Origin of the sequence: Sphingobacterium sp. 2149, assembly GCF_031455655.1 — a bacterium.
Classification (GTDB): domain Bacteria; phylum Bacteroidota; class Bacteroidia; order Sphingobacteriales; family Sphingobacteriaceae; genus Sphingobacterium.
Genome location: NZ_JAVDTD010000011.1, coordinates 115343 through 230685, shown reverse-complemented (window position 1 = coordinate 230685; position 115343 = coordinate 115343). Strand labels below are relative to the sequence as shown.

Below are 115343 nucleotides of genomic sequence, written 5' to 3'. Positions count from 1 at the left end.
AATTTGATGTCAAATGCGATCAAGTTTAGCCCCGTATCCGGTATTGTGGCCTTCAATGCCGAAGTAACTGAACAAGAAGCAGGAAAGGTACTGCTTATTGAGGTTCAAAATCAAGGTACAGCCATTCCCGAAAACTTACAATCCTGCGTTTTTGAACGTTACACGCAACTGGCTGTACCAAATGGAAAACTGAACCAGGGCACGGGTATCGGTCTTTCTATTGTAAAAGACTATGTAGAATTCTTGGGTGGAAATATCCGGTTGAGCAGCAATGCGCAATGGACGACATTTTATGTTCAACTACCTTTAAATAAGGTCGCAAAGAGCACTGACCCCGTCGTAAGCAACAAGCTGGATAAACCCGCTATTTTATTGGTCGAAGATGATATTGACTTCCTTCACTACCTGGAACGGACCCTAAGGTCAACCTACGTAATCCACTCTACAAAAGGTATCAATGAGGCGAAATTGATTTTAAGCAAGCAACAAGTTGATCTCGTCATCACCGATCTCAGCCTGCCCGGGGAGAGTGGGTTGGATCTTTGCCGCTACATAAAAGCCCAGGCTAAGCTGGTCCATATCCCTGTGCTGATTGTAACGGCGGTAGTCAATCAGAAAATTGAACTGGAAGCCTTGCAGGCCGGTGCTACAGATTACATCAACAAGCCTTTTAATATCAACCTGCTGCGTTCCAAATTAGCGCAGATACTCAATCAGCAGCAGACGATGGTAAAACGGTATAAAAAACAGATTAATGTCAATCTGGCACAGCCCGATATCGCATCTGCTGATGAACAGTTTATCCGTGCGCTGGTAAAGGAAATTGAACAGGATCTCAGTGACTCTTCGCTTTCTGTCGAACTGCTTGCGAAAAGAATGAACCTCACCCGCGTAGGGCTTTATAAAAAGGTGCTTGCCATCACAGGTTACTCACCGATGGAATACATCCGACATATACGGCTCAAGCGTGCCATGCATCTGGTTCAGAACTCGAAATTATCGATGGCTGAAATCGCTTATGAAGTTGGATTCGGAAATCCGAAACAATTCAGCAAATATTTTAAATCTGCATTTGGTAATCTGCCGTCTTTTTATCGAAAAAGCTTATAAATAAGTGGATTATCGATGGTGTTGCCCGCGAGTATTTCCGCATAAGTTAACAAAGTAACCCCTAAAAGTTAACAAAATATACCCCTTATACAGCCGGTTGCATTCTATATTTGATCAGTTCTTTCAATAGGAAAGGACGCGTAATAACCAAGGGAATATAATAACCAATAAATCTTATTTAAATGCGCAACTTAAAGTATGCTTTAAGTGGTCTGATGCTCTTCGCGATCGTGCAGCAGGGATTCAGCCAGACGAATAAAGCTCATTATGAAAAAACGCCTAACGGTATTAAGATTAGCTTCAAAAATTCGGAAACCTCCATTGATCAGGATGTCTATTTGGATGTCGTGACCGACAAGATCGTGCGTGTCACTGCTGTTCCTACAGGGGCCGCTTTACCGAGCCAAACGAGTTTAGTCATCGTCGATTCACTGCGTCGACAAGTGAAATCTTTAGCGGTAAGCTCGACCGACTCCACCGTCAATTTAAAAACAGCCAATATGCAGGCTGTTGTTTCTTTGGAGAGTGGCAAAGTAGCGTTTTATGATCTGAAGGGGCAATCCATCTTTAAAGAAGCAAAGCGAAATTCAAGTTCTTTCTTAGCCAATAGTTATCAGGGAGATGCGTTTTATCACCTTAACCAAGACTTTATTGTCAATGCTGAGGAGGGGATCTATGGACTCGGCCAACATCAGAATGCGGTGATGAACTATAACCGCGGAAAACAGGTTTCGCTGCTGCAGTACAATACAGAAATCGGAATACCCTTTTTGCTGTCCACCAACAACTATGGTATCTTATGGCACAATTACTCCATTACAAAGGCAGGCGACGTGAGGCCATTATTGCCCTTAAATGCTTTTAAGTTGCTGTCCAAGGAAGGTGAACCAGGTTGGCTCACAGCAACCTATGTAAATCGAAGTAAAGCCGACGAGATCTATTTATCCCGGCCAGAATCGATCATCGATTATGGCTATCTAACGGATCAGCACAAGTTTCCAAAGGGTGTAAATCTGGCCGAAAGCAAAGTCATCTATGAAGGAAGTTTCTCCTCGCCCTACGCGGGCAGGCATGTGCTGCATTTTAAATATTCGGGTTATATGAAAGTCTGGATTGATGGTGAGCAGGTCGCCGACCGCTGGCGGCAGTCCTGGAATGCAGGTACCTTTGAAATAGAAAGAGACCTGCAGAAAGATAAGACGCATCAGATCCGCATGGAATGGATACCGGATGGGGGTGAGTCTTATTTTACCTTTAACTGGCAGAGCCCCATCCCAGAAGCGCGTAAAAACTTATTTTCCTTTAATTCGGAAGCCGGCGATGCCATTGATTATTACTTTGTTCAGGGTGCATCCATGGATGAGGTTATTGCAGGTTATCGCCACTTGTCCGGCAAGGCACCGATTATGCCGCTTTGGAGCTTTGGATTTTGGCAGAGCAGGGAACGCTACAAAACGCAAGCGGAAATTGAAGAGGTGGCAACCGAATTTCGCAAGCGCAAGATCCCGATCGACAATATTGTGCAGGATTGGTCTTACTGGTCTGAAAACGACTGGGGGAGTCAGAAATTTGATGGAAAGCGTTTTCCAGATCCTCAGGCCATGGTGAAGAAGCTGCATGATCAGCACTTTAAGATCATGATTTCGGCCTGGCCCAAAATCAATGAAGAATCTTCGGTATACCAAGAATTTAAAGCGAACAAATGGATCTATCCACGCAATATCTATGATGGTCGTAAAGATTGGATTGGAAAGGGTTATACCTCAACTTTTTATGACCCTTTCAACAAAGAAGCACGCGATGGGTTCTGGAAATTGTTGGACAACAACCTTTTCAAAATCGGGATCGATGCCTGGTGGATGGATGCCAGCGAACCCGATATTCATTCCAATATTGATCTGGATGAACGAAAGTCGGTTTTTCAGCCAAGTATAGGATCATCGGTGCGCTATTATAATGCGTTCCCTTTACAAAATGCTAAGGGCATCTACGAGGGACAGCGTGAAACAGACCCCAATAAACGGGTATTTATTTTGACACGCTCCTTTTTTGCAGGCCAACAGCGCTATGCCGCGGCGGCCTGGAGTGGCGATATTGCTTCTAGATGGCATGATATGAAAGATCAGATTGCAGGGGGCATCAATTTCTCGATGTCCGGTACTCCGTACTGGACAATGGATGCCGGTGGTTTTTTGGTTGAAAATAGATTTCACAAACCTAATGCGGTGGACTTGGAGGAGTGGCGCGAGCTGAATAGCCGCTGGTACCAATACGGGGCATTCTTGCCTTTGTTCAGGGCGCATGGACAATATCCCTACCGCGAGCCGTACAATATCGCTCCGGCAGATCATCCAGCCTATAAAAGCATGACTTATGCGATCGGCCTAAGGTATAAATTACTCGCCTACAACTACAGTCTTGCCGCAAAGACTTTTTTTGAAGACTATACGATGATACGTGGGCTTGCCATGGATTTTCCACAAGACAAAGATGGATTCGATAGCAATGACCAATACCTCTGGGGGCCATCTTTATTGATCAATCCAGTTACAGAAAAAGGGGCGACTTCACGCAAGATACATTTTCCGAAAGGAACCAGCTGGTATGATCTATACAATGGCAAGATGATAGCAGGTGGGCAGGATCTGCTTGTTGCGGCACCCTACGAACGTATCCCTGTCTATGTCCGGGCCGGATCTATATTACCTATTGGACCCGTTATGCAGTATACGACAGAGAAAAAGGCGGATGTGCTGGATCTTTATATTTATGCAGGGGCAAACGGTCAGTTTTCACTCTATGAAGACGAAGGCTGCAACTATAATTATGAAAAAGGAAGGTACAGCCGTATTGATTTCAGCTACGACAATTCGACACAGACACTTTCTTTGGCTAACCGTCGGGGAGATTTCGAGGGCATGTTGACCAAAAGAAAGTTCAATATCATTTTTGTCAGCGATAGCAACGCCGTCGGACTGGATGTTTCATCAAAAAAATCAACAGCAGTAACCTTTACAGGGAAAGCCGTACAGATCAAATTAAAATAATAGAAAACCAATTTATAAATCAAGACATATGATAAGCAAACAATTGTTGAGCAGGGGCGTGGCCGTCGTGGTCATGACCAGCGTGACCTCTTTGGTCTGGGCACAATCCTTCACAGGATCGGTTGTTTCGGCTGATTCAGGCTTGCCAATCGGGGGAGCGACTATCAAAGTAAAGAATCAGAAGATTTCAGCAAGTAGTGATGAATCGGGCAAGTTTTCACTGACGGCGAGCGCGGGAACTGTATTGACCATTACTTACGTGGGCTACAAAACGGAGGAAGTTAAAATTACCGGTCCTAATATGGTAATCCGCCTGCAACCACAAGCTTCCGATCTCGAAGAAGTGGTGGTCATTGGCTACGGTGTACAAAAGAAAAAATTGAATACAGGAGCCAATTTGAAGGTGGAGGGTGAAGAACTGCAGAAACGCAACCAGTTGAACCCGCTGCAGTCGCTTCAGGGGCAAGCACCCGGAGTATCCATTACATCAACTTCGGGTCAACCGGGAGCTGATATGAAAGTTGTCGTCCGCGGATTGGGGACAATCGGTAACTCCGGTCCTTTGTATGTCATTGATGGCGTCCCAGGAGGGGATATTTCGGTCCTGAACGCGGCCGATATTCAATCTATCGACGTACTTAAAGACGCCGCTTCGGCCGCCATCTACGGGTCGCAGGCTGCAAATGGGGTGATCCTGGTCACCACCAAAATGGGTGCTGCGGGCAAGAATGTGCTGTCGTTTGATGGCTATGCGGGCATTCAGAATGTTTCGCGTAAAGCGAAATTACTGGATGCCGATCAGTACAAGCTGATCATGAATGAGCAATCACTGAATTCGGGAGCCGCGGTGATTGATTTTAACAGCATGGAAGGCTTGGCCAACACCAATTGGATGGATTACATGTTTAAGGATAATGCAAAAACAGACAATTACAATGTTGGCCTGACCGGTGGCAATGAAAAATCCACCTACGCTTTATCGATGAACTACATTGGTCAGGAAGGAATTGTGGGTGGTAAAGACGTTTCTAACTACGAGCGTTATGGTTTCCGAACCAACTCGGAACATAAACTCTTTGATAACTTTGTGAAAATAGGGCAGCACCTCAACTTTAACTACATTAAAAATCGAGGTATCAGTGTTGGCAATCAGTACAGCAATACGCTGCGTGGTGCTTTTGCCACGTCGCCCTTGTCACCGGTGTATTCGGACAATGGCTTGTACGGAAGTCCTTTCAATGATACCTCCAATTCACCTTGGTACAATGGGGACAGCAATCCATATGGGGTGATGATGACCAATTCGAACAACGCCAATGATGGTCAAAAATTACTGGCGGGTGTATTTGCGGAAATCGAACCGATCAAAGGCTTGAAGGTCCGTTCACTACTGGGGTTCAACTATTATGCTTCGGAATACAGAAGTTATACACCCTTATACCGGTTCTCTATCTACACCTACAACCAAGATCATACAACGACCTCACAGAACATGAGTAAGGGGCATACTCTGACCTGGACAAATACAGCTTCCTATGACTTTGATATCCACACGGATCATCGTTTTTCGGCCATGATCGGTATGGAATCGCTGCGTTATCAGGGAACTTACCTTTCGGGGTCCAACTGGAATCTGCTTTCGCAGTTCAACGATTTTGCTCATGCCTATCTGGACAATACCACAGGCCAGGCACACCTGGATGAAAAAGGTAATGTAGTCGAAACGCGTACGGTGTCGGGAAAACCAGAGAACATCACCCGCAGGGTTTCGTATTTTGGTAGGCTAGGCTACAACTATAAGGAAAAGTACCTGTTGAATGCGACATTGCGTGCAGATGGATCTTCCAAATTTTCACGCAGCAACCGCTGGGGATATTTCCCTTCGGTATCGGCAGGCTGGGTAATTTCATCGGAAGAGTTTTTTAAAGAGCATTTAGCGGCTGTAAACTTCTTTAAACTCCGTGCTTCATGGGGACAGGTGGGTAACCAGGATATCGCTGATTTTCAATATGCGGCCCCCATCAGTACCTCAACAGGAATTACATCGTCCAATCCCGGAGCGCATTATGTCTTTGGAACGAGCAACAATAATATCGCTGGGGCTTATCCGAGCCGCTTATCCAATCCGAATCTGACTTGGGAAACTTCTGAACAGACCAATATTGGATTTGATGCCAAATTTGCAAACAGCCGTTTGGATGTCGTTGCCGATTTTTATGTCAAAAAGACGAAGAACTGGCTGGTTACAGCGCCTGTTTTGGCGACAACCGGAACGTTGCCTCCTTTTATCAATGGCGGTGACGTAAAGAATACAGGTGTGGAGCTGGGGCTAAACTGGGCTGATAAGATTAATGAAGTGAAATATCGTCTTGGGGTAAATGGTGCCTATAACAAAAATAAGGTGGGACAGATACCTACCGAAGATGGAATTATCCACGGACAGACAGCCATGTTGTACGATAACTCGGAAGAATTTTATCGTGCCGCAAATGGCCTGCCCATTGGCTACTTCTGGGGGTATAAAACGGACGGTCTCTTCCAGAACCAAGCCGAGATCGATGCCTGGAAAACAGCCGGGAAAGGTATTCTTCAGGCGGATGTAAAACCTGGCGATGTGAAATATGTAGACCAGAACAGCGATGGTATTATCAATGCCTCGGATAAGACAAATTTGGGCGTGGGCATGCCTAATTTCACCTATGGATTTAATATTGGACTGGATTACAAAGGATTTGATTTCTCGGTGAATGCCTACGGCTCCCTCGGAAACAAAATTGTGCAGTCTTACCGCAATCATGCCAATAAACAAGCAAACTATACCACACGAATATTGGATCGATGGACCGGAGATGGTACGTCCAATACGATCCCCCGTGTGACGGAAACTAATGTCAACTGGCAGTTTTCAGACCTTTATATTCAGGATGGAGACTTTCTACGGATCAGCAATGTGACCTTAGGTTATGATCTGTCGAAGCTGGTCAAATGGAAGTACGCCAATCAGATCCGCTTCTACGTGCAGGGACAAAATCTGTTCACCTTCACCAAATATGATGGAATGGATCCCGAGATCGGTTACGGGACCGATGGTTGGGTATCGGGTATCGACCTTGGTTACTATCCAAGACCAAGGACGGTATTATTTGGCCTAAATGTTAAATTCTAAACACAAGAAATCATGAAAAAAACGAGCTATATCTATCATTCCATGTTATTTGGGTCCTTAATTTTAGGATCGTGTTCATCTAGTTTTTTGGATGTCGAACCGATGACAAGCGTTTTGGAAAGCAATTTTTATAAAACCGTCGCCGATGCAGACATGGCGCTGGTTGGTTGTTACGATAGTTATCAACGGACGACCTCCAATGGGAGCCAGTCTTTCTATCTGACAGCAGAGGTGGCTGCCGACAATTGTTTTGGCGGAACAGGTACAACAGACGGTCGCTCATTTCAGGCAATAGATCGCTTTGATATTGCGCAATCGCAATCGGACAATAATATCTTTGACGGCACCTGGTCAGATTATTATGCTGGAATTTTTAGGTGTAATACGCTGTTGGGAAAATTGGACGGCACTGATTTTTCGGGCAATACAACTGCGCGGGCACGTATTGAAGGGGAAACGAAATTCCTACGGGCCACCATGTACTTTGATCTCGTCCGTCTATTCGAAAACATCCCTTTGCTAACGAGCCCGACCAATGAGAATATTCCACAGTCGGATCCCAAAGCGATTTATCAACTGATTGTTTCCGACCTTAAGTTTGCAGCTTCAAATATTCCTGCAACAGCTTACCCCAAATCAGCTGCGGCAACCAATGATGGCCGGGCAACTCCATTCGCAGCTAAAGCGCTATTAGCCCGTGTTTATCTATTTTATGCAGGTTATTATGGTGGTGAAGATATCGGTGTCTCCAAAGCAGAAGCCTTGGCGGGACTGGAAGAGGTTATCAGTAGCGGCCAGTTTGCGCTGGTGGCAGATTTCAAGAATCTGTGGCCAGCAGCGAGTTATATCCCCAATGCAAGCAATAATACGCTAGATATCTCCAAATATGCCGGCAAGGGAAATGCTGAGGTTGTATTTGCGCAAAAATTCAACAATACATCGAACTACAATGGTTATGTTGATGGCAACCGCTGGGTGGTCTTTCTGGGCTTGCGCGGAAAAAATTGGTCGCCTTATGGCCAGGGATGGGGTGCATGTACGGTAAGCAAAAAATTCTTCAATGAGTTTGACAACACGGATACGCGCAAGGCTGCTTCAATTATTGATATTGATGGCGAGAAGATTACGGGATTTGACCTGAAAGATCAGCGTGAGTATACAGGGTACACTATAAAGAAATACGCCCCCACAGCATTGCCGGACGGTACCACCAATACAGGTGGAGATAAGGATATGCAACTATCCCAAGACCAGGATTACTTTGTTATCCGCTATGCCGATGTCTTGCTGATGGCGGCAGAACTCGGCTCCGCAAACGCACAGAAATACTTTGACGAGGTAAGAAAAAGAGCTTATAAGACCAATTTTGTGTCGCTAGCAGTTTCAAAAAACAATATTCTGAAGGAAAGAAAATTTGAATTTGCGTTTGAAGGTATCCGCTATTGGGATGTATTGCGGCAGGGGTTAAATAACGCCGCCGCTACACTAGAAACAACAGAGGATGTTCTCAGTGGATCTGTGCCCGAGAGGGTCACTGTGACTAAAGAGCGTTTTTTGACAACGAAAGGATTTATGCAAATACCCAATAAGCAGATTACCTTATCCAATGGTGTACTGAAACAAAATGCTGGATGGAACTAAATACAGGTATACTAAGACTCACTATTAGTTGAATTATAAATAGACAAACATGAAAAAGATATTCACCTATGCCATCTGCTTTTTTGCGGCGATGGTACTCTTTGGAGCTTGTTCTCCCGAGAATTATACACTGGGAGACATCGATGTCACTTCGGCGCAGTTGGAGAAGGGAAAGGCCTTTACCGTTGAACATGACGCCAGCAATCCTAATATTGTGTATTTAACCAGCTTGATGGATTCAAAATACACCCCATTGTGGGAACATCCACAAGGGCGGAGTCAAGAGAAAAAGGTAACCCTGAAAATGCCTTTTCCCGGTGAATACACCCTTAAATTTGGTGTCGAGACGCGTGGCGGGATTGTCTACGGCGAGCCTGTGACATTCAAAATCGATCAGATGTATGCCGAATTTATCAGTGACGAAACCTGGACCCTACTGACGGGCGGGGCCGGGGAAGAGAAAACCTGGTATCTCGATCTAGATGCTGACGGGATCTCCCGTTACTTTAAAGGTCCCCTGTATTTTTACGGCACCGGCGACTGGTGGGGTAGCATCAACAAAACAGCTGCGCCTCTTAACAGCGATAGCTGGAGCTGGGAACCCGACTGGAAAGGCAATAGTTGGCTCATGCCTGCAGGCGATTATGGGAGTATGACCTTTGACCTGAAAGGTGGAGCAAACATCAATGTGAATCATGCCATGTTGGGCAAAGTACAGAAGGGGACTTTTAATATCGATACCGAAAAGAAAACCATCCGTATGACGGGGCCTTCGCCTTTACATGGAAAACCACAAGATGGGATCGTAGTCGACTGGGGTGATGTCCGTATTATGTCGTTGACCGAGAATACCATGCAATTAGCGGTATTGCGAGATCCGGTGCTTTCGAATGATGGAGCGGCCATGCTGACCTTTAATTTTATCAGCAAGGCCCTCAAGGAGAGTCTGACCGAAGATAGGTCGAATACCAAAATGAACAAATAAATGTATGTTGAAGCAATTATTTGACATGGGGTATAGCAGATTAATAGGTATATTGTTGCTATTATTGACGCTCACGGGTTCCGTGATTGGGCAGTCCAGAAAGGTTATTGATTTTAATGGGAGCTGGTGGTTTAAACTGGATAGCAACCAGCAATATAGCGATGGACGAAAAGGAGAAAGCTGGCGAAAGCTCGATCTGCCGCACGACTGGAGCATCGAAATGCCATTTAGAGAAAACAGTCCCGCAGGCAGCGGGGCTGCTTACCTCGATGGTGGCGTAGGCTGGTATCAAAAATCTTTTAAGCTGTCTAGCACCGAGCGGGGCCAGCGGATATTTGTCGCATTTGAAGGTATATACGAAAACAGTGAAGTCTGGATCAACGGGCATTTCTTAGGAAAAAGACCCAATGGTTATATCGGATTTGAATATGAGCTTTCCCCTTATTTATACTGGGATGGTAGAGACAACCTGCTCTCCGTCAAAGTGAATAATAAGAATCAGCCCAACTCGCGTTTCTATTCAGGGTCGGGGATCTATCGGGATGTCAAACTAATCAGCCGGAATCCAGTCAGTATAGGAACGAACAGCACCTTCATAAGGGCTGAGCAGCTCAGCGAAAAACGTGCTGTCGTGGATCTTTCCCTGAAAATTGAGCACAGCCGTAAAGAATCAAAAAAGATAACATTGCTGACAGCGATTCTTTCCGCTCAAGGTGCTGTTATCGCAAGCAAACGTACAACTTTGAATGCTGTCAAAGCAGGTCTACATCCCATCGGTGAGCAGATAGTCGTCGAAAATCCTGTCTTATGGGATATTGAAAAGCCCTATCAATATACAGCAAAAATGCAGCTCATTGTGGATGGTCAGGTGCTGGATGAACAGCATACCAAATTTGGCTTACGCCATTTTAGATTCGATCAGCAGCAGGGCTTTATACTGAATGGAAGACAGCTTAAAATCCGAGGGGTCTGTTTACATAGTGACCTCGGCGCACTAGGCATGGCATTTAATCGGTCTGCAGCATTACGTCAGCTCCGCATAATGAAAGCAATGGGGGTGAATGGGATACGCACATCACACAATCCCTCGGCCCCAGCGTTTTTGGACCTTTGCGATAGCTTGGGTTTCGTCGTGATGAGTGAAACATTCGATGTTTGGAAAGGCCGTAAAAATCCCTATGACTATCATTTATACTGGGACCAATGGTACAAGCGGGACTTCGCGGATCATATCAAACGGGACCGGAATCATCCGTCGCTGTTTATCTGGTGTCTGGGCAATGAAGCACAGGAGCAGTGGCATTCCAAAGCTGATGGTACCGCTATTCCAATATCGTTGGCCGCAATCGTCGATAGCCTGGATGGCACACGCCCGACCACCATTGCCAATAATGAGCTTTCCAAAGCCAATCCGGTACTCATGAGCACGGCGGTGGATTTAGTTGGCTATAATTACAACCATAACAAATGGGCGAGCTTCCCACAGGATCATCCCGGGAAAAAGTTTATCGTAACGGAAAGCACCTCGGCATTGGAAAGCCGCGGGAAATATGATTTGGTTCCTTACGATTCCATTCGTATGTGGCCCGAGAGATGGGATATCCCTTTTGATGGGGGCAACAGGGACAGGAGCATATCGGCTTACGACAATGTATTCACGCCTTGGGGATCAAGCCATCAGACGAGTTTGCGGCTAATGGAGAAGTACAGCCATATTGCAGGCATGTATGTGTGGACGGGTTTTGATTATCTCGGTGAACCCACACCATACACTTGGCCAGCGCGAAGTTCGTACTTTGGTATTGTGGATCTAGCTGGATTTCCGAAGGATGTCTACTACCTGTATCAAAGTGTGTGGACAGAAAAACCGGTTTTACATGTATTACCACATTGGAACTGGAAAAAAGGCGACCGAGTTGACGTGGTGGTCTATTTTAATCAGGCTGATCGGGTAGAGCTTTATCTAAACGATAGAAAAATAGGAGAACAGTCCGAAGATCCAGATCGGTACGACCTTGTATTTAAAGGAGTGGAATTTGACCCTGGTAAGCTCGAAGCGGTATCGTACCTTGGAAACAAGAAGGTAATCAGCAGGGCAGTACATACTGCGGAGAGAGCATATCGAATCAAACTAATGGCAGAAACTTCGATCGCGAAAAACGGCAGTGATGAACTATTCTTTGTGCAGGCTTTTATTGTTGATCAATATGATACTATTGTTCCGGATGCAGCTGATGAAATAGAATTTATGACAGATTCTGCCAACACAACGGTTATAGTCACTGATAATGGTAATACAGCCGACTTAACTAGTTTTCAATCAACAGCCCGAAGGGCATTCAACGGTAAAGCTTTGGTCATGATAAAAAGCAAAGAAAAAGGTAAAATCATCCTTCGAGCCAAAAGCAAGGGGCTTTTGGCTGATGAAGTAGTGTTGATGAGTGAGTGAATTATAATTCAACTTAACACCAACAACTGCTATTGAAAAAATGTGAATATAATCAACAACTATTAACGCACTGTCTGAATAAATCATACTTTCAGTGCGTTAAATTACGTCCATACAGGTCCTGGAGCGACAGCATTTACACAAATACCTTTATCCTGCTCTAGAAGCATTTGTGCGAGATTCGGCACAGTATGTGGTGTACAGGAGATGCTGTGCGCAAAAAAAAATTTAGGATATATTTTGTCTATTCCTTGTTAATCATTCTATCGATATTCGCTTTAATGTCATCTAGATCAAAAGGTTTTGCTATAAAGCCATTTGCTCCATTTTCATTGGCTATGGTGGCGCCATCAACACTAGCGGAAAGTACTATAATAGGCAAATCCATTATTTTACCGTTTTCGCGAATCAGGCTTATCACCTGATCGCCAGACAACAAAGGCATCCAAAGGTCAAGCAGGAGCAAATCAGGTGAATGCATTTCTATCTGCTCAATTAACAGAGTACTATTGGCGACAGTGAAGACAACATAACCTTCCAATTCTAAATATAGCTCGAGAACTTCAAGTATTCCCTCGTCATCGTCACAAATTATTATTCGTTTAGCTTCCATGTATTTTTTGTTTTTGCATAATAGGTAATGTAAAATTAAAAGTAGCACCCTCATCAACCGCCCTTTCCATCCATAATGTACCTTGATGATTCGTAATGATTTCTTTGGATGTATAGAACACAATAGCTAAGCCTGGGAATTTCTTTTGTGTAGGTTGAACCTGTTGCTTTAGTTGCTTTATATTCGAGTCGTCTTTTGTCATATTAGGGCGATAAACGACCTTATAGCAGGCTATAATAGCATAGTATCTGCAAGGCAATTATACTTTTCAGAAGAATTACAAATCATATGCCTTTAATACCGTTGACCGTATAAATGACGGGTAATTCAAGTAGTTTAACTCCTAAGAACCGTGGTAGGAAACTTTTTTAAATGGATTTAATTTAACAGAATCTGAGCGACATGGATACATGTTTAATTGAGGATACTGGAGTTATTTCATTTAACTCCTTTTGTGCGCATTGGAATACAATATATTGCTGTAGATGCGGTAATAAATAAATCAGTCCTATCTTTTCCCCCAAAACACACGTTCGATGTCCAAGGTTCATTTATCTCAATATGTCCGATCAATTCACCTTTCGGACTATAGATAGAAACACCTCTTCCAGTAAGGTAAATATTTCCTTGGCTGTCTAGGGTAAGTCCGTCAGAACCGTGCTCTATGACCGCTGTCTGACTACTTAATTTACCTTTAGACTGAATGACATATCTATACGTTTTATTCCGTTCAATGTCTGCTACATACAAATATCTTCCATCAGGCGAACCGACTATTCCGTTGGGCTTAGTTAGATCATCAGCCACCACAATTGGCTTCTTTCCTTTTCCGAAAGGAAGGTAGTATACTTTTTGCCCCGCTATCTCGGGTTTCTTTCTATCCCAATAATCACGCTGATAATAGGGATCTGTAAAGTAAATGCCTCCTTTTTCATCCACCCATAGGTCATTGGGACCATTCAATTTTCTTCCATCGACAGCTGATAGCAGGACCGTAACCTTACCATCCATGTTGATTGACCAAATTTCGTTTTTCTCATCCGAACATGAAAGCAGTTGATTCAGATGATTAAAGTAAAGTCCATTTGCACGGCCTGAAGAATCTTTAAACAACGAAAGATCACCATTTGTGCTGTATTTCCAGATTTTGTTATTTGGCTGGTCAGTAAAATAAATATTCCCCTCCCGATCCACAGCAGGACCTTCTGTAAATGTAAACTCCCGAGATATTAATTTCAAGCTGTCTTGATTAAATAACTGCGCTCTTGTGTTTATTCCCCCTACCATGAAAAGGATGAATAAGAACGTATGAGAGTACCTGCAATAACTAACTGAATGTCCCATAGTAAACTTTATTATTTCAAATTATTATTATCAATTAGCGTGCTACCATTAAAGTGAAATGTCCTATTAATATACTTGCTAAAGAATCCATATCTTGATGTGGTCGAATGATCAGATACAATATAGCTTTTATTCTTTAAATTTATCGGTAAAAGTGTCTCTTTAGCAGCGATATGAAAAACCTTTTTGAATAAAGTAGCGATTTTTATTTATATGGTTAAATATAACCATTGACTGAAGTATAACATCGCTGGTAACTTTGGGAGTTGTATAGATGTTCTATTTACTATTTCAAGTGTTAAGATCCAAATTACCAGTGCCAAATATGACTATTCCATTTAGTATTGTTTTGTTAAGTCTTTTTATGATGATTTATCATACGCCTATTACAAACGTAGGAGAGCGGCAAGTTACTTATACTGATCATTCTCGAGAGCGACCTTTGAGATCCCAAATTTGGTATCCAACAACGGATACGAATTTTAAAGATACGCAACAACCATTCGTTTTACCACCGACAGTAAAAGATGCAGAATTTATACAAAAAAAATATCCATTGGTTGTCCTTTCTCATGGGACAGGAGGCAATCGATATAGCTTATCATGGTTGGCGATTGAATTAGCTAAAGACGGATATTTTGTGATAGCTCCGGATCATTGGGGAAATACTCTCGATAATAAAATTCCTGAAAACTTTGTACGTTATTGGGATAGGCCGCTAGATATGAGTTTTCTAATTTCATCATTGCTTGATGATCCCGTTTATAATAGTTACATAGACAGTAGTAAAATAGCAGGAATCGGATTTTCGTTAGGTGGATACACCACATTAGCACTTGCTGGAGTTAAAATAGATTGTGATAAACTCAAGATAAATGCATCGATAGCCAAAAATCGCACCCAATTTGTTGTTCCTGAACTGGGTGATCTTCAAAAACTCATACAAAAAATCCCATGCAACCAAGTGCCAGAAAATTTAAAAGATAGTCGATTTAAAGTCAACATAGCTTTATCTCCAGCTTTGGGACTGGGACTTTCGGAAGAAAAACAAAGCACAAAATCTTCGGTTTTGATCATCGGTGCCGCAGATGATTCCATTGCTCCGCTGGCATCGAATGCGCTTAAATATAGTGAAGTAATAAAAGGCTCGAAATATAGCGTACTTCCAGTTAAAACGGGGCATTATGTTTTTTTAAACGAAGGAAAATCCTTTTTAGTTAATGAAGAACCGACTTTTTACTACGATCATGAAACTATTGACAGAAAATCGGTACATCGTCAAGTGGCTTCAGAAATAAAAAATTTCCTTAGGGCGCATCTGAAGTAATTGACCACTGATTTGTTAATATTAAGCTCAAATGCCTATCAGTGAATTTATTAAGGGTAGAATTTATGTTGAATTTTAAAATATATCAATTGCTTGCAACCTTTTTAATGAGGCGAATTATTTTTTAAATGCAATTTCATCGCATATCATCGGGCTAGCATACCACGGTCTAAAGTATTTAAAAAGTAACATGGTCGTAATTCAATTAGTCAAAAAATAAATTTATTAGTTTCTGTATTAATAAGTTAATTGATACAGGATTGTTACAGATAAAGTTTTTTCTTAATTTTGGCATTTTAGTATTTATAATTTATTCAATTTATGTTTTTCATTTATACGCGTTACGAGTACGTTCTAGGGAGTAAAAATATCTTGGCAACATTAAAAAATGAGGCCATACCGCAGAATTTTAATCTTAGTATCATCACACCTGCAACCAAATTTTTAGGATTCCCAGTTGGTGGAGGTTTAGTAAAAATGTCTCGTTTAGTGAATCAAAACGGACAGGTCATCCACGCTAGAAATTATTCACCTGAAATAAAAGAAGAGGTTAAAAAATTTAAAAAGACGCTTAAAATTCCCTATTATAAACTATGGAAAGGGTACTTGATGATAGCCTCAATAGCAATTGTCGGCTCTATTATTTACAGTATAAAACTAAATTTGGATGGCAAAAAATATCGTAATGAAAAGGATAATCTTGTGAAATCGGCTCGACAATTACACGCAGGGCAACTTTATGGAGCAAGTTTTTTTACTGACGCTGAAGGAAATAATATCGAAGGTTTGCCTGGCGGTTGGATTAAAATTCTAAAGATAGAAGGAGATACAATTTTCGTCCAACGGTCAAAAAAAATGACAGATCGCGCGATGTTTGAAATGAAAGATTTGCAATCAATCAAGCCAACAACAGATGAAGACTGGAATAACCATATCGAAAAGATGAATTATCCACTATTTAAAGAAGCTACCCTCAATAAAGATTTATCAAGAATAGATCTGTCATATATTGGTGCAGACCATGATAAATATTCTGGCGTCATTATGTCTTTTAAGGGTGTTGAGTAGTTACTTTTCTTAAACTAATCATATGGAAAATGGGAGAGAAGTTTACCAAATTCGACGGGGTGGAAGACGAAAATAAGCAGGAAACACAACACCGTATATTATTTCAAAAAAGTGGTCGATTTTTACTTGTGTTGCCTTTTTTAATCCCCTTATTTTTTATCGGAAAAACTTTTGGTTGGTAGCAAAAGGAATTTGTTGCCAGAGGTTATATTATTGGGATTTCATCCAATGGCAAAATCTATGAGCTCGGCAATGGTGGTGTTTTTGCGTTCAGTAAACGTTTCGTTAGGGATAAGAAAGTGTTTTTGAAGGCAGGATCAGGCACGGTATGTTTTATTTCTGCACTAGCGGAGCAACACTATCAACTCAATTCTGAAAAACCGAGCAATCCATTTTTTCAGGGGAGCGTCACCTTTATCAATTACGACAAATCGAAGATTTACTGTCGGGAGGAGAGAAAATACGTTGACGCTAGTTCATACTATACCGTTAATAGTGCGTTTGATCAGAATGGCCAACTTTTGTTGGCTTACAGCACTGACGACGAAGCTCCAAAATCCTTAAGGAAGCCCCAATTTATAAAAACAATCATTAATCAAGGCATGTCTCGGCGCTCGGGAGGAAGTGTAAGTGATGTTGAAGATCCTTATATTGATGTATCAGCGATCTTTGAGCAATTTTTTCATAGAAAATTGAATTATTCGGTTGACGAGGAAAAGAAAATCATACGTTTAATCTTATAATTATCAATGGAGATCTTGTACGTGCACTATGCAAAAAACTAAACTTAGATTTTTTTATAGCCTTTGTAGTTATGGATGATCGCCCACCTTTTTTGGATGTCAAGTTCATGTGCAACACAAGCTTTTTAGCCAACTAGGGTAGGCGCTTTTCCAAATTTTTTCTTAAAGGCAGTGGAAAAATGAGACAGGCTCTCGAAGCCAAGATCTAAATAGATAGTTGTGGGCTTTTTTTTCTTTTTTTCAATTAAATACCATGCTTCGTTTAATCTTTTATCCTGTAGCCACTTTCGTGGCGGCATACCAAAAGCCTTCTGAAAGTCTCTTTTATAACCTGAAAGGCTTCTTCCTGTAAGTTGTGCAAATTTCTCGATGGGAACATTAAAATGAAAATTGTTAAGCATAAATTTTTCAAGGTCTATTTTATAATTTTCCGAAAAATCAAAGAAAAAGTTACGTAGTGCTGGCACTGCAATCAGTATCAATTTGAGTCCCTCTTTGACTTTTAAAAGTCCCATTTCATCAGTCATTTCACGTCCAGAGCTTCGAGCATAGGGTATAATCGATTGAAAATAGCCTGTGAGATATATATTATTGGGGAGACATAGATTCAGCGGTCCGCTGTATTTACCGCTAACTTCCAATTTTTCCTCCAGCGCAATCTGACGCATTAGATTTTCTTGCAGGGATATAACAATTGTTTCATAATGGCCTTTTGTTTCAGGTGTTTTGGTTAACGTTCCAAGTTGATTTTTATGAATTAGCAATACTTCTCCAGCAGTTATGTTTATATTCTGTTGAGTAGTTTCGAGAAGCATGTGACCTGATACCTGCAATATTAGGGTATGGTGATTCCAAAAGCATGCTTTCTCTTTTCGCTCCGAAGAAAGGTAAGAATAGAATATAACGCCGGGAAGTATTTCTGCTGGACTCTCCATTTATCTTTGTAAGTATGTACTGCCTTTGATTGCACCTATTGCAAATGTACTGTTTAAAAGGCTCATCTCCTGGGGTGTAAATACGATTTTCATAGCAGCAATATTTTCAGGTAGTCTTGATCTGCGGCTCATACTCACCAATGGCATGATATTGTCGCTTTGTTCTTTAACCCATGCGATTGCAAGCTGCGCAGGTGTGACATTTTTAAGATGCGCAATTTCTTTTAATATGTCGACTTTTTCAAGATTATGGATTAGGTTATTGCTCTGAAAACGGGAAAAATGGGTTCGATAGTCATCCATAGGAACTGACGCTTTTAGCTGACCACTTAACAGACCTTCGGCAGTATTAGCGAAGGCCACTACACTAATTCCTAACGCTTCAGCCACCGGCAAAAGATCCTTTTCGATCTGACGGTCGGCCAAAGAATAGGCGATTTCAAGTGCACTGATGGGGTAAACATTATTTGCTCTACGAAGTTGATCAGCGGTAATTTCTGATACGCCGATATGGTGTACTTTACCTTCTTTAATCAGGTCGGCTATTGTACCAATAATGTCTTCTATCGGCACGCTGCCATCCATTCTGCTGGGCTGGTATAGGTCGATGGCTTCAATGCCCAGACGTGTCAATGAATAATTGATAAAGTTTTTAATGGCTACAGGGCGGAGATCCAAGCCGATCCATTGTCCATTATGGAAGATCGCGCCAAATTTGACACTGATGAAAGCATCATCCCTTCTTTCTCTAATTGCTTTACCAATAAGCATCTCGTTGTGCCCTGCGCCATAAAAATCTCCGGTATTCAGGAAGTTGATCCCCATGTCCAACGCTTGATGGATGGTAGCGATGCTCTCCTTTTCATCGGGCGTAGCGCCGCCCCATATTGATGACATCCGCATACAACCCAAGCCGAGTTTTGAAACCGCAGGCCCGTTTTTGCCCAGTTGAATTCTTGTAATTTCTGACATTTGATTGATTTTAATGTAATAAGACAAAAGTCTTTATTTTTTAACATAATCACTTTCTTCCACGGTTCAATTTACTTGTCTGTAGGGTTCTGATATGATTTTAAAATTATTAAATAATAATTACTCAACATTTATATATTTTTTGAGTACTTCAAAAAGGTCAGCCTGTCGTATAGGTTTGGCAAGAAGGTCATTCATTCCGCATTCAAGGCAATTTTCTCTTTCTCCATGTACATTTCCAGCAGTTAGGCCTATGATAGGTACATCTTGATAACCTGGCAACATTCTAATATATCGGGTTGCATCAATACCACTCATTATTGGCATCTGTACATCAATAATAATAACAGAGAATTGCTTCTTCTTACATTCTTCCAATGCCTGCAAACCATTGACAGCTTCTGTTAGTTGCACAGTAGGGGCAAAGGATCTGATTATCTTATTATTCAGGGCCATATTCACAGGATTGTCATCAACCAATAGTACGTCCGATGATAGAACAAATAACGGTGAATGTCCTCCAATATGGTCCAGGATGTTTTCTGTTGCATTACTTTTGTCAATGTTTTTAAGTATTTGGTATAATTCATCGGATTTTATAGGCTTCATCAATAGATACATATTTTCAGTATTTTTACGGGATGTATACGTATCCAGTTCCTCTGAAGAAGCAGAGAGTAGTATAAATGGGGTAGTCTCTTTGCGCTGATTTAACAATCCTTTTATTTTATCGATTGTTTCCAATCCCGACATAATAGGCATATGATAATCCATCAGGATCACGTCGAACCGTTCACCTCTCAACATGAGATCTAACGCTTCCATTCCATTAGAAGCCAAGGTAACCTTGATATCTTTATAGGCAAGCATGTGTTCTAGAATGATTCTGTTGGACTCATTATCATCGACGATTAGAGCCGTTTTGATAGCTATCTCATCCTCATCTCGCCATTCGGGGATTTCATAGGGGACCTTGATATCGAAGAAAAACACTGAACCGTTTCCCATTTGGCTAATTAGGGATAAATGACTTCCCATATATCCCAAAATATTGTTCGAGATGGTTAGCCCGAGCCCCGTGCCTCCATATCTTTTGCTAATAGAACTGTTTTCTTGGGTAAAAGCATCAAAAATATATTTCTGTTTCTCAGCAGGAATTCCAATTCCGGTATCTCTTACTGAAAAGCGTAAAGTGATGGTATTATTGTCTATACGTAATTTCTCTACCTTTAATTCAATCTCTCCCTGTTCTGTAAATTTAACGGAATTACCCAAAAGGTTGATTAAGATTTGCTTTAACCTTGCTTCATCAATGGATAGCATTTTTGGCAATTCCGGTTCTACATTCAGCAAGAGTTCGATATTTTTTTTCCGGGATTGATAAAGAATAACATTTATAACTTGGCTTAGCATATCATAAATATTGCTTTTTTCGATTGAGAGCTCCATTTTTCCGGATTCTATTTTAGAAAAATCCAATATATCATTGATAATTCCAAGCAGGTTTTCACCGGACTCGTTGATATAATTCAGATATTGCATCTGTGTTTCATTCAGTGGTGTTCTCAAGAGAAGGTCAGAAAAACCAATAACCCCATTCAAAGGGGTACGAATTTCATGACTCATGTTGGCTAGAAATTCAGATTTTGCCTTGCTGGCAAGATCTGCGGCTTCTTTCGCATTTTTTAGCTCTTCATTAATTTTCACGGCATTAGTAATATTCTGTATGGAAATAATTACGCCGCCTACTTCGTCCTTTGTAAGATACCAAGGCCCCACTTTAAGGTCGTAATGCTGCATTTCTTCCTTTCCCTTCACCTTTAATTTAAAATTTCCATCGGTGTAAGTTTGTCCTAACAATGCATTCCTGTAGATTTCCTTTCTTTCTCCAGGAATATCCGGAGATGTGCTGAAGAGATTTTTACCGATAAGATCCACATCATGAATATCAAATTCCTCTTTCCATTTGCTACTTACAGCAACATAGTTAAGGACTTTGTCGAACATCGCTAAAGGAATAGGGACATCAGTGGCAAAAGATTGCATCATCGCCTCTTTCCGCGTGATTTCCAGAAACATTTTTTTAAAGGTATCGATGTCCTGGATAATTCCATAAACTCTGTTGCAGATTTCATCTTCAAATTCAGGAATACCCTTTACTCTCACCCAGATTGTAATGCCGTCATTACGCAAAAGCTGAAGTTCTTCATCAAAAGAAATTCCTTGTTGTACAGCCCTGTCAAAGAGATATCTTATTCGTTTTTCATTTTCTCCTTCATAAAATCCAAGAGCATTCTCAAAAGTTGGTTGGAAATTGCTTTTGATTTTGTGAATTTCCCTCGTGCTTTGAGACCAGAAGAGCTTACCAGTTTTCATATTAGCCTCCCAGCCGCCAACTTGTGCAACCGCACTTGTTTCCTCGAGCATTTCCTTGGTACGAAAAAGATCCTTTTCGAGCTTATCTCTGCGTAAAATGTCGGATTTTAATTGTATATAAACGAAGATAGTAACACCAATGGCTGCAACTGCAGAAAAGAGGATAAATAGAACAGTCCATCTAGAAGACGTATTCAGATCTTCATTTTTTATAGCGAGCTGAATTTCCTCATATTTGACAAATTCGTTAACGAGCATACGACATTTATCCATTGTCCTCTTATTTTGCATCAGTTCTTCTGAGGTCATTAATACCCCCTTTTTACGATTTTCAATCAGTAAGACATAACCTTTCATCATTGCTTCTGAAGTCTGTAGCAGATCACTTAAGGTATTCATTTGTTGTTTATCTTTGAGATGAAATCTACCTTTTTGAGCAACGAGCAGCGGATACTCCTTTCTGCTTTTGTTAAAAGGTTCCAGAAAATTTTCCCTACCGGTAAGCTGATATCCCCGATTGCCTGTCTCAGCATCTAAGAGTATGTTTAGAAGATCTTTTATCAAACTGATAGATTCCTTACTTTTTAAGAAGCTTTCTCTATTCTCCATCTGGTTTCGTATGCTGATATAGGATGCTACGGAACTCGCAATCAGCAGTATCAAGGAGAGCACTACACCTATCTGAAGATTTCTAATAATTTTTTTCGGCATTGTATGGTTGTTTACAGTTAAGATACTAAAAAAGTGGAACATTATATACTCAGGTACAAACGTACTTTAAACTATCAAATATGCACAGCGATTTATAATAATCTCTAATAAAAAAACTGTAAACTAAGTTGCGGGTGTTATATTCATATCATTAAAAGCCATCGAAGCTGTATATTCCAAATATTTTGTCCTATCAAATCTATCCATATTGTTTAATGGGCCTATAAATGCACTTTGAATGGAAGACACGCCACAATATCTCAATATGCCTTTTTCCAATTGAACGAGCCCACAAGAATGATAAATTTCTTGATAAGTATCCAAAGATAAATCGCCTGATGTGGTAATAATTCTTGCTGTTTTTGAACGTAGCAGCCCCGTACTAATCCCATTTTTATCACTTTTAAAAGCTAATCCTGGTAGAAATAAACGATCGATAAAGCCTTTCATAATTGCAGGCATACCCACCCACCACAGCGGATGTATCCAAACCTGGTGTTGGCTCCATTGTATATCTTCCAATGCTTTTACCAAATCTGGTTCAAGATCCATCCTTTGTCGATAACCAAACTGGAGATTGGGGTTAAAATTTAATGCTCCTATGGCTACGTAACGTATATCAGCGCCATTTGCTAAGGAAGATTTAATATATGACTGTGCTAATGCTTCGTTGAAACTTTCGTTATCGGGATGTCCGTTGATGACTACTATTTTTTTCATTTCTTTTGACTTAAAATGCTGTTGGATAACTTGGCTCGCTGGTTGTAAAATGGCTTAACGTTTTATAAAGTGACTACTATTTTTCCGACTGTACGGCCGGTTTCGATGTGTAGATGTGCCTTTGCCATCTCGTCGAAATTGTACACATGAGAAATATGAGGTTTCAGAATACCTCTTTCTAATAGTGATGCAATTCGCTGCATATCAACACCGCTAGAATAAACGGACATGAAATAGCAGGCATGTAACTGCTTTTGTTGCGCTTTAAGCTCGTCGTCTTTAGTGTGGCCAGACGGTAATGCCACTATAGTTCCAAACTGTTTTAATACACTTACGGACTTTTGGAAATTATCGCCTCCAATGGATTCTAGTACAAAATCTATGTCATGAAGTACATCTTCAAAATTTGTCGTTTTATAATTAATGTGTTTATCTGCACCCAAGCTGAGGACGAAATCTCGATTCGAATTAGATGATGTTGCAACCACATAAGCACCAATATGTTTTGCAATCTGTATAGCAAAATGTCCTACGCCTCCTGAAGCTCCGTGAATAAGAACTTGATCTTGCGGTCTCAATTTTCCATAACTGTCAAATGCCTGCCATGCAGTTAAGGCCGATAGGGTACTGGCCGCGGCTTCGATATGGCTAATGCTATGCGGTTTCAAAGCAAGATGCTCCGCTGGAGCGGAGACGTATTCGGCGTACGCTTTGCCATGACCAACAAAATTGATCATCCCGAAAACTTCATCACCAATTTTGAATTGGTGAACCTGATCCCCTGTTTCTATCACTTCTCCAGATACATCCCAACCCAAAATCAATGGATCATGATGTGCTAAATCTTCTGCTAAAGGTGCTTGCCTGCTACGGACTTTAGCATCAACAGGATTAACACTTATGGCTCTCACCTTTATCAACACTTCATGTGCTTTAACACTTGGCCTTTCCATATTCTTGTAAACAAGGCCAGTTGTATTTCCGAACTTTTCTAATATTATTGCTTTCATTTTCTTACGATTTATTAGGCAAATATAGACCGATAAAAGTCCCTAAAACAGGTACTTTTACAGTATTTATTGGTATTTTTGCAGTATGCCGAAGGAAAATATTTATCAATCAATAGAAGTTTTTTATGAAAAGGTGGACCACTGCCCATTGCGGGACAGAGAATTTAATTTTTTTGAATTGATTTATGTTATTTCGGGATGTGGAGTTCACGTTGTCAATGGGAACAAGGTCGCTTACCATACGGGTGATATGTTTCTTCTTGCACCGCATGATCGTCACGAGTTTGATTTAGAAAGCGTATGTGAGTTTATGGTTGTGCGTTTTGGGGAAAGCTATATAAAGGAATACCAATGGAAAAGTATTGACCATTTGGAATGTATATTATATTATGCTTCTCATATAGCTGGCTCCGTCCTTGTAAATAGAGAAGATCAGCAAATGGTTTCTTTACTTATGCAGAATTTAAGACAGGCCATAGCCAATCAATCTATGTACAACGAGGATCTTATCCGTCATTTGGTCAATGCCGTCATTGTCATTGCAGGAAGAAATATTGCTGTGATGAAGCCTAATGGCATCTCCTCTAAATCAGACGGTCGAATATTGCAGATACTGGATTATATACAGGAAAATATTCGAGAGCCGGAATTACTGAAAATTTCAGCAATTGCTAATCAGTTCGGTATATCTCCAACTTACCTCGGTACTTATTTTCGAAGACAATGCAACGAAACCATCCAAAGTTATATATCCTCCTATCGTATTCGTTTGATAGAACATAGATTACGGTTTAGTGACAAAAGGGTTCATGAACTAGCCGATGAATTTGGGTTTGCAGATGAAAGCCATATAAATAAGTTCTTCAAAAGGCATAACGGGCTGAGTTTAAAAGGTTATCGCAATACTGTACACTTAAATATGGGAGAAGACTCCTAAAACAAATGCAGGCGCAGCTATGCCATTTTTTTTTCAGATGAAGGAGTATACCGTTATTGTCACGAATAAGTGTATGCACGTAGGAGAAAAAGGCTAACGCATTAATTTAACTCATGGCATCTACTACAATTTTACTATCCACAAATTGTTCAAAGCGTACAATTTTGCCTTCTTCCAATTCCCACACATGGACAACTCTTGCGGCCATTGCTTTTAATGTAATCTTATAAGTACCTGTGTATGTTCCAATAACGGCGATATGACTATCACTTACGATATATTTCTCCGGCGTAAACTTATAATCTATCCATTCTGTTGCTAATCGATAGAAAGCATTTTTCGAAATTTCCGCTATTCTAATATAAGTTCCGGCGTAAGGAAAACCCGCAGCTTCTGTCCATTTTTTCGCCTTCCAATTCAATTGTATTACCTTTTAAAACTTGAGGCAGCACCACGTTAGATGTAATTTCATTACCTAAACGTTCGCCCCAAACATCTAATTTTTTCTGTGAGGTTTGTATAATCTTTTCAACAACAGCGGGCACCGCATAAGCTGTTACTTTTGGGAAATGGTTTTTAAAAACTTCCAACCCGAAATAAAAATCCGGATCATTATGTGATACGTAGATTGTGGTCAGTTTTTTTCCAGATGCTGCAATTTTTTGGGCGACCGTTTTTGCGTCAGCCAATGTGAATTGCGCGTCAATTAATATCGCATCAGTTTTTCCTGAAACGATTATAGATGCCACACCAAAGTTGTTTTCCGATGCACTGAATACATCAAGGTTATAATTGTTTGCTTTAATCCTATACCTAATTTTAGGAACTAAATTATAATGATCGACCTAAATTAATGATTATAATCTAATTCCTAAGGGTAGTTTGTATTGAATTTGCTCAGCCGTCTGATAGATCATCTTATATCATGAATCGGTAGATTTATTAATGGCAAAAGAGAATATTTCATTTTTTAAAACTTTAAAATACAGGCGACCCCCAACTTATTTGATTGATAGTAGGGTAAGACAAGTGAATTTTTTTCCCTTTTGCTCGAAAATAATTCAGACAGTTTTGGAAATGACCAATAGGCAAGCTCTGTTGACAAAATTCCAATGCCTGCTCCTGCAACCACATCGCCTACCCAATGCTTATCATTGAACGTTCTATATGTTCCAGTGAATATGGCAAAAGGATAACCGAGTAAACTGAGCCACAAATTATGCGCACGATATTCACGGAACATAAAATGAGCTGTTGCAAAAGCTGTAGCTGTATGGCCCGAAGGAAAAGATAAATTATTTGAACCATCGGGTCGCTCTTCGCTGACTAGGTGTTTTGTAGGCGTCACGATCGCTGTGGAAATTAGCAAAGTGGTGGCCAAAATTAGATTACGATCTCTAAAGCCATGTATTCCTTTTATACCAATAGCATTTAAGCCATAAACTAAAGCTCCAGGCACAAATTGCGTGTAATTATCAAAATTAATATGCGATAGACTGTGCTCTCCAATTTCAAAACGCGTTGAACTGTTGATTTCTTGTATTCTTGGGTTAGTAAGACTGAGAATACCGTATCCAATGCATAGGGATGGTATGATCATCGTTTTGTAATTTGGCTTATACATTTTATCCAAAGAATCTAAGTTATTCGACTCGTTCCCAAACAGTGTATCACGACTTGAACAATGATGCATTCCAGACGCTAAATTAGCGAAGAGCAAACATACCATCGTGGTTAAGATTATGGTCTTCATTTATTTAAATCTTAGATTTAATGAAATAATATCGGACTTCATGCCCACTGACTTGGAGTAATGTCCGTACCGTAGTTCCAACATATCCAATTTACGGATACCGAACAGTCCATTTGGAAGATTGAAACGGACACCGGCACCATAGAAATTGCTGGTGAATTGCGATAAATCATAGTTACTGGTGTAGTAATCGTCCAATCCGGTGTGTTGCTGATAAGCTGCAAAATATTTAGCGGCAGTCTGACGGTAATACCGATAAAAAGGACTTAGCGAAACAAATGGTGAAAGCTTTATCGGCATTTCTAGACTTGCTGTGCTGGACTTTATTCCCCAGTCGTCTGTGTAATAACGATAATAGGCGCGCATGATGAATTTGTCGCCGAGGAAATAATTTGCCCGTACACCCAATGGAATTTTAAATCTTCTATCGGGTAAGGTTTCTTGATGCACCGTGCCATCTATAAAATAGACCCTGTGAAAGGGCAAACTCAAAAAACCTGATTGCTGTACGGCATCAGCCAAAAATTCCACCTGAAAATTGCTGTTGATAATCTGTGAATAGCTCAGTGAAAGCGCATAGGTATTTCTGCCGCTTGAACCATAGTTATTATCATGCTCGTTTCCATTCGACCCAAGGTTGTTGTTTAAGCGTAGCTCGATTGGGGTGACCAGCTTTACTTGGTCGAGGTAGGTTTGGAATCGTGCGGTGAATTCGCCCATTCTGTTTTTGGTTTTCTGCGCAAAACCAATATTGGCACCATAGGATTGATAGTCAAATTCTGAAGAAAGGGATATTCCACCCATCAATGTCGATCCCTTTTTTTCATTTTCCCGAGACCAGGAAATTGACGGGTAGATTCGATTGTCGGCATGTGAAGCAGAGGAATTGGCCTTGAGGTCGATCATATCTGAAGATGCCGAAGTGTAATGGTCCAGTCCGATATTGAATGTGAATTTGTTTTTCCGGTGTTTCTTGTCATATTTTAAGAGAACCACCTCGATATTATTGGAGATATCTGTTAATCTTTCTGAACCGATACCGCCTGTTACTGCCGAATTGTTGCCGTCCTGATGATAATAACTTGAGACAAGATTTGCCTCTTCAAAAGTAAGCTTCCTCGATTTTTCCGTGGGTTTGCTTTCCTGTGCTTTTGCGTGCAGCAGGCTCAGGAGGGCCGCAACGCTAAGAAATACTTTTTTCATTTAGTTGTGTGTTAAAAAACAGGAATCATTTTAATTGCAGCCACAGCCGCCGCCAACCTTTCCGGCGTTTGCGCCAGAAGAACCTTCTCTATAAGACTGAAAGCTGAGTTCAGTCTTTTCGACATTGCGGTTTCCCAACCTCATTTCAGCATCGTTGAGTTTATTTTTTTCGTATTCTTTTACTGTACTGCAGGAGGAGGACAGTACCGATAGTACAATCATAGCGAGGCTCCAGTATATCTTATTGCTTTTGTTTTTCATTTGAAGTTGATTTTATGAGATGAATAAATATGGTTGTCATCGTCAATGATGATACATTCTACCTGTTGAATCTGATTGATGAGCTCAATACCATTTTGAACACCCATGATGCTGATCGGCGTTGCAAGGGCATCTGCTATTTCAGCATTCGGGCAGATGATCGTAACACTCTTTATACCGCTTATGGGCATTCCTGTTTTTGGGTTAATGGTATGGGAATACTTTTTACCGTCTATCAGGACGAATTTTTCATAGTTGCCCGATGTTGCAATAGCAGTATCAGTGATGTTCATATAGGAAAAGGGAAGGCCTGCCTGCTCCGGATTGGCAATTCCAATGGTCCATGGCTTTCCATTAGCCTGATTTCCCCAGACGGTAAGGTCACCCGAAGCGTTTACCACACCCGCATCTACGCCCCGCTGCTGTAATATTCGTTTCCCCATTTCGGCCGCGTATCCTTTTCCGATGCCTCCAAAACCGATACGCATGCCATGCTTTGTTAAAAATACCGTACTTGCCTTATCATCGAGTACTATATTGTTGTAGTTCACTAAACTCAAATTGCGTTCAACAGTTTCTGCATCAGGAAGACATGGCATACTGCGATCAAAATTCCAAAGGGCCTTATCAATGCTCCCGTAGGAAATATCAAAATAGCCATCCGTCAAGCGGCTAATCCGCAGGCTTCTTTCGATAAGTTGGTAGATTTCCCGGTCAACTTTGACCGGACGGATGCCCGCATGACGGTTGATCAGGTTCGTTTGACTGTCTTCATTGAAAGTGGACAATAATCGCTCTATACGTTGTATTTCTGCAATAGCCGAATCAATATGGGCGTTAGCTTTCACCTCATTTTCATCCACGACTGTTAGCTCAAAATGATTACCCATGAGTTTGAGTCCACGTCGAAATTCTTTTTTCATGGCCGTGTTATTTGTTGGTAAACTGTCCTGATCTCTTCGCAAAAAGCAGAGCGATCTTCCCGAGGTAAGCCGGCCCAGCTCTTTAAAATTTTCCCATTGGCATCCAGTAACAGCGTATAGGGAAATATGCCCGTAGGATTATATTGATCTGCAAGATTCGCATTCTCTTTTTTCAGTTCTTCCGACAGTTGATTTTTTTTGCTTCTTGGAAAGTCGGCATTAAGAAAGACAATGATCTGATCGTTTATAAGCTGCTTGAATTGCTCGGTATCAATGATGTCTTTATGCAACTTTATACAGGGAATGCACCAGTCCGAACCGGAAAAATTGAGCATTATAAGTCCATGTTGCGCTAGTGCCTGTTGTTTAGCAACATCCAGTCGATTCTGCGCGTGAGCGGTATAACACAACAGTGTTAGTACCAACGTATTTAATATTGTTTTCATAGTGATTTTATTAATCCTCTCCTTCGGTTGTGTTTTTTAACTGCATTAATAGGGTATAAGCATTTTTACTAACGATTTTTTTACCTTCGAAATCTCGACCGTTTAACACCTTAGCTAGGCCTTTTTGGGGCTCCTCAACGGATATTGCTGTTAGACGATAGTTCCTGTTTCCTTCTGAGACGAATACGTAACTTTTTCCTTGGAAATCTACGATACATTCTTCCGGCAGAGCCTGTCCCAAGCTCGTTGTCGTTTGGATTTCAGCATTCATATATACACCTGGTACCAGCTCCTGATCATATTTATCCAAATGGCAATGGACATCTGTCATGCCTGTAGGATCGACATCTTTGCCGATCAAATGGATTTTTCCAGCATACTTCTTACTGGGACTAGCATTGGAGTAAGCCAATAGTGATTGGCCTGGACGTAATTGTTCAAGATCCTTTTCATAGACTTTCAGATTTAGATGAGTGTCCGTTGGATTGATCAACTCAAAGAGGATATCGGAAGGATTTACATATTTTCCGATATTGACATTCACTTTACTTACATAGCCATCGATCGTGCTATAGACGGGAGCGCTTTTACGGATATTTCCTGCAGTAATAGTACTTGGTTGAATATGAATAAGTTCTAGCTGTCTGGCGATTGCATTCATAATTATCTGCTGGCTGTCCATTTCGGCCTGTGCTTGCTGCATTACTTTGTCACTGCTTGCCTGGCTCTGGTTGAGTTCTTTTTGACGTCTGTAGTCGAGCTGGGCAAATTGTAGTTTCGACTGGGCGGCAAGATAGTCTTGCTGCAGTTGGATAAACTGTGGATTTTCGACGATGGCAATAATATCACCTTTTGATACTTTCATGCCTGGCAGCAGGCTGGTACTCTTTAGGTATCCCCCCAAAGGAATACTTACAGACATCATATTCTGAGGCGGTACATCAATTTTTCCATTCAGTTTTAATATGCTGGCTATCGGCTGGTGTGAGAGCGTTACAGTTTCTATTTGGGTATTGTGCAGTTGCGCTTCCGTTAAGGAGACAAGAGTTTCGTCCTTCGACTTGGGTGATGACGGTGGCACATCTCCTTTATTACTCTGACAAGAGATGACAGTTGTTGTCAACATAAGGACGATGTAATGGACTATCATATTTTTCGTTTTCATTTCTATTGATTTATCATGATGTAATGAAGCTGAATGGCATTTTCATTGAGCTGCCACAATGCATCTGTATAGCTACTTTTCAGCGAGATCGCCTGATTGATTAAAGTGACAAATTCGAGATAGTCAATTGCTCCATTGGAAAACTGCTTCTGTGCTGTTTCAAAAGCTATTGTTGCATTTTTGAGTCCCTCGGATTCATATTGATCGACAATAGCAAGACTGGTCTGATAGCGTTGCGCGAATTCTTGGGCCCGTCTTTCAAGCGCAGATTGTGCATTTTGAAGCTCATCGCTTGCAATGGTTTCTGCCAGACGTGCCGTTTCGATCCGAGCACGCTGTCCGCTGGAAAATAACGGTATGGAGAGCCCTAACTGCACCGAATGAAATCTTGGACTCGCGTCGTAGATTCTGTTATCAGGCCCCGCGCCTTTAAAACTATTCAGATTGTAGCCTAGCAGTAATTGGGGAAGCAGCCTGGATTTTTCCACTGCAGTTGCCTGAGCTGCGATTATCTTTTCTTGTTCCAGTACTTTGAGTAAAGGATGATCGACTACCGATGACTGAACGAAAATAGCCTTTTCCACTTGGATAGGGCTGTAGGCTTCTGGTGTATTTAGCAACCATTGAAATTGCAGGTGAAAGACTTTTAGTTCATCAGCTACCTGTCTCAATTGGATTGTGATTGCTGCCTTTTGATTCGCCGCAGTTGCACTTTCCAAGGCATTACTTTCTCCTGCTTTTTTACGTAGTATAGTTTTGTCAAGGAAGCTGCTATAAAGGGACAATGCCTCGTTCAAAAGTATTTCCTTTTGCTGCCAATACAAGATGTTATAGTAGGTTAGACTGACAGCCTTTTTCAGCTCAAACTCTTTGAGGGTGACATTCAGCTGGCTTTTTTTCCATTCTTCGGTATAGCGTGCGCGTTGCCTTCTGTAGACAGCAGGAAATCCAAAACGTTGACTGATACTGATTTTTGTATCTTGATAGGCGCTATTGATCTGCCCGTAATCCAAGCTTAGGTCCGTTTGAGGAACATCAGCAGTGGATGTCGCTATCATTGCCTTGGCATAGGCTACACGCAGTTTTTCAATTTTTATGTTTCGGTTGTTTTGAAGCGCAAGTTCAATAGACTGATCTAAAGTGATCTTGGTCTGTGCTGTGGATTTTTCTGTTGCAAAAACAACAAAGGCTATCAAAAGAGGTACAATATGCTTTCCTTTTAATTTACGCGTTTTAAATCCGCTTTCCATCGTTACGAAAAGCAGTGGAAGCACAAATAAAGTTAATAGTGTCGCAATAAGGAGACCACCGATAACCACAGTTGCTAAAGGGCGTTGTACTTCAGCTCCAGCTCCGTTGCTCAGCGCCATTGGAATAAATCCCAGTGAGGCCACCGATGCGGTCATTAAAACAGGACGTAACCGATTTTCTCCACCATCAACGACAATACGCACAATATTACGGATGCCGCTTTTTCGAAGTCGGTTAAATTCAGATATCAATACGATTCCATTGAGCACAGCGACCCCAAACAGCGCAATAAATCCAACTCCGGCACTAATGCTAAAAGGCATTCCCCGCAGCGCCAATAAGAACACGCCACCGATAATTGACAATGGTATAGCAGTGTAGATCAATACGCTTTCTCTAACAGATTTAAATGCAAGGAATAACAGTATAAAAATTAGCGCTAACGCAATAGGTACAGCAATCAACAAGCGCTGTTTCGCATTATTGAGGTTTTCAAAAGAGCCGCCATATTTGATGGAGTATCCAGTTGGAAGTTTGATTTCTTTAGCAATCTTAGCTTGTAAGTCATGAACGATACTTTGTACATCTCTACCGTTGATATTAAATCCGACAACAATCCGCCGTTGCGCATTTTCCCGTTGGATCTGGTTAGGGCCCTGTACAATCTCTACACGGGCCAATTGGGACAATGGAATTTGGTTTCCCATGGGAGTAGGTATTAAAAGGTTACGGATATCAGTAATGTTATTTCGGTCTCTGGCAGCTAGCCGTACGACCATGTCGAATCGTTTCTCACCCTCGAACACTAAGCCTGTTCGCTGTCCAGCAAAGGCAGCATTGATGGTTCTGTTCACTTCGGCGATTGAGAGGTGATACTGCGCAATGATGGGGCGATTATAGGATATCACAACTTGCGGAAGCCCGGCAATCGGTTCGATGTAAAGATTCTGGGTTCCCTGGACTGTTTCTATAATTTTACCTATTTTTTGAGCATGTAAAGTCAGGGAATCCAGGTTGTCTCCAAATATTGTGAGGACAACATCCTGACGTGCCCCCGTCATCAACTCATTGAACCGCATTTGGACGGGGTACTGAAAACCAGCGGTAATACCGGGGACATCTTTCAATGCTTCGCTCATTTTTGTAGCAAGTTCAGAAAACGTATGTGCCGAAGTCCATTGCTTCTTGTCTTTTAGGATAACCATCATATCCGAGGCCTCCATGGGCATAGGATCGGTCGGCACCTCGCCACTGCCAATTTTGGTGACTACTTTTTCTACTTCCGGAAATCTGCTCTTTAAGATATGGGCAGCTTTCTGTGTGCTTTCAATGGTCGTCGTCAGGTTGCTTCCCGGGAGGACGCGGGTATCCACCGCAAAATCACCTTCCTCCAGTGAAGGGATAAATTCACCACCTAGCTGACTGAGTACCACTACAGCTCCTATAAAAAGTAAAATCACCAGTGTAAAAATTGTCTTTGGAATTCGCAGTACTTTGAGTAGTGTGTGTAGATAAAACTTTTCCAGTCTTTTCATCAGCTTATCCGAAAGCGAAGGTCTGTTACTTTTTGAACGGAGTAGGAACGAGCTCATCATCGGAATATAGGTGAGCGATAAAAGGAATGCCCCCAATAGGGCAAAAGCAACCGTTTCTGCCATAGGCTTGAACATTTTGCCTTCGATTCCTTGCAACGTTAAGATTGGAAGGTAAACGATCAGAATAATGATCTGTCCAAAGACAGCACTGTTCATCATGCGACCGGCTGATGCTGTTACCAAATCGTCCATTTCAGAAGCGGGTACTTTGTATATATCTTTGAATCGTTGCTGTTGCATAAGCTGATGCATGACGGATTCAACAATAATGACTGCCCCATCAATGATTAATCCGAAATCCAGTGCACCAAGACTCATTAGGTTACCACTCACCCCAAAAAGGTTCATCATACAGATTGCAAAAAGCATGGCTAGCGGAATGACGGAAGCTACGAGCAATCCGGCGCGTATGTTGCCCAAAAAGAGAACTAGTACAAATACCACAATAAGTGCACCTTCCAAAAGGTTTGTCTGCACGGTGCTGATGGCATTATTGACCATTTTGGTACGGTCTAGAAATGGCTCTATGACGACTCCTTTGGGTAGGGTTTTTCGGATTTCCTCTACCTTGGCCTTGACATCCTCAATCACTTGGCTGCTGTTGGCTCCTTTAAGCATCATGACGACGGCTCCAGCCACCTCACCATTGTCATTGTAGGTCATGGCACCATATCGCGTTGCAAAGCCCGTGCGGACATCGGCTACATCCCGAATGAAAATAGGTAAGTCATTTTGCTTCCCTGTGATCGCAATATTCTGAATGTCTTCAATCGTGCCAACTAGTCCTTCACTTCGGATGTAAAGCACTGTCGGTCCTTTTTCGATGTAAGCACCGCCGGTATTCTGATTGTTGGTGTTGAGGGCATCAAAGACGTCGTTCATGGTAATCCCATAAGCATTTAGCCTGTCGGGGTTTACAGCGATCTCATATTGTTTGAGTTTGCCGCCAAAACTGCTGACTTCGGCTACCCCTTTAACACCCAGCAGCTGCCTTCTGACAATCCAGTCCTGGATTGTACGGAGCTCAGTCACATTATATTTACCCTCATATCCCTGCTCGGGGCGAATAACATATTGGTATATTTCGCCAAGACCTGTTGAAATAGGACCTAACTGCGGAGAACCTATACCAGGTGGGATTTCCTGTTGCGCCTGTTGGAGACGCTCAGCTACCTGTTGCCTCGCCCAATAGATATCAATGTTGTCTTCAAAAACAAGGGTTACCAAGGATAAGCCAAATCGCGAAAAGCTCCGGATTTCCTGTAATCCAGCAATATTACTGTTGGCCTGTTCGATTGGAAAAGTAACGAGCCTTTCAATGTCTGTTGCTCCAAAGGATGGAGCTATTGTAATGACCTGCACTTGATTGTTGGTAATATCGGGCACGGCATCAATAGGCAATTTCGTCACCTGATAAGCACCTACACCGATCAAAGCCAACATCAACAGCACGACAATGAGTTTGTTCTTTACAGAGAACTCAATAATTTTCGTAAGCATATCAATTTGATTCTGTTAAATCGTAAGTTTTGACAAAGACACGAATGACCAGCAATGTATTGACATTGAAAAATGCTTCCTTATTCCAATACAGAAACTATAGGCATTTACTGTCAAAAAAGATGCTGAACTGCGGATGTCTTTATCCTAATAAAAAGAGGAATGTATTAACAGAATTTTGGCGGTTGCCAGATGGAACTAAGAAAAGTATCGTCTATAAACCGATCGTTATGGATTGGAGTAGGGGTATGCTGCTTCGGTTGGGAGCTGTTGTGCATTTCCACTTCTATAGTGGGAGGGCAAACAAAAACAGCATAGTATGAAGCTGTATGCATCATGAATGGGAGCTTCTGATCTTCTTCAAAGTCGTCATCATGTGGATGGTTTTCCAGGTGATCTCCATTATAGTGAATCTTTAGAAATTCGAAGACAGATAGCTGTGGATTTTTCGCCTTATGCTCAAAATAATGCTCAATCAACAATGGAAACCGCAACAACTGCGCAATTTCTGTTGCAGAGGCGATATAGATCGTCAAAAAGCATATAGCAAGCATTTTTTTCATCCTATACAAAGTTATTAAAAAATAGTATTGAATTTGTTTTGCCATCAAATATTTTCTTGAATTTTACTTTCTACTCAAGCTTTATTGCACGGTAACTAGTTTTATTAGGAGGGCACTAGTAAGCTATAATTCAACTTAAATCTTTTTTATTAAAAAACCATTTGATTAACACGGTTGTTTTGTTCATATATTTTAAATTTGTCTAGCATATTATGGCCTTATGCACAACCAAAAATATCCTAAAAACGAAAACACTTTTCACTTCATAACTGATCAAAATTATAGGCTGATAGCTGATATGATTAAGGATGATTTCTTTCGGGTGCTCCTTAAGGCTAAATTGATCTGTTATGCGGAGATGGCCATATTAACTTTATTTGACAATAATCGAAATTTTGTCGGTACATACTTCCACGATGCTAAAGGAAATGTCAGTGTAGACAAAGTGTTCCTGGATTATATGTTTGATGATGGTATTCATTCAGAGCTTTCAGATCTGAAGAATGAACGATGTCTGTTGCGCAATTCCGTGGTTTTCCAAGAATATAACATCATGTACTACTTGGAAATACCACTAAAAAATCCAGATGGAAAGACGGTTGGTTTTTTAAGCGTTATGGATAGCAATGTTAGAGACATTGATGATAATCAACATACGGTCTTATCATTATTATGCCTCGAAGTGCTTGAACTGCTCTACGATAGGAATAGCCGTTTTAATCTAAGCAGTGAATTGGCATATGTAAAATCCACAATAGACATGACGAGTAAAGTGGCTAGGGTAGGTGGCTGGGAGTATGATTTAATAGAACACTCAATCAATTGGTCTGAAATGACTAGAACTATCCATGGCGTTTCTATGGATTATAATCCTACTGTCGAAACAGCAATTGATTTTTACAAGGATCCGCAACATAGAATGAAAATTGTTAGGGCTATGAATGACGCTATTTTTACTGGAACACCTTGGGATCTGGAATTGGAGATTGAAACATATCAAGGCCAAAGACTATGGGTTAGAGTCCTCGGAAATGCAGCGTTTGATAATGGGAAATGCGTTCGACTATATGGGACTTTTCAGGATGTTGATAAGCGAAAGCGTTCTGAGGAGGATTCGATGCAGTCGAAAAAACTGCTTGAAGATGTATTAAACGCTACAACTCCAGTAGGCATTATTGCAACTGATTCAGAAGGGTTGATAACACTTTTTAATCGGGGAGCTGAAAACCTTTTAGGATATCGCAGTGAGGAAGTTATCGGAAAAATTAGCCCAACATTATTTCATAGTAGCAATGAAATAAAAGGACGCGCCAATGAATTGGAAATTGAACTGGGCTATCCTGTTAGTGAATTTAGGGTATTTGTTGAGAATGCGGAACGTTATGGATCAGAGCAGCGAGAATGGATATATGTAAAAAAGGATTTGACCCAACTTTATGTATCTGTAGCTGTTACGGCAATTCGGGATATTTCGGACCAGATTATAGGTTATCTGTGCATAGCCACCGATATCACGAAGAGTGTTTTGCAGCGTGAAGAGTTAAAAAAAGCTAAAAAACTTGCTGACCAGGGAAGTGAAGCAAAATCTGAATTTTTGGCTAATATGAGTCATGAAATTCGCACACCTCTTAATGGAATTATTGGTTTTACGGATTTAATGAGTCGTACAAAACTTGATGTTACACAAAAAGAGTATCTATCTATCATCGATCAGTCCGCTAATCTTCTCTTGGGAGTTATCAATGATATACTTGACTTTTCTAAAATTGAAGCAGGGAAATTAGAACTTTTAGTTGAGAAAAGTGATTTATACGAAATGCTTGCTCAGTTAACGAGTTTGATCGATCCTCAATTAAAAATCAAAAAGTTAGATTTTAAGTTGAGCTTATCTGAATCGTTACCGCATTATATTTGGGTTGATACTCTTCGATTAAAACAAGTGCTCATGAATCTACTAAGCAACGCGTTAAAATTTACTGAGAAGGGAAAGATTGAGCTTCTTGCTGATGTACTTTCTTCCGACAGCAACACCACAACGCTACGCTTTAGTGTTACTGATACCGGTATGGGTATTAAACCAGACAGACAGGAAAAAATATTTGAAGCATTTTCGCAGGAAGACGCTTCAATAAGCAAAACGTTTGGAGGAACTGGACTTGGACTTAGTATTTCAAATCAGTTGCTAAAAATGATGAGTAGTCAACTAAAATTAGAAAGTGAATATGGGGAAGGGAGCAAATTTTATTTCGAAATAACCATAAGATCCTTAAAAGGTGAAGTGTATGAGTGGAAACTTTTGGAGTCCTTACATATGCTGATTGTTGCCCGGGAAGATACCGACAGAGCTAATACTGCATTAATGTTAAATATGAAGAAAGTTAATGTGTCTTTAGCTGATAACGGATTTGAAGTTCTCCAATTATTAGCCAAAGGACATCGGTATGATATGATTATTATTGATCATGATCTGCCTGTAATGAACGGTATTGATACAATAAAAAAAATTAGAGAAAAACTAATCTACAATGATACTGAGCAGCCGATTGTTTTAATGTTATCTACCGTAGAAAGCAATGCCTCTGATAGTACTAAAAGTGAATTCACTCCTTCTATTAATAAACCCTTTAAGATCGATCAGTTATATTCTGTGTTGGTTGGCGTATTAAAACAGCATGTTAAATCAGTCAGATCCAACGATGAAGAAACCATTTTCTTGGAGTCAAAACACAAAATATTAATTATAGAAGACAATAAATTCAATATGTTACTCACCCATACTATTGTGCAGAATCTTCTTCCTAATGCTGAGATCATAGAGGCTTCCGATGGTGTGAAGGGGTATGAATTATTTAAGGAACATGCGCCAGATTTGGTATTCATGGACATACAAATGCCTAAGATGAATGGCTATGAATTAACCAAATTAATCAGAGAAAATGAGAACCAAGAAATTCGTACACCAATTATAGCGTTGACTGCGAGTAATATTAAAGGTGAGAAAGAAAGGTGTATTGCGTATGGCATGGACGATTTTGCGGTGAAACCCTTTGTTAAGAAAACGTTGACGGAGCTATTGTACAAATGGTTGCCACGATACTAAAAAAGTTTATCCATAATACGCATATTCATATATTTGCTAGACATGAGCCAACTTCTGATCAACGATATAAAGCAAACAATCGATGTTTCCGAAAAGGAAATAGAACACATTATGACATTCTTCGTTAGCGATACGTTTAAAAAGAAAGATTTCATTATACGAGAGAGCGATAAAGTGGAACATATGTACTTTATTTTATCGGGACTTGTAAAACTTTCGGTTATGGATAATCAGGCTAATGAGCACATTATATCATTTGCTATGGATGCCTGGTGGGAAACTGATTACCATGCATTCTATACCCAAACTAGAGCTTCGCAATCGTTGAGATGTATTGAAAATACCAGGGTTTTAAAACTTTCTTACGGGGGATACCATCGATTGCTGCAAGAAGTTCCCAAAATGACTCATTTTTTTCTAAATAAGGCTGTAAGAGGCCATACTTCCAGCCAGCGCCGGATTCTTTCTCTCATGACCTTATCTGCACAAGGAAAATACGAGCATTTCCTTAAATATTACCCTCTACTGCTACAGCGGATTCCCAAGACTACGCTGGCACTTTATCTTGGGGTTTCAAGGGAAACGTTAAGCCGCTTTTTTCGGAGCCCAAGTTATTGTGATTAATGTCACACAAAACATGCATTCATTTCGACGAACTTTGAACTTTCTTTAACTAAAATAAATAACATGGAAAAGAGAGTTATCAACCCTTGGCAGTGGCAGGATGCCAGAGACTATGTGCAAGCTGTAGAAGTTAAAAATGCACGGAGTACGCTGTATATTTCAGGACAGACAGCAATCGACGATGATGGAATTTCTAGCGACGCCGATATGAGAACCCAGATTTTGATGGCGCTAGAAAATCTTGAAAAAGTCATTTTTCAGTCTCAATTTGAAATAAAGAATATTGTTCGACTTAATGTTTACACAACCGAACAGGAAGAGTTATTTAAAAATTTCGATGTTCTTCAGCTCTGGATTAAAAAGCACCAATTACAGCAGGCAACCACCGTTATGGAGGTTAACAAACTTTTTGAGACACTCAAGATTGAATTCGAAGCAACAGTTGTCAAATAAAATTATCCCGCCCAGGAATTAGCGCTAATTCTGGGCGGAAAGGATTGATAATCGATCATTAATGGATGGATTTTTCCCGTGTTTCATTGATATTGTAATTTGTTACATCCTTTTTTAACTCACGGTAATACAGCTATAAAAATTATTCATAAAATAACCTTTACGCGCACCAAAACATTTTAGATCGTTTGATGTTATTTGGAACATTCAAGCGACCTTATTATGAAAATAGTCCTTTCATCGATTTCTCTGATTTTTTTTTCAGTAGCGCTGTTGACAAGCTGTTCATCCTTAATCAATACTGTTCAGGTGCAGACCTTGACTAAGAATTATTGCATGCCAAATGTTACCTATCAATCCATTCCAGTGCAACAAATTTCTAATTCTGATAGTATACAACTTGTAAAGCATCTCTCTCCACATAATTTTGTTCTGATTAAATACCTCAACCTATCACGCTCAGTACTAGATTATTTAAATAGTGATGATGATTCTGCAAGAAAGCTTGTTGCCAAACAGAGGATGATTGAAAAATATATGTTGTTTGAGTCCGAATTGAATGCCATTGCAGCGGAACTTGATTGTAATGGCGAACGCATTGATAAGCTCGCGAACTACATAGATGGTCTTAATGCAAAGAGTCAGACTCGACTTACCGTAGCTTCCATCCTTTTAGGTGCAGTTACGGCTGTAACTGCAACGACAGTAAATAGCAAGGAGCTCAATAATGGACTTAGCATTGCAGGAGGCCTGGGTACAGCTGCCTTAGGATTTATGACATTAAATCCTAAAGGGAAAAAGATCCGGATGACCCTGCAGCGAAATATGCTCGAAAGTATATGGTATCAAAATAATAACGCACAGATTTATCCAAGTTCCATTTGGGGCATTATATCTGAGAAGAATTTTAGTAATTCTAAAAACCTCTCTTTAGTCGAGACAACTCGCCAACGTTGGTTGCAGTATGGCCTAGATGATCAGCAGGAAAGTTCATTGGAGGAACTCTACTTTAGAGATGGCGGGGTGTTTGCAGCTGAGGAGCTTCATGATCTGGCGAATATGCACAATGAACTGCAGGCGACCATTCGATCAATTCAACAGGATATACGAAGTCTTATGCTAAGCATAACGTCGCTAAATTAATTTTTATTAATTTTATATCGAAATATTCATTCAACACGATTATAGAATGTGCTCATCTACTACATTTATTTTTTTAATTTTTTAAAATTTCGGTTCTTTGCTCAGCCTCGTCCTAATCGTGACGCAGTGTAATTAAGCAGCCGTTAGACAATAGTATATGATATTATTTTGAGGAAAGCCTAATGAAAATATTTTGGAAAATCGTTCAATGGTTGGTGCTTGCGGGATTTGTTGCTGTTGTCGTTTTTATAATGAATAGCTATCGCTATCTAATCTATGCCTTTATAATTACTTCGTTGTTTTATTTTCTATTAAAAGATGTAATTGCCAGAAAATTAAGCAATTCAAACATTAATAGGAAGGTACGGTATGAGATCAACGGAAAGCCCGTTAGCATGTCAATGAGCAAGCTTAGTGCCTTTGTCACTTTGTTATTCATTATTTATGCCTTAATCGTAGCGGTCTTTGCAGTAAGTCCGTATTTGGATCGGAAAGAATTTAAGTTGACTCATCCAAGTTGGACTGCAGTAACCCCAGTCATTCGAGATCTAACAAGTAATATACAACGTGGGAGGACCAAATACGTTTATATCGATTTGGAATACCAATTTACTGCAAACGGTAGCTCTTATGAACAAAAAGTTAGAAAGGCTGAAAAGCGATTTTCATATTTTCCAATTTGGGGTGATCGGAGTTTTGAAAATATGCGTGTGGAATTGTTAAATAGAGCGAATAAGAAAGATAAAACAAAAGAAACTTTATTGTTTTATGACCCACACAACCCCAATCTGCAGCGTTTTTTTTTAGCAAATGATGCCTTTTACCCACAGGGCGCATGGCTGTACGATCTGTTGTTTGTGTTCTCTATTATACTGTTAATCATTATATGTATTTCGATGGTTTTTAGCTTAAAAAAATAATTTCGGCATGAAAAAGACCACTAGGTGAAATGTAGTTCCTTAATTTATATTAAATATTAACACCGAAAAGATAACCTACACCGGCAGAAAGGGCCATAGCTATTGTTCCCCACACTGTTATGCGGATTATCGCTTTCTTTATACTTGACCCTCCCGTTTTAGCAGCTATAGCACCCAAAAGGATCAAAAAGAAGATTGTAAATCCATAAAGCCAATATTCCATTCCAATAACGGGGGAAAAAAGAATAACCAATAAAGGTAAAATACCTCCAACAGTAAACGAAGCTCCTGATGCAAGTGCAGCCTGTATGGGCTTTGCCTGACTAATTTCATTTATGCCAAGTTCGTCTCGGATATGGGTAGCCAATGCATCTTTTTCTGTAAGTTCAATCGCAACCTGCATCGCAGTTTCTTTTTTTAATCCGCGCCGCTCATAGATCTGGGCAAGAATCTGCAACTCCTCTTCAGGCATTTCCTGCAACTCTTTTTTTTCTCGCTCGATGTCGGCCATCTCGGTATCTGTCTGCGAGCTTACCGACACATATTCACCTGCGGCCATTGATAAAGCACCCGCAACAAGCCCAGCAACTGTTGCCAGTACAATCGGATCTCGCGCAACACTGGCGGTAGCTACACCAATGGCCAAACTGGAAATAGAAATAATACCATCATTAGCACCTAGAACAGCAGCCCTGAGCCAGTTACTACGGTGGATGTAATGATTGTCGAGATAATTATCAATTGTTATCATACATTATTATATTGGATGCCCTGCTCCATTTAGCGGTCCGGTTCAATAATTGGATCTATTTCCCATAAAGATACTGAATAAAAACACTCAATTGCATTTCCGATCAACATTTAAAACAGTAATGTGCCAACCATTTTATAGTATTTGATGTTATTAGACAGGCATACGTATTAGAATTATTTTCTCAAACAGGTATTCGGAAAGTAAGGTAAAAATAAAGTCACGATATATGTATTTCAATATTATATTTTGCACAACATAGTTTTATTTGTAAATTTGATTTACAAATCGAGGTTTTAAACAAAGTAAAAATCACTAAATATAAAAAACATGAAAGTACTATTTGTAGTTACCTCCCATGATGATCTGGGAAATACAGGACATAAAACAGGATTTTGGGTGGAAGAATTTGCTGCACCTTATTATTCGTTTAAGGATGCTGGATTTGAAATAACTGTGGCCACTCCAAAGGGAGGACAAGCTCCAGTCGATCCAAATAGTGAAGTTCCGGATGCGCAGACAGCGGCTACCGAGCGATACTATAAAGATAAGGAAGTACAGGGTATTATTGCGAATACACAAAAATTGAGTGATCAAAAAGCTGGCGATTTTGATGCTGTATTTTATCCTGGAGGTCATGGACCGCTTTGGGATTTGGCAAATGATAGCGATTCTCAACAGTTGATTCTTGATTTTTACAATAGCAAAAAACCTGTAGGAGCAGTTTGTCACGCTCCTGGTGTATTTAAAAATGTAAAATTCGAGAATGGTGAACCATTTGTTAAAGGTAAAAACGTAACTGGTTTTTCTAATAGCGAAGAAGCTGCTGTTAAACTGACAGAGGTTGTGCCGTTTCTTGTAGAAGATGAGTTGAAAAAATTGGGCGGTCATTATACCAAAACAGATGACTGGGGTGTGCATGTGGTGGAAGATGGTCTCCTTATCACTGGACAGAACCCAGCATCGTCAGAAGCTGTGGCTGAGAAATTAATTACACTCCTTAAAAGATAATTTATAGACTATGTAAAAGGCAGTTTGTACTGCCTTTTATAATTTAACGGCAGCGCGCAACTGCTTGCTATTCGTAAGGACAATATGCACGCACTACACCTATGCCGGACAAAGATTTTGAAGCTGCACAAAATAATAATAAAATGAAAACTGAAATTCAAAAGAAGATAAAAGACGTATTTGAAAAACAAAAAGACTTTTTCAGAATGCAGAGTACGAAAGAAATTACGTTTCGCAAAATGCAATTGCAAAATTTCCGTAAGGTATTTACGAGTTATACTGACGCAATCTGTGATGCTTTGAATATCGATCTTGGGAAAAGCAGGGTAGAAGCGGAATATGCCGAAGTTCAGATAGTACTCAATGAGCTTGACGATATGATCCAAAATATGGAAGAATGGGTAAAACCGATCTTTGTCAAATCAAAACCGCATACCTCAGGAGCTGAAGTCATTAGCAAGTATATTTACGAGCCCTACGGTGTGAATTACATCATCGGTCCGTTCAACTATCCGGTTCAGTTGACTTTCAGTCCGCTCATTGGCGCCCTTATGGCGGGAAACACAGCTATTATAAAACCATCTGAAAACACACCACATGTTGCAAAGGTAATTGAAGAGATTGTGAAAGAAGCGTTTGATGAAAAATATGTTGCCGTATTTCAAGGCTCCATCGAAGAAAATAGCTTCTTATTGACTCTACCTTTTGATTATATCTTTTTTACGGGAAGTCCAAAGGTCGGTAAAATCATCATGAAAGCTGCCGCTGAGCAGCTCATACCGCTTACATTAGAGTTAGGTGGGAAATCTCCAACGATCGTTCATCACGATGCTAATCTAGAGAAAGCTGTTCAGCGTATTTCTTCAGGAAAATGGATCAATTGCGGGCAGACCTGTGTTGCGCCCGATTACATCTATGTACATGAATCCGTCAAAGATGCGTTTATAGACCATTTTAATTCTTATTTAAAAACAACTTACGAAGATAAATCATTAGGGAAAATTGGAAAGATCGTAAGTCAGCATCAAATCAAAAATCTAGCTTCTTATCTTGATGCGGCACCTGAAAAAGTAATCTATGGAGGTAAATACGATCTTGATACACGTCATTTCGAAGCTACACTAATGACGGATGTAAATTGGGATGATGCTGTGATGCAACAAGAAATATTTGGGCCAATACTGCCTATCCTGACTTATATTGATATTGACGAAGCATTAAATGAAATTAACTCCAGACCAAAGCCTTTGGCACTGTATGTATTTTCGGAAGACCAAAAATTTGCGGAGGATGTGATCGCTAGAACAACAAGCGGTGATGCCGAAATTAACAGTACATTGATCCACGTCGGTTCGCATTATCTTCCTTTCGGTGGAGTAGGCACCTCGGGAATGGGTAAATACCATGGTAGATTCAGCCTGGAGAATTTCAGTCATCAGCGATCAATTCTCCAAGTTAAGTAAGTTATAAATATGGAATTTTACATGAGCAACTTATCCATGAATAATGTTGATTGCATGCTTGAATAACATCGACTGCAAAATTCTTTAAAAAAATCCCTCACGCAGTATAACAGTTGCACAATTTTTGTTTAACTAAATTGAACTATTTGATCATATCTTAGGTTAGTTACTTAAGGCATTTTGCTCAGTCAATTTATTGGGTTCCTTAAAAGAAAATATGAAAACTGTTTTTATTCTAGAAGATGAGGTTGGTATACAGGAAGTGCTTGAACTTCTTTTGTCATCACAAAATTATAACGTAGTAACCTTTTCAACCGTAAAGGAGTTTAACTGTAGGGAGATGGATATTCAGCCGGATTTATTTATGCTTGACGTGATGTTGCCTGATGGGCTCGGAACCGAGGTGTGCCGAGAACTTAAATGCGACCCAATAACATCCAATGTACCGGTATTATTGATGAGCGCCCACGCTAAAATTATGAAAACGGATGATCCACATAGCGCTGATGATTTTATGAGCAAACCATTTGACATCAACGATGTTATTTCAAAGGTTGATAAGTTGACCGCACTCCAGGCATAAGACTGACTGAAGATTATAATGCTATTGCGCTTAATAGGGGAGTGGAAGGCTGAAGGAAAAGACGCTACCTTCTTTCTGAACACTCTCTACGCGTATAGTTCCATCATGAAGTTCTACTATTTCTTTACATAGATAGAGTCCGATACCCAAGCCCGCAGTTCCACCAGTGCTAATTTCCTTCACCCGATAATAACGTTCAAATATTCGTTCCTGATCATCTAATGGAATGCCTTTTCCATGATCCCGAATACTGATATTGATATTTTTACCATCCACAACGTAATCTGTAATTATCGTTGATCCCACAGCAGAATATTTTATGGCATTGCCAATCAGGTTATGGATCACCTGTGCTATCTTTTCTCGGTCCGCATATATATCCACAGCCCCAGAAGATTTAAAAATAAAATTATGGGTTTTGACTGTAACGCGAATCTCTTCTTCAATTTCTGAAAACAACAATTTGAAATCAAAAGCTCTTTTATCCATATACATCATGCCCGATTCTAATCGCGACACGTTGAGAAAGCCATTAATCATACTGGTCATATAGTCAACTTGCTTTATAGATTTCCCAAGCATATTTTGTGGTGCAGCTTCTCTTGTATGAAAGTCCATCTGCTGTAACATTTGAAGATAGGCCTTAAGCGAGGTTAGAGGTGTCTTTAGCTCATGACTGACCATGCCCATGAAATCGTCCTTCCGCTGTTCCTCTTTTTTTTGCTCTGTAATATCTCTAAGCGTACCGTTGAGACTCAATGGAATACCATTTTGATCATAGAACACTCTTCCATTTGCTTGAAGAAGCCTTATTTTTTTGTCAACCTTATTTTTAATCTTATATTCTACAAAATAATAGCCATCGGAATCTGTACTAACGGCGTATTGAATTGCAGCAATCACGCGATCTCTATCCTCTGGTAAAATTACTGATAAGGCCTGGTTGAGGTCCACATTTTCATTTGTTGAGAGGCCAAACCACGTCTTGAGCATTGAATTTCCAGAAAAATGGTTTGTGGCGATCTGATAGTAGAAAGTCGCGAGCTCACCCGCTTCTATTGCCAGCGCGAGCATCTGCTGATTATTCTCATTCCGTCTTCTTTCCAAAACCTGTTGAGTAATTTCTTCGAGGATAATAAGCACACCTGAAATATCGCCATCTTCTGAAAATATAGGCTGATAAACGGAATTTACGATCGCTTCTCTCAAGCCGTCTTTGTGGCGCAGTTTCACCGTGAATTCCGTATTAATTTTAGGATGTCCGGTTTTGTAAACCTGCTTAATCCAATCGTTTACGGGTTGTCCCTGAAGCTCCGGACGCGCACTTTCATGCGGAAGTCCGATGATTTCTGACTCTTTGCGCCCCCAAATCTTGAGAATAGCGGGATTGGCAATTTCAATGAGATGTTCGGGACCATTTAACATGGCAATACCCACAGGCGCCTGCTCTATGATTGCTCGGATGTACTTCCGACTATCTGCAAGCTGCTTTATATAGCTATTGAGTTCCTCATTAGTAGCAGTAAGTTCCTCAAGTGTAGCGGCCATCTCCTCATTGAGTGCCTGCTCTATTTCTTCTTTCTGCTTTATCTGCCGCAAAAACTCCCGGCGTGAGGTTACTTCGAGTGCGGTATTTAGGATACACCATGTTTTCTGATCTTGGTCAACGAGCGCTCTATATTCGTAATCAAAATAATCCAGTGTTTCCTTTCCGTTTTTGATCAATACTGCGGGCGCCTCAGATACAGCATACGTTTTTCCGGTATGCCACACTTCTTGTAGAAGTTTTAGAAACGGCTGTCCTTCGAGTTCGGGAATAGCTTCCATTAAAGGTTTGCCGATAACAGAAGATTCTTTGCCCCAGAGTGCCAACATACCGGCATTCGCAAAGCGGATAATTATATTTTCGCCGGAATATATAGCGGTAGGTGCAGGGGAGGAAGCTAAAGCCTGAATAATTAATTCAGCACTAAAGGAATTATCAAATGGGCCTTCGGTTGGGGAGTTCATACACCAGCAAAAGTATGGAAAAGATAATTTATATCCATGTATAATCGTAGTAAAATGCGCTATATATTTTCTCAAGAAACTTAATAATAGCTATCGTCCGCATTTTCTGATTTTATCGTATCGGTCTATCTAGATTGCGCATTTTTGATCGATAACATTTAATGCGATATTTCCGATTTCTTTAAAATGAGACTAAGTTTCTTTATTTTCTTTGATAGAGTTTGCCTTTCAGTATTGGATTTGCTTAGATTAATGGCCTGTTTGTAATGTTCAATAGCTCTTTCAATGTTCACGTTGGAATACAGGTAACCTAACAATTCATGATAATAATTGCTTTCAACTAAATTTAACCTTTTGGCTACAGGAATGGCCTCTTCGTTGCCATAAACTTTGGCAAAAGCAAACGTTCGGTTTAGTGCTGTGATTGGTGAATATTCAATTAAAATAAGTTGGTTATAAAGCTTTAAAATGTAATCCCATTTGTTTTTATCGGTCTTTGTAGTATGCCAATAAGCAATTCCCGCTTCCAGATGATATTTTGAAAGTTCGTTACTTGTTGTTGCATTTATCAGATAATAATTTCCTCTTTTAATAAGTGATTTATCCCACAGACTTTTATCTTGCTCGTCAAATAAAACAGCCTCGTTTTTATCATTTGTGCGCGCCCTAAGTCGTGAACTTTGAAAACACATAAGAGCCAATAAAGCATTGCATTCAGGTGTGTTTGTCAATGGATTCTCCGTCAATAACAATGTGAGTCGCGTTGCTTCTGAACAGAGATCTATTTTGATTTGCTGTTTGTCTGATTTAGAAAAATAGCCTTCGCTAAACAATAAATACAATGTTCTTAAAACCATGTCCAATCGTAAGCAAATATCGGTTTTTGTTAAACTTTTAATTTGAAAATTATCTTTTCGAAGATTTGCCCTTCCTCTTTGTAGTCGCTTCTTAATGGTTTCTGACTTTGTCAAAAACGCATTTGCAATTTCTTCAATGCTAAAACCGCAAAGAATCTGAAGTGCCAGGCAAATTTGGCTTTCATCTGAGTTTACAGGATTACACACCGCAAAAATCATCGCTAATTGACTATCGGAAACCATCTGTGAATCAAATTCGAAATTGGGTTCAACTTGGAAGTGAGGCTGTATTTCGCTTTTTATTTTAGTTTCAAAAACCAATAGTTTCTTGAAGTAGTCTTTGGTTTTATTCTTCGCCACCACATAGAGCCAGGCCCTTGGATTTTCGGGTATTCCGTTGACGGCCCAATGTTGCGAAGCTTTTAAAAATGTATCGCTGACAATATCTTCTGCAATTTCAATATGCTTTAAACCAAAACTACGACATAAAACCGCCGTCATTTTTGTATACTCCAGGCGAAATAAATGAGGTAGAAGCTCCATGGTATAGAATTTTGTTACACACTCCATTAAAATATACAAAACTTTCCAACAAAAATGCTGTTGGAAAGTTTGCTTGGATTTCTCTAATCACGTTTTACAACTTCTCGAACTTCAATGCTTCCACCCACTTGGGTAAAAATTGGATTGTCTTTCGCTATTTCTACCGCTTCGTCAATGTTATCTGCTTTCACAACAATATAACCGCTGATAAATTCTTTAATTTCTGTATAAGCCCCATCTGTTATCACATTGTTAGGCTTCACCGTTTTCGCACTTCCCTCAAATGGTAAAAGTGTGTTGCCCTTATCCACCAATTTGTTTTGTGATGCAATTCCAGCTAACCAATTCATACGTTCCTGCATTTGTTCAGGAGAAGGTTTGAAGTCTGAAATGTCCTTTAATCTAAAAATTAATGCAAATTCTTTCATATGTTTAAAGTTTTTATTATTTGCAGTTAAGACGATCGACTGACTAAATTAGGGACAATCTTGTGCTGATTTTAATACTAAACTATTAAAAAAAGCGCTTATAGCCAAGTTTACTTATCTCTTTGTAACCGCATTGCCAAATACAGTGCTATTCACAATAAGGACTTAAAAATTCCGGTGAAAGATTGATTTGATCATGAAACCGTGCTATAAAATAGGCAAAAAAAAAGCAGATAACATACCTGCTACCTGCTGAACTTAATTTAAAGAAGTTTTTAAGCTTCCTACTTAATTATGCGATGCGCACATTAACTGCGTTAATGCCTTTTTTTCCATTTTCGAGATCAAATGTTACGGCGTCATTTTGACGTACATCATTCAGTAGACCTGATGAGTGGACGAAAATATCCTGACCTCCATTTGACGGTGTAATAAAACCAAAACCTTTAGTTTCATTGAAAAATTTTACTGTTCCTTGTTGCATTATATTTATTATTAAATTATATTTTACTCAAATTCTCCCTGCGTCTGTGAGTACTTAATATATAGCACTACGCATAAAGCAGTTAAATCAAATTGTAAACAAAAAATGAGGATGGTATTTAATCGTATTGAAAATATCAATTTGAAGAAAGGAACTTTACCTGATCTGCTGATAACAAAAACTAGCGGCTGAAAAAGCGAAGACTGATAAGATGGAGTAAACTCAAAAGTTCAGAAGAAGCGATGGCAGAAGCCTGATTATTTCACTAAGGTAAACAATGTTTTTAATAAAAACAAGTTATTTGTCTAAAAATATTTTCCTTGAACCATGGTCGTAAAAATTGTAAGACTATGAAATATATCATATCAAGCTAATACTATCTAGTATAAACACTACTTCCCCAATATCTTTTTCCTATGATTCACACCCCAGTTGTGTAGCTCTTCAATGACTTTTTGTAATGTAAAGACATAATCAGTGGCCGTATATTCTACCAGCACTGGCGACTCATCATAAACGGTACGTTTGACGAGCTGGTGTTCTTCCAGATCTTTTAGTTCTTTAGCAAGTACCTTTGAGGAAATTTTAGGAATACTTCTTTCTATTTCTCTAAAACGTTTGTGGCCACTCATAATGGAAACAATGATGAGGATTTTCCATTTTTCGCTGATATCGTCAAGGGTATCACGAACGGTCAGCATTCTCGCCATACAGTCGGATTCGGTGCTTTTGGAAATTGATCTTTCATTTTACTTACTTTAAGGTAACTGCTTACTTTAGGGTAACTGCTTGCAAAATGTAAGCATATGTACGTATTTTTGATTTATAAAAATCTATTTCAACAATTAAAGTAAATTAAAAATGACAAAACAGATTGATTTCTCCTAGAATCCAGATGCAAGAACAAAACGTACCTATTGGATCATCACCGGTATTACCATGGCTTTAATCATCTTGCCATCCTACTTCGCGCCACGAGAATACCTCATCCAGACGACGAAAAACTTGCAGTTTCCAGATTATTTCCCACTTGAACTGGATATCTTAAAAATCGTAGGAGCCATCTTCATTCTCATTCCAGCTATCCCGACGATTCTCAAAGAATGGGCTTATGTAGGTTTCGGAATTCTCTTGCTTTCCGCAAGTCTAGCGCATGGTATTGTTGATGGGCTGGCGAAAGGTATTGCCCCGCTTATTCCGTTTGCATTGTTGGCTGTGTCTTATTATTATTTCCGTAAACTGAACTATGAAAAATAGTACACTAGCGGTACTATTATCCCTTTTCTTCATTATGACGTTTGGTCAGGGAAAGAATCAAATGCAATTAAAACAAACAAAAAAATAGGACGATGGAAAAAAAATGAAAATAGAAATATGGTCGGAGATTATGTGCCCTTTCTGTTACATCGGAAAGCGTAATTTCGAGAAAGCTTTAGCTCAGTTTCTCCATAGGGACCTTGTAGAAGTAGAATGGAAAAGCTTCCAGCTTGACCCAACAATGCCCGAAGCCACTAAATATCAAGACGATATGTATATGTTTGTGGCCGACCGGAAGGGATTAAGTTATGAGCAGTCAAAAAAGAGGCATCAGGATCTGATCGAGTATGCTAAAACTGTAGGTCTTCAATTTAACTTGGATAAAACATTGGTCACCAATTCAATGAAGGGGCACCGAATCATACAGTTTGCCAAAATCAAAGGTTTCGGTGAGAAAGCTGAAGAGATTTTATTTAATGCCTATTTCACAAAAGGCAACAATCTTAATGATCAGAAAACACTGGTCGAACTTGGACAAGAAATCGGTTTAACGGAAGGCGAGATCAATACTGCACTGACAGACCCTATCTATATGCAAAAAGTAGAACATGAGGGCCAAGAAGCACAGACATTAGGCGCTAAAGGTGTTCCTTTTTTCGTAATCAACAGCAAATATGCCATCGCTGGAGCACAACAGCCCAATGATATTTTACAAACCCTTGAAAATTCCTTCTTTGAGTGGCGGAAAGAAAATCCGCAGGCAACAGTAGAAGTAATACAAGGAAAAAACTGTTCAATTGACGGCGAGTGCCATTAAAAGCCATAAAATACATTCATTAAATCAGTACAAATGAAAACAATAGCAATAGTTGGAGCAGGCGCTGGACTGGGCCTCTCCATCGCAAAGAAATTTGGTGAAAATGGTTTTCGGATAGCCCTTATCGCAAGAAATCAGCAAAAGCTGAATGACCTAGTCAGACGATTGAATATATCAGGAATCGAAGCAGCGGCTTTCACCGCAGATATCTTGGACAAAGCTCAGATCGCATCTGCCTTTGATGCTATCAAAGAAAAATACGGTGTCATAGATGTTCTTGAATACAGCCCAATACCAAGTGTCCATAATTTGGTAGCAACTTTAGATGTTAATGAAGAAAATGCACTTTATCAATTTCAATTTAATGTGCTTGGTGCAATTTCATCCATCCGTGAAGTACTTTCGGATATGTTGGCTAAAAATACAGGAGCGTTATTGTTCACAACCGGAGGTGCTTCATTTTCGCCTGTACCCATGATGGGTAACGTAGGAATAGCGATGGCTGGTCTTCGCAATTATGTTCTTAATCTGAATACCGAGTTATCTGGAAAAGGCATTTACGCAGGTCATATCGGTATTGGTATTTGGATGAAGGAAGGTTCCGCTGTACAGGACAAGATCGCAGATATATGGTATGATATGTACATGAAGCGAGACAGAGCTGAAGAGTATATTTCCGAAGATAAGGTGAAATGATTCGAATTACCTAATAAAGCAATTAAGAAGGCTGATTTTTCTTGATCTAGATCAAGAAAAAAAATCTTGTAATGTGATAAATTTAATCCAACAAAAAGATAATACAATGGAAATAACAGCCGCATTAGTAAAAGAAAAAGGTGGAAAATTCGAATTGGAAAAAATAACGCTACAAGAACCTCGGCAAGATGAGGTATTAGTACGAATTGTAGCAACCGGAACTTGCCATACTGATATGGCTGCAAGAGATCAACAAACGGGCGCTACTCCTTTTCCTATCGTATTAGGGCATGAGGGTGCTGGAATTATCGAGAAAGTAGGAGATGGTGTGAAAAACCTTAAAGTGGGTGATCATGTTGTTTTAACTTTCGGTTTCTGTGGAGAGTGCTACACATGTCAGCGTGGTAAACCCACTTACTGCGAAAATTTCCCGGCTTTGAATTTTGGGGGAGCACGTATGGATGGCTCTCATAGTCACCAACACAACCAACAAGATATCTTCGATAATTTCTTTTCTCAATCCTCGTTTGCAACATACGCAATAGCAAATAAAAGAAACGCTATAAAAGTTTCTGAAAAAGCGCCGTTAGAATTATTGGGACCGTTGGGTTGTGGTATTCAGACTGGGGCAGGAGCAATCATCAACTCGTTGAAAGTATCTCCGGGAAAAACAATTGTTATCTCTGGTGCCGGCGCTGTCGGATTGGCTGCTTTGCTGGCGGCAAAAGCATGTTCGGCTGCGGAGATCGTATTAGTCGATATCAATCAAGAACGTCTGGATTTTGCGTTGGAACTCGGTGCAACCCATACCATTAACAGCCGTAATGAGAATGTGGTAGAATCTTTACAAAAGATTTCCCCGAAAGGATTTGATTTTGGGTTTGACACCACCGGTCGTAATGATGTTATTAATAATACCTTATCGAGTTTGAAGTCCTTGGGACAAATGGGTATTGTTGGTGTGGCTACAAAGCCCCTTGAAGTTGAAATGAATACATATGTACTTAAAGGAATTAAGTTGATCGGAATTGTAGAAGGGGACAGTGTACCGACCGAATTTATCCCAGAGATGGTAGAGATGTATCTGAATGGACAGTTCCCATTTGATAAATTAATTAAGAAATATAAATTCGAAGATATCAATCAAGCTATAGAAGATTCAGAATCAGGAAAGACCATTAAACCAGTAATTCTTATTGGTGAGTATAAAGGGTAATCAGCAAAGAGATAAGTCAGTAGCATTAAATGTTACTGACTTATTTATTAAGAATATTTATGTCCGTAGCATCAGTTAGTTATGGGTCAAAATCGTTAGGGTTAGAACTATTTAAAGCGTTATCGGTTTATAGCAAATAAATTGATTACATTTGTTTTATTGATCTTATCGTATGAATTCTCCCAAAAATATTGATTCTGAGTCGTTGCTCAGCATACTTTTTCACTCACCCAATGCCACTGCAGTCTATCAGGGAGAAGACATAAAAATAATGACTGCCAACCTAGCAATGCTCAATTTTTGGGGAAAGGACAGATCGGTTGTGGGTAAAAACCTACAAGATGCAGTTCCCGAACTTAAAGGACAGCCTTTTGTTGATATTCTCAAAGGAGTTTGGTATTCTGGTGAGACTTACATTGCAAAAAACTGTTCCGCATTTCTTCAAAAAGATGGTGTACTTCAGGAATTTTTCTTTGATTTTGAATATAAAGCGATTTTAGATGAAAACGGTAAAACTGCATATATTCTTCATACTGCTTCGGAAGTCTCAGAACGTATGCATGCCTTAAAACTTGCAGGTGAAAAGTCCCTTGCGGAAAAAAATCTCAACGAAAAGCTTTTGGCCATAAATGAGGAGTTTAAAGTAGTAAATGCCGATCTGCTATCTAAAAACGAGGAACTCATCACTTCAGAAGACAATCTTCATAAACTATTTTCGCTGTTGCATGAACAGCAACAGCTTTTCCGCATCATGATCGAGCAGTCCCCCGTAGCTATGGCTACTTTGAAAGGCCCGGACTTTATTGTGGATGTTGTAAATCAGCATATTCTTGATATCTGGGGCAAAGATCGCTCTGTATTAGGGAGGAGACTCGCTGAGGCATTACCAGAACTGAAAGATCAGCAATTCCTTGATATTCTGAAAAATGTTTATGAAACTGACGAACCTTTTTACGGTAAAGAACTCAAGGCCCTGCTTACTGTCGACGGAGAAACGCTGGAACGCTATCTTAATTTCGTTTACCAGCCTACGAATGGTCTCTCAAAGGAGGAGAAGCTTATTCTTATTGTTGCTACAGATGTGACAGAACAGGTCAATAGCAGAAGAGCAATCAATGAAATAAATACCCGACTGGAAATTGCGATGGACGCCAGCAGATTAGGATCTACCGAGGTGCAGCTAGCTACGGGGAAGATGCAGAGCACGGATCGGTTTAAGATGAATTATGGATTTATGCCGGAGGAGGATTTCTGTTATTCGGATCTTTTTGAGGCAATGTATCCAGAATATCGTGACAGGGTAAAAGAACTGGTGCAGGAGGCAATTCGCACCAATGGAATCTATAGCACAGAATATCCTGTCAAATGGCGCGATGGCTCTACGCATTGGATTCAGGCCCATGGACGTCCTCGTTACAATGATTTGGGAGTCGCAGACCGCATGGTAGGCATGACATTGGATATCACAGATCGAAAACTTTTTGAACAGCAGAAAGATGACTTTTTAAGTATTGTGAGCCACGAGTTAAGGACTCCAATTACAGTTTTAAAAGCTTCCCTGCAGTATCTTGAACTTTTAAAGGATAAACCTTATAGTAATATCCATTCGAAAATGATCAACCAGTCCTTAAGAAGCGTGGAGAAGATGAACGATTTAGTTGCTGAACTATTGCAAATTCGCCGCCTTACCGAGGGACAGCTTGAAATCAAAAAAGATTGGTTTAATATGTTTGATCTTCTTCTGCGTACCTGTGACCATGTCTGCTTTGAGAATGAATATCAATTAGTTGTTTCGGGAAATCAAACTGCGAGGGTATATGCCGATGAGCATAGGATCGATCAGGTTGTTATCAATTTTGTCAATAATGCTATTAAGTATGCGCCTATGTCGAAAGAAGTGCATCTAAATGTCGAGGTATTGGAAAATCAATCCGTAAAAGTCTCTGTCCGTGATTTTGGCATAGGCATCGAGCAAGAAGCCCTGCCTAAATTATTTGACAGATATTACAGAGTAAGTCATTCCGGCAAAGAATATTCTGGACTGGGGCTTGGACTATACATCTGTTCGGAAATCATCAGAAAACACGATGGAAAGATAGGAGCCGAGAGTGTCCTCAATGAGGGGAGTACATTTTGGTTTATCCTACCAGACCGCAAGTCATCGGAATAGTTTGGAGTGTCAGATCTTTCTGCGACCAATATAATGTACAGAAAACAAATTAAAACACCTTGCTTTTAAATTATTGTTCATACAATATCGCTCTTACTTTTTGTAAAAATGAATTTATTTTAGCTTCTGAATGATTTTGCAGAATTACAATTGTTTTGTCGCTGTCCAAATGCCTTTCTATATAAGTTGAATACCCTGGCCAACCTCCAGTGTGATAAACTATTCGACCATATTTTTTCGAATTGACTACGAACCAGCCAAAGCCATAATTTGTTTCTTTTCCATCGTTGGTTTTTACAGAATTAAATATCAGATCCTTATCTTTTGCATCAATTAATTTATTGCCATATAGTGCTCTGTCCCATTTTAATAGATCCTCTGTAGTAGAATTAACTGTTCCGTCTCCCACGATTCCATCTAAATAATAGGTATAAAATCCTTTGCCGAAACTATCTGGAAGCACTTTGTTACCAACACTATCTGTAACATATCCAAGAGCATAATTTTCTATTTTTTTAGGTTTAAATCTGCTCCTATAGATAAACGTGTTTCTCATTTTCAAAGGTTGAAATATATTTTCACTCAAAAACTTCTCGAAAGTCTGATGAGATACTCTTTCTATTATCAGAGCCAATAGCGTATAACCCGTATCACTATACTGGAATTTTGCGCCTGGTTGAAAGATCAATTTCGGTCTGTACTTAGCGAAGACGTTAACAATATCCTGGTTGACAGCAATTTTTGCTTTATCCCATTTTTCTTCAAAAATCTCCATATAGTCAGGAAGTCCACTCGTGTGATTTAGTAAATTTCGGATGCTGATATTATCGTCGAACCCCAATTCAGGAATATATTTTGACATTGTGTCATCATAGTCTAGTTTTCCTTGTTTCTCTAACAAAACAATCCCCATGGCAGTGAATTGTTTGGAAACAGATGCCAGCTCGAATATGGTATGGTTATTAAGTTTTTGGCCATTTTTCTCATTCGCAAAACCGTAACTTTCTTCAAATAAGATTTTTCCTTTCTCTGCAATCAACACATTTCCGTTGAACTCTTTCTGCTTAAAAAGAGTATTGAATAAACTGTCAAGCTGCTTATGTTGCCGTGACTGAGCAAAGGTATGATTGAATATTATCCATACAATTGGTATCAATAAAAATGATTTTCTCATCATGTATTATTTGTAATTGCCTACAACTTGGTCTTTATTCCCAAAAGGCTGGATTAGATGGCCTACGCTATGTAAATATACTAATTGTTGACAACAAGATTATCAACAATTAGTTGCATTGATTACTTGGTTTTTTCGGTGGCTTTATTGCGAAGAGAATTGCATCAACTTTTAAGACTCACTTTCTTTAAAAAATCATCTCAGCCAAACAGACCTGAAAATATTCTGACAAGAACGTTACTCACAAATCCCGATATTACAATTTGACGGCTAAATTAGCGGAAAAATGCCTAGGCATCATTTGGTTGACGTAATTACCCCAGTATAGCTTATTTGTGAGGTTATCCACTTTAATGCTTATCCGAACTCTCTTTGTCTCATAACCAGCCACAGCATTCATGACCACATATTCCGGAATATAAAATTCACCAAACTGACGCGATTGACTTATGTAGGCTTTGCTATTATAATTACCACCTGCACCAATAGAAAATCCCTGTAAGGCCTTAGCCTGAAATGCATAGTTGACCCATAAATTGGCCGTTTGCGCCGGTCCCGTCCACTGACGTAATCCATCGATATCTGCGTTTGTATTTATGGAGTAAGCTTTATTGTAAGAATATCCAGCGATAACATTGAAACCTTTGACCATGTTAACTATTAATTCTGTTTCAAGTCCTCTACTGATTTGGCCGCCGTCCTGTATGGTGAAACCATTACGGGCAGGATCAGGTCGGAGGATATCGTTCACTTTAATATCATAATAACTTATTGTCGAGTTTAATTTGCCATCAAGCACATTAAGTTTAAGACCGGTTTCCCATTGATTAGCATTACTTGGTTTAAAAACCGTTCGTGCACCATCGGGCTGTATAGCAGGGCCATTGTTTGCGAATCCGTTCATGTAATTTCCAAATAAAGATATTTTATCTGGTATAAGCTGATACACGAGTCCAAATTTCGGCGAAAGGTTTGTTTGGCTATACTTTCCGGTAACAGTATCAGCCGCCAGATCGTGTGATCCCCCAGATGCAAAGTGGTCAATGCGAAGGCTGGCCATGGCCAAAAAATTATGAGAAATATTAAAAACATCAGAAAAGTAGGCGCTATAAGTACTTTGTTCACTGATTGTACGTATAGGACTTAGTGTGGCTAAAAAAGCATCTACAGTAGCTTTCGAAATATGAGTATAAGCTGGATCTTTTCCTTTTAGTGCAATACGGTCGAATGGGTAGCCAATAATGAAGTTTTCATTCGATCGGGCGTTATAATAATCCAGCCCCACTACTAAACGGTTGCGATGGCCAGCAAGTTCAAAGTCACCCGTGAAATTTTGTTGAATTTCAATACTATTATAATTTGAGTTACTATATCGGATATTTCTATTTACACTGTCCTGCATAATTTCATTCCATACACGGTAGCCGACACTGGAGTGTTTTGTCTGCGAGATCAGCGTTTGTGATTTCCATTTATCTGACAATTGATAAGCGGCTTCAGCGTAAATGCTAACGGATGGTTTAGACTCCGTTAAGTCGTTCCCATGATAATATCTCTTCCAGTTGATACCCAAGCTCTCTGTACTTGTTTTTGTAAATGACATTTCGGGAAATAGGCGATGGAAATCATTTGCTTTCTGTTGATAGATCTCCGCATCGATCGAAATTGTTAAACGATCATTTACTTTATACAAGAGAGATGGTGCAATAAAAAGACGTTTGGTAAAGCCTGCATCCATGTAGTTTCCTTCATCGTGGTAAGCAATATTTGTGCGCATCAGAAGTCCGGCATCTTTTGCCAGGGGGGTGTTAATATCGGCCGTAATTCTATTCAGGTCAAATCCGCCCAATGTATATGAAATCTCACCCTTAGCTATGTCAAAAGGTTTCTTTGTTACCCGGTTGATCAATCCGCCAAAGGAGGTCAAACTATTTCCAAATAAGGTGGCCGACGGGCCTTTCAATACTTCGATGTGTTCAATATTAGCGACTTCCAAACTATTATCTTTTCTATCCTGGATACCGTTCCTGATAAAACTGTTGTTCTCAAAACCGCGCATGTAAAAAGAGTTACTTCCGTTGACCAGGCCCTGGCTCACACCAGTCACATTTTTTAGCACATCATTATAGGTCACGATGACCTGCTCTTGCAAAATTTCCTTGGGCACAACATTGTATACCTGGGGGTTCTCCAAATTTTTCAAAGGCAACTTTGCTACCTGTTCGGATTCTTTCTTTCCAAACCTGCGGTATCCCGATATTTCGATGCCGTCCAGTACCCTTTCTTTTAAACTTAATACAAAGTCTAACACCATTTCCTGGCCGTTAAGTAATGTGATTTGTTTTGACTCCATATCTGTGCCCAAATATTTGGCAGAGATTATATAGGTTCCAGCTTGTAGCTTAGTAAAGCTGTAATTTCCATGATTGTCCGTTTGGACAGATTTTTTGCTTTCGGAAAGCGACACCGTTACAAATGGCATTCGTTCCCCAGTTTGCGATTTTATTGTACCACGCACTGCTGCTGTTTGGCAGACAGCTTTGTGTGACGAAAAAATCATAAGTAGAATAAAAAAGATCCCTATGGGATTATCAAAGTTAAAATTGATTTTTGGTTTCATGTCAATGAAATAATTATGACTAAAAGGTTGTGTTCAGTATTTATTTAGAACAAATATAAATAATATAGGTATACTCCAAAATACTATTTGAATTTTGTGAATTCAACAATGGATGCATACGATTAGGAATGCTGCAAATATGCTTTGAGTGTATCTTTCCCATCTGTGTGTTTCCAATACATTTTTTCTTTTCCCAATTATTATTGCGGCACTGATTACAATTTTAGGAAGTATCACACTACTGAAGATCATGACCAATAGGATAAAAGAGAAGGAGTGGATCATCAGGATCAACGATCAAGAAAATATCACCGCAAGATTTAGAAATTATGTATATAATTTTAATATGACTGATATCGTGATGATTAAAAATATGGGTAATGAAAGTGTCCGCTATTTAACCATTAAAACTAGCGATAAATTTCTTAAAATAAGAGTCGGCCACACCGGTCAAAATATTATAGGTAAAATATGATATTAAAACAGCAATTTACATCATATTTAAATGTAGTTATTTATTCGAAACTGTAATGAATCATCCTTTTGTAGCGTAGTTTGATTTATTTTTCAATCGGAGGAAGACCGGCTGTCCATCGATCGAGGTAATACGCTGTGCCAACATGCTGCTAAAGCCCGATCCGCGGAGTGAGTAGGACGGATCTTCTCATCGGGAAAAAGCTGACATAGCGAAAGGAAAGTAAAGCATATAACATATCAGGTTTTACGGCCTCTCTAATACTGTCCAAGCGGCCTTTTTTTTAGGAAGTCACCAGAAGATCATTCCGCCCGTTAGTAGCATCAGTTTGGCGCGGAAAACTTAAGAATGTGAGAATAAAACCGTAATTTCATCGATCAATGAGCTTTAACATGACATTTCTATACCGATATCTTCGTGTATTTGCGTTGCTAGCTACATTCCTATTTTCTCTCCATGTTTTTGCGCAAAAACAATCAGGAGTGGACAGCAATGCGTTGGCAATTCAATTCGTTGAAAGACAACTTCCTGAGGGCGACTATACCGCGGCGGTGTTGGGTGTTCCCCGACCCAACGCAGCGCAGGTCGCAATTGTTGAGAAAATGAAACAAGCGATGAGAGCCAATGAAGATTGGTTTTTCAAAACAATGAAGGGATTAAAACCAGGAGAACCGATACCGTATCACAAAAATCTAGGTATTAGCGAAGAGGAGTATGCTGTATTTATAGCTTTCTCCCAATCTGTCAAATTAGACAAAATAGGGGTTATGGAGGTCAAGATTGTGCGTAAGGAAAACAGTTTACATTTTGAACCGAAAGACTTCGGAGACTATTTAAAATACCTAGTCGTCGATTTAAAAGACCACAGACTCAGAGTTGATAGTGTGAGCTTGGAATACAAAGAGCAGATCACTATGGATGTCAAACGGACAACATTGGTTGCAGGGCCTTGGGTAGGTTACTCCTGGCAACTCGAAGAAGTTAAGAAAGACGGAAAAATAATTTCAGATCCGAATAAAGTAGTTCCTGCAGAAATGGAAGAACTGGATATAAAATCTATTAAGGTAATCATTGGCAAACTCGATCATAGCGATCAGTGTTTTCTGTATCTCAAGAGTAACATTGTCAATAAAGGACATTTGCTTGCAAAACAGGATTTAGCTCTTTTATTAACGAAAAAATAAGCCGAAATCCAACGTTATGTCTAACTCATCCACTCATCCGTAGTAGTATTGACAACCGCAATACTGTTTCTGATGTTGGCTTTAAAAGATTAAGAATGCTAAAAAAAATAGGAACGCCTAAACGCGCCTCCTTAGAGAGCGGCAAGGAGAGGGCATTGCTTTAACACATGAATTACCAATTATCAATATTGGCGGATTTATCAAGAATGGATTTTATCAGCCCATTAAAGTATGCGTTTACGAATTGATGGCGTTTCTCTTTTTTGGGAGTACCATTGCCCTTGAAATAAAATTTCTCCACGTTCATTTTATTCCAAGTGCCATTGTAGTTCATAATTTGGGCACTGAAAGTTGGACTGTTGATTCTTATCTTTCCATCTTTAAACAAAAAAGATAAGGTGTAATCGACATCATAGTAGGCAATAGCGGATGTTTTAAGTCCTCTATGTTGGTAAGCTGCTAAAGTTATCGCCTGCCCGGGAACCAAAGTCAGGCCTTCTTTGGGATTTGAATATAAGCTATTGATCGACTTTAATACATTATCGTAAAGTTCTTGCTGTTTAGCGCCAGGAACTTCTACTACAGTATAGTCTAGATTCTCTTTAGAAACGAAACCTGTTGGAGCTAGGGTGAAATATTGTGAAAATGCTAAATTTGTGAACAGAAGCAAAAATATTCCGGTAATTATGTAATTTTTCATATTAAATCGTTCTAAAGGGAATTAACTCAACCAACTTTACAAAATAATTATTTAGTTTACTCAATTTACTTCTTTGTAAAAGAAAATCCAAACTTAGGGGTTGGAGAATTGAAATTTGTATATCAAAATTTGTGCCCACTGCAAAAAGGGAGCATTTAAAAGTAGAGAATTCGGACTTGAGTTACTAGTTTAAAAGGGATGAGAACAGAGCCTCATTCCAATTTAAGTTTATGAAAGGAATATTTTACTTAATTTAGTTAAAACTCAAGAGTTTTATCATATCGATCAACAAAATGAAATCAAAAAAAGAGATTTTACTGAATATTCCTAAAGATTGCGATAATTCCCCCAAAAGAAGAATTATTAGGGATTTTGTAGTTGCCTTTTATAAAAAAGATTGGCAAAAAATTAATGAAATGCTTGAAGACAAATTTACTTTCAAAATTATCGGCAATAGAAATATAGAAACTGATGATGAATTTGTAAAATACTTACATAGTTTTATTAATGTAGTCGAACTGAATATAGATGAAATTCTAAGCCACGGTAAATATGGTGCATGTAATGGAACGATTAAATATAAAGCAAAAGAAGTAAATTATGCATATTTCTTTGAGTTTCAATCTGCAGGGAAAAATACCATTAAGACAATTTCCGAGTATAAAGTTATCAATCAATAGCTAAAATTCTCAATAATTCGAAGGGGATTGATTATGGGACAAATCTCACACGCACTATAGCAATGGTAACCAAGCATGTTTTTTTTGCGCTAATTATTTTAGTATTTTTCAATTTATTATTGTATATTTACTTGATAACCAATTAATAAATAATATGGCTAGATCAAAAAAACATTTGGGTAGGTATGTAGATCCACGTACCGATTTCGGTTGGAAATTTTGTCAATAAACAATTAGCACGAGGTAAGAAGGGGAGTGATTATTACCTACCAGAGGTTTACTTTAGTGGTATTTTGGAATTTGACATGGATAGAAATGGAAGCTCTGGTGTATCCCGTGTCACAGGGCGGCCTTATTTCTATGATGTGGCGCTGTGTGACAAATTGACCAAAGAGATATTTTATGATAAATTGGGATATAAAATGATTTCGCTTCCATTATTTAATAAACAGCCAGAAGAACTAAAGACAGTTATGGATCAGTGGTTGTACTTACTTAAACATTTGAGTACCATGGATAGATTACCATCATTTTTGGATAAAAGAATATTTGGTTTTATCTTTGAGATAGGAGAGATAGGCAAATTAACGGAGGAAGAACTAATGTCATACGAAGCAAGTTTAAAACATAAGCGTGATGCTGAGAGCGTATTTAATTCGGCCAAGAAATCCGGAGAAGCTTTGGGTCACGCTAAAGGCCTAGCAGAAGGAGAGCGTAAAAAAGCTCTTGAGACTGCTAAAGCATTTAAGGAAATGGGGCTACCTATAGCTGATATTGCCAAGGGCACAGGACTTTCTGTCGAAGAGGTCCAAAAACTCTAAGTTTCTTTATTTAGGATGACAGCACCACACCGATAGATGAGTGGCCCGAGCCCATTAAATTGGTTGACACAGTTTATGTTAATTATCATTAAAACACCCCCATATTTTCTCACTAGAATGCCACTACCATAAGTTTTTGATTAAGGTTTAACTTGTCGGAGTATTAAAGTCCGACATTATGTAGAAAGTGTCAATGTATAATACGATAGAAACACTGTTATCCCATAAGAAATCAATACGGGAGATAGCCTCAGAATTTTGGTGTGCCGCAAGACCGTTTCACGGATATAGAAACCCTTCAGCGTGGCCAAGAGGAACCTTTGTCCTAGGTAAGACCAAAGCTGCTGGACGATTATCTCGATGACATTCAGACATATAAGGAAATGGGGCTGAGTGCCATACTTATCCACCAGCGCCTGCATGAGCAGCACGGCTTAGATGTATCTTATCCTAGTTTAGCCACGAGTAGGGTGCTTGCACGATTAGGCAAACGGAACAATAAATAGGAACAAATAAGGCGCACTACAACGTACGCCTTATTCTCATATCCAAAAAAAGCAAAATTCGAAAATGTTTAGCTATGAAACATTTTTGTAGATACCGCAATTCTGTTCCAAAAATTCATCTGATTGATGGCAACAATCATCTGAGCGACCTGATGGTCGTCAAAATATTTCTGAACTTCTTGAAAGACGGATTCACATACTCCGTTTTCAGAAATTTCTGTTACCTGGTCAGCCAATGCTAAAACAGCTCTTTCCTCATCATTAAACAATGGGCTTTCCTTCCATGCTGTCAGAGCATAGATACGAGATTCCGTTTCACCTAATCTTCTGGCATCCTTTGTATGTATCTCAATGCAAAAAGCACATTTGTTGATTTGCGAAACCCGAATCTTGATTAGCTCACGAAGGTTTACGCTTAGGTTTGTAGTTGATAAATATTTTTCCATAGCATATAAGATTTCATACACTTTTGGTTCCAATTCCTTAATGTTGATGCGTTGTTTCATTTTGTCTATTTTTCGTAGTTAAAAAGATATTTCTGTTTTCCTCCTGTTATGCTCATATTTGATTTTATAATTCATTGTTTGAGTAGTGCAAAGTTGAATAAAGATAATTTGATAAAACTTAAACAGGTTTAAGAAATGGATTAAGATCATTTTTTACCTATCAGGATATTAATAGATTACTTTATTTTCTTAAATTAGGTAATTTGAAGTAATGAAAAATATTAAAATGGATACTTTTAAATTAGATAACCCTGCCTGGTATTCACTAAATGAAGCACATGAGGAATTCGCAGTTAATTATGATGGCCTAAAGTTTTACCAACCTGCTTATTGTCCATTTGGAGGGGTATTTACTGACAAATCGGTTGCGCTCAATATAGCAGATTATGCTTCATTCACAGACTATTTTTTCCTAATTGGCGATGAGCCTAAGATTGATCAGAACGTCAAAATTGATGGTGAACTTGTATGCAATCAGATGATTCTTGAGAAACCAATTGACTTAGAATCTAACACATCCAAAATTCCCTATTTGGACGTTGCTTCTGATAATGCGAATGCGATACGCTTATATCAAAAGCTGGGGTTTGTATCTAGAAGAAAATTAAGTTTCTGGAAGATGAGTCGCGTTTTGCGGTAGAAATTAAATATAAAAAAACGTACTATAGAGAGTAATTAACAATTACTGATACGTACTGTTATACGAACTGAATTTTTAAAGAACTAGTGATATATGAAAGAAAACGTAAGAAAATATTTAGAAGAGCATGAGCTTAAGCTACTTGCTGATAGTCAAGTTATGGCAAAAGAAATACTGCGGAGACATAGCCTAGATAAGTTTGAAGATTTTTATGAATTTATGAGTGTTTACGGGGGTGACCTCGATGGGAAACTCGGCTACATGTTTGATATTATACAGGATATAGACGATGAAGAAGGAGTGACCGCATCTTTGATCCAAAATGGCGATATACCGAACAATTACATTTCCCTACAGGATTTTGACTATGAGCATTATTTGCTTTATGATAAATCTAATAATCATGTCGTTTTGGTGTATGACGCAAATAGCGATAGACTAAATAGGGGTGATTTTGATCAGGAATGGACCACATTTTCCGATTTTTTACAGTGGTTTTTTGAACTGGATCATGATAAGTAAACTTTAAACCATTTAACATACTCCTTTACATGCTCAGCACTGTGCATTACGAAAATTATCCGGAAGTGATAAAGTTCTAGTAGAGAAAGGTTGAATGTAAAATTCATGTTGGATTAACGCCCGCATTTGTATGCTGGCGTCCTGACCTTGGGAATCCCAAATGTTTTGAAGAGTCTTATTCAACTCACTTAGAAATAGATCTACCATCAATAACAATAAACAATACTGATACGTATTGTTATACGAACTGAATTTTTAAAGAACTAATGATATATGAAAGAAAACGTAAGAAAATATTTAGAAGAGCATGAGGTTAATCTACTTGCTGATAGTCAAGTTATGGCAAAAGAAATACTGCAGCAATATAGGTGTGGCAATCACTAAAAATAAATATGTATAGAAACTAGAATAAAGCCATGCCTATGTTACGTGTTATTATTACCTGCATATTATTTTTCCTCTGTCTTACACACCATGCCCAAAATAGTAATACATCTTTTGGTCGTGATTCAATTTTAATAAATAGTATTGAGAAAGGCGCTATTCAAAAAATAATTACAACACCAGATAGCATCCGTGCGTTGAAAAAGAGATTAAAGTGTGCTCTAGAAAGAGATGTAGAAAGACCATTTATGTGGGATCTTTTTGTTTCATCTAATGACACCTTGCTGCAATTTTATAATTACAAAGATCTGGTTATCGACGGCACAACGTTTAAAGCTTTCTATTTGAGAGTAGATTATGAGGATGGAGATTATCAGGCAATTCTGCTTGTTAATGAGCTACCTTTTATAGAATACACGAGTTTGTTATGTTACGAGGTACTTCATTCAGAAGAAACCTACCGGCGTTACAGCGAGATTAAACAAAGTCTGGTCACTATTCATTTAAAAACCGAAAAAGCTGATAAAGCTTTGAAGTATGAGGTTAAGGATGGTTTGTTCCTTGATTACTTAAGCACGCCATCGGTTGATAAAAAATGGGGAGATTACCAGCTAAAGGGCCTAACCAAAGATCACCTGAAAAATGGCTATTGGATTGAAAAACGGTATGACATTATGTTCAATAAAAATATGGTCGAAGATGGGCATTATATCAACGGTAAGCGAACAGGCGAATGGAATTATTCTGAAAATGGGCCTGTCCAACTCATTAAAACGTATCGCGATGGTCAATGTATCTCTATAAAATACCCATAACAAGGAATACGAATGGCCTTTTATTATTTCGATGCGAAAAGATGCCGGGCAGCAGATACCTATCTGGTCCGAAGAAAAGGGCATGAAGGATTTGCGTAAACAATAATTAAAGCGGTATTTCTTCTACCAGAACTTCATTTCCAGCACTATCATAGTATGCACAGGTCAACTTGTCTAGAAGAACAGTCCATTTTTCGATACCACATTTCGCGCACATCTTCATAAAACTTGCATAGTCTGTTTTGCCTTGCTGGTGATCTTTTAATCCTTGTTTAAATTGTTCGGAATAAAAACTCGAACCGATTGTTAAGAATTCGTGATTGCCGGGAGAACTGGTTTTATAGCGATTATTGCCATAATGATCCGAGTGTCCATCGGCAACAAAAACATCATAAGAGGTAACGCCCAATTTTTTGATATCCTGAATGTAGGCTGCAAAGTCTGCACCTGATTTCACTTTACTGTGAGCAGCTTCAATTTGTTCTACTGTAAACATTTCTCTTTGATTTATACGCGTTAACTTCCCTATTGAAGCTCAGAATCTAATACCATCCTATTCAATAGAATAGTAAATATACTAAAAGAATCGGACTGGCAAATCAACGAGATTCGGGTAAAGAATTGCACGTAATAGAGCAGGTAGTACGAACGATGCTACATTTGCAGCGAGTGGCATATAAGTGCGTATTTGATGGTTATTTTAATATATGTAATTTTACATGTAAAAAGAGGTTGGCTTAAACGGCCGAAAAAGCGAGTCGGGTGCACGGTATGATTTTTATCGAAGATTTTTTAAGTGAATATTTTGGTCTTCTGCAAAGTGATGCAGATGAGGTAAATTGTTGTGTGATCAGTTTAAAGGATTATAAGTATGCTATTGACGCCGTCAAGTTGAATTTTTACCTGGCTGTTTTATGCAGTCGGGGCGAATGCAATGTTACTGTTGGACACCACGATTTTTCAATAAGTTCATCTACCATATCCATCATTCCTCCACAAACACTATTTTCCATTAAAAATTTTTCAGAACCTTTTGTTGCTGATTTTTTGTTTTTTAAATCCGACTTTGTCAAGACAGGATTTGTAAAGAGTGAGGTCATGGAAGAGCTGCTGCTGATTAATCCAGATTATCCGCCGATATTCGATCTGGAAGAAACAAAATTTCAGGATTTCTCGTATAAAATCGCGAAGATAAAGGACGAAACAGAAAATCAGTCACCATTTTGTCTTGAAGTATCAAGGCTATATATCCTGCAGCTTCTATACGATTATAATAGAGTATGTGAAATGTGCTTATTAAATTCGGACAAGTTAATTAATCGGCAGTATCAAATCATGTATACGTTCAGGAAACTGGTAGATAAAAATTTTCATCAATACAAAACAGTCAAAGAATACGCAGATCTCATGTATCTATCTTCAAAATATCTGAGTGAGTGCGTGAAAAATCAGACCGGGGTATCTGCTCTCGCTCTTATTCGAAACAGGATTATGCTCGAAGCGGAATTACTCTTAAAATATTCTACGCTTTCTGTAAAAAATATTTCTGACAAACTTGGTTTTACGTCCACTTCTTCTTTTTCCCGTTTTTTCAAAGCCGCAAAAGGAGTTTCTCCCATACATTATCATAAAAAACCGAAAAATTGACAACATAACCGGAACTTCCGTGATTGTTTAAATATGTTTTCATTTGGAAATTTGTGGGAGGAAATTAAAGCAAATTTTATGAAAAAATTATTGATAACAATGGCATCTGCTACTGCCTTAGCTTTTGCTGCATCCTGCACCCAGCAGCTAGATAAACAAATTTCGAATGGAAATTACAAGATGAAAGCCGTACAGTTCAGAATAGCGCGGCCTACCAACAACTTGAATGAAGTAGTTAAATTTTATAATGATATCCTGGGAATGGAAATAATTGGAAAATTTGAAGATCATCTGGGTTACGATGGTGTGATGTTGGGTATGCCTGACAAAACCTATCATCTGGAGTTTACCCAGCAAGCGGAAAAGTTTCCTTTACCTGAGCCGACGAAAGAAAACCTACTAGTCCTTTACTACGATAATAAAGACGACTATAAACGCGCAAATGAGCGTTTAAAGAATGCGGGAATTGGCGCTGTCGAACCTGAAAATCCTTACTGGAAAGATAAAAGTGTGACGTATGAAGATCCAGACGGATGGAGGGTTGTGCTGTTTAACGGAGTATATAATCCTTAGTCAGTAATCGAGCTGTCTATTTATATAGCTAGTCGCAGCGATTATTATTTTTAGCTTCGTATTATGAACGATAGACCGGCGCCAAAAAATCAAAAATTTCTTGGCGCTGATTTTTGAAATGTCTATTCTTTTTCGAAAACTGATGGCAATAATTGACCTGCAATATAGGTACAACTCAACATGATCGAATCGTCACATTTAACCAGTAATATGTATTACATCTTTATTCATCCACGATGGAGATTATCCGTAACATCATTGTAATCACCTTTTCTTTAGTCAAAGGGATTACATTATGAACAATCGTATAACCTTCCACAAAAGGAATAAGGAAGTTCACAACATCGTCAGGCTTGCGGCAAAATTTGGATACCAAATTAATCATCCAAAGACAGTATGTCTTATAATATGCTTCTACTGCGTGCTGCAAATCTTTATTTCTAGCTGCCAAAGTCCATATCTCCTGAAACATCAATGTTTGATGGCTGGATTTGCTATCAATTAATAACATGCTCAATACCTTTTCCAAAAAAGTATCTTTATCGGGCACGCTATTCTCGGTTAAAAGTTTTATGGCCTGGGTAAGTTCTTTTTTACAGCTTTCAAAGTAAAATTCAACTGTGGCAATGAAGAGGAGGTCCTTATCCTTATAATAATATTGAAGGTTACTGAGCGAGATATTAGCATGTTTAGCAACCATTCTCATCGATAGTTTTTCGGCTCCCTGTTCAGTTAGGATCGCTATTGTTGTGGATAAAATCTGGTGTAACCGCTCTTCCTTTTTATGCATTCGACAAATTTAAAAATAAAATATCAAAAAATGTTTTTATATAGGTCAAATGACCTATATTTGTATTAGGTCGATTGACCTATTTTAATAATGCAATAGGATAATAGCAAAAAGATATACGAACATGAAAAATGCATCAATTTTACACACAGCCAATGAATTTGTATCCAAAGGAGACCATGAAGGGTTCTTAGCCTACTGTACTGATCAAACAAAGTGGGTATTTGTCGGTGAGCGAACGCTGAATGGTAAGGAAGAAGTCCGTACTTATATGGAGGAGTTTTATGAGGAACCGCCAGTTTTCAACGTAGAGAAGACGATTGAGGAGGAGGATTTTGTTACAGTGACCGGAGAAATCCGATTGAAAAACAAGGCCGGAGAATATGAGCATTTCTATTATTGCGACATTTGGAGATTCGAAGAGGGAAAAATAGCAGAACTTAAAGCATTTGTTATCGGGAAGCCCCAGTAATTCGCGCATCTTTATACTATATGCCCCTAAAGATTAGTTTAAATTTTCTGTTGACTTATTTCTTAAAGTTGAATGGATGTAGTGGGGAATCTGAAAACAGTCAACGTAATAATGCATGAGAAGAAATAGCGTTTTAACATGATAAAAATAGTAGTTTTAAACAATACCAATATCAATGGAAATGTCCAAAATCAGATTTTTGAGCTGTTTAAGCAATTGAGCCCCAATAAAACACAATCGAAATTGGATGAAATTTTAATTCAAAACAACGAGGTAACTTTACTAGCTTGTTTTATCGGAGACAGAATAGTCGGCATTGCCTCCATGGCAGTCTACCACGTAATCTCAGGTAGGAAAGGCTGGATTGAAGATGTTGTGGTAGACAAGGGCTATCGTGGAATGGGAATCGGAAATAGACTTATCGAAAAACTACTATCCATCTCCAACGAACAGCAACTGAGTGAAGTGCTGCTATTTACCGAAGAACACCGTACGTCTGCCATCGGACTCTATGAAAAGCTTGGTTTCAGTAAAAAGAGTAGCAACATCTATATATTAAAAAAATAATGGAGATTAGAAAATGCATCTTATTTTTATGTCTGATGTTTAATTTCGGTTATTCACAAGTTATTGCTCGATGAAATTAAACTGGTTTTCGAAAAGTTTACCAATCAAAGGAAGAGGTTTCTTGACTTCACCGGCAGCATTGATGACTCCGATGATAAAAAGAATGAAAAGTACGATTCCAATAAAATTAATAAAATAGAGTGAAGGAACTAATAAAAGAACAAACCACATGCTGAAATTAAATATCACTGTAGTGATAAAGAGGCCAAAACCCTGTTTCAAATGGTAGGTTACAAGATCATTTTTAGGAGTGATATCATTCCTTTTAACATACGCTATTAACCATCCGATAATGGTGATGTAAGATAAAATTGCTGCAGTTTTGCTAGTCATAATCTGATTTTTTTTTACAAAACTATCATAACGCCCGAATTTTTTGTCAGCAGATTTTTTTTCTGTGCTGATGACTTTGCGTTTCTGCAGGTTGGATTTTTATCCAGTTTGAAGTCTAATCCTCTTCGTTTTTCATGATTCTAAAGAAATGTTCTCTGTTAGCTCGGGATATAGGGATTGTATCATTGTTCAGCATCATTATAACCCCATCCTTAGAGAAGCTTGTGACGAAATCTGTATTGATTAAATGCGACTGATGTACGCGTATAAAATTGGGTGAAATAAGTATATCTTCATAATATTTCAATGGTTTGGAAACAATAATTTGCTGCCCGTTCTTGAGAATAAATGTTGTATAAGAACCTGAGGTTTCACACCTGATAATGTTTTTGAGTTTTACAACATGCATAGCTTCTATGGTAGGAAGCACTATTCTATCATGCTTCTTGGCGATGCTAGAAGAAGGAGCAATAACATTTTGAAAATCCATGTAATCCGATTTTTTGAGTGCTATACGATCAAGCGTCTCTCTTAACTCATCATAGTCTATTGGTTTCAGGAGATAGTCGATAGCATTGAATTTGAATGCCCTTATCGCATGCTCCTCATAAGCCGTAGTAAAAACAAGATGGAAGTTTTTATGGTTAATCTGTTCAAGAACATCAAAACCGGTTCCGTTTTTCAGCATGATATCCATAAAAACTAGGTCTGGCTTTAAACGGTCAATAATTTTGACGGCTTCTGGCAGCCCTTCGGCGTAACCAATCACCTGTATTCTGTCAGACGCGACCATTTCAAGAAGGATAGAAAGGGCCTCTCTCAGATGATATTCATCTTCTATAATAACTGCTTTATACATTTTTATACTATTGGAATATTGATAGTGATTGTGCATCCCTCATCAGAGCTTTGTTTTGTAAAATGAGGAATAAGTTTGTCTGAGTCATTCTTTGCATACAGTGCCAGTCTTTCATCTATTATTTTTATAGCCAATGGATCATGTTTGTCTTTGTTTTTCCCTTTTTGGGAAGCTTCCATTCCGATTCCATTGTCTCTGATAACACAAATCAATACCTGCCCCGATGATTTTTTTGTGAATGTTATAACTAGGTTTCCTTTTCGATGTGTCAACGGTTTTAGCCCGTGTTCGATCGCATTTTCCACCAAAGGTTGTATGAGTAGGGGTGGTATTTTTTCGTACATATTTACTTCATCTGAAAATTCGAACCTATAATCAAATGAATGGTTAAGCCTCAGTTGTTGCAATTCAATGTAACTTTTCAAGTTTTCTGTCTCTTCTTCCAAGGTTACTGATTCTTTTCTGGAATGATACAAGGTCTCTCTGGTTAGCCGTGCAAATTTATTAAGATAGGTGAGCGCTTTTGTACGGTCACCTTTCAGGATGATGCTCTGAATATTTGCAAGGCAATTAAAAATAAAATGAGGGTCCATCTGAGACTGAAGAAACCGCCGTTCCAAAGAAAGCTTTGCCAATAGATTTTCAAGGCTGTCCTTTTCCAGCAGGTTGAGCTTGAGTTGGTCATTTATTTGCTGCTGCTTCAAGTTATCAGCTTGCTTCTGGTAAAATCGCTTTCTATAATAAAAAGAAATGAAGATAAAAATAACGATAACAAACAAGATCAGTGAAATTACATATCCAAGATTCTTATTTTTTTCCTGAAGCAATTTTTCATTCTCTAACTGTTTTATTTTACGGATTTTTTCAGCAGATTCAAATTTTATTTCCGCAAGCTGCAAATTCCGTTGCATTGTTTCATCGTAGGTAAGGCGGTTATATTTGCTAAAAGACTGGTCATAGAGATAATAAGAAGAATAATCTTTTTCCCTTGCAGCGACTTCTTTGAGACTGGCGTAAAACTGGGCTAATATTTCATGGTCTTTATAAGGTAGCCGAAGCTGGTAAGCAATTCCGTCCAGAAACAATTTCTTGGCTTTGCTATAGTTGCCCTGATATAATAAATACTTTCCACGCAATCCTAGGCTGTTTCTATAAGTAGCCTTCACGCCGTATTTTTTGCTTATGGCAATGGCCGTATCCAATTGTCGCGCAAATAACATCCCATCCATCAGTTTTGGCCGTCTTATCAACAGTGCTGCAAGATTAAGATGAGAAATAGCGATGTTACTCTTACTAGGTATCCTGCTATCGTTCTCTGCGGAAAAGTCTGCGGTCTGTTTTAAAAATTTCACAGAATTTTCCCATAAGGAAATGTTATCTGGGTCTTTATCTGTCAAACCTGTCAGGTAAGAGCCCATTGCCAATCGGGCATGTAGTATGCTTTCGGCATCTGAAGATTGTTGCGCATGCTTCATAGCTTCGCGCACATATTTTTCGACCCGATCATCCGAACTTAAGGAAAAGCTATAGGAAATATCGGCGCATATTTGAGCGCACAGTGCATAATTCTTATGCTTTTCAAAAAGTGTATTGGCTTGAAGCTGGTAATTCAGCGCGGCTGTATTGTCATCGAAATATGATTTAAGATTTCCCATAACCATATAAGTGTAAGCCTTTGCGCGCTCATCGTTGGTTTGTGAGGAAATTTTGTAGGCTTGCTCGGCATAGTTATTAAATTCCTTCGGGCTATTCAGTCTTCGATAAGTTAACGCCAAAAAGGCAAGACAGATTGCTTCATCTTTTTTAGAATTTGATTTCCTGGCCAGTATTAGCGCATTATTGAGCATTTGTTTAGCTTTCGCACTATCCGTAAATCTATACGAATATCCCTGGGATGCCAATGACTCTATTTTTGAGTCTTGCGCTTTCAGTGAAGTGGTGAATGCCATCAGCGGGATTAATATTGCACGGAAAAAATACAGTCTGGTAAAATATAGGTGATCCATAAAATGCTGCAATATCTTTTTGCAAATATAGCTATTAAATCATTGGTTTAATTTTTCGAATAGGGATTCAAATCCACCATACAACAAGTAAAAACATCCAGATACAGATTACCTATTGGAATCGATAGCTTTAAAGTAGTAATATTGATCTACTTGATATACAAAACACATCATTATTTGTATTTTATAGAAATAGATGAGGATAGTATGTTCCTCCGTCTTTGGTGCAGTGAAATAAACGTAAACGGTGTTAAACTTGATTAACTATGGAAAATACAATTAAAAATTTTAAGAAAGAGGGTAACCGTTATATACTTAAACGGCAGTATGGGTTCGGTATATTGATTGTCGCTGGTCTTACAGTCTTGGCCTGGTTCGGATACACATCTAATAATGCAGCAATGATGTGGATTTTTGGAATCTTCGCGGCACTATGTTTTTTATCCATTTATACAGAGCGCATGGTGATTGACTTAGATGAGAAAGCTTTGTTTATCAAAAGAGGTTTAAAAGCAGAGACCTGTATTCCATTTTCAGATATTGCCCATTACCAGATGAGCAGGTTGATTTACATCTTTATACCCGTCCACACATCACTTAATGTGCGTTATTTTTCCGCAGGTGAAGAGAAGTTCGCTATCGTTGCACAAGGCCTGTCAAAACGAGCTATGCAGGATATTTTGAATGATATTGAAGAAATAACACAACCTTATGTCAGAAATCAGCAAGTATAAAATTGTTGACAGCGGTAGGATTTTTAGTTTTACGCCCAACCGCCATAGCGTTAAGTTATCAGTTTGGACACTTGGTGTAATTTTGTCACTGGTTTTGTTAGCCATTATCTTTTTTCGTGAGATCAACCGGGGAATGGTCATTCTGCTTACTGTTCTTGGTCCATATCTTATTCTACACAGCCTTTATGATATTTTTATACGCGCCGAAATATGTTACGTGTTTGACCGAGAAGATCGGATCGTATATATAGAAAAGCCCTTATTTCCTACAAAAAAGATTATGTCCTTTGAAGAAATTGTTATTTTCACCAGCACCACGGGAAGCTATTGGCATTATGCTATTGGGGCAAAGAATAATCATTTGGTTAAAAGCTACCGTATCAGTGAGGATTTTAGGGAGGGCAGAAAAAAATCGTCAAAGGAATCAGCATACGAGAGCGCTATTTTAGCAAAGCTCTATGAAATGCGGCAATTGCCTGTACGTTAGGATTGAACCACACCGTGGTCAATCGCTCTGAATTTAAAATAATTATACACAACAATGAAAGATACACTTCATCAGAACGCATTAAAAGCAGTTGCCGAAGGCAATTATGCCTTGGCTGCGAAATTTTGGCTGGACGGATATGCTCTTCCTCATGATTTGGAGGAACTTCATGAACTATTTTACCATATCAATAACCTCAATGAGGCAAGCGTTGACCCTCATCTATGTGCCATATTGGGTCTTATAGCACTCGACTATAATGAAATATTTGAATCCGACAGAGAGAAAGCGTTAGAAAAATGCTTGGACTGGGCTATTAGCGGGCTTAAAATTGATCCTGAGCATTACCATTGTTACCGGAATGCTGGTTCTGCACTGTACTGGCTTGAAGACTGGGATGGGGCTCTGCGTTATTACGAAAGATCCTGTCAATTACGATCCGCTCCAGTCTTAGAGATACGAATCTTCCGGATAATCAATAGACACAGCGACTATCCGGATTTTTCGCAACTTCATCCTTCTGCAGATTCGCAATCTGCTATGGAATTATACAATGCCGGGGTTGAAATCGATTATGTTCTCAAGCAATATGCCGAAATGTCCGGAGCTGAGAACCAACGGCTCACCGAACTAAAAATACAGTTCTACACCCAATCTTATCAACTTTTTAGAGCGGCAGTTTTGACAGCGCAGACGAACAGTCTTAATTACGATCCGCATACGTTCGCCATGTGCTGTAATAATCTTGCGCGGGAACTCAATTTTAAAGGGGAATATCAGGATGCTGTTACCATTGTTAACGAGGGCATAGCACAAAGTAAATTTATGGTGATTCTTCTCAATAGAATGTACATTTATATGAGTGCTGGTATGCCTAAAAGTGCTATTATCGATGGCGAAGAGCTTTTGAGAGCGTATTCTGAAGAAATGGACTTTATTACCTTAATTAGCACGATTGATGTGGTATGTCTGAGCCACTCGGATATTGGTCAATATCAGGAAATGCTGTACTGGGCCGACCAGGGACTCGAATACTATCAATCGGTAAATCCAGGTGACCCACTTCTTCAAGACGAGGAAATTGTACGCTGTGTGACCAATTTCTACATATCTAAATCCAAAGCTGCGTCTATGCTCGGCTTAGATGTTAATAATTCGGTGGATTCCGAACAGGCTGACTCCTTACTGGAAGCTATGCCTGACAATCCGAGTTTGATGATAAGCAGAGGAGAAACGTTTTTAAGGGATAAACAATGGGAAAAGGCTTTGGAATGTTACAATCAAGCAGTACATTTCGGGCTAGAAAAAGGAATGGCAAGATCTGTTCAGGTTGCATTGTACAACAGGGGATATGTTTTAGAAGTGCATATGAAAGATAGCGAATCAGCTCTTGAAAGTTTTGAGCAGAGCATTGGGCATGGCAACACAGATTTTTGGTGTTATTACTGGGCCGTACACAGCGCATACCACTTGACTGAAAATGAAAAAACTGTGCATTACGGTACATTGGCAATCTCCATGCTGCCGGAACAGAAAGAAATTACAGATGATATCGCGGCAGAACTATATGAACATATCGGTACTTCGCTAATTGATATCGGACATTACACAGAGGCAGTGAAAAATCTTGAAATCTCACTTGGACTTTTCTATAATCGTATTACAGAAGATAACTTAAAAATCGCACGGGCGAACGTCAAAGAGCCAAGCTTTTTTAGAAAACTTTTCGGACAATAGCAAAGTTTTAATCTTATAAACTTAATATCGGCGTATGAAGGGTACAATCATCAGAAAAATAAAAAAATCGGACAACGATGCTCTTTTAAAACTAATTCGAGCTGTGTTTGAAGAGCACAACGCACCGAAAGAAGGAACTGTTTATTCCGATCCGACCACTTCCGACTTATATGCACTTTTCAGCAATGAAAGTGCCGTCCTCTGGGTTGGTGAGGTAAATGGCGTCGTGGTGGGCTGTTGCGGGATTTATCCCACTGCTGGATTGCCTCCGTACTGCGCAGAGCTGGTTAAGTTCTATCTCAATCCAGCGTTCAGAGGCATTGGGCTTGGTAAAGCGTTAATGAATAAAAGTATCGAAAGCGCAAAGAGTCTAGGGTATGATAAAATCTATCTTGAGAGCTTTCCGGAATTTTCAAATGCTATAAAAATGTACGAAAACATGGGCTTTAGATTACTTCAAGAGCCATTAGGAAATTCTGGACACCATGCTTGTTCAATATGGATGCTTCGTAGTGAAGAAATTAGGAAACTTTAGACTATATAAAGTAATCAACTAAGCGCTTAGGTATGGTAATTGTTAGAAAATAAAGCGTAAGATCTTTAAAAACCAACTTCATTTGTATGGCTTTAAAAAAATTGGGCATAATCTTATTAACAGTTTTATCGTTTATATTTCTTTGTGGATGTACAAATAAAAATGCTATTCAATTGAAAGAAATTATGGACGAGAAGGAAGTTCAGGCAACTTCTATTTTGATTGGTGAAAAAGGTATGGAGTCTGCTAAGCTGAACTATTTGATCCAACATGATTATGACAGCGCCCTATTAATTATCGATCAACAGGAAACAGCGTTCAACGTTATTCTCAAAGATTTAAAAAATGCAAATGTTGATGGTATAAAAAAAGGTAAAGAGATCCAGCAAGCTGAGATTGATTACTATATGGCTCTCAAAAATCTATATCTCTTTTCCAAAAAAGAAGTTGAGCAGCAAAAGAAAATAGAGCAGGAAAAAAACGAACAAAAGTTCAGGATTGCCATCGATGAAAGGTATAAACTTGCTCTTGATAAACAGCGTTTATATCAGGTAGTTTACGAAGCGGATGACAAAAGAAATCGTATCAAGAAGCAATTTGAAGTTGAAAACAGTCTTTAATAACTTTCAAATTTTTCTCGTACATTAATCTTATCGTAGCGTTACGATATTACCTCTACTGTATTTTATGCTGCTTTCATTTTCCTCAATTTTTATATGTCCGCTTTCTATGATGATGAACAAAAAATTTGAAGGTGTCAATGATCTTCCTACAATTCCCTCCTTAAATAAGGCTATTTCCGTAAGTACATTTATCATTTATTATTATGCTGAAAGTATCCATAATTGTATAAAATCCATGTAAGGTTTTAACTATCTTTAAGTTTATTTAAGGTTTCTTCAATCATTTCCATACACCTTTTAACCTTTTCAGCGGAAGCATCGAGCGTATAGCCATCATCAATCATTTCCTTTATGAGCAGCATTTTTTTGATGTTCTCATAATTATATCATCTGTTTTTACCTTCCTCTTCCGTTAGGCTTTGTATAATTACTTTTTCTTCCCAATAATGTATTTGCCTTGTCGGAATGCCTGTTATTTGTGCAACTTCTCCAATTCCCACAACTAATTTATCTAAAAAATTAAACTCAAATGAAAGGTCTTTATTATTATCTGATTTGCTCATTTGTAAATAATTTACAATTATTGATAATTAAAAGCAATAAAAGTATGAAAAATACAATTTCAATTTTATCTATAGTATTATTCTGACATTTTTAAGTATGAACGTTATGCACGCATAAACAAAACAAAAATCGGCACTTATTCTGATTGAAATCCAAAACGAATGGATGCATCTAGAAGGAAAATTGAGAAAATTATTGGTAGAGTCTGTGCAACCTGCGAAGGTATATCGCTGGCGATGTACTGCAAACTGCTACGACCGCTGCTTTGGTCAAATCGGTTAGTTTTGCTACCAGTACGCTGCTGGCCAAACTGGGTAAACGAAGATGATGAGTATAGCAAAATCAGGCGAATAGAAATACGCGTCTGATTGTTTAGAAGCGAGACAGATAAGCTCGACAACTCTATTGTCCGTTCAGGCCCTCTTTGGGATAAATCAGGCAGCCGATTTTGGAGGGATGGTCCTGTACTAAGCTTTCCCTACCTTGCCTGTTGAGCATAAGTATAATCATTAAATCTCCACCTGCTGCCATCGTAAAAAACAGTCCGAATGCCAACCACACTATATTGCCTAAAAACAGGGCGACTACCGAAGGTAATATGCCCAGGATAATACCGGGAGCGGCAGCACCGATCTGATATTCTCTCACCTTCAGCGGTTCTTTGCAATGACAGTATGGGGTGATGGACTTCCATAAGATGCCGAAGCGAATGGACCGGAATCCCGAGGCGGCATATCTGGACCAAGTTATGCCGTGAATAAGCTCATGTACAATCACCCCAGCAACAATAGTGAGGATCAGCGAGGCAATCCCAGCTGTACCCGACGGAAAAGCGGCTTTATAATTCGCAATGGAAAGCCTTTGCGGCCATAGAGCGTAAAAGGCAAGACCAAAGACCAGCGCAAATGGCAAGAAGTAGGCAAATGACCTAAGCTGCGCTTGAACTGGATTAATCGTCAGCTCCTGAGCATTTCCAAGATTCGGATTGGGTTCTTTCATACTTAAAAATAATAAAAAAAGTAGAAAGTCCTACTTTCTAAGTTCTTGAAGCGAAGAACGTTGAATAGCAAAAGATCTTTACTGATATGATAATTTCGAGGAAATTTACAAATGACAACAGAATCTTTCAATTCATGAAAATAGGTAACCGACCTACTGTAAATCTTTGTAATTTGCAATATCAATATTTGATCATATAAATAGAATATACAGTTCAGCAAATCCGTGAAATGTATTTTTGATCTGGAAATTCCTCATCTTTTACTTTCTAAAAATTGGCGAGCATTGTGATTTTTGGGATCAAGTTCCAGGGATTTGCTGTAATTTTTGATGGCTTCTCTGCGATGTCCGAGTAGTTCTAGCGTCTCTGCATAGCTATCATAGACATTGGCACTTTTTGGAAACAGCAAAGTGTTTAATTGAAAAATCTGTAATGCTTCCTTTTTCTTATTTTGTTCAATAAGCTGGTATCCCCACGAGTTGATTTCGTCTTCTGACAAATCAAATTCTTTATTACTACGCTTGATATTAGAATAGATTTTGAAACTATTTTGAAAATTATTTTTCAGAAGTCCCTGCCGTAGCAGCTTGAGATTTTTACTCAATCCAAAACCGTTTGCTATTTTCATATCTGGGAAATAATATCCTGCTATCTCATCAATGAACCATTCCGGATTAGAGCCCTGAAGATTAGTCAAAACGATTATCGACAAATTATCTTTAGGATAGACGAATAATGCAGAGCGCATTCCCCCGACAGGAGCCGCTGCGGGATGTTCATCTCTGACTACGGTCGGCCAGCCCAAAGCATAGCCATTAGTCAGTTTGTTAAAACCATCAATACGATCGTCGTTCAATTTTACAGAAGTTAACAATTGCTGGACGCTACCCTTATTTTTCAACAGCTTTCCGCTTTGTAATGCAATCAGCCATTTGGCCAAGTCCTCCGATGTCGAGGTTATACCTGTTGCAGTTCTGAAGAAGAGTGGGAAAGTGGCAAAGGCATTATGAAGCTTGCCGTCATTGATCCATTTACCGTCCACATTGACAATTGTAGAATATGCACCTGCACTATTGGGTATGATATCATTGGAGTCGCCGAACTGCGTAGTGTTCATCTTTGCCACCTTAAATTGATTATCATCGATAAAGTTAGTGAAATGCTTACCACTTAATTTAGTGATTATTCTTCCCAAGATATAATATCCGGTCTGATTATAGCTAAACTTTTCCCCCGGTTTGAATTGCATCGGTAATTTCTTTACCATCTCCCAGTTTCTCTCTTCTGTACCATCACCAAGAACCTGCTCTTTATCGTCTATATTGCTCGGAAGTCCGGACGTATTGCTTAATAATTGTCTGATGGTAATCGATTTCCATTCATTAGGAATATCGAAGATATATTGCGAGATCGGGTCATCCACCTTTAACTTGCCCTGTTCCTGTAGTTGCATAATAGCTACTCCCACGAAGGCCTTGGTCATGGAATTGATTGAAAATGAACTTGTGGAATCAACGGAAATCTGATGTTCAATGTTGGCAAGACCATATGCGGACAGCTTTTCTAAGCTGTTGTTTCTGATAACAGCAAGCTGAAGTCCGGGGATTTTTAACTTCAGCATCTTTTCTTTTATAAAAAGATCAATGCTATCCGAAGTACTTTGAGCAAAAACCTGTTGAGACAATGTGCTTGTAAATAGGAGTAAAATGATTTTGAAATAACTTTTCATATGGATATTATAAATGGTGAAACTAGGATAATGACAACTGGGATCTTTCATTTGTTACATTGTATTCCTCCTGTGAGTAACTTTTTCCTTTCAATATGCGCATATTACGTAATGGAGATAAAGACTATTAAAAAAATGCTAACGATCAATGAATTTGGAATTTTTGCAATGGTACAAAACAAAACATTTTTGAGAATAAAATATCTGAGATGACGAAATATTTATACAAATAATATCGTTCTGGCTACAACATAACTACTTTCGGATACATTTGTAAGTTTGCCAAATCTGAACTTTGGTTTATAAATAGTTTAGGATATGAAAGTATTTGTTACAGGCGCTACAGGTTTCGTAGGAACAGCTGTAGTACAGGAATTATTAAAAGCTGGTCACAAAGTTCTAGGTCTGGCAAGATCAGAAGAATCTGCTAAAAAATTAATTAACGCAGGAGCAGAGCCCCATGTTGGTGACCTGATGGATTTTGAAAGCCTAAAGTCAGGAGCCAAACTCTCCGATGCTGTGATCCATTTAGGATTTGTTCATGATTTTAGCCGTTTCCCGGAAATGTGCATTTTAGATAGTAAAGTGATCGAAGCTATCGGAGATGCGCTGGTTGGAACTGAAAAACCCTTTTTGATTACTTCTGGAACCGCGTTGTTTTCAAAAGATGGAATAACAACGGAGAATGACAGAGTGGTGAACCATCCGCATCCAAGGATTGCTACTGAAAATGCAGCGGATGATCAGGTTGAGAAAGGCGTAAATGTTTCGGTGATCAGATTATCTCCCTCAGTACACGGTGAGGGGGATGAAATAGGTTTTGTTCCATTATTTATAAAAATAGCAAAAGAAAAAGGCGTCTCAGCCATCATTCGCGAAGGAAAGAACCACTGGCCAGCTGTGCACCGCCTAGATGCAGCAAAGCTTTACCGCCTAGCCCTTGAAAAACCATTTGAAAAAGGAACTAGATATCATGCTGTAGCGGAAGAAGGAATTCAGCTTAAGACAATCGCTGCTGAAATTGCCGAGCGTCTCAACATCCCACTCATTTCACTGAATGCCGAAGAAGCTGAACAGCATTTTTCCTGGTTTACGCATTTTGCAAAACTCGACAATCAAAGTTCAAGTACGCTCACAAGGGAAATGCTGGACTGGACCCCGGTCCATCCGACTTTACTGGAAGATTTAAAAGGCTCATATTATTTTTCTGGGCTTTAAATATTTGTACTTTTGTTCTGATCCACATATACTAAAAATGCTGTAATGCCATGTCCGATAATAAACTGATAAGACTAAAGACCATTTCCGAATTTCATAAGCTTCGAGGATTGCCGGCTCCAAAGCACCCACTGATCAGCGTGATAAATTTTGAAGATATGACCGACAACACGAGGATTGGAAAACAAAGCTTGCTTTTCGATTTTTATCTAATTTCCGTTAAACGGGATATGGATCACAAGTATAGATATGGGCAGCAAGATTATGATTTTGATGAGGGAGTGATGTTCTGCATGGCACCGCATCAGGTGCTTAGTGTAATACGTGAAGAGCAAGGGAAAAATCCTTCCGGATGGATGCTGATGATCCATCCGGATTTTCTCTATGATTCGCCACTGGCGACATCGATCAAAAGATATGAGTTTTTCGATTATGCTGTGCATGAAGCGCTTTTCCTTTCAGAAGACGAGGAATTGAAGATGCAGCAGATCATCGAAAATATCAAACAAGAATATCAAGGAAATATTGACCGGTTCAGCCAAAATATTATTATCTCTCAATTGGAAACCTTATTTAATTACTCCCACCGTTTTTATCAGCGTCAGTTCATCACCCGCAAGAAAGCGAGCCACCAGTTTTTAGAAAAGCTTGAGATTTTTCTTGATAAATGTTTTGAAGACAGAGACATCATGCAGAGTGGATTACCAACGGTACAGCTGCTTTCCGAGCAGCTCAATATGTCGTCACAGTATATGCGAAGCCTACTCAAATCCTTGACTGGGCACACGCCCCAGCAGATCATTCATGAGAAAGTGATTGAAAAGGCCAAAGAAAAGCTTTCCACAACTGAACTAACCATCAGTGAGATCGGCTATAAACTGGGCTTTGAACATTCACAATCATTTAATAAGCTATTTAAGGCCAAGACCAATATGACTCCGTTGGGGTTCAGAAAGTCCTTTAAAAGGATTAATTCTATTTAATTTGATTTTTTCCAGAAAACAAAATTGGAGTAAAGCGTAGTGGCTACTAAAATAAATAGTGCGATGACATAAATGGTTTTAGATAGCATATCGTTTTTCGAACCAACAAAGCAAATGATGAGTAGGCTGCTTATATAAATTATACCTGCATTAACCCAAATTCTTGATACCTTTGGAGAATACATTTTTTTTGGTGAATCATAATCCGAATTCAATTCTGAGATTCTATTTTTATCCCAATAAAGGAGAATTAAACCCGCAAGCATCATCAAACTAGTGATTATCCAAGTACCCTTAAAGTGCATTGAAATTGTAATCATCCAGATATTGGCTGTTATGGCCAAAAAGAGAAATGTTCCAATTAATGCGAATCGCTGCGTCATAAGAAGGATTGCAGTAATTATCTGCATGACACCTAGAAAGTTATAATAGATACCGGAAAGATAGAGTACTTCAAAAAACTGCCCTATGGTACTGGTTGTAGGTAATTGAGTAAATCTTTCACCAACCATTTTTGTAAATCCGGAAGGGACGAATGCCAATGCAACAAGGTATCTGATATGAATAATCGTCCATTGGATAAATTTATTTTGTTGTAATTTATAAAACATATTATTTAACAGGTATTAGGTTAGGCCGATTAATTTGTCCTTTCCTTGTGCTTACGTCTATATTTGATGATTGCAGCGTGACTTTTTATTTAGCGCAAATTTATCCTAATTCAGCAAATATTGCCAATGGTTATAATTAACCAAAAAATATCCCACTAGTGAACCCTTTCCTTTGGTTAAAACATAAACTAGAAAACATTATGTCCATAAACCAAAAAACCTAAAGGATCTTTAACCGTAGAATTTCAAAAAATCAGCTGGGCTGTAGTACATAGGGCTGATACAATAAATCAACTGACCTCCCCGGAAAATAGGTCATGTCTAAAGTAGAGGTAGAAATGTTGAAATATTATTTTATATTTGCATGATACTTGACTAATCAAGTGTTATGCAAATTAAAATATGGAACTCAATATTATATTAAACCTACTGAAAGTTCAGTCTCTCATCACAAAGAAATTTGATGGCCTAAGCCTTCATGGAATTAGCCTTACAGATTTTATGATCCTGCATATCCTAAGCAGTGTTCCCGGCAATCGCTTAAAGAGAATTGATCTGGCAGAAGGCATTGGTTTAACGGCATCCGGCATTACCCGGATTATTTCTCCTATGGAAAAGATGGGGCTTGTTGTAAAAGAAGCAAATGAAAGAGACGCCAGAGTCAGCTATGTGAAACTCACCAGTGCCGGCGAACGTGTGTTTAAGGAAGCAAAGGTTACTGCGACTCAAACTTCTAAAAACATGTTAGCTGGAATATCCAAGAATGAGTTAAAAGTTTTCGCTTCTCATTTGAAAGGGTTAGGAGGAGACCTCTAATATTAAATATAAAAAACATGTCCAAAAAGCCGGAAACGATATGAAAGAAAAGCTGAGTAGAACGATTGATATATACTGATATGCTAAACAAAACCTATACTTACCCCACGTATGAAGCCGGAAGGCATTTGGCGTTAAAGAAGATTCAGGGTTCCATTGTGAACCTGATCCGGTTAAAAGAGTTCGCAGATTATTCCGATTTTCCCGATAAAGCTCCGGAAACAACGATTTCCGGTTATGAAGCTTTTATGAGTTACATACAACTCGCCAAACCATTTGTGGAGCAGGCTGGAGGAGAGATACTTTTGGTAGGAAAGGGAGGCCGATTTCTTATCGGCCCGGAAAATGAGCAGTGGGATATCTGTATGCTGATCAAGCAAAAAAGCGTATCAGATTTTTTCGCTTTCGAGCAGAACCCAGATTATATGAAGATTACAGGGCATCGTTCGGCTTCTATATTGGATTCCAGACTTTTGCCCTTAGAAATGCTATCATTTTAAACAACAGATGGGTTATATTGAACTAAGAAATGCCGCTATATATTATCAGTTATACGGTGCTGAAAACAAGGATACTATTGTATTGGTTAGCGGTCTGAATACGCAGATGACCCGCTGGGAAGCAACATTCGTTAAGATGCTTGCCGACGAAGGGTTCCTGGTTATCTGTTTTGATAACAGGGACTGCGGAAAAAGTACGTTTACAACAGATCGCCATAGCGATACGTTCAATTTTTCGCTGAACAGTTTTTTACAGGACCCCGAAAAATATCCTCCTGCTTATTCTTTACATGATATGGCAGATGACATCAGGGATCTGCTGCAATCGCTGAATATTAAAAAGGCGCACATTGTCGGCCGATCCATGGGAGGGATCATTGCGCAGTTATTTTCATCACGGTATCCGGCAATGACTCAGACACTAACGTTATTGATATCTTCAAGCTTTAATCCGGCTCTTCCAAAACCTGACGATGCACTGGTAAGAAAAATGACCCGCTCATCTGTAAATTTTGAAGATAATCTGGAAGCATACCTGAAAGAAAGAATAGACTTTATGAAAGCTATTTACGGCAGCAGATATATTCTCAATGAAGAAAAAGAACGGACATTAATTATTGAAGATCAAGTCCGGCAATCTTCTGCAGTCAGGCCTTATCGTCAGATCATTGCCCTCATCAGTTATGTATTTAATCCAGGTCTTCTCACAGGTATTCAGGTACCTGCACTGGTTATACACGGGGACGAAGATCCATTGTTCAGTATTGAACATGCGATTGATTTAAAAAACAAGATACCCGGCTGTCAGCTTATCATCAAAAAAGGGATGGGGCACGCGATACCGGAAGCACTGTTTCCATCATTGGTGCAGGATATTTCAAATTTTATAGTTGTATCATAATGTGCCGGATCATGATTAGGTAATTAATAAAGACTAAAAATCAGTGTTGTCATATATCGGTTTTTGTTGCTGACAACGCGTAAACCATCGGGATTTTATCTTCCAGATGAGCAATTCTGAACTTGCCGGGCTCAGACTCTACCGAAAGATCAAAGTTATTATATGGTGAATAGTCAAACTCTTCAAAATAGGTTATGCCGAGGCCGTTTTGTATCAGGCTGCTGATTACCTCGCCTAAGCTGTGGTTCCATCCAATTGTTTTTACTTCAATTTGCGCCGCTTTATCTGCGTAGGTTCCTTTTTCCGTTTCTATAATGGCACCGGAATTAAAATACTTGTATTCGATTTTTTCAAACCGGGAATCATACATCCACACCACAGGATGAAACTCCACAAAAATAAATCTACCGCCGGGTTTCAGGAACTTTGAAATCACCTTCGCCCACCGATCCAGGTCGGGAAGCCAGCCGATGGTCCCATAGCTCGTAAAAACAATGTCAAACTGACGATCCAGATGATTGGGAAGGTCGTAGACGTCGCTGCAGATAAACGATGCAGTGGAGTGGGCCTGCTTTGCCAGTTCGCGGGCCTTCGCAATCGCCACATCCGATAGATCAACACCCACTACCTCAGCTCCAAGACGGCTTAATGATATGCTGTCCTGCCCGAAATGACATTGTAAATGCAGGACAGAGGTATTTGAAAGATCTCCCAGTATATTCAGTTCGATATTCTTTAGCGAATTTTTGCCCTTTAAGAAACCGTCCACATCATAAAAATCGGATTTGATATGGGTTTCTGTGCGGTCATTCCATGATCTCCGGTTGATGTCTACGTAATTATCCTCGATATTCATGATTTATTCTGATGCGTTAAATTCTTAAAGATACTAAAATAGGTTATGTTTTGTTATCACGGAGAAGCATGTGGATGATGGGGTTTATTCCCGTAGCCCTTTCCACGCTTTCCGTCACGGATAAAAAGCATTCTGGGATAATCGTCAAAAGTTGCGAGCCTGATTTGTTGTGACATACTACTAAAATTGATGGTATACTTAAATATTCAAAGATGGTTTCCCGGCGGCGATGGTATAGGCTTCTTTCATCACTTCTGAATACGTCGGGTGGGCATAGCAGAGGGAAGCCATGTTACTGGCTGTTACTTCGTATTCCAGGCCGACAACTGCCTGTGCGATCAGGTCCGCCGCCCGGGCGCCGATAATGTGTACTCCTAAAAGTTCTCCATATTTCGGATCGGAAAGCACCTTTACAAAACCGTCAGGCTCCATACCCGCCCTTGCTCTGGCATTTACGGCAAATGGAAATTTACCAATAGAATACTCCAGTCCCTGTTTTTTTAATTCTTCTTCCGTAGCTCCTACAGAAGCAACTTCCGGCCAAGTGTATACTACCGAAGGAATACGGCCATAATTGATATGAGGTTTCTGACCATTGATTCTTTCCACCACAAATACCGCTTCTTCCTCTGCTTTATGGGCCAGCATGGCGCCGCCGATCACATCTCCGATGGCAAAAATATTTAAAGCTGTTGTCTGAAGCAGTTCATTGACTTTAATTGTACCGTCGGCATTCAATTCTACATTGGTGTTTTCCAGCCCCAGACCATTCACATAAGGCTTTCTTCCGACAGCAACGAGGATATAGTCGGCAGTAAGTTCCTGCTCTTCACCTTGTTTATTTCTGAAATAAACCTTAGCCGCCTTGCCGAGGTTTTCGGCTTTGTAGACGGCTTTTCCGCATTGTATTTCTACGCCTTCTCTTGTTAATATTTTTGCTAAGGTTACTCCCAGTTCACGGTCCATATTGGCAATCAGCGTGTCAGCATATTCTACAATGGTTGTTTTTGTGCCGATCCTATTGAATATGGACGCCATTTCTACACCAATCACACCTCCGCCGATGATCACAATGCGCTCAGGCTGTTCCTTCAGAGCCAGGGCTTCGGTAGAGGTAATGATCCTGTTTTTATCAATGGCGACCCCGGGAATCGTGGCGGGTTTTGATCCGGTAGCAATAATGAATTTCTGTGACCTTATTACGGTTTCCGTCTGATCAGCATGTAATATCTTCAGGGAATCATTGTTGAGAAAAGATCCCGATCCCTGTAGAACTTTGATCCTGTTTTTTCGCATTAGGAAATCAAGCCCCTGTATATTTTTAGCCACTACCTCTTTTTTTCGGTTGTACATCTGTTCAAAATTGAGCCCTAGGCCAAAAAACTCAATTCCATGCGCATTAAAGCTCTTTGCGGCTTCTGCATAATGATGCGTGCTGTCCAGCAATGCTTTGGTAGGAATGCAGCCAACGTTTGTACAGGTACCTCCCAATGTACTGTATTTTTCAACCAAAGCTGTTTTATAACCTAATTGAGCGCTCCTGATCGCAGCTACATATCCGCCGGGACCTGACCCGATAACGGTAATATCAAATTCTTCCATTGTATTGATCTAAAATTATATCTATAAAATAAACCGATTGGTCTTTTTTAAGGTAAAAAAAATTATGCTTCAATGCCTTTAATCAGTTTTTCTAAAAAGGACATGGCTATAGTAAGCTCTGCCATATGGCTGTTGACTTTCGCCTGCATGAACGCCCCCTCGATCATTGAAATCATGATCACGGCCATTTCAGTTGGATCGGTATCTGCCTTGATTTCATTCCTTTCTATGCCCCGCTTTATCTGGTTTTCAATAGACGTTTTCCAGAACCCCAGTGCTTTCTGTGCGCTTTCTTTCAGTTTAGGATGCGTGTCATCTGCTTCTGTAGCGGTATTTAAAATGGGGCAGCCTGCCTGAAGGTAAGGATACCTGAAATAATTTTTATAGGTATGCGGATAAACCAGCAACCGTTCTATTGAATGCTCCGTAGCGAGTATGCGTTCTTTCATATGCTGAGTGATCCTGGCGAAGTTATGGTCAAACACGCTCAATGCGATCTCGTCCTTGTTCTCGAAATTACCGTAGATGCAGCCTTTTGAAAGCCCTGTGGCGTTCATTAAATCGTTTATCGATGTGCCCGCATAGCCTTTTGTATTAAATACGGATGCGGTTTTCTCGATAATCAGGCGCTTGGTATTTTCAGATTTTGTAGTTTTCATGCAGCATAAATTATCATTTATGACAAAGGTAAACAAAAAAATAAAACAATCGGTCTTTTTTTAATTTAATCAAATCCCAGTCTTGTCTCGTATCCTTATTTCAGGATATTCAGCCGTGAAAACATAATCGGTCCGTCTTATTATTCTGGTAAGGTCCATATAATCAAGTTAAAATGGTTACTCGTTGTCCTGGAATATTGCTTATTCAAAGAAAAAGTTAATATATAAAAATAGCAGGTTTTTGTATGGAGATTAAATTAGCTTATATTTTTTGCCCTGATCGCCGATACTGTCCGCTTGTCAGCAACACCGTCAAAATATTTTTTGAGGACTTCATTAAATATATTTTCTGTATCGCTAACCATGGCAAATAATGTCATGCAGGAGCGCAACTTGAGGTAATCGGGATATCCGAAGATTTCCTCTGCCGTAAAGCCATCGAGCTGTAGGAGGGCTTCTGAAATTTCAATCAGGTGCTTCCCAAGAACGGGGTGGGCCAAATATGAGATTGCTTCAGATACACCGGAGATGCCATATTCGTTGGATATTGCACTACTTCCCAAACCCCTGAGCTGCGGGAACACATACCACATCCAATGGGAAGTCTTCCTGCCATTTTTGATTTCAGAAAGTGCCTTCAGGTAAACTTGGTTCTGGGCATCCAAAAACCTTTTTAATTCCATATAAGTTTGCGATTTAATATAAATTCCAATATACAAAATTAAGCAAATTATTTCTGCATCTTTTGCCTTGGAAGTCCGATTTCATGCTCCTGCGGATATGCCGCGCGATGCATCATGCTGACATCCTCGCGCAGATTTTGGTGCGCCATAGTATGCAAATCGGCGAAAGCTAAGTTATATAATGTGGCATTATAGTACATTTTCCCACGCTTATTGGCGACTATGCCGACGCAAAAATGTCCTATAATAACATTATGCAAAATAGCCAATGACATAGTCTTCACCAATGATGTTCAAAAAGTAAAAGATTTAGAGCAAAAAGAGCGTGCAATGTATGAAAAATTGTTTTTAATTTCAGAATTGAAACGCATTTACATTGCAAGACACTTAAAAAGATAGCCTTTTGATTTACCCTTTATAAGCACAATGTAAGCCATATAAAGAACACATAACCGCACCAGATTGAAAAAAGGTTGAAGCAAATCATGTCTTATTTTAAGTAAACTCTTTTATAGCTTTTGTAAATTTGGTAAAAATCTATTTTCGCAGATTATGGCTGTACCTGTCAATAAAGAAGAATTACAAAAGGCAATTGAAACGAATTACAACAAACTGAAAAAGGAATTATCGACCATTCCTGTTGAATTAACTACCACCACAGATTTAGAAGGACATGCAAAGGATACTACAATGAGTATCAATAATCTTATTTCTTATTTGATAGGGTGGGGAGAATTAGTGCTTAAATGGAATCGAAAAAAAGATAATAATGAGCTCGTAGATTTTCCTGAAACAGGTTATAAATGGAATGAACTTGGTAAGTTGGCTCAGAAGTTTTACAAAGATTATGAAGACATTGACTTTAATACATTGTGTAGTAAATTATATGAAACGGTTTCTGACATTCTTAATCTAATTAAGCAAAAATCTAATGCTGAATTATATGAGGTTTCCTGGTATGAGAAATGGACTTTAGGAAGAATGATTCAGTTTAACACGTCTTCGCCTTATACCAACGCAAGAGGGAGAATTCGTAAGTGGAAAAAAGAACGTAACATTAAATAAAAATCCTGTCCAAGCGGACAGGATTTAAACATTCAGAAAATCAATCCTGATTACTAAGGGATTTCTTTGTCTTTATCTTCGGAACTCATTGCTGTTTGAGCAATAGCAGCCGCCACCATTCCACCCCAATGACTCATAACCGGCTACGGTTATAATACTTTCACTTTCTTCGTTTTTATCGACAATCCACAAGGTATTGTAACTTAACGAATATTGATGCGCTCTGAATTGAGATTGCTTGTATTGGAGTTACAGCGGCAACCATGGGGCAGCACAGCGTTCAGCAATGATCTAATCGTTCTTTGCGATCTGCAAAAAACCTGAAGTAAACCCATATCAATGGCTAAAGCAAACTTTGCTCAACATAGCATCCACCAATCATAAAAATAGCAGTGATCTCTATCCGTAGAACTTTAAGAAATCAACACAAATGTAGTTCATAGGGCGGATACATCTATTGGACAGCGAACTGATTCAGCAAAATGTCCGAGCAGATATCATCCTAGAAAATTAAAAATCGGTAGAACCTATTAATAAAGAAACAGCTGAGATAACATAGGTTTTTGGGAAAAAAGCTTGAATCGGAGGATTTGCAGGAGATAATTATTCATAAGACCTTTAATTTCCACAGTTGAAAAAATTCTTTTTTATAGGAAGAACCGATCGGTATTACCTCATTGGAGATCTTAACGGTATCTTTCTCAACAGATATAATCCGATCAATTGACACAATATACGATCTATGTATTCGACAAAATTTATGAGACGGTAAAGTGGTTATAAAATCCTTTAGATTCAAGTATGTAATAATGGACTGTGTGGTTGTATAGACACATATATAATTGTTTAAGCCCTTTATATACAATATATCTTGTAATTTTACCTTGAAATATTTCTGTTTAGAGTCTCCTTTAATCAATATGTACTCTTTTAGAGATTCGGTTTCCTGGTTTGAACCAATCTGTAAAAGATGGTAGAATTTAGCTATTGATTTTTCGAAGCGTTCAAAAGTTATGGGTTTTAGTAAGAAATCAATAATGTCGTTTTCATATCCATCGATAGCATATTGAGAATAAGCTGTGGTGAAGATGAATTTGCATTTATTTTTACATAATTTTAAAAATTGTAAACCGTTCATTTCAGGCATTTGGATATCAAGAAAAATCAGGTCTATTTTTGAACCTTCAATAATTCTTAAAGCTTCATACACGTCGCTGCCATAATATGCCAATGAAAACTCTGGAAATTGGAGTAAGTGATTTCTTAAAATGTCTATGGCAAACATTTGATCATCTATTATTACGCACTGAATTCTATTTTTCATGTTATAAAATCAATTTAAGACGGACAGAATAAAGATCATTCTCTGCTGAAATGTGCAGAAAATGCTTGTCAGGTAATAGAAGTGCTAATCTACGTTTGACATTAGCCAATCCAATTCCGTTAGTGACGTCTTTTAAATTTTGATTAATATAGTTTAGAATCTCAAATTCCATCGTATTTTTTATTGCTGTTATTTTGATCTTAAGGGGAAATTTGGGGTCATCAACAATTCCATGTTTAAAAGCGTTTTCGATAAAAGTAACTAAAATCATGGTCGGAACCAGGATCTGGTCATCATCGATTGCCTTAATAAACTTATAATATATTCCATGATCAAACTGAGTCGATTGTAAGTCAATATAGTCTTGAACAAATTCTATTTCCTCATTTAAAGGCGAGGTCTGAACCTCAGATTTAGTTATAGTATATCGCATTGTACCCGCCAATTTTGAAATGGTATTAGATAGCCTTGCCGAGAGCGGTAGCGAGATAGCATACATATAATTAAGCACATTATAAAGAAAATGTGGGTTGATCTGTGATTTTAAAAGGTGTAATTCTGCTTCATGCACTAATGCCCTTAATTCACTATTACGTTTCTCTATTGTGAAGGTTCTAAAAATATGGAATGTGATAAAGCCAATGAAAAAGCTTGGTAGCGAGTAATAAAAATTATCATAAACAAAAAATAGAGGATTTAAATTCTGGCTTTTAGGAAAGTTTAAAAATCTCACAAAAATTTTCTCTTCCATCACATATCTAATTAGTACACATATTAGATTTAAGCTTATTATCTGAACAGCTATTAGCCCCCATCGCTTTCTTTCCCAATTTTTTGGGAATATATACATCGAAGTCAATAATATGATAATCAATAAAATTATCTGAGATTCTATAATTAAAGTGATGCCTATCAAAGAGGCTTTATTAAATACAATAGCGCCAAATAGCAAATACAGGAATGATAAGATCCAAACCAATAATACTATTTCATATTTTTTTTGAATCATAATTGCAGATGTTGTTTGATAAATTAATAGGGGTTAGCATATGCACGATATCGTGTTTAAAGTTAATAGGAAAAAAATAATTCAATTCACCATTTGCGTAAAATATTGCTATGTTAACGTAAAAGATTTTAATCCTAAGCATGGTCGTAGCTAATTTTAAAATAAAAATGGCTATCAGATTTATTTTTGCTTCTACACTTCTTATTTTATCTACTGTTTTGTTGCCCATAAGATCCTCTTCGCAGGAGCGGATGCTTAAGAAAACTGAAAAGTTAGTATACGGACATATTGAGGATTCGACATCTCAACAACCTCTACAGTTTTCAAATGTAAGTGTCTCTCATAAAGGAAATCGTCTAATTTCTGTGGTGTCCGATAATACTGGGAAGTTTGAATTTCGATTAGATTCAGTTGAGTATGTCGATGTAAAAATTAGTTTAGTTGGTTATAGGGAGAAATATTTGAAAAATATTAAAATAACAAATGATACCATCAAACTGAGTTTAAGTACGATATATCTTGAAAGTGAGAATGTGCTGGAAACAGTTTTTATTACGAAAAGAGTTCCAGTCATTGAGAACAAATTAGATAAAATGATCTATCATGTTTCGAATGATCCTTCCTTGCTAGGAACGACAGGTGAGGATGTTTTTAAAAAGTTACCAATGGTGTCACTTGGTTATGATGGAAAAGTTGCACTTCGGGGTAATCAACATGTGAAAATTCTTATTAATGGTAAGCCATCAGGAATTATGAGTGGAAATATATCTGATGCCCTACGCATGATACCTTCTAGTCAAATTAAATCAGTTGAAATTATGACCAATCCTTCATTAAAGTACGATGTTGAGGGGGGAGGGGGAATAATTAACATCGTTACAAACCGATTAACGGTACAGGGATTGAACGGCGGAGTGGCCGCAACAATTGGAACGCGACAAAGTAACCAGAGTAGTAATTTAGCAGGACGCATTGGCCATTTCGGAATTACAGGTAGTTTCGGTAATTCATGGAGTTATCCAATTGCCAGTGTATTTACGACTGAGAATTTAACACCCCAGAAGGAAAGAGTTTTTTCTCAAAAAAATGATAGTAGAAATCGAAGGAATGGAACTCAGTTTGCTATTGCTATGGATTATTCTTTGGATTCACTTAATATGTTAGTTGCGAATGTAAATTTTAATAATCTAATTATCGTAACAAATAACAAGATTCATAGTCAATATGTAGAAAATGAATTTGACGGAAATGTAGATAATAAACAACCTATAGGAAATTTTGATTTTAGTACAGATTATATTAGAAAGTCCGGATCTAGTGGTAGAGAAATGAGTTTGTCATTTCAATACCTAAAAAGTAGGAACGACTTAAAGTACGATTCTAATTATGGCAATCAAGTAGAATCTGGCAGAAATCTTGGGAGCAATTATGAATATACAGCACAATTGGACTTTAAATATCCAATTAACTCTCTTTCGCTAGATTTTGGAGCAAAAATAGTAGATCGAAATATTAACTCAGTCGTTAACATAAATACCTCGGGCATAGATGGAAGTATTCAGCATGATAGTAATCGAAGTTACTCGTTTAAATATCATCAAAATGTTATGGCGGGATACGCTACAGCTCGAATGCCGATTGGAGAGTCATTTCATATTAGTGGGGGAGTAAGATGGGAAAAAACCATTTTAAAAGGAGACGAAACGAGTAATTCATCTGATTTTTTAAATAAATCGGATAATCTATTTCCTAATATAGCTTTTTCCTATTCATATTCGAAGAATTCAACCTTTAAAATTCTATACGGAAAAAGAATACAGCGACCTAGCTTATATTATCTAAATCCTTTCAGAAATAATACGGATAGAACAAATCAGATTCAGGGTAATCCAAGGCTTAAATCAGAAATTATTCATAATATCGAGATTGGTGGAGATTTTAATTTCTTTAAGGATAATGGACAAATTAATGTTTCCCTTTATTATAAGAACACCAACGATATAATTGAGCCAGTTGCACAAAATATTATTGAAAATGGTAATATAGTAATGTTGCAAACATTTGAAAATATTGGAAGAAACAAAAATTTTGGAACCAATTTTTATGGGTCTTTAAAATTTCTCAAGAGGTTTAATTTAAAGGCTAATCTGGATGTTTATACGTATGCAAACTCTCCCTATAAAGATTTTTTACATTCCATAAAAGAATTGAATAAAACCTTTATAATTTATAAAACCTTTATAGGAATGGATATAAATTTGGGAAGAGGTTATACCTTTGATTCATATCTATTTTATGATTCTCCGCAAAGAACATTTCAAGGTGAGTTCGCAGCGTTCAACTTACTGAATATTTCATTCAAGAAAAAGATTTTGAAAGATGCGGCAGTTGTTGGAATTACAATTGTTGATCCTTTTAATAATATTAAGAACTTAGGAAATTATTCGGAGTCACCAAACTTTATTCAAACGGGGAATTTTTCCATACCTTTCCGCTCTTTTGGGCTTTCATTATCCTGGCAATTTGGTAAAAATAAATCTAATGCATATCAATCGAAAGAGAAGCAAATAAGAAATGATGATCAAAAATTATCAACATAGTCGATATTATGAAAAGTAAGCTGTCGTAGAGGACTATTATGGGATTTCTCTTCCGGGTTATTAGGTCGTCAAAAAAAATCTGATAAGCTGGCTCAGATTCGTCAAATCGTGGAAACCAATGATTTGGCAATTCATTGTAGCGATAATCGTTGTAATCGGCATTTATTACGTTTATCAATTTTGCCAAATCATCATTTGCGTTTGGTTGATAATAATAATCCTCATGTGTTGAAAAATTTATAGATGTACGGTTTTTAATATTTTCAACGAAAGTACCAGCCGTGAAAATTTTTGGATAAGTGTTAAATCCGTAAAAACTTTCAAATTGTGTTTGTTGTTTCATCAGATATGAAAACGACCCTGTTGCTCCGTTAAAATGTCACGAAATGAAAACTATATTTTTATCAACGTTTACTGCTTTCTTGATACTTTCAAGCATTTCGGGAATTATAAAAAAGTCCTCATTTGATGTCATCCAATTGTATTGCCTGCTCCCTTTTGGAAAGACTAAAATGAAATTATTCTGTTTTATAATCTGCAAAATTTAAATTTTCATAAAATTGTTGAAGACCTAGAAAGCAACTTTTATTTTATTCGTCGAAGCATATTAATTCTTCGTCCGTTTGTTTCTAATTGTGTTCTCAACTCTTCTAACTTTTTATCTACAGTATCAATTTTATAATTGGATTGCTCTACCAATTTATCATTCACAAATTTCATTTTAGTAGTAACCATTACTCCTTTAATATCTTCTAAATAATAGAGACTTTCAATAATATCATTACCTTCCTTTTTCAAATCTTTATTGATGGGTTGTCCATACTTGGAAATAAACGCAGCTTTATTCGATCCTAGTTCATCAGCCTTAACAAAAACACTGCTATCTTGAAACTTATAATATTCCTTTCGCGTAGAGCAGGAAATTAATACTATGGCTGATAAAATTAAAATAATAAATCTCATAATCCTTGTGTTTACAATATGAAACTTAAATATAAGCAATGAAAAGCGAAATTTTAAGCTAAAAATATTATGAGCATAGTGGGCATTTTGATGGCCTTGCGCTGGAATATCTGTATGAAGCCTGTATGGAATTGAATGAACAGGGCTGCGAGATTATTTTGCCGGGTATCACCGAAATTTCCCTTATTGTAGAACAGCTATGGAAAAGGGGGATTCCGATTGTCGATGTAAACCAAATTTATGCAGATTATGCTTTAGTGAATGAAAATGCCAATCCTCACAAGGCGTTCAAGTTGGGTATCTTGGGCGGGGTTGGACCCTCTGCAACTGTAGACTTTATGAGCAAGATAATACAGAACACGCCTGCCAAAAAAGACCAGGAACACATAAAGATGGTCGTGGAGCAAAACCCGCAAATTCCAGACAGAACGGCGAACCTCGTGTATCATGAAACAGACCCAACAATAGCTATGTTCTCTACCTGCAAAAGACTGGAGGCCGAGGGCGCAGATGCAATCGCTATTCCATGCAATACCGCACATGTCTTTGTAAATAGCATTCAGGAGCATCTTAATATTCCCATCATCAATATGCTTACCACAACGGCAGAACATATAAGGGAACATTTTGGGCTACAAATCAAAGTAGGACTGTTGGCTACAAGCGGAACCATACAGAGTAAAGTTTATTACGATGTTCTAAAGGAGTTCGGTTTTGATGTGATTGTGCCGGATGTGCAGCATCAGGGCTATGTAATGGAGAGTATCTATGGAAACGATGGTGTGAAAGCAGGATATACCGATGGTAATTGCAGGGATAACATTGTAAAAGCAGCAGATTTCCTAATTGATAAAGGTGCTGAAGTTATTATACTTGGATGTACTGAACTCCCGCTAATTTTTCCAAACGAAAGTGACATTATAAAAGATTGCGGAAAAATACCATTAATTGACCCTACATTGGTCTTGGCAAAGAAAATCGTGAGTATGGCGATTTAAAAATGCAAAGACGGCCCCGATTATAGGTGATCTCTCTTTTTTACTTTTGATAAGTTATTACCACTTTTAGGCGACATTATTAAATCAAAAATTTATCTACTTTTCGTTGGCGAAATTTTTGATGATTGGTGAAAAGAAGCAACAGTGGATCAGCGACAAACCATAGAAAATAGCAACACCATAGATTAACCCGCAGCAGGCATTAATAATAATCATTAATGGTTCTGGACAATGATAGTTATGATCTGTAAAGTTTTTTCTGCAATATTTTCAATGTGTTTAAGAAGTTTGTAACCCAAGCCCTTGTTTCTGTAGTCATGATGGACCCAGAGAATGTTTATTTCAAGCCCGAGTTAACAATCTATTCCACCTAAAATTCCTCCTATTTCCTGACCATCCTCATTTTTAGCTATCATTATCAAACCATGTAGATTTTTGGAACGGAGAATGCTATGTAACACTGTAGTGCGAGCAATTTGTACGGAATAAATTTGAAAATCTTATGAGATCTAGTTATTTGATAGGCTATTATTGATATAGACAAAATTTGCTGAAGGAGTGGAAGGATGATTGATTATGGCTTTACTTTAGACTATTATTTTTTATTAATACAAAAAAAGATATGTTTTTGTCAGTTTGGAAACAATCTTCATCGGTTTGGAAACAACTCAATTCGTTTTTTAGTGCATCTTTGCCATATGAGATAATAAGATTTCAAGAAGTATGTTAATATGACAACAGAAACCATTGTATAAAAGTCGAATTAGAGCGGTAAAAATTATTAAAAATAATACTAATGCAACTTATAAACTCCATTTCAGAATTTCACAATTTACTTGCGCTTCCTGCACCATTACATCCACTGGTGAGCGTGATCGATATTACGGGAGTTAATCCATTGGAAAGTGGAGTTTGGGCGAAGTTCGCTGTCAATTTCTATTCCGTTTCTATAAAACATGATGTGAAGCTAAAAGTAAAATACGGTCAGCAATATTATGATTTTGATAAGGGAGTAATGACCTTTTCATCCCCGAAGCAGGTGCAGGCCGTTGAACTTGATCCTCTTAAGCCAGTTCAGGATTTCGGAAGTGGAAAGATGCTTTTGTTTCATCCGGATTTCCTATATGGGCATTCTCTCGGCAGCACCATCAAAAATTATGGTTACTTTTCCTACGAGTTCAATGAGGCCTTGCATCTCTCAGAAAAAGAAGAACAGAGCGTTACGGAGATTTTTACAAAGATCACCAATGAGTATCAATCTATCGACATCCATACGCAAAACATTATCCTGACACAGATTGAGTTGATGCTTCAATACTGTGACCGTTATTATCAACGACAGTTTATCACTCGAAAGAAAGCCAGCAGCACATTGCTGGTAAGGTTTGAAGAAATAGTAAATCGCTACTTTGATTCAGGCAAGGCTATGGAGAGAGGCTTACCATCGTTGGAAGATATTGCATCAGAAGTCAACATATCTCCAAGATATATGAGCGATATGCTTCGCACACTCACCGGGCAGAGCGTCCAGCAGCACATACAGGATATAATTGTTACAAAGGCTAAAGAAAAGCTTTCGACCACCAACCCTTCTGTTGCAGAGATTGCATATGAGTTAGGCTTTGAGCGGCCACAATCTTTTAATAAGTTGTTTAAGAACAAAACGAATTTTACTCCGCTTGCATTTCGGGCAAGTTTTAATTAGATCTCATTCAATCACAATAGAAACAATATATAATACATAATATCATGAAAAATTGGACAGCAGATAACATCCCGGATCTATCTAACAAGAGGGTACTCATTACCGGGGCTAATTCTGGGATTGGTTTTGAAACAAGTGTTGTATTGGCAAAAAAGGGAGCTCATTTAATTATGGCCTGCCGTAATCAACAAAAGGCAGAGGAAGCAGAAAAGAAGATCATTGACATCGTTCCGGATGCCAAAATTACTTTGGTTACCTTAGATCTAGCAGACCTAGACTCAGTGAGACAATGCGCGGATGTTGTGCTAAAATCACATCAAAAGCTTGATGTGCTCATCAATAATGCAGGCGTGATGGCTACTCCGTATTCCACAACAAAGCAAGGGTTTGAAATACAGTTAGGTAGCAATTATTTGGGACACTATGCATTAACAGGTTTATTGTTACCACTCTTAAAATCAACGCCAGGTTCGCGTATTGTGTCGCTTTCAAGTTCAGCAGCTAATTTTGCACAGATCGATTTTGCCGATATCCTGACTGAACGCAAAAAGTATAAGCCTTATGAAGCTTATGGACAGGCAAAACTAGCAAACCTAGTTATTCGCATTAGAACTTGCGCGGAAGTTGGAAGCATCTGGCTCAAAGACGATCTCTGTTGCAGTCCATCCAGGAGTTTCACCCACTAATTTACAACGGACAAGCGGTTTTCTGATTGGGAAAATCATTACGCCCCTAATTTCGCAACCGGCTGACAAGGCCGCTTTAGCATCTCTGCTTGCGGCTACAGACCCTATGGTTAAAAATGGTACATATTGGGGGCCCTCAGGCTTTATGCATGTTAAAGGTTCACCTGGAGCTGCATCTATTCCCAAACAGGCAAAGGATTTAAATACAGCTAGCAGGCTCTGGAAGGTTGCAGAAGATCTGACTGGTGTAAAATATAAATTTTAATGGTTTAAAAAAGCTTACTTATGTTTATATGAAACTTTTCTGGCCTGTTTTTATGAAGGCGGAATTTATATGTTTAAATCGTAAATTCAACCATAAGTGATGGTATCACCTGCAATATAAACAATTTCGTTTTCAATCAATGGCTTAAAGAAAATCTCAGCGGTAAGTTTGCCAATATTATCGGGTGTCGTCAATCTTACTGCTGTATTCCATCTACCAATAATGTATAGTATTCTTACAACTTTATGCTCAGTCTTTCCTCCTGAAGATCCAGCAGCCTAAGATGTTTTCTGATGATCTCTTCATCTAAGAGGAGTTCGTTTCGGTTTTTTTTGATGAGCCACTTTCGTTGCTCGTTAATTATATCAATGTAAATATTTCTATACTCTCTGAAATTAACGATAATTTCGGAACTACTTACCTGATTTTCGTATTTCTTCAATTGATCTTTCAGAGCTGGCAGACTTTCAATTTTATCCGCATAATCATGGTGAATTTTATCAATCGCGACTTTTGCCAAATTGTTTAGAATCTCCTGATCAATTTCCTTTTCACTTCTTGTAAAGTCCCTATCCACTAGCGGAAATTTCTTAAGAAGTAAGGGGAGTGTGAGTCCCTGTATAAGCAAAGTGGAGAGAATTACGATAAATGTAATGAAGAGAATCATGTTTCTTTGGGGAAATGGACTTCCGTCCGTCAGCGTTACTGGTATTGAAAGTGCAGCAGCCAGCGAAACTACTCCTCGCATCCCAGTCCATCCAATGATAAGGGGTGTCTTCCAGCCTGGGGGTTCAGGATCTCCAACATTAATAAAATTTTTCATAACTATTGTTGTAATAACCGCTGCATATTCCGCTACAATCCGCACAATTATAAGAACAGTTGTGACCGCGATACCATATCCGATGGCCGTATAAATGTTTGTTTCACCGAGGCCCAACACTATCTCAGGCAGATCTAATCCTATAAGTATAAAGACGGTACCATTTAATAGAAAACAAAAACTCTCTCCAACTGTCAATGTACGTATTCTGGAAGCACTACTTAAAAAGTCATGACTGCGGTAAGAAAGAAATAATCCCCCGGATACTACTGCCAAAACTCCTGAGGCATGCAACTGCTCGGCAGCCAGATACATGGCAAATGGAGCTATAAAAGTCATTAGGATATCTATATTGGAATCTGTAGGAAAAATTTTATGCATTTTCATAAAGATAAACGCGATGAAAATTCCTATACCTATGCCACCAAAACACATCCAGGCAAAATTTCCGGCAGCCTGAAGCCATACGAACTGGCCCGTTGCCGCCGCGATCATTGCAAACTTAAGTATGATCAAGGAAGATGCATCATTCAACAAACTCTCACCCTCTAGAATAGAAGATAATCTCCGAGGTACTTTTACAAATTTTAAGATTGCTCCTGCACTTACTGCGTCTGGTGGAGAAACGATACCGCCCAGTAAAAAACCGAGGGCCAAGGAAAATCCCGGAATAAAATAATTTGCAAAGATAGCGACCGATAAAGCCGTAAAAAATACGACTACAAAAGCAAAACTGAAAATGATACGACGCCACCTCCAAAGTTCTTTCCATGATGATGACCATGCAGCTTCATAAAGTAGAGGAGGCAAGAAAATAATAAATATTAAATCAGGATCAATTTTAATTTTTGGGGTACCAGGGATAAAGCTAATTAACAGTCCAGCTACTACCAGTAAAACCGGATACGCTACTTTAATTTTCTTAGCCAACATTATCAGCACGGAAATGACAAATACCAAAAACAGATAAAATTCGAAGTTTTCTAGCATATACAGTTTTTTTGTTTTTTATTCTACGTAGCTGAGGTATAAATTAACTGATAATCCTTCAGTTAATTTATAATAAGCAAACAAATTTAAATTATATACATGCTGTAAACAATATCGTACTTCGATGTAACTTACTAACATGTATGTTAGTTTTATGATCTCCAGTAGATTATTTTTTTATAACGTATTACATAATAGAGATTTACTGTTGTCTGCAACCAACTTTTATTGTTAATGACTGAAATATTATGTTTTAAAACATTTATATTTAGCATTAATTGTAAATTTGGCTATGGATTGCGCAACATAGGCAGGAGCTTGATAACGCTAGAAGACTTAATATAATTTAATAGCTTGTAAAGACTTTTGTGCAATTATTATTCATCCTTATAAGTCCTTTCATAGTCACTACGTTTTTTCGAAATTTGTCCTTGCTTCTTTAAACTCATCAATAGATTTTGCAATCCAAAACCATAGCGGTGTAACCTCAACTAATAAACCGCGACCTAAAGGAGTTAATTGATACTCTACTCTCGGAGGCACTTCAGGATAAATAGTCCTGGAAATTAGTCCATCCCGCTCAAGCTCCCTTAGACATTTTGTTAACATTTTCTGACTTATTCCCTTAATATGCTTCTGAAGAAAAGAAAATCTCATCTTTCCTTTAACACCTAAAGCTTGTATAACAAATAACGACCATTTATTGCCCACATGATTTAGGATGTCAGTTTTAAGCTGATCGTTATCCTTATTTAAAACTTTACAGATGTCATCCCATGCGGTTAAAATTTGATCATCAGTCATATCTCTCTCCATATATTATTTTTGTTATCTCAAGATGAAACCCATGAAGTTCATCTCTGCCGCAAAGTTAAACCTTAAGTACCATTCTTTAAAATTTGCTTACACAAAAGGATATTTAATATACATAAATAAATTGACGATCAAACGCATATTCCCAGTCAATCAACAATTGAAAAAGAGTAGATTGCATCACGGCGAATCACCTTTGATAAAATTAATAAATAGTTGTGAATGTATTAATAAGTTGGATAAAGCTGCTGTCAAACTGCTAAGTTTTGAAGGTTGTTTTTGACTTTGAGATAGGTAAGCTATTATTATCAAGGCTATCTTCTTGAAATTATTGTAGATCTGTACCTATGGAAGTGAGGATTAAAATTAAATTAAAAGGATTATCATTAAAAAAACCAAATTATGTTTATTAATAAATAGCCCTAATTTAATAACCTTAATATTAAAAAACTAACCTTTAAGTGACTAACGAACTCACAAATACGTTATTGTTTTTAATTTTTAGAGGCTGTAATTTTGATATCGAAAACTTCAGGAAAATAAACTTTCAAAACTTATTGTAAGTTCATTATGGCTGATATAATAATTACGATATTAAATTCATAAAGATGAAAATTACATTTTACGGTCACGCTTCGTTAGGAATTGAAGTAGGAGGAAAGCATATTATAGTGGATCCATTCATCACTGGAAACCCTCTTGCAGATGCAATTGACATCAATATTCTTAAAGCAGATTATATTCTTTTAACCCATGCTCATCCCGACCATGTTTTAGACGTGGAAGCTATTGCTAAAAATACGGATGCAGTGATTGTTTCAAATGCTGAGATTACTACCTATTACGATAAAAAAGGTTTAAATCGCACTTTATGAATCATGGCGGAAGCTGGAATTTCGATTTCGGAAAAGTAAAATATGTTAATGCCGCCCATTCGAGCAGTTTTGTAGATGGAAGCTATGGAGGTAACCCCGGAGGTTTCGTGATAGAAACAGATTCCGCGAATATCTACATTGCAGGTGATACTGCATTAACTTACGATATGAAATTGATTCCTCTGCGTACCAAACTGGATCTATCCATTTTTCCGATTGGGAGCAATTTTACAATGGACGTAGAAGACGCTATGACTGCTTCGGATTTTGTAGAATGCAATAAAATTTTGGGATACCATTATGATAGTAATCCGTACATTAAAATCAATCATGAAGAATCTATTAAAAAATTTGCGGATAGAGGAAAAGAGCTGATACTATTAAATGTTGGTGATGTTTTAGAAATTTGACAATACTTAGATCCTTCACTCAAGCAGCACGCTTTTTGTCAGTACATTTTCTGCAAATAGGCATTCTGCTATTCATTTCTATACATACGATAAGTCAAAACAATTAGTTTTGACTTATTAAATTACTTTCCTTATAAAGAAATTCGATCTCTGAATAATGCTGCGGCTGTTATTCACAAGTACCACTTAAATATTGCCATAGATTGCTGAAAAATAGCGTAGACCTCTAATTAGCATCTAGTGCTTATCAATAGAAGTAGCATTGAAATCTACCAATAGACGGGCTTAGCCCTTAAAAATATGATAAAAATGAAGATAAAAATGCTATGGCGTCTTTTACCATTAATTTTGGTATTATCAAGCTGTGGAAATGGTATAAAGCCGCCTATCAAGCCAACGAACAGCATCAAGCGAAATTCTGGATGGCAATCACAGTACGATCATATAGATCCTAAAGATTTGCCTGACAATGTTATCGAGCTTTTCAGTGAACAATGGATGGTAGTCACGGCAGGCAAAGAAAACGTATTTAATAGCATGGTGATCAGCTGGGGAGGATTAGGTTTTATATGGGAAAAACCAGTAGCTTTTACTTTTATAAACAGCAGCAGATATACTTATCAATTTTTACTGCAGGAGAGTGGTTACACACTGAGTGTCTTCTCTGAAAAATACCGGGGATCATTACGAATTTTAGGTAATAAATCCGGAAAATCTAATGACAAAGTGAAAGAAGCAGGTCTTATACCCATAAAAACACCGTCAGGCCTCATGGCATACAAAGAAGCGAGGATGATTATCGAATGTAAAAATATAATGATCCAGGATTTAGACTATAATAAGGCGTCTCCGTCTTATCAAATTGCTGATATGTACAAAAATTCACCCAACTCGCACCACAATATGTTTATCTCTGAAATTACAAATATATGGCTAAAGAAATAATAAATAATTCAACCTGGGGAAATAGTTTACGTAAATACAGCCGTGATCTTCATGGTCACTTATCCTTTTTTTTCTCTGGAGTACTTTTCATTTACATCCTCTCTGGAGTGGCGATGAACCACCAGAACCTTTTTAACCCGCAGTATGACGTTTCCGTCCAACAGTACAGAGCTGAAGGACAATTTCCGCACGGTGCAAATTTTACGAAAGAAGAAATTTTAAAACTACTTGAACCTGTGTCCGAACATCATCATTACAAAAAGCATTTTTATCCCAATTCCCAGACGCTAAAAGTATTCCTTTCTACTGGTTCCTCGTTTACCGTTAACACCTTAAGTGGAAAAGTGGAATATCAAGGGATCAAAAGACGTCCGTTTCTTTTCCAGTTATCCTTTTTGCACTATAATCCAGGTAAATATTGGAGATATTTTTCCGATTCCTTTGCGATTAGCATCATCATTGTCATCATTACCGGATTAATTATGAACAAGGGGGATCGAGGTTTATTCGGTATTTGTGGTATAGAATTCGCCTTAGGCATTATTATTCCACTGCTGTTTTTAATTTTTTAATAAAAAAGCAGCAGATATTAACCTTATACAAAAAGATGATTGAAGCATTAATATATGTAATACATACTGGTAACCTTACAGCGATCTCCGCAAAGATACTGTTTGCTATCCATATTATCTTGCTGCAGATAGGGGGCCCTGTTGATCCTACTTGGCCCATTATATTACTGATAGCGGCATTGGGATTTATAGTCTATATTTTATTTGGTGTTATTTTGATTAAAAAAGAAACATCAATAGTACCGCACATCACGGAGAATAAATATTCGGCAGTAGATGCCGAATATATTTTATTAGTAGGTTCGGAAACCGGCGGCACGCAAATTTTTGCGCAGCAATTGTTTAGCCAGTTGATAAATAGTGGTTTGAAGTGCTATAACAGATATGAATAACTATACCGAATATCCGCAGGTTAAATATTTGATGTTGCTTACTTCTACTTATGGGGAAGGGGATGCCCCTTCAAGTGCTTCCCGCTTTTTAAACCTACTGCAGAAAACAGGGCAAACACACAAGGTAAATGTTTCTGTATTAGGTTTTGGGTCAAAAGATTACGCTGATTTTTGTGGTTATTCTGAAACGGTGTTCAGAGCTTTGGAGCGACAAGGCTGGGCTGACATGCCTATACCCCTACACAAGATAAATGACAAATCTGTCGATCAGTTCTGCGATTGGATTAAAGCGCTGATAAACTATTACACGATGCCCCTAATAGCATCACCTGCTCTTTTTTCTGGTAGGTCAAAGGAAATAAATACTTTTGTAATTGACGAAAGATTTTTTTCGGAGGACGGTCAGCTATTCAGAGTATGTATCAAAACTGATTCTAATGTCAGATTTACCTCCGGTGATCTTTTAGCCATTAAGCCTGCCGGTGATCATAGGGAACGTTTCTATTCCGTTTCTAGAATAGGTGATAGAATTGAATTGGTCGTACGTGAATTCCCCAGTGGCCTCGGAAGTCCTTTTCTGAAAAATAGTCCTGTGGGCACATCGTTTCAGGCAAGGGTAATGGGTAACCCTAAGTTTCATTTTCCTGATAATAAACGTCCTGTAATAATGATAGCCAATGGAACTGGTATCGCACCTTTCAGGGGTATGATCAACGCAAACAAGCAAATGACCGTTTACCTTTTTTATGGTTCAAGGCAAAAAGAACTGTTTGACAGTTTTTTGAAACATGAGCTGGATCAATACCTGCTGAGTGGAAAACTTTCTGGGCAATACCTGGCTTTCTCACGTGATAAAGAAAAGCTGTACGTCACTGATCTTCTTAAACAACAGTCGGAGCTCGTGACAAAGGTATTGCGTGATAAGGGTACTATTATGATTTGTGGTTCGTTGAGTATGCAAAAAGATGTCATAGCGCAGATATCTTTGACCTGTAATGAAACCTTAAAAATGGAAATACAGACATATTTGGACAACGGGCAGATAGTATCAGATTGCTATTAAACCGACTAATGGTTTTATCAAAAGATAGCTGAAAAAAATTTTAAGGGTGCTTTTTGCGCCTTTAATTATTTTTTAATGTTCATTGCCCTAAACCTATATACCGAAGTCCCTATAAGAATAGAATATTACTAGACAGGTATGTCGAAAGTATATAATCTATAAACCATGATAGGAGAAAGTGTGGCTACGGATATCTAGAAATTTAAAAATGTAAGATGTAGATATTCCAATCCCGATTGTCTGAATTTTGTTAAATGTTTGTTTCTATCAAAAGCTAGAATACTCTAAATGAAAAAACTAACATCGAAGTAAGTAACTCACCAACAGATGCCTTATTGCGTCCTGATACTAAACATCTTACCTTTGTGTAGAGAAAATTTTTAACTGCATCAAGTGATTGAATGCCTTATATTTTTAATATGGAAAATACATCAATTTTAATTTTAGGAGCGGGTGAATTAGGTATGCCTGTCATCCGTAACATAGCAAAAAAAGCTAAAGACAATAGTCATGTAGACGTTACCGTTCTTCTTAGAGAAGAGACAATCCATTCTGATGATGAGGATAAAAAAAAGAATGTTACCGAAATTAGAGAATTAGGCGTTGAACTACTTGCAGGTGACCTGTCTGCTTCATCTGAGAAACTTGTTGATATATTTAAAAATTACGACGCTGTTGTTTCCTGTACAGGTTACGGTACAGGTGCTGGAGGTTTTCAGATGAAGCTGGCTCAAGCAGTGATGGATGCAGGAGTAAAAAGATATTTTCCGTGGCAGTTCGGCGTTGATTTTGAAGTGATCGGACGGGGCAGTGCGCAGGATCTGTTCGATGAACAGTTAGATGTACGTGAGCTCTTGAGATCACAAAGTAAAACAAAATGGGTCATTGTTTCTACTGGAATGTTTACCAGTTATCTATTTGAACCGTTCTTTGGCATTTTAGATTTAGAGAACAAATCGATCAATGCCATTGGGGGATGGGATACTGCAGTAACCTTAACAACACCTGATGATATCGGTAAACTTACGGCTGAGATCTTCTTTACGGAACCAGCCATCGAGAACGAGATTGTTTACATTGCAGGGGATACCATCACTTATGAAGATCTGGCTAATATTGCAGAATCATTATCCGGCCATAAGTACGAACGTACACTTTCTGATATCGATGAGATTACAAATGATCTTAAAAGCGATCCGACCAATTTCGTTAAGAAGTATCGTTCGATCTTTGGATCGGGAAGAGGTGTTTCGTGGCCAGTAGAAAATACTTTCAATGGAAAGAACAGAATTCCTACAACTTCGGCAAAGCAGTGGGCAAAAGATAATATCGATTGGTAGCGAGGTTGCAGCATCATTAGAAAATTATAGTACTCATTTAGAAAAAGTGTTGGGCTCGTGATCGGAAACTTGGGACCTTAATTTTGTTGAAACTAATCCTAAGGTGGATTTGGCAAGTGATTTTGCGTCTGAAAACTTGGCATTAGTGGAGTATAAACCGAAAATTAATGATAAACTTAATTTCTATAGTCGTGTCCAGGGGCTTTATGGATTTGTTCCTGAATCTGGAAATCACAATAGAAGCTACGTCATGTTCAGAGCAGGTTTAAGCTATAAAGAATTTACTATTGGCGCTGCAACAAATTTTGACTGGTATGGGCCAATGAAACAGAAGGAAAATAGCTATGGGATTTTTGCATCTATACTGTTATTTTGATGTGTTCTCAAAATTATAGATGAAGCCTTATATGATCTGGAAAATAGTAGACCTTCATTTGCAATCATGGATAAAGGAAGACAACGCGAGGAAAAAAGTTGTATTTGGCTAGAGAAAGGAAACTTTTATGGAATGGGGGATGTGGACAAGGACAACCAGTTCAGTGATATAATGGATGTAAAGGAAAGTTTAGACCGTTATAATGGGAACCATTATATGGCCCAATTGATCCTTTCTTACGCAAGTAAATACCCGAACAAAATTATTAAAATTGTACAATAAGATAAAATATAAAGAACCTTTTCACGACTTTTCGAGTTATTGATTCTGACGGATTGCAACGGATTAGTAAATAGGTAAGAGAAGGTTTTAATAACAATTGACAGAAGGAACTATACATTCAAGATCAAAAAAATAGAATATTATGCAAAATATTAAGGATAAAGTGGCCTATATAACTGGCGGAACAAAAGGGATAGGTTTTGGAATAGCGAAATCGCTTATTGAAGCAGGGGTTAAGGTAGCTATTTCAGGCCGTAATATGGAAGATTTAGAAAAAGCAAAACACGAATTAGGAAATCAGAATGTAATCGCAATCCAAGCAGACGTGACAGATTTTGAAGATGAAAAAAAGGCTGTCGATGCAGTTGTCGAAAAATTTGGAAAGCTGGATATCATCATTGCCAATGCAGGTATGGGGACTTTTGCTCCCGTAGACGAAATGTCACTTGACGATTGGAACGCCATGATCAATACCAACCTGACCGGGGCTTTTCATACCCTTAAAGCCGGTGTTGAGCAGCTAAAGGAAAATAAAGGATATTTTATTTCGATCGCATCATTAGCTGGAACAAATTTCTTTGCTCAAGGTGCAGGGTATAATGCGACCAAATTTGGTCTTGTGGGATTTACACAAGCCGCAATGCTTGACCTTAGGAATTATGATGTGAAATGTACTACCATAATGCCGGGATCAGTTACGTCAAATTTCAATGGTCATACCCCTAACGAAGAGGATCATTGGAAAATTCAACCCGCTGATATCGGACAAATGGTGGTAGATCTATTGAAAATGAATCAGAATGTACTTCCAAGTAAGATCGAAGTACGTCCGACAAAAACAAAATAAGGTAGTAAAGTACTTAGGCGGGTTAGCCTGGGTAATTCAATTAATACCGTAGTATGCCAGAGGAATGGCAGCGTTCAGACCCGTGCAGTATACAATATACTTGGCGTGAACCGGGATGGTCGAAAAGACCTTATCGGTATCTATCTTTCAAAAAATGAAGGCGCTAAGTTCTGGCTGTCGGTACTGACCGATCTGAAATAGCGTGGTGTAGAAGATATCCTGGTCGCCTGCGTGGATGGTTTAAAGGTTTTTCCCGATGCCATCGAAGCCGTATACCCGAAAACCCAGGTTCAACTTTGCATTGCTCATCAGATACGTTCAAGTCTGAGGTATATTCCGGAGAAAGATAAAAAAGCTGCTGTAGAAGATTTAAAAAATATCTATCAGGCAAATAACGAAGATCAGGGCTATGAAAAGCTACTGGAATTTGACGAAAAAGGGGTAAGAAATATCCGTTATCTGTAAAGGGATGGTTGGATAATTGGGGAAATCTCACTACTTATTTCGAGTATTCACCCGATATCCGCTGAGCTATTTATACCACAAATGCTATTGAGGCTATGCACCGTCAGATCCGAAAAGTGACCAAAAGCAAAGGAGCATTTACATCTGATCAGGCACTCTTAAAGTTGGTTTATCTCACGGTTAAGGAGATATCAAAGAAATGGACCACGCCTATTCGGAATTGGGGATTGACAATGCAACAATTACATATTAAATTTGGGGATAGAATTAAAGCCTTCGGAAACTCCTTTTAGGGTTCGCACTCGAGGCTGAAAGCCTCTGAGTGCGAACTCTAAAAGGAGTGATGTGACACAGTTCAGTTTACACTACCCCTCTATTGGAATATTGAGATCTTTAAAAAGTCAGTTTAATTGTCCGACGGCTCTGGGTAAAGTAGTTTATCGAGTTCTATAATCTTCTCTCGATACTCAGTTCTTAAACCTTCCAAATTTTCATCACCCTCGCTTGAAAGAATCGAATCACGCAATTCAAAAATTCTAATAGTCAAACTTACAATCTTCTCTGTGTTTTGTGTATATCCAGATTTTATTAGTTCGTTTAGTTTTTTTCTCAAAATGTGATTTGTATCTGAATTATCCTTGACTTGTCTAGCCACAAGTCCTAAAAATTTTTCTTTGAAGGCATTGATTTGTTCAGGAGAGATTTTGTTTAAAACTTGAAACGTATCATGGGCAGCATATCTAGACGGATACCTTGCAACATATTCTTCAAAGACACGAAATAGTTTATTATACTGATACGGCTGTATGAAGTCAAAATAATAGTTTAACCAGCCCATAGGTTTTACCGTACCCGACCATGAATTATCTTCATCCCATTTTTTGAAAATATAATTGATAATCGTTCCCTTTAAGTCATCACTCAATTCCCTTGAATCTACTTGTAAATCATGGTCTAATAATTTATTGATTGCCTTGTTATCTTCTCCTAAAATAATATTCCGTACTTTGTCATCATAAGAGTCATCTTGCTGTTTCGTATAACTTTCGAGCTCTGACCCTAATATGTTGGGAACAATTTGATATTCTATTATTAAATCAATCAAGTGATCCTGGGTAAGAATTTTAGTATTTACCTTGACCTCTGTCAGGTAATGCATTTCAAAATCAGCATCGTTCGAGTGTATTTTTGAGTTAATAAACATTACATAGTTAGGAAGAATGTTTGAATTTGCCTTTCCGCCTACAGGAACTTTGTGGGCTCTGTTTATTTGGGCAGCAAATTTTGAAATATTACCTGCGGTACATTTTTCAGCTTTTGCTTGCACAACAATAAATTCATCATCCCTAAATAAACTAACGCGTCTATAAAATATAATATCCTTTCCGTGTTCTCCCGGACCATGTATATTCTTCCTGTATACGTAATAGCCATTTTTAGAAAATAATAGAATAATTATCTCATCTATTAAATTATCTTCAGATATATTCTCAAGGTAGCTTCTAATTTTATCTCTGTTAAAGGAATTGTCGATTATCATGAATGTCAAAAAAAGGTTTAAAATGATCGCTATATGTCAAAACAGGAACAATATAGTAAATACAAAAATAAGTCACATGATATTGTACTATTGTAATCGGTAAATCAGAATACACAACTTTTGGCAATTTAGAGTGCAGCAAAAATGGCAATAACGGTGCAGCGTTTTTGGCAATAAGGAATGCAGCATAATTGGCACTAATCAATACATAGTTCATCTTTTGGGACGCGGTGTCCCAAAAGAAAAAACAAGCTTTGTCGGAGCAAAAGACAAAGTTATTTATGAACTATTATTTAAGTAAACTTATGACCTATCATGAGGTTCACAGAATGCATCGGGAAGGCAGTTCGATTCGCAGGATTTCCGAACATCTCGGCCTGAACTGGCGTACTGTAAAAAAGCTTCTGAGCAAAGACGACCGAAGTTACCAAAAAGAACTGGAAGCGCCCCCTTCCAAGAAAAAGTTACTGGATCCCTACCGTGATTTCGTAAATGAAAAGCTGTCGCTGTATAACGATACCTCAGCGGCCCAGATGCATGACTGGCTCAGGGAGCATTACCCTGACTTTCCGCAAGTCAGCCCCAAGACCGTATTCAACTTTGTTCAGGATATCCGGGCGGAGTTCAACATCCCCAAAGAAGTGAGCACCCGCGATTTCCAGATGGTCGCGGAGCTTCCCTATGGTGAGCAGGCGCAGGTTGACTTTGGTTTTTACAACATGACCACTACGCGCGGTAAGCAGAAAAAAGTACAGTTCTTTACCTTCATCCTCTCACGGAGCCGCTATAAGTTTGTTGTTTTCAGCGATGTGCCCTTTACCACGGCTATGGTGATCGCTGCCCATGAAGAGGCCTTTCAACAGCTTTTTTATCTTTCTCCGGAACATACCTCAGACTTGAACGTATCTGATGAACAATGCAAAGTTGAACCTGGGTTTTCGGATATATGGCTTCGATGGCATCGGGAAAACCCTTTAAACCATCGACGCAGGCGACCAGGATATCTTCTACACCACGCTGTTTCAGATCGGTCAGTACCGATAGCCAGAACTTAGCGCCTTCATTTTCTGAAAGATAGATACCGATAAGGTCTTTTCGACCATCTCGGTTCACTCCAAGTATATTGTATACTGCACGGGTCTGAACGCTGCCATTGTCTTTAACTTTATAGTGCATACAGTCTAGAAATACAAAAGGATATACCGATTCAAGCGGACGGTTTCGCCATTCATTCAGTGCAGGAATCACCTTGTCGGTAATATTGGAGATCTCCGTAGCAGATATATCCATGGCATACATTTCCTTCACATAGCTTGAAATATCCCGTGTACTCATTCCTCTGGCATACATGGAGACAACATTGCCTTCAAGCTCATCTGTAATGATCAATTGACGTTTAGGGACTATCTTAGGCTCGAAAGTACCGTTTCGGTCACGACCGCTCTCTAATTCAAATTGTCCGGACTGAAGGCTCCGTACAGTCTTTCTTGTCTTCCCATTTTTACGGTTAACCTCTCCTGAAGCTTTACTTTCCTGTAGATGATGATCCAGCTCACCTTCAAGCATACTTTCCAGAAGATGTTTCAACATCGGAGCACAAACTCAGTCAGTTCCGCCCATTTTCTTACCTTCATAAAGGCCTCTCATCGCTTCCTCTTTGAAGCGTTCAAAACGGCGAAGCCCTCTTGAGTTCCTTTTAAAGCAAATATTAACGAAAAATCAAATTCCTCTTTTTCCATTTGCTGTGTCTAATATAAAAATTCTTTATTTGACACAGTTTACTTTACACCCTCGGAGATTTTGCACTTTTTTGAGATCTCTTTCGATGATAGATTTACTAAATTCAATAGAAAATATAGATTTGGAAGAATCTGTGGTTCTGATCTCTATCTATATTCGAACTACACCTTTAAGAGTTCAATATAGCCTGCTTTTTGCACGATTAAAAATTTACTGCCATGATCTTGCAAATAAAAATAATTAGTGCTTGAACTCTTTTTTAAATTCACTAAATTCCATAAAACCTAGTTTTAAATATTTATTCTTAAGCCCAAAGTAGGGATACTAAAGTAATTCAATAGTG

At 38.5% G+C, this 115343-nt stretch carries 110 protein-coding genes and 2 pseudogenes (1 of these 112 cut by a window edge); 62 read left to right on the top strand and 50 right to left on the bottom strand.

The features are described 5' to 3' along the window. The 6 genes from J2X77_RS17180 to J2X77_RS17155 form a co-directional block, all read left to right on the top strand. A protein-coding gene (locus J2X77_RS17180) for a two-component regulator propeller domain-containing protein (RefSeq protein ID WP_310081782.1) crosses the window boundary here: on the top strand, positions 1-1110 show its final stretch. Its footprint begins 2901 nt before the window's first position; 1110 of the gene's 4011 nt are visible here — the last part of the coding sequence; the start codon falls outside the window, past its left edge; it ends in the stop codon at positions 1108-1110. Positions 1111-1292: 182 nt separating this feature from the next. Continuing rightward, positions 1293-4157: a TIM-barrel domain-containing protein gene (locus J2X77_RS17175; protein WP_209579510.1), complete on the top strand. Its 2865-nt coding sequence runs from the start codon at positions 1293-1295 to the stop codon at positions 4155-4157. 28 nt (positions 4158-4185) lie between these two features. Then, positions 4186-7323, top strand: a complete 3138-nt coding sequence (locus J2X77_RS17170; protein ID WP_310081780.1) for a TonB-dependent receptor — start codon at positions 4186-4188, stop codon at positions 7321-7323. Between the two features lie 12 nt (positions 7324-7335). Continuing rightward, positions 7336-8964 carry a RagB/SusD family nutrient uptake outer membrane protein gene (locus tag J2X77_RS17165; RefSeq protein WP_310081779.1) on the top strand — a complete coding sequence of 543 codons (1629 nt, stop codon included), beginning with the start codon at positions 7336-7338 and terminating at the stop codon, positions 8962-8964. A gap of 49 nt (positions 8965-9013) precedes the next feature. Continuing rightward, on the top strand, positions 9014-9949 hold the full coding sequence (locus tag J2X77_RS17160; protein ID WP_310081778.1) for a hypothetical protein: 936 nt from the start codon (positions 9014-9016) through the stop codon (positions 9947-9949). 4 nt (positions 9950-9953) lie between these two features. Beyond that, positions 9954-12398: a glycoside hydrolase family 2 TIM barrel-domain containing protein gene (locus J2X77_RS17155; protein ID WP_209579518.1), complete on the top strand. Its 2445-nt coding sequence runs from the start codon at positions 9954-9956 to the stop codon at positions 12396-12398. 244 nt (positions 12399-12642) lie between these two features. On the opposite strand, the gene J2X77_RS17150 is transcribed toward J2X77_RS17155, so the two are convergent. From J2X77_RS17150 to J2X77_RS17140, 3 genes are all read right to left on the bottom strand, one after another. Further along, positions 12643-13011: a response regulator gene (locus J2X77_RS17150; protein WP_209579521.1), complete on the bottom strand. Its 369-nt coding sequence runs from the start codon at positions 13009-13011 to the stop codon at positions 12643-12645. Continuing rightward, the gene (locus J2X77_RS17145) at positions 13001-13213 is read right to left on the bottom strand and encodes a hypothetical protein (protein WP_209579523.1); all 213 of its coding nucleotides are present in this window, start codon (positions 13211-13213) and stop codon (positions 13001-13003) included. Before J2X77_RS17145 ends, J2X77_RS17150 begins: the two co-directional genes overlap by 11 nt. A gap of 236 nt (positions 13214-13449) precedes the next feature. Next, positions 13450-14250: an SMP-30/gluconolactonase/LRE family protein gene (locus J2X77_RS17140; RefSeq protein ID WP_310081777.1), complete on the bottom strand. Its 801-nt coding sequence runs from the start codon at positions 14248-14250 to the stop codon at positions 13450-13452. 430 nt (positions 14251-14680) lie between these two features. Here J2X77_RS17140 and J2X77_RS17135 point away from each other — a divergent pair, with 430 nt between their 5' ends. From J2X77_RS17135 to J2X77_RS17125, 3 genes are all read left to right on the top strand, one after another. Next, positions 14681-15682 carry a hypothetical protein gene (locus J2X77_RS17135; protein WP_209579526.1) on the top strand — a complete coding sequence of 334 codons (1002 nt, stop codon included), beginning with the start codon at positions 14681-14683 and terminating at the stop codon, positions 15680-15682. Positions 15683-16054: 372 nt separating this feature from the next. Continuing rightward, positions 16055-16750 (top strand): hypothetical protein, encoded by a 696-nt coding sequence (locus J2X77_RS17130; protein ID WP_209579528.1) that lies wholly within the window; start codon positions 16055-16057, stop codon positions 16748-16750. A gap of 305 nt (positions 16751-17055) precedes the next feature. Then, complete coding sequence (locus tag J2X77_RS17125) at positions 17056-17493, top strand: hypothetical protein (protein ID WP_209579531.1); 438 nt, start codon at positions 17056-17058, stop codon at positions 17491-17493. A 125-nt stretch (positions 17494-17618) separates the two neighbouring features. Here the strand turns inward: J2X77_RS17125 and J2X77_RS17120 are convergent, their stop codons facing one another. The 5 genes from J2X77_RS17120 to J2X77_RS17100 form a co-directional block, all read right to left on the bottom strand. Then, complete coding sequence (locus J2X77_RS17120; RefSeq protein ID WP_209579534.1) at positions 17619-18428, bottom strand: AraC family transcriptional regulator; 810 nt, start codon at positions 18426-18428, stop codon at positions 17619-17621. After that, positions 18429-19400 carry an aldo/keto reductase gene (locus J2X77_RS17115; RefSeq protein ID WP_209579536.1) on the bottom strand — a complete coding sequence of 324 codons (972 nt, stop codon included), beginning with the start codon at positions 19398-19400 and terminating at the stop codon, positions 18429-18431. Between the two features lie 120 nt (positions 19401-19520). Further along, entirely contained in the window at positions 19521-22487 is a 2967-nt protein-coding gene (locus tag J2X77_RS17110) for a response regulator (RefSeq protein WP_209579538.1), read from the bottom strand. 123 nt (positions 22488-22610) lie between these two features. Then, a complete protein-coding gene (locus J2X77_RS17105) occupies positions 22611-23207 on the bottom strand; it encodes an NAD(P)H-dependent oxidoreductase (RefSeq protein WP_209579540.1) in 597 nt (198 codons plus the stop codon). A 62-nt stretch (positions 23208-23269) separates the two neighbouring features. Then, a complete protein-coding gene (locus J2X77_RS17100) occupies positions 23270-24217 on the bottom strand; it encodes an NADP-dependent oxidoreductase (protein ID WP_209579542.1) in 948 nt (315 codons plus the stop codon). Between the two features lie 85 nt (positions 24218-24302). Here J2X77_RS17100 and J2X77_RS17095 point away from each other — a divergent pair, with 85 nt between their 5' ends. After that, positions 24303-25154, top strand: a complete 852-nt coding sequence (locus J2X77_RS17095) for an AraC family transcriptional regulator (RefSeq protein WP_209579543.1) — start codon at positions 24303-24305, stop codon at positions 25152-25154. Between the two features lie 106 nt (positions 25155-25260). On the opposite strand, the gene J2X77_RS17090 is transcribed toward J2X77_RS17095, so the two are convergent. The 10 genes from J2X77_RS17090 to J2X77_RS17045 form a co-directional block, all read right to left on the bottom strand. Continuing rightward, a complete protein-coding gene (locus tag J2X77_RS17090) occupies positions 25261-25575 on the bottom strand; it encodes a nuclear transport factor 2 family protein (RefSeq protein WP_209579544.1) in 315 nt (104 codons plus the stop codon). After that, positions 25511-25903, bottom strand: a complete 393-nt coding sequence (locus J2X77_RS17085; protein ID WP_209579545.1) for an MBL fold metallo-hydrolase — start codon at positions 25901-25903, stop codon at positions 25511-25513. Before J2X77_RS17085 ends, J2X77_RS17090 begins: the two co-directional genes overlap by 65 nt. 221 nt (positions 25904-26124) lie before the next feature. After that, complete coding sequence (locus tag J2X77_RS17080) at positions 26125-26907, bottom strand: phosphatase PAP2 family protein (RefSeq protein WP_209579546.1); 783 nt, start codon at positions 26905-26907, stop codon at positions 26125-26127. Next, positions 26908-28110: a DUF3570 domain-containing protein gene (locus J2X77_RS17075; RefSeq protein WP_209579547.1), complete on the bottom strand. Its 1203-nt coding sequence runs from the start codon at positions 28108-28110 to the stop codon at positions 26908-26910. It lies immediately after the preceding gene. A 30-nt stretch (positions 28111-28140) separates the two neighbouring features. Further along, positions 28141-28371, bottom strand: a complete 231-nt coding sequence (locus tag J2X77_RS17070; protein ID WP_209579548.1) for a DUF4266 domain-containing protein — start codon at positions 28369-28371, stop codon at positions 28141-28143. Beyond that, a complete protein-coding gene (locus J2X77_RS17065) occupies positions 28368-29294 on the bottom strand; it encodes an FAD:protein FMN transferase (RefSeq protein WP_310081768.1) in 927 nt (308 codons plus the stop codon). Before J2X77_RS17065 ends, J2X77_RS17070 begins: the two co-directional genes overlap by 4 nt. After that, on the bottom strand, positions 29291-29740 hold the full coding sequence (locus J2X77_RS17060) for a thioredoxin family protein (RefSeq protein ID WP_310081766.1): 450 nt from the start codon (positions 29738-29740) through the stop codon (positions 29291-29293). Before J2X77_RS17060 ends, J2X77_RS17065 begins: the two co-directional genes overlap by 4 nt. Positions 29741-29750: 10 nt before the next feature. Next, positions 29751-30905, bottom strand: a complete 1155-nt coding sequence (locus J2X77_RS17055) for an efflux RND transporter periplasmic adaptor subunit (RefSeq protein ID WP_310081764.1) — start codon at positions 30903-30905, stop codon at positions 29751-29753. 2 nt (positions 30906-30907) lie between these two features. Further along, the gene (locus J2X77_RS17050; RefSeq protein ID WP_310081762.1) at positions 30908-35251 is read right to left on the bottom strand and encodes a CusA/CzcA family heavy metal efflux RND transporter; all 4344 of its coding nucleotides are present in this window, start codon (positions 35249-35251) and stop codon (positions 30908-30910) included. A gap of 167 nt (positions 35252-35418) precedes the next feature. Further along, a complete protein-coding gene (locus tag J2X77_RS17045) occupies positions 35419-35814 on the bottom strand; it encodes a hypothetical protein (RefSeq protein ID WP_209579552.1) in 396 nt (131 codons plus the stop codon). A 220-nt stretch (positions 35815-36034) separates the two neighbouring features. On the opposite strand from J2X77_RS17045, the gene J2X77_RS17040 reads away from it, so the two are divergent. The 5 genes from J2X77_RS17040 to J2X77_RS17020 all read left to right on the top strand — a co-directional run bounded on the left by J2X77_RS17040 (position 36035) and on the right by J2X77_RS17020 (position 42054). Beyond that, positions 36035-38914 carry a PAS domain-containing hybrid sensor histidine kinase/response regulator gene (locus J2X77_RS17040; protein ID WP_209579554.1) on the top strand — a complete coding sequence of 960 codons (2880 nt, stop codon included), beginning with the start codon at positions 36035-36037 and terminating at the stop codon, positions 38912-38914. A gap of 42 nt (positions 38915-38956) precedes the next feature. Next, positions 38957-39538 (top strand): Crp/Fnr family transcriptional regulator, encoded by a 582-nt coding sequence (locus J2X77_RS17035; protein WP_209579556.1) that lies wholly within the window; start codon positions 38957-38959, stop codon positions 39536-39538. 63 nt (positions 39539-39601) lie between these two features. Continuing rightward, positions 39602-39991, top strand: coding sequence for a RidA family protein (locus J2X77_RS17030; protein WP_209579558.1), 390 nt, complete (start codon positions 39602-39604; stop codon positions 39989-39991). Between the two features lie 222 nt (positions 39992-40213). After that, positions 40214-41134, top strand: a complete 921-nt coding sequence (locus J2X77_RS17025; RefSeq protein ID WP_209579560.1) for a hypothetical protein — start codon at positions 40214-40216, stop codon at positions 41132-41134. Positions 41135-41316: 182 nt separating this feature from the next. Further along, on the top strand, positions 41317-42054 hold the full coding sequence (locus tag J2X77_RS17020) for a hypothetical protein (protein ID WP_209579562.1): 738 nt from the start codon (positions 41317-41319) through the stop codon (positions 42052-42054). Positions 42055-42103: 49 nt separating this feature from the next. Here J2X77_RS17020 and J2X77_RS17015 read toward each other — a convergent pair whose 3' ends face one another. Further along, a complete protein-coding gene (locus tag J2X77_RS17015) occupies positions 42104-42805 on the bottom strand; it encodes a VIT family protein (RefSeq protein ID WP_209579564.1) in 702 nt (233 codons plus the stop codon). 330 nt (positions 42806-43135) lie between these two features. On the opposite strand from J2X77_RS17015, the gene J2X77_RS17010 reads away from it, so the two are divergent. The 3 genes from J2X77_RS17010 to J2X77_RS17000 all read left to right on the top strand — a co-directional run bounded on the left by J2X77_RS17010 (position 43136) and on the right by J2X77_RS17000 (position 45862). Next, entirely contained in the window at positions 43136-43816 is a 681-nt protein-coding gene (locus tag J2X77_RS17010) for a type 1 glutamine amidotransferase domain-containing protein (RefSeq protein ID WP_209579566.1), read from the top strand. Positions 43817-43959: 143 nt separating this feature from the next. Next, entirely contained in the window at positions 43960-45279 is a 1320-nt protein-coding gene (gene mdlD, locus J2X77_RS17005; RefSeq protein WP_209579568.1) for an NAD(P)-dependent benzaldehyde dehydrogenase MdlD, read from the top strand. A gap of 217 nt (positions 45280-45496) precedes the next feature. Beyond that, complete coding sequence (locus J2X77_RS17000; protein ID WP_209579570.1) at positions 45497-45862, top strand: PleD family two-component system response regulator; 366 nt, start codon at positions 45497-45499, stop codon at positions 45860-45862. Between the two features lie 30 nt (positions 45863-45892). Here the strand turns inward: J2X77_RS17000 and J2X77_RS16995 are convergent, their stop codons facing one another. The 5 genes from J2X77_RS16995 to J2X77_RS16975 all read right to left on the bottom strand — a co-directional run bounded on the left by J2X77_RS16995 (position 45893) and on the right by J2X77_RS16975 (position 50894). Then, complete coding sequence (locus J2X77_RS16995) at positions 45893-47872, bottom strand: ATP-binding protein (protein WP_209579572.1); 1980 nt, start codon at positions 47870-47872, stop codon at positions 45893-45895. Between the two features lie 158 nt (positions 47873-48030). Then, a complete protein-coding gene (locus J2X77_RS16990) occupies positions 48031-49311 on the bottom strand; it encodes a DUF6596 domain-containing protein (protein WP_310081754.1) in 1281 nt (426 codons plus the stop codon). Positions 49312-49355: 44 nt separating this feature from the next. Next, complete coding sequence (locus J2X77_RS16985) at positions 49356-49700, bottom strand: YciI family protein (RefSeq protein WP_209579575.1); 345 nt, start codon at positions 49698-49700, stop codon at positions 49356-49358. Positions 49701-49992: 292 nt separating this feature from the next. Next, on the bottom strand, positions 49993-50184 hold the full coding sequence (locus tag J2X77_RS16980; RefSeq protein ID WP_209579577.1) for a cold-shock protein: 192 nt from the start codon (positions 50182-50184) through the stop codon (positions 49993-49995). A gap of 392 nt (positions 50185-50576) precedes the next feature. After that, positions 50577-50894, bottom strand: coding sequence for a helix-turn-helix domain-containing protein (locus J2X77_RS16975; protein ID WP_209579579.1), 318 nt, complete (start codon positions 50892-50894; stop codon positions 50577-50579). A gap of 229 nt (positions 50895-51123) precedes the next feature. Between J2X77_RS16975 and J2X77_RS16970 the strand changes: the two genes are divergently transcribed. The 5 genes from J2X77_RS16970 (at position 51124) to J2X77_RS16950 (ending at position 56340) form a co-directional block, all read left to right on the top strand. Further along, positions 51124-51441, top strand: coding sequence for a DoxX family protein (locus J2X77_RS16970; protein ID WP_209579581.1), 318 nt, complete (start codon positions 51124-51126; stop codon positions 51439-51441). Positions 51442-51544: 103 nt separating this feature from the next. Then, positions 51545-52258, top strand: coding sequence for a DsbA family oxidoreductase (locus J2X77_RS16965; protein WP_209579582.1), 714 nt, complete (start codon positions 51545-51547; stop codon positions 52256-52258). 33 nt (positions 52259-52291) lie between these two features. Further along, positions 52292-52954 carry an SDR family oxidoreductase gene (locus tag J2X77_RS16960; protein ID WP_209579585.1) on the top strand — a complete coding sequence of 221 codons (663 nt, stop codon included), beginning with the start codon at positions 52292-52294 and terminating at the stop codon, positions 52952-52954. A 106-nt stretch (positions 52955-53060) separates the two neighbouring features. Then, positions 53061-54170: an NAD(P)-dependent alcohol dehydrogenase gene (locus J2X77_RS16955; RefSeq protein WP_209579586.1), complete on the top strand. Its 1110-nt coding sequence runs from the start codon at positions 53061-53063 to the stop codon at positions 54168-54170. Between the two features lie 172 nt (positions 54171-54342). Beyond that, positions 54343-56340: an ATP-binding protein gene (locus tag J2X77_RS16950; RefSeq protein WP_209579588.1), complete on the top strand. Its 1998-nt coding sequence runs from the start codon at positions 54343-54345 to the stop codon at positions 56338-56340. 70 nt (positions 56341-56410) lie between these two features. Here J2X77_RS16950 and J2X77_RS16945 read toward each other — a convergent pair whose 3' ends face one another. Both J2X77_RS16945 and J2X77_RS16940 read right to left on the bottom strand, forming a co-directional pair. Then, complete coding sequence (locus tag J2X77_RS16945; protein WP_209579591.1) at positions 56411-57517, bottom strand: serine hydrolase; 1107 nt, start codon at positions 57515-57517, stop codon at positions 56411-56413. 253 nt (positions 57518-57770) lie between these two features. Next, on the bottom strand, positions 57771-60074 hold the full coding sequence (locus J2X77_RS16940) for a TonB-dependent receptor (protein ID WP_310081807.1): 2304 nt from the start codon (positions 60072-60074) through the stop codon (positions 57771-57773). Positions 60075-61001: 927 nt separating this feature from the next. Between J2X77_RS16940 and J2X77_RS16935 the strand changes: the two genes are divergently transcribed. Continuing rightward, on the top strand, positions 61002-61793 hold the full coding sequence (locus J2X77_RS16935) for a hypothetical protein (RefSeq protein WP_310081749.1): 792 nt from the start codon (positions 61002-61004) through the stop codon (positions 61791-61793). A gap of 172 nt (positions 61794-61965) precedes the next feature. Here the strand turns inward: J2X77_RS16935 and J2X77_RS16930 are convergent, their stop codons facing one another. Next, complete coding sequence (locus J2X77_RS16930; protein WP_209579596.1) at positions 61966-62493, bottom strand: DUF4468 domain-containing protein; 528 nt, start codon at positions 62491-62493, stop codon at positions 61966-61968. A gap of 293 nt (positions 62494-62786) precedes the next feature. Here J2X77_RS16930 and J2X77_RS16925 point away from each other — a divergent pair, with 293 nt between their 5' ends. After that, a complete protein-coding gene (locus J2X77_RS16925) occupies positions 62787-63173 on the top strand; it encodes a hypothetical protein (RefSeq protein ID WP_209579599.1) in 387 nt (128 codons plus the stop codon). 191 nt (positions 63174-63364) lie between these two features. Next, positions 63365-63994 carry a PD-(D/E)XK nuclease family transposase gene (locus J2X77_RS16920; RefSeq protein ID WP_209579707.1) on the top strand — a complete coding sequence of 210 codons (630 nt, stop codon included), beginning with the start codon at positions 63365-63367 and terminating at the stop codon, positions 63992-63994. Between the two features lie 574 nt (positions 63995-64568). On the opposite strand, the gene J2X77_RS16915 is transcribed toward J2X77_RS16920, so the two are convergent. After that, positions 64569-65006, bottom strand: coding sequence for a carboxymuconolactone decarboxylase family protein (locus J2X77_RS16915; protein WP_209579600.1), 438 nt, complete (start codon positions 65004-65006; stop codon positions 64569-64571). 226 nt (positions 65007-65232) lie between these two features. Here J2X77_RS16915 and J2X77_RS16910 point away from each other — a divergent pair, with 226 nt between their 5' ends. From J2X77_RS16910 to J2X77_RS16900, 3 genes are all read left to right on the top strand, one after another. Continuing rightward, entirely contained in the window at positions 65233-65646 is a 414-nt protein-coding gene (locus tag J2X77_RS16910) for a GNAT family N-acetyltransferase (RefSeq protein ID WP_209579602.1), read from the top strand. A 93-nt stretch (positions 65647-65739) separates the two neighbouring features. Then, positions 65740-66168 (top strand): hypothetical protein, encoded by a 429-nt coding sequence (locus J2X77_RS16905; protein WP_209579604.1) that lies wholly within the window; start codon positions 65740-65742, stop codon positions 66166-66168. 422 nt (positions 66169-66590) lie between these two features. Further along, positions 66591-67367, top strand: coding sequence for a hypothetical protein (locus tag J2X77_RS16900; RefSeq protein ID WP_209579605.1), 777 nt, complete (start codon positions 66591-66593; stop codon positions 67365-67367). Between the two features lie 106 nt (positions 67368-67473). Here J2X77_RS16900 and J2X77_RS16895 read toward each other — a convergent pair whose 3' ends face one another. After that, entirely contained in the window at positions 67474-67863 is a 390-nt protein-coding gene (locus J2X77_RS16895; protein ID WP_209579607.1) for a DUF1398 domain-containing protein, read from the bottom strand. 275 nt (positions 67864-68138) lie between these two features. On the opposite strand from J2X77_RS16895, the gene J2X77_RS16890 reads away from it, so the two are divergent. Then, positions 68139-69014, top strand: coding sequence for an AraC family transcriptional regulator (locus J2X77_RS16890; protein ID WP_310081744.1), 876 nt, complete (start codon positions 68139-68141; stop codon positions 69012-69014). Positions 69015-69092: 78 nt separating this feature from the next. After that, positions 69093-69587: a VOC family protein gene (locus tag J2X77_RS16885; RefSeq protein ID WP_209579611.1), complete on the top strand. Its 495-nt coding sequence runs from the start codon at positions 69093-69095 to the stop codon at positions 69585-69587. A 223-nt stretch (positions 69588-69810) separates the two neighbouring features. Here the strand turns inward: J2X77_RS16885 and J2X77_RS16880 are convergent, their stop codons facing one another. Next, positions 69811-70377: a TetR/AcrR family transcriptional regulator gene (locus tag J2X77_RS16880; protein ID WP_209579613.1), complete on the bottom strand. Its 567-nt coding sequence runs from the start codon at positions 70375-70377 to the stop codon at positions 69811-69813. A gap of 124 nt (positions 70378-70501) precedes the next feature. Here J2X77_RS16880 and J2X77_RS16875 point away from each other — a divergent pair, with 124 nt between their 5' ends. Together J2X77_RS16875 and J2X77_RS16870 are read left to right on the top strand one after the other, a co-directional pair. Continuing rightward, on the top strand, positions 70502-70849 hold the full coding sequence (locus J2X77_RS16875) for a nuclear transport factor 2 family protein (protein WP_209579615.1): 348 nt from the start codon (positions 70502-70504) through the stop codon (positions 70847-70849). Positions 70850-70987: 138 nt separating this feature from the next. Next, on the top strand, positions 70988-71416 hold the full coding sequence (locus J2X77_RS16870) for a GNAT family N-acetyltransferase (RefSeq protein ID WP_209579618.1): 429 nt from the start codon (positions 70988-70990) through the stop codon (positions 71414-71416). 60 nt (positions 71417-71476) lie between these two features. On the opposite strand, the gene J2X77_RS16865 is transcribed toward J2X77_RS16870, so the two are convergent. The 3 genes from J2X77_RS16865 to J2X77_RS16855 all read right to left on the bottom strand — a co-directional run bounded on the left by J2X77_RS16865 (position 71477) and on the right by J2X77_RS16855 (position 74674). Beyond that, positions 71477-71809 (bottom strand): DUF4870 domain-containing protein, encoded by a 333-nt coding sequence (locus J2X77_RS16865; protein WP_209579620.1) that lies wholly within the window; start codon positions 71807-71809, stop codon positions 71477-71479. 115 nt (positions 71810-71924) lie between these two features. After that, the gene (locus tag J2X77_RS16860; protein ID WP_310081741.1) at positions 71925-72668 is read right to left on the bottom strand and encodes a LytTR family DNA-binding domain-containing protein; all 744 of its coding nucleotides are present in this window, start codon (positions 72666-72668) and stop codon (positions 71925-71927) included. Between the two features lie 2 nt (positions 72669-72670). Then, positions 72671-74674 (bottom strand): sensor histidine kinase, encoded by a 2004-nt coding sequence (locus J2X77_RS16855; protein WP_209579623.1) that lies wholly within the window; start codon positions 74672-74674, stop codon positions 72671-72673. 266 nt (positions 74675-74940) lie between these two features. Here J2X77_RS16855 and J2X77_RS16850 point away from each other — a divergent pair, with 266 nt between their 5' ends. The 5 genes from J2X77_RS16850 to J2X77_RS16830 all read left to right on the top strand — a co-directional run bounded on the left by J2X77_RS16850 (position 74941) and on the right by J2X77_RS16830 (position 78787). After that, entirely contained in the window at positions 74941-75408 is a 468-nt protein-coding gene (locus J2X77_RS16850; RefSeq protein WP_209579625.1) for a hypothetical protein, read from the top strand. After that, positions 75386-75895, top strand: coding sequence for a hypothetical protein (locus tag J2X77_RS16845; RefSeq protein WP_209579626.1), 510 nt, complete (start codon positions 75386-75388; stop codon positions 75893-75895). The genes J2X77_RS16850 and J2X77_RS16845 overlap by 23 nt, the downstream gene beginning before the upstream one ends. 54 nt (positions 75896-75949) lie before the next feature. Further along, the gene (locus J2X77_RS16840; protein WP_209579627.1) at positions 75950-77632 is read left to right on the top strand and encodes a tetratricopeptide repeat protein; all 1683 of its coding nucleotides are present in this window, start codon (positions 75950-75952) and stop codon (positions 77630-77632) included. 34 nt (positions 77633-77666) lie between these two features. Then, entirely contained in the window at positions 77667-78167 is a 501-nt protein-coding gene (locus J2X77_RS16835; RefSeq protein WP_209579628.1) for a GNAT family N-acetyltransferase, read from the top strand. Positions 78168-78253: 86 nt separating this feature from the next. Beyond that, positions 78254-78787, top strand: coding sequence for a hypothetical protein (locus tag J2X77_RS16830; protein ID WP_209579629.1), 534 nt, complete (start codon positions 78254-78256; stop codon positions 78785-78787). A gap of 389 nt (positions 78788-79176) precedes the next feature. On the opposite strand, the gene J2X77_RS16825 is transcribed toward J2X77_RS16830, so the two are convergent. From J2X77_RS16825 to J2X77_RS16815, 3 genes are all read right to left on the bottom strand, one after another. Next, positions 79177-79353: a MerR family DNA-binding transcriptional regulator gene (locus J2X77_RS16825; protein WP_293887475.1), complete on the bottom strand. Its 177-nt coding sequence runs from the start codon at positions 79351-79353 to the stop codon at positions 79177-79179. Positions 79354-79756: 403 nt separating this feature from the next. Continuing rightward, positions 79757-80353, bottom strand: coding sequence for a DUF3267 domain-containing protein (locus J2X77_RS16820; protein WP_209579630.1), 597 nt, complete (start codon positions 80351-80353; stop codon positions 79757-79759). 254 nt (positions 80354-80607) lie between these two features. Further along, entirely contained in the window at positions 80608-82083 is a 1476-nt protein-coding gene (locus J2X77_RS16815; RefSeq protein ID WP_209579631.1) for a serine hydrolase, read from the bottom strand. A 318-nt stretch (positions 82084-82401) separates the two neighbouring features. Here J2X77_RS16815 and J2X77_RS16810 point away from each other — a divergent pair, with 318 nt between their 5' ends. Both J2X77_RS16810 and J2X77_RS16805 read left to right on the top strand, forming a co-directional pair. Continuing rightward, positions 82402-83301, top strand: a complete 900-nt coding sequence (locus J2X77_RS16810; protein WP_209579632.1) for an SDR family oxidoreductase — start codon at positions 82402-82404, stop codon at positions 83299-83301. A gap of 50 nt (positions 83302-83351) precedes the next feature. Then, a complete protein-coding gene (locus J2X77_RS16805) occupies positions 83352-84284 on the top strand; it encodes a helix-turn-helix transcriptional regulator (protein WP_310081737.1) in 933 nt (310 codons plus the stop codon). On the opposite strand, the gene J2X77_RS16800 is transcribed toward J2X77_RS16805, so the two are convergent. Next, positions 84281-84895, bottom strand: coding sequence for a hypothetical protein (locus J2X77_RS16800; RefSeq protein WP_310081735.1), 615 nt, complete (start codon positions 84893-84895; stop codon positions 84281-84283). The genes J2X77_RS16805 and J2X77_RS16800 overlap by 4 nt on opposite strands. Before the next feature lie 402 nt (positions 84896-85297). Here J2X77_RS16800 and J2X77_RS16795 point away from each other — a divergent pair, with 402 nt between their 5' ends. From J2X77_RS16795 to J2X77_RS16785, 3 genes are all read left to right on the top strand, one after another. Further along, positions 85298-85711 carry a MarR family winged helix-turn-helix transcriptional regulator gene (locus J2X77_RS16795; RefSeq protein ID WP_209579637.1) on the top strand — a complete coding sequence of 138 codons (414 nt, stop codon included), beginning with the start codon at positions 85298-85300 and terminating at the stop codon, positions 85709-85711. 80 nt (positions 85712-85791) lie between these two features. After that, on the top strand, positions 85792-86211 hold the full coding sequence (locus J2X77_RS16790; protein WP_310081732.1) for a hypothetical protein: 420 nt from the start codon (positions 85792-85794) through the stop codon (positions 86209-86211). Between the two features lie 7 nt (positions 86212-86218). Then, the gene (locus tag J2X77_RS16785) at positions 86219-87112 is read left to right on the top strand and encodes an alpha/beta hydrolase (protein WP_310081730.1); all 894 of its coding nucleotides are present in this window, start codon (positions 86219-86221) and stop codon (positions 87110-87112) included. A gap of 49 nt (positions 87113-87161) precedes the next feature. Here the strand turns inward: J2X77_RS16785 and J2X77_RS16780 are convergent, their stop codons facing one another. The 5 genes from J2X77_RS16780 to J2X77_RS16760 all read right to left on the bottom strand — a co-directional run bounded on the left by J2X77_RS16780 (position 87162) and on the right by J2X77_RS16760 (position 91112). Continuing rightward, entirely contained in the window at positions 87162-87968 is an 807-nt protein-coding gene (locus J2X77_RS16780; RefSeq protein WP_310081728.1) for a class I SAM-dependent methyltransferase, read from the bottom strand. A 198-nt stretch (positions 87969-88166) separates the two neighbouring features. Continuing rightward, the gene (gene lpdA / locus J2X77_RS16775; RefSeq protein WP_310081726.1) at positions 88167-89570 is read right to left on the bottom strand and encodes a dihydrolipoyl dehydrogenase; all 1404 of its coding nucleotides are present in this window, start codon (positions 89568-89570) and stop codon (positions 88167-88169) included. 62 nt (positions 89571-89632) lie between these two features. Further along, the gene (locus J2X77_RS16770; protein ID WP_307186469.1) at positions 89633-90229 is read right to left on the bottom strand and encodes a TetR/AcrR family transcriptional regulator; all 597 of its coding nucleotides are present in this window, start codon (positions 90227-90229) and stop codon (positions 89633-89635) included. A 257-nt stretch (positions 90230-90486) separates the two neighbouring features. After that, positions 90487-90912, bottom strand: a complete 426-nt coding sequence (locus J2X77_RS16765) for a DUF1810 domain-containing protein (RefSeq protein WP_310081724.1) — start codon at positions 90910-90912, stop codon at positions 90487-90489. A gap of 47 nt (positions 90913-90959) precedes the next feature. Next, entirely contained in the window at positions 90960-91112 is a 153-nt protein-coding gene (locus tag J2X77_RS16760; RefSeq protein WP_310081720.1) for a hypothetical protein, read from the bottom strand. Positions 91113-91464: 352 nt separating this feature from the next. Between J2X77_RS16760 and J2X77_RS16755 the strand changes: the two genes are divergently transcribed. Together J2X77_RS16755 and J2X77_RS16750 are read left to right on the top strand one after the other, a co-directional pair. Next, entirely contained in the window at positions 91465-91977 is a 513-nt protein-coding gene (locus J2X77_RS16755) for a ClbS/DfsB family four-helix bundle protein (protein ID WP_310081718.1), read from the top strand. 250 nt (positions 91978-92227) lie between these two features. Continuing rightward, positions 92228-92386: pseudogene (locus J2X77_RS16750) on the top strand (IS66 family transposase); the annotation flags it as partial. Between the two features lie 198 nt (positions 92387-92584). Here the strand turns inward: J2X77_RS16750 and J2X77_RS16745 are convergent. Both J2X77_RS16745 and J2X77_RS16740 read right to left on the bottom strand, forming a co-directional pair. After that, positions 92585-93301 (bottom strand): LytTR family DNA-binding domain-containing protein, encoded by a 717-nt coding sequence (locus J2X77_RS16745; RefSeq protein WP_307186467.1) that lies wholly within the window; start codon positions 93299-93301, stop codon positions 92585-92587. Between the two features lies 1 nt (position 93302). Beyond that, positions 93303-94052: a sensor histidine kinase gene (locus J2X77_RS16740; protein ID WP_307186466.1), complete on the bottom strand. Its 750-nt coding sequence runs from the start codon at positions 94050-94052 to the stop codon at positions 93303-93305. Between the two features lie 425 nt (positions 94053-94477). Here J2X77_RS16740 and J2X77_RS16735 point away from each other — a divergent pair, with 425 nt between their 5' ends. Then, on the top strand, positions 94478-96910 hold the full coding sequence (locus tag J2X77_RS16735; protein WP_310081714.1) for an outer membrane beta-barrel family protein: 2433 nt from the start codon (positions 94478-94480) through the stop codon (positions 96908-96910). Between the two features lie 585 nt (positions 96911-97495). On the opposite strand, the gene J2X77_RS16730 is transcribed toward J2X77_RS16735, so the two are convergent. After that, positions 97496-97873 (bottom strand): hypothetical protein, encoded by a 378-nt coding sequence (locus J2X77_RS16730; protein ID WP_310081712.1) that lies wholly within the window; start codon positions 97871-97873, stop codon positions 97496-97498. A gap of 125 nt (positions 97874-97998) precedes the next feature. On the opposite strand from J2X77_RS16730, the gene J2X77_RS16725 reads away from it, so the two are divergent. Beyond that, a complete protein-coding gene (locus tag J2X77_RS16725) occupies positions 97999-98871 on the top strand; it encodes an amino acid racemase (RefSeq protein WP_310081710.1) in 873 nt (290 codons plus the stop codon). Positions 98872-99086: 215 nt separating this feature from the next. Here the strand turns inward: J2X77_RS16725 and J2X77_RS23790 are convergent, their stop codons facing one another. Further along, on the bottom strand, positions 99087-99206 hold the full coding sequence (locus J2X77_RS23790) for a GNAT family N-acetyltransferase (RefSeq protein ID WP_409050318.1): 120 nt from the start codon (positions 99204-99206) through the stop codon (positions 99087-99089). Positions 99207-99667: 461 nt separating this feature from the next. Here J2X77_RS23790 and J2X77_RS16720 point away from each other — a divergent pair, with 461 nt between their 5' ends. Genes J2X77_RS16720 through J2X77_RS16710 form a run of 3 tightly spaced genes read left to right on the top strand, consistent with a single transcriptional unit; the run spans position 99668 to position 101527 of the window. Further along, a complete protein-coding gene (locus tag J2X77_RS16720; protein WP_310081709.1) occupies positions 99668-100576 on the top strand; it encodes a helix-turn-helix transcriptional regulator in 909 nt (302 codons plus the stop codon). A gap of 44 nt (positions 100577-100620) precedes the next feature. Further along, positions 100621-101262: an SDR family NAD(P)-dependent oxidoreductase gene (locus tag J2X77_RS16715; RefSeq protein ID WP_310081707.1), complete on the top strand. Its 642-nt coding sequence runs from the start codon at positions 100621-100623 to the stop codon at positions 101260-101262. Next, positions 101201-101527 (top strand): hypothetical protein, encoded by a 327-nt coding sequence (locus tag J2X77_RS16710; protein ID WP_310081705.1) that lies wholly within the window; start codon positions 101201-101203, stop codon positions 101525-101527. Before J2X77_RS16715 ends, J2X77_RS16710 begins: the two co-directional genes overlap by 62 nt. 235 nt (positions 101528-101762) lie before the next feature. On the opposite strand, the gene J2X77_RS16705 is transcribed toward J2X77_RS16710, so the two are convergent. Continuing rightward, a complete protein-coding gene (locus J2X77_RS16705) occupies positions 101763-103340 on the bottom strand; it encodes a Na+/H+ antiporter (RefSeq protein WP_310081703.1) in 1578 nt (525 codons plus the stop codon). Positions 103341-103748: 408 nt separating this feature from the next. After that, on the bottom strand, positions 103749-104156 hold the full coding sequence (locus J2X77_RS16700; RefSeq protein ID WP_307186458.1) for a helix-turn-helix domain-containing protein: 408 nt from the start codon (positions 104154-104156) through the stop codon (positions 103749-103751). Positions 104157-104761: 605 nt separating this feature from the next. Here J2X77_RS16700 and J2X77_RS16695 point away from each other — a divergent pair. From J2X77_RS16695 to J2X77_RS16640, 12 genes and pseudogenes are all read left to right on the top strand, one after another. Further along, a complete protein-coding gene (locus tag J2X77_RS16695) occupies positions 104762-105028 on the top strand; it encodes an MBL fold metallo-hydrolase (protein WP_310081700.1) in 267 nt (88 codons plus the stop codon). Continuing rightward, complete coding sequence (locus J2X77_RS16690) at positions 105025-105438, top strand: MBL fold metallo-hydrolase (protein ID WP_307186456.1); 414 nt, start codon at positions 105025-105027, stop codon at positions 105436-105438. The genes J2X77_RS16695 and J2X77_RS16690 overlap by 4 nt, the downstream gene beginning before the upstream one ends. Positions 105439-105747: 309 nt before the next feature. Beyond that, positions 105748-106383, top strand: coding sequence for a flavin reductase (locus J2X77_RS16685; RefSeq protein WP_310081698.1), 636 nt, complete (start codon positions 105748-105750; stop codon positions 106381-106383). After that, positions 106368-106955 carry a PepSY-associated TM helix domain-containing protein gene (locus tag J2X77_RS16680; protein ID WP_310081696.1) on the top strand — a complete coding sequence of 196 codons (588 nt, stop codon included), beginning with the start codon at positions 106368-106370 and terminating at the stop codon, positions 106953-106955. The genes J2X77_RS16685 and J2X77_RS16680 overlap by 16 nt, the downstream gene beginning before the upstream one ends. 35 nt (positions 106956-106990) lie before the next feature. Next, a complete protein-coding gene (locus J2X77_RS16675; RefSeq protein ID WP_310081694.1) occupies positions 106991-107347 on the top strand; it encodes a hypothetical protein in 357 nt (118 codons plus the stop codon). Then, entirely contained in the window at positions 107340-108410 is a 1071-nt protein-coding gene (locus J2X77_RS16670) for an NADPH cytochrome P450 oxidoreductase family protein (RefSeq protein WP_310081691.1), read from the top strand. The genes J2X77_RS16675 and J2X77_RS16670 overlap by 8 nt, the downstream gene beginning before the upstream one ends. Before the next feature lie 419 nt (positions 108411-108829). Continuing rightward, a complete protein-coding gene (locus tag J2X77_RS16665) occupies positions 108830-109750 on the top strand; it encodes an aromatic alcohol reductase (RefSeq protein ID WP_310081688.1) in 921 nt (306 codons plus the stop codon). Positions 109751-109853: 103 nt separating this feature from the next. Beyond that, positions 109854-110126 carry a hypothetical protein gene (locus J2X77_RS16660; RefSeq protein ID WP_307186450.1) on the top strand — a complete coding sequence of 91 codons (273 nt, stop codon included), beginning with the start codon at positions 109854-109856 and terminating at the stop codon, positions 110124-110126. A 66-nt stretch (positions 110127-110192) separates the two neighbouring features. Continuing rightward, positions 110193-110408, top strand: a complete 216-nt coding sequence (locus J2X77_RS16655) for a hypothetical protein (protein ID WP_307186449.1) — start codon at positions 110193-110195, stop codon at positions 110406-110408. A gap of 142 nt (positions 110409-110550) precedes the next feature. Continuing rightward, positions 110551-111255, top strand: coding sequence for an SDR family oxidoreductase (locus tag J2X77_RS16650; RefSeq protein ID WP_307186448.1), 705 nt, complete (start codon positions 110551-110553; stop codon positions 111253-111255). A 105-nt stretch (positions 111256-111360) separates the two neighbouring features. Further along, a pseudogene (locus tag J2X77_RS16645) lies at positions 111361-111720 on the top strand (transposase). A 95-nt stretch (positions 111721-111815) separates the two neighbouring features. Further along, the gene (locus J2X77_RS16640) at positions 111816-112013 is read left to right on the top strand and encodes a hypothetical protein (RefSeq protein WP_310081685.1); all 198 of its coding nucleotides are present in this window, start codon (positions 111816-111818) and stop codon (positions 112011-112013) included. 113 nt (positions 112014-112126) lie between these two features. Here J2X77_RS16640 and J2X77_RS16635 read toward each other — a convergent pair whose 3' ends face one another. Then, positions 112127-113260 (bottom strand): hypothetical protein, encoded by a 1134-nt coding sequence (locus tag J2X77_RS16635; protein ID WP_310081683.1) that lies wholly within the window; start codon positions 113258-113260, stop codon positions 112127-112129. A gap of 825 nt (positions 113261-114085) precedes the next feature. Beyond that, positions 114086-114850: an IS256 family transposase gene (locus tag J2X77_RS16630; RefSeq protein ID WP_310081681.1), complete on the bottom strand. Its 765-nt coding sequence runs from the start codon at positions 114848-114850 to the stop codon at positions 114086-114088. Between the last annotated feature and the right edge of the window lie 493 nt (positions 114851-115343).

Bases quoted from the DNA above. Each gene is read 5' to 3' on its own strand.
- J2X77_RS17175 (WP_209579510.1), top strand. From the start codon at position 1,293: ATGCGCAACTTAAAGTATGCTTTAAGTGGTCTGATGCTCTTCGCGATC.
- J2X77_RS17170 (WP_310081780.1), top strand. From the start codon at position 4,186: ATGATAAGCAAACAATTGTTGAGCAGGGGCGTGGCCGTCGTGGTCATG.
- J2X77_RS17165 (WP_310081779.1), top strand. From the start codon at position 7,336: ATGAAAAAAACGAGCTATATCTATCATTCCATGTTATTTGGGTCCTTA.
- J2X77_RS17160 (WP_310081778.1), top strand. From the start codon at position 9,014: ATGAAAAAGATATTCACCTATGCCATCTGCTTTTTTGCGGCGATGGTA.
- J2X77_RS17155 (WP_209579518.1), top strand. From the start codon at position 9,954: ATGTTGAAGCAATTATTTGACATGGGGTATAGCAGATTAATAGGTATA.
- J2X77_RS17150 (WP_209579521.1), bottom strand. From the start codon at position 13,011: ATGGAAGCTAAACGAATAATAATTTGTGACGATGACGAGGGAATACTT.
- J2X77_RS17145 (WP_209579523.1), bottom strand. From the start codon at position 13,213: ATGACAAAAGACGACTCGAATATAAAGCAACTAAAGCAACAGGTTCAA.
- J2X77_RS17135 (WP_209579526.1), top strand. From the start codon at position 14,681: ATGACTATTCCATTTAGTATTGTTTTGTTAAGTCTTTTTATGATGATT.
- J2X77_RS17120 (WP_209579534.1), bottom strand. From the start codon at position 18,428: ATGGAGAGTCCAGCAGAAATACTTCCCGGCGTTATATTCTATTCTTAC.
- J2X77_RS17115 (WP_209579536.1), bottom strand. From the start codon at position 19,400: ATGTCAGAAATTACAAGAATTCAACTGGGCAAAAACGGGCCTGCGGTT.
- J2X77_RS17110 (WP_209579538.1), bottom strand. From the start codon at position 22,487: ATGCCGAAAAAAATTATTAGAAATCTTCAGATAGGTGTAGTGCTCTCC.
- J2X77_RS17105 (WP_209579540.1), bottom strand. From the start codon at position 23,207: ATGAAAAAAATAGTAGTCATCAACGGACATCCCGATAACGAAAGTTTC.
- J2X77_RS17100 (WP_209579542.1), bottom strand. From the start codon at position 24,217: ATGAAAGCAATAATATTAGAAAAGTTCGGAAATACAACTGGCCTTGTT.
- J2X77_RS17095 (WP_209579543.1), top strand. From the start codon at position 24,303: ATGCCGAAGGAAAATATTTATCAATCAATAGAAGTTTTTTATGAAAAG.
- J2X77_RS17080 (WP_209579546.1), bottom strand. From the start codon at position 26,907: ATGAAGACCATAATCTTAACCACGATGGTATGTTTGCTCTTCGCTAAT.
- J2X77_RS17075 (WP_209579547.1), bottom strand. From the start codon at position 28,110: ATGAAAAAAGTATTTCTTAGCGTTGCGGCCCTCCTGAGCCTGCTGCAC.
- J2X77_RS17070 (WP_209579548.1), bottom strand. From the start codon at position 28,371: ATGAAAAACAAAAGCAATAAGATATACTGGAGCCTCGCTATGATTGTA.
- J2X77_RS17065 (WP_310081768.1), bottom strand. From the start codon at position 29,294: ATGAAAAAAGAATTTCGACGTGGACTCAAACTCATGGGTAATCATTTT.
- J2X77_RS17060 (WP_310081766.1), bottom strand. From the start codon at position 29,740: ATGAAAACAATATTAAATACGTTGGTACTAACACTGTTGTGTTATACC.
- J2X77_RS17055 (WP_310081764.1), bottom strand. From the start codon at position 30,905: ATGAAAACGAAAAATATGATAGTCCATTACATCGTCCTTATGTTGACA.
- J2X77_RS17050 (WP_310081762.1), bottom strand. From the start codon at position 35,251: ATGCTTACGAAAATTATTGAGTTCTCTGTAAAGAACAAACTCATTGTC.
- J2X77_RS17045 (WP_209579552.1), bottom strand. From the start codon at position 35,814: ATGAAAAAAATGCTTGCTATATGCTTTTTGACGATCTATATCGCCTCT.
- J2X77_RS17040 (WP_209579554.1), top strand. From the start codon at position 36,035: ATGCACAACCAAAAATATCCTAAAAACGAAAACACTTTTCACTTCATA.
- J2X77_RS17035 (WP_209579556.1), top strand. From the start codon at position 38,957: ATGAGCCAACTTCTGATCAACGATATAAAGCAAACAATCGATGTTTCC.
- J2X77_RS17030 (WP_209579558.1), top strand. From the start codon at position 39,602: ATGGAAAAGAGAGTTATCAACCCTTGGCAGTGGCAGGATGCCAGAGAC.
- J2X77_RS17025 (WP_209579560.1), top strand. From the start codon at position 40,214: ATGAAAATAGTCCTTTCATCGATTTCTCTGATTTTTTTTTCAGTAGCG.
- J2X77_RS17020 (WP_209579562.1), top strand. From the start codon at position 41,317: ATGAAAATATTTTGGAAAATCGTTCAATGGTTGGTGCTTGCGGGATTT.
- J2X77_RS17015 (WP_209579564.1), bottom strand. From the start codon at position 42,805: ATGATAACAATTGATAATTATCTCGACAATCATTACATCCACCGTAGT.
- J2X77_RS17010 (WP_209579566.1), top strand. From the start codon at position 43,136: ATGAAAGTACTATTTGTAGTTACCTCCCATGATGATCTGGGAAATACA.
- mdlD (WP_209579568.1), top strand. From the start codon at position 43,960: ATGAAAACTGAAATTCAAAAGAAGATAAAAGACGTATTTGAAAAACAA.
- J2X77_RS17000 (WP_209579570.1), top strand. From the start codon at position 45,497: ATGAAAACTGTTTTTATTCTAGAAGATGAGGTTGGTATACAGGAAGTG.
- J2X77_RS16995 (WP_209579572.1), bottom strand. From the start codon at position 47,872: ATGAACTCCCCAACCGAAGGCCCATTTGATAATTCCTTTAGTGCTGAA.
- J2X77_RS16985 (WP_209579575.1), bottom strand. From the start codon at position 49,700: ATGAAAGAATTTGCATTAATTTTTAGATTAAAGGACATTTCAGACTTC.
- J2X77_RS16980 (WP_209579577.1), bottom strand. From the start codon at position 50,184: ATGCAACAAGGAACAGTAAAATTTTTCAATGAAACTAAAGGTTTTGGT.
- J2X77_RS16975 (WP_209579579.1), bottom strand. From the start codon at position 50,894: ATGGCGAGAATGCTGACCGTTCGTGATACCCTTGACGATATCAGCGAA.
- J2X77_RS16970 (WP_209579581.1), top strand. From the start codon at position 51,124: ATGGCTTTAATCATCTTGCCATCCTACTTCGCGCCACGAGAATACCTC.
- J2X77_RS16965 (WP_209579582.1), top strand. From the start codon at position 51,545: ATGAAAATAGAAATATGGTCGGAGATTATGTGCCCTTTCTGTTACATC.
- J2X77_RS16960 (WP_209579585.1), top strand. From the start codon at position 52,292: ATGAAAACAATAGCAATAGTTGGAGCAGGCGCTGGACTGGGCCTCTCC.
- J2X77_RS16955 (WP_209579586.1), top strand. From the start codon at position 53,061: ATGGAAATAACAGCCGCATTAGTAAAAGAAAAAGGTGGAAAATTCGAA.
- J2X77_RS16950 (WP_209579588.1), top strand. From the start codon at position 54,343: ATGAATTCTCCCAAAAATATTGATTCTGAGTCGTTGCTCAGCATACTT.
- J2X77_RS16945 (WP_209579591.1), bottom strand. From the start codon at position 57,517: ATGATGAGAAAATCATTTTTATTGATACCAATTGTATGGATAATATTC.
- J2X77_RS16940 (WP_310081807.1), bottom strand. From the start codon at position 60,074: ATGATTTTTTCGTCACACAAAGCTGTCTGCCAAACAGCAGCAGTGCGT.
- J2X77_RS16935 (WP_310081749.1), top strand. From the start codon at position 61,002: ATGACATTTCTATACCGATATCTTCGTGTATTTGCGTTGCTAGCTACA.
- J2X77_RS16930 (WP_209579596.1), bottom strand. From the start codon at position 62,493: ATGAAAAATTACATAATTACCGGAATATTTTTGCTTCTGTTCACAAAT.
- J2X77_RS16925 (WP_209579599.1), top strand. From the start codon at position 62,787: ATGAAATCAAAAAAAGAGATTTTACTGAATATTCCTAAAGATTGCGAT.
- J2X77_RS16915 (WP_209579600.1), bottom strand. From the start codon at position 65,006: ATGAAACAACGCATCAACATTAAGGAATTGGAACCAAAAGTGTATGAA.
- J2X77_RS16910 (WP_209579602.1), top strand. From the start codon at position 65,233: ATGGATACTTTTAAATTAGATAACCCTGCCTGGTATTCACTAAATGAA.
- J2X77_RS16905 (WP_209579604.1), top strand. From the start codon at position 65,740: ATGAAAGAAAACGTAAGAAAATATTTAGAAGAGCATGAGCTTAAGCTA.
- J2X77_RS16900 (WP_209579605.1), top strand. From the start codon at position 66,591: ATGTTACGTGTTATTATTACCTGCATATTATTTTTCCTCTGTCTTACA.
- J2X77_RS16895 (WP_209579607.1), bottom strand. From the start codon at position 67,863: ATGTTTACAGTAGAACAAATTGAAGCTGCTCACAGTAAAGTGAAATCA.
- J2X77_RS16890 (WP_310081744.1), top strand. From the start codon at position 68,139: ATGATTTTTATCGAAGATTTTTTAAGTGAATATTTTGGTCTTCTGCAA.
- J2X77_RS16885 (WP_209579611.1), top strand. From the start codon at position 69,093: ATGAAAAAATTATTGATAACAATGGCATCTGCTACTGCCTTAGCTTTT.
- J2X77_RS16880 (WP_209579613.1), bottom strand. From the start codon at position 70,377: ATGCATAAAAAGGAAGAGCGGTTACACCAGATTTTATCCACAACAATA.
- J2X77_RS16875 (WP_209579615.1), top strand. From the start codon at position 70,502: ATGAAAAATGCATCAATTTTACACACAGCCAATGAATTTGTATCCAAA.
- J2X77_RS16870 (WP_209579618.1), top strand. From the start codon at position 70,988: ATGATAAAAATAGTAGTTTTAAACAATACCAATATCAATGGAAATGTC.
- J2X77_RS16865 (WP_209579620.1), bottom strand. From the start codon at position 71,809: ATGACTAGCAAAACTGCAGCAATTTTATCTTACATCACCATTATCGGA.
- J2X77_RS16860 (WP_310081741.1), bottom strand. From the start codon at position 72,668: ATGTATAAAGCAGTTATTATAGAAGATGAATATCATCTGAGAGAGGCC.
- J2X77_RS16855 (WP_209579623.1), bottom strand. From the start codon at position 74,674: ATGGATCACCTATATTTTACCAGACTGTATTTTTTCCGTGCAATATTA.
- J2X77_RS16850 (WP_209579625.1), top strand. From the start codon at position 74,941: ATGGAAAATACAATTAAAAATTTTAAGAAAGAGGGTAACCGTTATATA.
- J2X77_RS16845 (WP_209579626.1), top strand. From the start codon at position 75,386: ATGTCAGAAATCAGCAAGTATAAAATTGTTGACAGCGGTAGGATTTTT.
- J2X77_RS16840 (WP_209579627.1), top strand. From the start codon at position 75,950: ATGAAAGATACACTTCATCAGAACGCATTAAAAGCAGTTGCCGAAGGC.
- J2X77_RS16835 (WP_209579628.1), top strand. From the start codon at position 77,667: ATGAAGGGTACAATCATCAGAAAAATAAAAAAATCGGACAACGATGCT.
- J2X77_RS16830 (WP_209579629.1), top strand. From the start codon at position 78,254: ATGGCTTTAAAAAAATTGGGCATAATCTTATTAACAGTTTTATCGTTT.
- J2X77_RS16825 (WP_293887475.1), bottom strand. From the start codon at position 79,353: ATGAGCAAATCAGATAATAATAAAGACCTTTCATTTGAGTTTAATTTT.
- J2X77_RS16820 (WP_209579630.1), bottom strand. From the start codon at position 80,353: ATGAAAGAACCCAATCCGAATCTTGGAAATGCTCAGGAGCTGACGATT.
- J2X77_RS16815 (WP_209579631.1), bottom strand. From the start codon at position 82,083: ATGAAAAGTTATTTCAAAATCATTTTACTCCTATTTACAAGCACATTG.
- J2X77_RS16810 (WP_209579632.1), top strand. From the start codon at position 82,402: ATGAAAGTATTTGTTACAGGCGCTACAGGTTTCGTAGGAACAGCTGTA.
- J2X77_RS16805 (WP_310081737.1), top strand. From the start codon at position 83,352: ATGTCCGATAATAAACTGATAAGACTAAAGACCATTTCCGAATTTCAT.
- J2X77_RS16800 (WP_310081735.1), bottom strand. From the start codon at position 84,895: ATGTTTTATAAATTACAACAAAATAAATTTATCCAATGGACGATTATT.
- J2X77_RS16795 (WP_209579637.1), top strand. From the start codon at position 85,298: ATGGAACTCAATATTATATTAAACCTACTGAAAGTTCAGTCTCTCATC.
- J2X77_RS16790 (WP_310081732.1), top strand. From the start codon at position 85,792: ATGCTAAACAAAACCTATACTTACCCCACGTATGAAGCCGGAAGGCAT.
- J2X77_RS16785 (WP_310081730.1), top strand. From the start codon at position 86,219: ATGGGTTATATTGAACTAAGAAATGCCGCTATATATTATCAGTTATAC.
- J2X77_RS16780 (WP_310081728.1), bottom strand. From the start codon at position 87,968: ATGAATATCGAGGATAATTACGTAGACATCAACCGGAGATCATGGAAT.
- lpdA (WP_310081726.1), bottom strand. From the start codon at position 89,570: ATGGAAGAATTTGATATTACCGTTATCGGGTCAGGTCCCGGCGGATAT.
- J2X77_RS16770 (WP_307186469.1), bottom strand. From the start codon at position 90,229: ATGAAAACTACAAAATCTGAAAATACCAAGCGCCTGATTATCGAGAAA.
- J2X77_RS16765 (WP_310081724.1), bottom strand. From the start codon at position 90,912: ATGGAATTAAAAAGGTTTTTGGATGCCCAGAACCAAGTTTACCTGAAG.
- J2X77_RS16760 (WP_310081720.1), bottom strand. From the start codon at position 91,112: ATGTACTATAATGCCACATTATATAACTTAGCTTTCGCCGATTTGCAT.
- J2X77_RS16755 (WP_310081718.1), top strand. From the start codon at position 91,465: ATGGCTGTACCTGTCAATAAAGAAGAATTACAAAAGGCAATTGAAACG.
- J2X77_RS16745 (WP_307186467.1), bottom strand. From the start codon at position 93,301: ATGAAAAATAGAATTCAGTGCGTAATAATAGATGATCAAATGTTTGCC.
- J2X77_RS16740 (WP_307186466.1), bottom strand. From the start codon at position 94,052: ATGGAAGAGAAAATTTTTGTGAGATTTTTAAACTTTCCTAAAAGCCAG.
- J2X77_RS16735 (WP_310081714.1), top strand. From the start codon at position 94,478: ATGGCTATCAGATTTATTTTTGCTTCTACACTTCTTATTTTATCTACT.
- J2X77_RS16730 (WP_310081712.1), bottom strand. From the start codon at position 97,873: ATGAGATTTATTATTTTAATTTTATCAGCCATAGTATTAATTTCCTGC.
- J2X77_RS16725 (WP_310081710.1), top strand. From the start codon at position 97,999: ATGGAATTGAATGAACAGGGCTGCGAGATTATTTTGCCGGGTATCACC.
- J2X77_RS16720 (WP_310081709.1), top strand. From the start codon at position 99,668: ATGCAACTTATAAACTCCATTTCAGAATTTCACAATTTACTTGCGCTT.
- J2X77_RS16715 (WP_310081707.1), top strand. From the start codon at position 100,621: ATGAAAAATTGGACAGCAGATAACATCCCGGATCTATCTAACAAGAGG.
- J2X77_RS16705 (WP_310081703.1), bottom strand. From the start codon at position 103,340: ATGCTAGAAAACTTCGAATTTTATCTGTTTTTGGTATTTGTCATTTCC.
- J2X77_RS16700 (WP_307186458.1), bottom strand. From the start codon at position 104,156: ATGGAGAGAGATATGACTGATGATCAAATTTTAACCGCATGGGATGAC.
- J2X77_RS16695 (WP_310081700.1), top strand. From the start codon at position 104,762: ATGAAAATTACATTTTACGGTCACGCTTCGTTAGGAATTGAAGTAGGA.
- J2X77_RS16690 (WP_307186456.1), top strand. From the start codon at position 105,025: ATGAATCATGGCGGAAGCTGGAATTTCGATTTCGGAAAAGTAAAATAT.
- J2X77_RS16685 (WP_310081698.1), top strand. From the start codon at position 105,748: ATGAAGATAAAAATGCTATGGCGTCTTTTACCATTAATTTTGGTATTA.
- J2X77_RS16680 (WP_310081696.1), top strand. From the start codon at position 106,368: ATGGCTAAAGAAATAATAAATAATTCAACCTGGGGAAATAGTTTACGT.
- J2X77_RS16675 (WP_310081694.1), top strand. From the start codon at position 106,991: ATGATTGAAGCATTAATATATGTAATACATACTGGTAACCTTACAGCG.
- J2X77_RS16670 (WP_310081691.1), top strand. From the start codon at position 107,340: ATGAATAACTATACCGAATATCCGCAGGTTAAATATTTGATGTTGCTT.
- J2X77_RS16665 (WP_310081688.1), top strand. From the start codon at position 108,830: ATGGAAAATACATCAATTTTAATTTTAGGAGCGGGTGAATTAGGTATG.
- J2X77_RS16655 (WP_307186449.1), top strand. From the start codon at position 110,193: ATGGATAAAGGAAGACAACGCGAGGAAAAAAGTTGTATTTGGCTAGAG.
- J2X77_RS16650 (WP_307186448.1), top strand. From the start codon at position 110,551: ATGCAAAATATTAAGGATAAAGTGGCCTATATAACTGGCGGAACAAAA.
- J2X77_RS16640 (WP_310081685.1), top strand. From the start codon at position 111,816: ATGCACCGTCAGATCCGAAAAGTGACCAAAAGCAAAGGAGCATTTACA.
- J2X77_RS16635 (WP_310081683.1), bottom strand. From the start codon at position 113,260: ATGATAATCGACAATTCCTTTAACAGAGATAAAATTAGAAGCTACCTT.
- J2X77_RS16630 (WP_310081681.1), bottom strand. From the start codon at position 114,850: ATGTTGAAACATCTTCTGGAAAGTATGCTTGAAGGTGAGCTGGATCAT.